We start from the raw sequence: 115343 nt of genomic DNA, 5'->3' as shown, positions 1-115343 counted from the left end.
GGGAATGAACAAAACCGGGATGAGCCTATACGCCGCCCCCCAGCGCAAATAGCATTGAAAAACCTGTTAAATTGCGAGCCGATCGTCCGGCGCACACCGACGTGCAGATCTTTTTGGAGGAGCAATGCTGCTGTCCCCGGAGTCCGAAGCCATTGTCAAGGCGACCGCGGGGGTGGTTGCCGAGAACGCAGAGGCCATCACCGCACGGTTCTATCCGCACATGTTCGAGGCGAATCCCGAACTGCTGAAGGTGTTCAACAAGGCCAACCAGGCGATCGGCGAGCAGCCCAAGGCGCTGGCCGCGTCGGTGGTGGCCTATGCCGTGCATCTGATCGATCCGAACGCCCCTGATTTCGGTCCGATCATGCAGCGCATCGCCCACAAGCACGTGTCGCTGGGCATCAAGGCGACCGACTACACGATCGTCGGCCGACACCTCATGTGGGCTGTAGGCGACGTCCTGGGTGGTGCGGTGACCCCCGAGGTCGCGGCGGCGTGGGATGAGGTCTATTGGCTCTTCGGTGCCCAGTTGATCGCCGAGGAGGCCAAGCTCTACGCGTTGGGCGGCACGGATCCGGACCAGCCGTGGCGGAAATACAAGGTGGTCGACCGCGACGACGAGACCGAGGGCGTGTTCTCGCTGGAGCTTGCACCGGTCGAGGGCGACCTGCCGACCCACCACGTGGGGCAATACGTGGCGATCGCCGTTGACCTGCCGGGCGGGGAGCGGCAGCCGCGGCAGTACACGATTTCCGGCGTCCCCGGCGGGAAGAGCTTCCGCCTGACCATCAAGCGTGCCAAGGGCACCGACGGCGTGCCCGATGGCCAGGTCTCCAACTGGCTTGGCGACAACGCCCAGGTCGGCACGATTCTCGACGTGTCGCAGCCGTCCGGCGATGTGATCCTCGACCAGTCCGACGAGCCGTTGGTGCTCGTCAGCGCCGGCATCGGCATCACGCCGATGGCCGCGATTCTCGAGGACCTGGTGCAGCACCAGCCCAAGCGCACCGTCCGCATCTATCACGCCGACCGCAACCACGGCACCCAGGCCCTCTATCAGCGCATGCTGGGGCAGTCGATGCAGCTCAAGGACTCCGTGGGTGAGTTCTGGTACGAGGAGGGCGCAGACCTGGCCCCCACCCGTCGGCCGGCCCACGAGGGCTATATGGACCTGTCCGACGTGGAGATCCCCGACGGCTGCCGCGTGTTCATGTGCGGCTCGCTCGAGTTCATGGCCAACGCCCGACGCCAGCTTCTCGCGCGTGGCGTGCCGGCCGACCGGATCGACTATGAGGTGTTCGGCCCGGACCTGTGGGCCCGCCAGCCGCAGTGATCCTGAACCGGTGATCCTGTCGACCCGGTGATTGCGCCGGGTGACAGTGGTCGAACCACTGCCGGAAATCCACGTCCGCGACTATTCTGCGGACGTGGATTTCCTGGTCTATGCGGCAGTGACGCACCAGGGGACCGTCAAAGCCATCAACGAGGACTGCGTGGTCGCCCGGGCCCCGGTGTTCCTCGTCGCCGACGGGATCTCCGGCTGCCAGCGTGGCGCGCTGGCGAGCGGGATGGTGGCGGAACGATTCGGTGAGTTGGTCGGTCGGACCGATCTCACTCCGGAACTGGTGACGGACACGGTCGAGGACGTCCATGCCCACGTCCGCCGGAGCCAACAGGAATCCAACCACCGTGCCGCCACCACGATCGCGGCGGCTGTGGCCGTGCGGATCGGGGGACAGCCTTACTGGTGTCTGGTGAACGCCGGAGATTCGAGGATCTATCGCGTCACCGGTCAGCGCCGGCGGATGATCCAGGTCACCGAGGACCACACCCATGTCCAGGGAATGCTCGCGCTGGGCTTGCTCACGCCCGAACAAGCGGCCCACCATCCGGAGCGCAACGTTCTCACCCAAGCCGTCGGGTCGGCGGATCATTTCGACCCCGACTATTGGTTGCTGCCCATGGTCGCGGGTGAGCGACTGCTCATCTGCAGCGACGGGTTGTTGCACGAGACTGATCCTGCCGACGTGGAGGGAATCGTGCTGGGGCCGAATACGCCGCAGGACGCTGTTGTGGAACTGTTGTCCCTGGCACTGACCTCAGGGGCGCGGGACAATGTGTCCGTCGTGATCGTCGATGTCGATGAGGCCAGTTGGAGACGGGAGAATTCATGACCGAGCAGATCGGCCTGTGGCGGGCCACCTATACCCCTGGCGATTGGGTCGTCCTCGGTGGGCCCACGTCATTGGTCGTGCTCCAGCCGGCGCCGGCTCACTCGTCGGGTCTCATCGAGCGACTGTGGCAGGTCGTCCTCGAGGCGGACTCACTGGACGCCCTGATCGCCGAGTTGGCTCGCCACAATGTGTCGAAGATGGCCGACTTCGCCGCTTTCTTCTGGCACGGCGACGCCATGCGCTCCCTTATCCGCGGCGAGCTTCAGATCGTGGACGTCGCCAGCGGCGACGTCATCGCCAACGGCGCAGACGTCCAGACATGGAGTGAGGTCGGTCTGGGGGATGTCCGTCGGGTCCGCGTGGACCTCGGGTCCGAGGAGGGTACGCAGGGCCCGACCCTCCGGTTGCCTCTCGTGGTGGGGGCGGTGACAGCCGGCTCCCTGGAGATCGACGCAACCGACGCCGCCCTGGTGAGCAGTCCGCAAGGCGCCGCTGCGCAGCCCGAGGCGGTTGTGCCCGTTCCTATGCCGGCGCCCACGCAGGAGCCGCTCGCCGAGCTCGAGCCCGCGCGCTCCGCCGTGGTCGACGCCGTGGTCGTGGAGGACGAGGCAGTGCCGGCGGTCACCGAGACCTCCGACGAGGATCCCCAGTCGGGGCACGACGTCGACGAACCCGCCCCGTCCGCTCGCCGGGCCCGGCCGGCGCCGGATCCGTTCGGCAGCTCACCGACCGAACATCCGTTCGGGGAGAGCGAGCCCGCACCGGCGGATGCGCAGGACGACGGCTTGGAGCCCGGAGGCAGCACAGAGGCTTTCAACCCGTTCGGCACTTCCGCAGCCCAGCCGGCCGCACAGTCTGCCGATCCGCACAATCCGTTCGCGCTGTCCGTCGTGCAGGACCACGAGGACCCGCCGGCGAGCCCGGTCTCTCCGCAACCGCCGGACGCAAACCCCTTCGGTGCTCCAGCAGGCGCAGCAAATCCTTTCGCCCCGCCGCCGGCGGCGTACGCCCAGACACCGCCCATCCCGCAGACGCCCCCACAGGCGCCCCCGCCCATCCCGTCGACGCAAGCGCCCCTGCAGCCGCCCCCGCTTCCGCAGTCCGGCCCGCCGGCTGAGGCCGTCCCGTCCCCGTCGGTCTCCTCGGCAGCCCAGACCCAGAACGGGATGGTCCTCGGAGTGACGTGCGAGCAGGGCCACGCGAATCCCCCGGAGGCTCAGCGTTGCCGGCGCTGCGGCGGTGGCCTGCAAGGCCAGCCCCGGCTGATGCCGCGGCCGGTCATGGCAGTCCTGCGCGCCAGCGATGGCCAGGAGATCGACGTCGACAGGAGCGTCCTCATCGGCCGCTCGCCGCAGGCCAGCAAGGTGTCGCGGGACGAACTGCCGAAGCTGCTCACGGTGGTGAGCCCGAGCACGGACATCAGCCGCACCCATCTGCAGGTGAGCCCGGACGGCTGGGAAGTCGTCGCCACCGACCTGCACTCCACCAACGGCACCTTGCTGATCAGGCCCGGCCAGCCCGAACCCGAGCGGATGGCGCCGGGCGAACCGCTGCGGATCTTCCCCGGGTGCGTTCTCGACTTGGGCGACGGCGTGAGCATCCATGTGGAACATCCGGCGTGACGGAGATTTGAGGCGTTCGTCTATTCTCGGTCAACCATTGAAATATCGACATATGGGAGTGACGGACGTGACTATCAAGAAATCAATTGCCGCCATCGCCACCAGCTTGTTGGTGCTGAGCGCCGCAGCATGCACGGCCGACGAACAGCAGCCCGCCGATCCCGCCCCGCCGCCGGCGACGGCTCCGCAGGCGCCCGCGCCGACCGAGGAAACCACCTCGGGCGCGGCCACCACGGATGCCGACGATCAGGCGCCGGAGGAACGGAATCAAGGTGCGCTCCAGGCGATTGCGACCGCTGCTGACGCTGCGGGCGGCACGCCTTATGAGATCGACGATTCTGACGACGACGGTTCGTGGGAAGTCGACGTCATGGTGGGAGAGCGCAGCCATGAGGTGAAGGTCTCCGCCGACGGTCAGAACGTCGTCGAGCAGGAGGAGGACGACTCAGACGGTGACGACCGTGAGCGACTGGGACAGGCCGGTCTGTCGATGGCGCAGGCCATCGAAGCCGCTCTCCGAGAGGTGCCGGGCACCCTTGATGATGTCGAGCTCGATGAGGAGGACGGTGCGCCGGTGTGGGAGGTCACGATCGACACGCCGGACCAGGATGACATCGAGGTCTATATCGATGTCCGCGACGGCAACGTGGTCAAGGTCGACCGCTGACCTGACCGCGCCGGATTCCATCTCCGCCGCCGGTGCCCACCCGTTCAGGTTGGGGACCGGCGGCTGTTTTCGTGCTATAGGCTCAGCGCGTGCTGCTCTCGGACCGCGACATCCGTGCCCGCATCGAAGCGGGCGAGATCGGATTAGACCCTTGGACCCCGGAGATGGTGCAGCCGTCCAGTGTGGACGTGCGGCTGGACCGCTATTTCCGGACTTTCGAGAACCACCGTTATCCCCACATCGATCCGGCGGAGGCCCAGTCGGAGCTGACCAGGATGGTCGAGCCGTCGGGGGAGGAACCGTTCATTCTCCATCCCGGTGAGTTCGTGCTCGGCTCGACGTTGGAGACCGTGACGCTGCCGACCGACGTGGCCGCCCGGTTGGAGGGCAAGTCCTCCCTCGGCCGGCTGGGCCTGCTCACGCACTCGACGGCCGGGTTCATCGATCCGGGATTCTCCGGTCACGTCACCCTTGAGCTGTCCAACATGGCGACGCTGCCGATCAAACTGTGGCCGGGGATGAAGATCGGCCAGCTCTGCTTTTTCCAGTTGTCGTCGCCCTCCGAAGAGCCCTATGGGTCGTCGATCTATGGCTCTCGTTATCAGGGCCAGCGCGGTCCGACCCCGAGTCGGTCGTTCCTGAATTTCCATCGCACCCCGGTCGACTGAGGGCGTCGCGGACTAGTTGTGTCCGTGCGACGGGGCTGTCGTCGTGCCGTGGATGAGGTCGCCACGCGTCAGGGCTCCGGGACTGGTCGTGGTGCCCGGACCGATGCCGCGCTGGAGCCAGGCGACGTCGACCCACTCGCCGAACTTGAACCCCACCCGCGGCGAGATTCCGAACTCGGTGAAGCCCACGGCCTCGTGCAGGGCGATGCTCGCCGGGTTCGGCAGCGCAATGCTGGCGATCGCGACGCGATAGCCGCGATCGGCGAGCGCGGCGAGCAGGGCGGAATACAGGCGGCGCCCCACACCGCGGCCAGTGGCGGTCGGGTCGAGATAGATGGAGGTCTCACACACCCACTGCCAGGCCTCCCGCTCGCGGTACGTTCCGGCGTACGCGAACCCCAGAACTCGCCCAGCCTCACCCCCGGGCACTGGTTCTGACGCCACGAGCCAGGCGTGGCTGGTTCCCCTCGCCTCAATGCGCCGCGCCATCTCCGGCGGATCCGGCGGAGCTTCCTCGAAGGAGATCACGGTGTGTTGCACGTATGGCGCGTAGATCGCCGCACACGCCGTAGCATCCTCAACAGCAGCTGAACGAATGAGGAGATTTTTCACAGATGGCCATGCTAGTCACCGATTCGTCGCATTAGGTCAGTCGCCGGACTAACCTGTGTGATCTGTCGCTATCGAGGTTGCCGCCATGTCCCCCAGTGGTTTCAGCGAGGCGGCCGACCTCACTGAGTTGGTCGAGCCTGCCTGTGTCCTGGCCAGACGATGGCTCGCGCCCGCGCGGGGGGAGTCCCCGCTGTTCGAACGACGTGCTTCCGCCCAGCTGGCGGGCCTCGTGCAGGACCGGGGCGGCTCCGAACTGTCGATCCGTTTCGTCGACGGTGTGATCCGGCCGGAGAGCATGACCGTCGCGGCGCGCGAGCTCGGCCGGTTGACGGAGGACACCAGCGCCTTCCTGTCCCCGGCCGACCGGGCGTTGCTGTCGTTCAGTGCTGCGGTCGCTACCAGCACCCCGGGGCTGGTGGTCCGGGTGGCCCGACAGCGCTGGCGTCAGCTCGTCGGTCATCTCGTGTTCGATGCCGACCCCCAGACGCTCACCCGAAGGCTGCGACTGGCCCGTCGCGACGGGTTCCGGCTGAACCTCAACATGCTGGGCGGCGCCGTGCTGGGCAACCGGGGCGCTGACGAGCGGCTGCGCCGCACGATCGATCTGCTCGGGATCCCCGGTGCCGATCATGTGTCGCTGAATGTTTCGGCGCTGACGTCCCGGACATCCTATTGGAGCTTGTCCGACACCGCTGCGGAGGTCGTCGAACGGTTGCGCGGTGTGTTCCGCGTGGCCGCCGCCAAGAACGCCTTCATCAATCTGGATGTCGAGGAATATCGGGACCTCGAGCTGACCCTCGAGGTGTTCACCACGATCCTGGCGGAGCCGGAGTTCGCCCACCTCTCCGCCGGACTGGCGCTGCAGTCCTATCTCCCGGACGCCTGTGCTGCACTCGACGCCGTCATCGACTTTGCCCAGCGACGCCACGACGCCGGCGGTGCGCCCGTCAAGGTGCGGCTGGTCAAAGGGGCCAACCTGGCGATGGAACGGGTGGAGGCCGAGCTGCGGGGCTGGGCGCTGGCGCCCTATGCGACCAAGGACCAGACGGATGCCAACTATCTGGCGCTCGTCGACCGGGCGATGTCGCAGGACCACGGCCCGGGCTTCCGGGTCGGGATCGGCACGCACAACCTCTATGACGTCGCCCTGGCCTATCTGCTGGCACGTGGTCGAGGGGTCGCCGACCAAGTCGATATGGAGATGCTCCAGGGCTGGGCACCCGCCAAGACCCGTGCCGTGCGGGACACGGTGGGGCGCATCATCCTTTACACACCGGTCGTGCCCCGTGACCAGTTCGAGCTTGCCTCGACCTACATCATTCGGCGCCTCGAGGAGAACGCCCAGCCGGAGAACTTCCTGAACGCCCTGTTCGGCGATCGCATGGAGGAACAGGAGGCGCGATTCCGGGCCGCGGTCGACGGGATGCGCAGTGTGTCGACCGAACGGCACCGCTCCCCGCAACGGCCGCCCGCACCACCGAGGTTCGCGAACACCACTGACTCCGATCCGTCCCTGCCGGAAGTCCGGGACTGGGCGGCGGCTCTGGTCGAAACGGTGCCGGAGCCGCCCCGGGCACCCGTGCTCGCCGATGCCGCGGCAGTCGACGACGTGGTGGCCAAAGGCCGCGCGGCCGGTGCGGCGTGGAGCCGGCGCACGGCACGCGAACGCGGAGATATTCTCCGCCGGGTCGCTGACGCCGTTGAGGACCGTCGCGGTGCTCTGATCACCGCGATGGTGACGGAGAGTGCCAAGACGGTCGGTGACGCGGATCCGGAAGTCTCGGAGGCGGTGGATTTCGCGAGGTGGTACGCCGACCGCGCGGCCGACCTCGACACCGATCCACTCCTCACCGATGGACTCGCGTTCACCCCACACACGCTCACGGTGCTGCTGCCGCCTTGGACGTTCCCGGTCTCCATTCCCGCCGGCGGCGTTTTCGCGGCCCTCGCCGCCGGTTCCGCAGCGGTGGTGCAGCCCGCGGCGCAGGTCTCGTGCTGCGCGGAAATTCTGTTGGAGGCGGTCCGCGCTGCAGGTGTCCCGGAAGACGTCGTGCAGGTCGTCCGGGTGACGGATCCGACGGTGACCGACACGCTGACCGCCCACGACGGCGTGGACGGAGTCGTGCTGTCGGGACCAGCGAAGGACGCCGACCACTTCATCTCATTGCGCGCCGGCCGCGTCGGGGGCCACGGTGTGGTGGCCGAGATCTCCGGCAAGAACGCTTTCGTCATCACGGATGCGGCAGACATCGATCAGGCGGTGACGGATCTCGTCCGCTGCGCGTTCGGCCACGCCGGACAGAACGGTTCGGCCGCATCGTTGGCCATCCTCGTCGGTGACATCGGATCCTCTCCGCGGTTCCGAGAGCAGCTGGTCGACGCGGTCTCCTCCCTGCGGGTGGGCTGGTCACGCGATCTCGGTGTCACGATGGGGCCGCTGATCGCCGAGCCGGACGAACACCAGTGGCGTGCCCTGACCGAACTGGATCCGGGCGAGTCCTGGTTGATCGAGCCCAAGCCGTTGGACGACTCAGGCGGGTTGTGGTCACCAGGAATCCGAGCAGGGGTTCAACCGGGCTCGTGGTTCCACCGCACGCAGTTGCTCGGGCCGGTGCTCGGCATCATGCACGCCACCGACCTCGATGAGGCGATCCGGTGGCAGAACGACGTCGCGTCCGGGCTGAGCGGCGGGCTGCACTCGTTGGACCGCGATGAGATCGCACGCTGGTTGGCCCGAGTGGACATTGGCAATGCGTACGTCAACCGGCACATCACCGGCACCCTCGTCGGCCGCCAGCCGTTCGGTGGCTGGAAGGCCTCCGTCGTCGGCCCTGGGGCCAAGACCGGCGGACCCGACTATGTCGCCCAACTCGGAGTGTGGTCCGAGACCCGGCTGCCCGCCCTGGGGCTGGACGTCGACGGGGCGGCGGCCTCGGCACTCGGGGACTTCCGGGCGATGCTCAACGATCCTGCCGACCGAGCGTGGCTGGGGGCGGCGGCGCGCTCGGATGCACTGTCCTGGGACCACGTGCTCGGCCGCTCGGTCGACACCGCGGATCTCGTTGCCGAGGAGAACCTCCTGCAATGGGTCCCGGTGCCGCTCGTGGTCCGCGGGTTGGCCGGATCGCGGCTGGTCGAGGTGGCCCGGGTCGTGTTGGCGGCGCTGCGGGCGCAGACGCCCGTGGTGGTGAGTGTGGCGCCCGAGGTGACCTACGCCGACCTGCTCAACGGGCACGTCTGGCTCCCAGCAGTGCGTGTGGAGAGCGACCTGGATTTTGCTGAAGCACTCGCCGGTGAGCGGGTTCGCGTGGTCGGGCCGGAGGCGCAGGCAGTGGCTGATCAGCTGTCGGCGCCGGGCGTGATCGCCCTCGGCGGGCCAGTGCTGGCGAACGGGCGGCGCGAACTCCTCAGCGTGGTGCGCGAGCGCACGATCTCCCGCACCCGGCACCGCTTCGGGCACCTGCTTCGCTGAGTGCAGACGATTTCAGTCGTGGGCGTCCACCCAGGATTCGCCCACCGCGCGCGGCTCCGTTGCGCCGCCGGTCAACTCGGCGACCGCGGTGGTCAGCGCTTCGGTGGCGTCCTGGGGCACCCCGAGCCGGAGCGTGACGAAGGCGGCATAACTCGTGTCGAGGATCGCGTACCCCCGCGACCGCAATTCCGACTCCACCCGGCCGGCCACCGCGTGGTCGAGATCGAGCGTGAACTCGGCCCGGAGCTCTCGGCGGCGCACTCCGGCCTCCGCGAGCCCAGCCCGCACCGCATCCGAATAGGCACGCACCAGACCGCCGGCGCCGAGCAGGGTCCCTCCGAACCACCGGGTGACCACGGCGACGACGTCGGTGAGCTCGTGGCCGCGCAATACCTCGAGCATGGGCGCACCCGCGGTGCCGGCCGGCTCCCCGTCGTCGGAAGACCGGGCTGTCTGACCGGCCGGCCCGAGGATGAACGCCGAGCAGTGGTGCCGAGCGTCCCAATGAACACTGCGGGCGCGCTCGACCACCGCGCGCGCTGCGGCCTCGTCGCTCACGTGCTCGACGTGACAACGGAAGACCGAGCGCTTGACTTCGATATCCGTTTCGGCTGAGCGGGCGACGGTGCGATAAGAGCGGGTCACCCCCTCAGCAAACCATCATTCGCTGGCGTTCTTCGTGGGGTCGACGACGTTGCCGTGCTCGCTGTAACCGGAGCTGTGCCGCTCGGGGTGGTTCTCCTCGTCGCCGAGGTCGGTGACCGGATCCATGGGCTCGGGATCGATGTTCTCGCTATAGCCCGAGTCGTGCTTCTCCGGTTCCTGCGGGGCATTGCCCTGGGTGGACTCGCTCATGGCGCCTCCTCGATGAGTCGATATGTCCTTTTATTGTGCACCCGGGCTTTCCGGCGTGGCCGGCGGGGTGGTCTCGGTGGCCGGCGGGATGGTGGACTGTTCCGCGGGCGCCCTCCGCACGGACTCCAGCAACAGCTGTGCGACGTCGAGCACCTCGACGTTCTCGCCGCGGCCGTCGGCCTGCTCCGCCGTGACCCCGTCCGAGATCATCACGCGGCAGAAGGGGCATCCGGTCGCCACGGCCGCGTTCTCGGACTGGCCGAGCACGGTGAGTGCCTCCTGCGTCCGGTTGATGTTCACGCGGGTGCCGATCCGCTCCTCCATCCACATCCGGGCGCCCCCTGCTCCGCAGCAGAAGGAGGTCGATCCGTGCCGCGGCATCTCGGTGACCGTTGCGCCGGGGATTCCGCCGAGGAGTTCGCGGGGCGGCGCGAAGACCTGATTGTGCCGACCCAGATAGCACGGGTCGTGATAGGTGATCGTCCGCCCGGCGGCCGTGCCGGCCGGCGCCGCTGCCGGGACCAGCTTGCCGTCACGGACCAGGCGATTGAGCAGTTGCGTGTGGTGCACGACGTCCAACTCCAGCCCGAGCTGCCGGTATTCGTTGCGCAGCGTGTTCAGGCAGTGCGGGCAGGTGGTCACGACCTTCTGGGCTTTGGCGTCGGTCAGTGTCTCCTTGTTTTCCTCGGCGAGCTGAAGATAGACGAACTCGTTGCCGGACCGGCGCGCCGAATCGCCGGTGCAGGTCTCGTTCTTGCCGAGGACGGCGAACGTGACGCCCGCCGTGTGCAGCAACTCCGCCACGGCCTGGGTGGTCTTCTTGGCGCGGTCCTCGAAGGCGCCCGCGCAGCCGACCCAGAACAGATAGTCGACCGACGTGAGATCCTCGACGTCCGTGCCGACCACGGGGACCTCGAACGGCAGGCCCTTCGCCCAATCCAGCCGGCCCTTCTTGTTCAGATTCCAGGGGTTGCCCTTGGACTCGAGGCCCTTGTAGAGCGTGTTGAGCTCCTCCGGGAACTCCGACTTCACCAGCACCTCGAAGCGCCGCATATCGAGGATGTGGTCCACGTGCTCGATGTCGACCGGGCACTGCTGCACGCATGCTCCACAGGTCGTGCAGGACCACAGCACGTCCGGGTCGATCACCCCCACGGCGCCGTCGGCAGACACCTGGATCGGCCCGCCGTGGGCCTGGGCGGCCGCATCGGGGGCGCCCTCGGCGACCAGCGGGCGTTCGGCCTCGGTGCGCAGGGTCTCGGGCAGGCCGGCGCGCGCCGATTCCGCGGCCTGGAGCCAGGGCGCCTTCGCGTACGCATGCTCCCGCAAGCCCATGATTAGCAGTTTCGGCGACAGCGGCTTGTCGGTCGCCCAGGCCGGGCACTGCGACTGGCAGCGCCCGCACTCGGTGCACGAGGTGAAGTCGAGCAGGCCCTTCCAGCTGAAGTCCTCGATCCGGCCGACGCCGAGCCGCTCGACCGCGTCCTCCTCGAGATCCTCGATCGACTCCATTGTGAGGGGTGACCCGGCGACGTTCAGTGGCTGCGCCGCGCCCAAGGCGGTCGCGCCGCTGGACTCCCGCTTGAACCAGATGTTGGGCCAAGCGGTGAAGCGGTGCCAGGCGACGCCCATGGTGAGGTTGAGCCCGATCACGCAGAACCACGCCATCGAGATGATGATCTTGAGCGCGGCAAGGAGCACGATCCCGGTGCCGACCGTCGCCGGCGCCAACCCGGCCGGCAGCAGGAACCAGGTCAGCGGAAAGTGGAAGCGGCCGCCGGTCTCGGGCAGCTGGAACTCCAGGGCCCGCAGGAAAAGGATGCACAGGCCGATGCCGAGGATCGTCAGCTCGACATAGACCGCCTGCCAGGTTCGCGACCCGAAGAAGCGACCCTTTCCGACGCCGACCCCGAAGAACCGGATCGCCATCAACGCCAGGATGCTGATGATCATCACCCAGGCGATGGCCTCGGTCAGCCATTCATAGAGGAAGAAATGCCCGATCAGCGGGAGCGCGAAGGCGGGGTCGAAGAGTTGCCCATAAGCGGTGACGAGGGTCAGGAACAGGAACATGAATCCGATGAACACGACCCAGTGCGCCGCTCCGACGCCGCTCAACTGGAGCATCCGGGTGTGTCCGAACGACTCGACCAGCAGGTTCCGCCAACGTCGACCGGGATCGTCCCCGCGACCGAGGGTCGGTTGCCCGACCTTCACGACGCCGACGATGCGCGCCACCGCTCGGGCGAACAACGCCACGCCGACGACGGTGATCAGCAGGGCGAGGACGATTGCCACGGTTCTCACGGTCACGCTCCCTTGAGTGCTCGATCGAGTGCCTCAATGTTACTCATCAGTAGCCGGCAGCGTCGACCCACTGATCTCAGCCGGCCGCGGCACCTTCCTGGGCCTGGATGAGACGGTACGCCGCTTCGGCCGCCCAGTGTTGGCGACGCATCGCGTTCGCCCGGCGTCGGATGGCTCGTTTGTCGACGGTCGACACGTCCTCGGCGATCGTCTTGGCCGCCAACCCCATGGCGGACAGCAGGGCGATCAGGCACGCATCGCGCACGGTGGGTTCTTCGTCGCGCACCAGCACGGTGAACAGCCGGCGCCGCAATCCGTCCTCGTAGGTGTGGTCCCGCATCGGATAGGTCTTCAACGGGATGAGGCCGAGGAGCTTCACCTCCCGGCGCTCGAGGACGCCGCGGTCGACCAGCCGGTCGAGAATGGCCGGCTTGGCCCGCCCGCGCAGGAGCTGCACCGACGTCTGCTGGAAGCGTGCGCGCCGTGCCGCCAGCCGGGCCAAGGCCTCGTCGAGGAGCGGGTCATCGGTCGCGGAGTCGTCGACGACGGTCACTCGATTGGGTCGGACGTCCCGCTCGCCCTTCTCGGTCAGCCGGATTCGGCCGCGGATGGCCAGTTCGGTGAGCACCGCACCCGCCAGAGCGATGTCCGCGTGCTGGCCTCGGAGCCAGCCCGTCTCGTCGTGCAACAGGAGCAGAGCGAGGTCCTCCGCCAGCAGGAACTCCGACATCAGCTGCCGGCGGAGGCGGCGGTGCTGGCGATGATCGCCGCGGTCGCTGCCGCGGCTTCGATCGCCTTGCGCGCTGCCTCGGAGGTCCAGTTCTGTTTCCGCAGCTCGTCCGCCCGCTTGCGCACGGCCTTCTTGTCGATCGTCGAAACGTCCTCGGCGAGCACCTTGTCGACGATCTTCAGGGCGGACAACAGTGCGATGAGCGTCGCCTGGTGAACCGTCGGCTCCTCGTTCTGCACCAGCACGCGGAAGAGGCCGGCCCGGAGTTCTGCCTCGTGGCGGCCGTCGGCCTCCGGCCACTTGTTGAAGCCGACAAAACGGGACCGCTCATGACGCAGGAAGCCACGCTCCACCAAGCGGTCCTGCAGGGGGCGGCGCACCTTCTTGGTGAGCAACTCGATGGCCTTCTGCGGTTTGCAGTCGGGCTTGGTGCTCAGCCGTGCGAGAGCTCCGTCGAGGATCTCGTCATCGGTGGGCGAGGGGTCCACGACGGTGACGCGACTCGCCTTGTGGGAGGTTTCACCCTTTTCCGTGATGCGGACCCGACCGGACAGCGTCAGCTCTGCGAGCAGGGCACCGGCCAGGACGAAGTCCGCGCTCTCGGACGACCGGACGGTGCCCTTCTGCTCGTGGGTGAGGAGCAACAGCAGGTCTTCGGCGATCAACGGCGCGCTCATGAGTTCAGGTTAGCTGGCGAGACCCCGCGTCATCTCCCAGACGAGGATCTCCGCGTCCGCCAATGCCGTGACCCGATGACCGCCGTCGTTGGTGAGGCGCGCGGCATCGCCCTGGTCCAGTCGACCGGCGCCTTCCAGGTCGACCGCTCCGCGTGCGACGAACAGATGCATGTACGCCGCCGCCGGCAACTCCACCGCACCCGATGCCCGGAGCCGGGCGACGGACAACCCCGCGTACCCGTTCTGCAAACCCAACGCCGCGCCCCGGTGCGCCGGCAGCCCCGAGACGATCGGAATGAGCTCCCCGGACTCGAGCGCGGGGGTGACGTCGGCCTGGGCATAGGAGGGGGGTACGCCGACCGCGTCCGGGACCACCCACATCTGCACGACGTGCGCGGGGTCGTCGTGCCGCGGGATCGACGGGTCGTGCCGCCAGGCGTCGTTGCGCTCGGAGTGGAGGATTCCGGTGCCGGCGGTCATCCGCTGGGCCTGACCCGGGGTGATCACCGAGGTGTGGCCGCGATCGTCGATGTGCACCACCGACCCCGACAGGACCCAGGTGACGATCTCCATGTTGCGGTGCCGGTGCGTGTCGAAACCCCAGCCGGCTTCGACGGTGTCCTCGTTGTGGGTGACGAGCAGCCCGTGGTGGGTGTTGCGCGGATGGCCGAATCGGGGATCGAAGGAAACCGCGCCGGAGAAGCTGGAGCGGGAGACCAGCCAGTCGAGGCGCGTGATCTCACGCTCTGCCGAGCGCCTGATTTCCACGGACGAAGATTAGCCCGCTCCGCCTGCGGTCCCGCAGAATGTCCGACCGGCACGTTAGGGTCGGGGCGAAACGATCCCCCGACTCCGAGGACCGGCGTGCTCCAATTCGAATCGGTCGCGAAGACCTATCCCGACGGCACCGAGGCGGTGACCGATCTCGATCTGACCATCCCGTCCGACGGGATCACGGTGCTGGTCGGGCCGTCGGGCTGCGGGAAGACGACCATCCTGCGGATGATCAACCGCATGATCGAGCCGACCTCAGGTCGCATTCTCTGGGACGGTGATCCCATCAAGAGCATGCGGCGGACCACGCTGCGCCGCCAGATGGGTTATGTGATCCAGAACGGCGGTCTGTTCCCGCACAAGACCGTGCTGGAGAACATCGGCACCGTCCCCGAGCTGCTCGGCTGGGATGAGCAGAAGACTCTCCTGCGCTCGCGGCGTCTGCTGGAACAGGTGGGCCTGGAGGCACGGCTGGGCAACCGCTTCCCGGCCCAGTTGTCCGGTGGCCAGCAACAGCGGGTGGGCGTGGCGCGTGCGCTCGCCGCCGACCCGCTCCTGCTGCTGATGGACGAACCGTTCTCGGCTGTCGACCCCGTGGTGCGTGCCGACCTCCGCGAGTTGGTCAAAGAGCTCCAGCGCGAACTGAACAAGACGATCGTTCTCATCACCCACGACATGGAGGAGGCGATCGACATGGGCGATCAGATCGCCGTCCTGCGTCCCGGGGGGATCCTCGCCCAGTTCGGCACCCCGGAGGAGATCCTCGACGACCCGGCCGACGAGTTCGTGGCGCACTTCGTCGGCAAGGACCGGGGCTATCGCTCGCTCGGGTTCGCCGAGATCCCGAAGCCGCAACTGGGTCGCGTGCGGACCGTGCGCAATGCCGCGACGGCGTTCGGGAAATCAGACGACCGGGCCGAGCCGGTGCTGGTTGTCGATGCCGGTGGGCACCCGCAGGGGTGGGCGGCCGCCGAGCAGCCGGGACGCCTGCTGACGCTGGGCGAGACTTTCAACCACCCGGGCGCTCCCCTGCGAGACCTGGTGGAAGCAGCGCTCACCTCCCCGGTCGGCCGCGCGGTCGCGGTGGACTCGACCGGGCGCTATGCCGGAGTGCTCACCTCGGCCGAGGTGATGGCACAGGTTCAGCAGCACCGGGCCACCCTGGCCCGGCACCAACTGAGTCGAGCGGATGAGGCGACGGCTGCCGAGACGGCCGAGGACAAGACGGCGCAGGACCAGACCGCCGAGCACCCGGCCGCTGAGGAGAAGGCTGTCGAGGAGAAGGCCGCCGAGGAGAAGGCTGTCGAGAACAGGGCACAACCGGCCCCGGGGCGGGAGTCCTGATGGACTGGGCCTGGCTCCAACGCAACGTCGATCAGATCCTTGCGCTCACCGGACAGCATGCGCTGTGGTCGTTGATCGCGGTGATCGCGGGGCTCGCGCTGGCCTTGCCGGTCGGATATGCCGTGTTCCGCACAGGCCGGTCGGCCGGGATCTGGCTGGCCGTGGTCGGCCTGCTCTACGCGATCCCGTCGATCGCGCTGTTCGTGGCGATGCCGCTGATTCTGGGCACGGGCATCCTCGATCCGTTGAACGTGATCGGCGCGCTGGCGGTCTATACGTTCGCGTTGTTGGTCCGCAGTGTCCGTGACGGTTTTGCGGGGGTTGATCCGACGGTGCGGCAGGCGGCAGTGGCGATGGGCTATGGGCCGCTGCGTCGTGTCCTCGGGGTGGAGTTTCCCCTTGCGCTGCCTGTCATATTTGCCGGACTCCGCGTCGCCACCGTGTCGACGATCTCGCTGGTGTCCGTCGGCGCGGTCATCGGCAACGGCGCGCTCGGGCAGCTGTTCGACCGCGGGTTCGCCGGCGGCTTCATGACCCCGATCGTGGCCGGCATCGTGATCATCCTGGTGATGGCGCTGCTGGCCGATCTGTCGATCCTCGGGCTGCAGCGGGTGCTCCTGCCCTGGTTCGGGCTTGGCCAGCGCAGCGGTGGGCGGCTCCTGGGCAGGCGCCTCACGGGGGTGCGGCGATGAATCTCTTCGAGCATCTGTTGAACCCGGCCAGCTGGTCCGGGCCCGAGGGCATCCCGGCACGGCTCGTGGAGCATCTGCTCTATTCGGGAGCGAGTCTCGCGCTGGCGATCCTCATCGCGCTCCCGCTGGGCATCCTGATCGGCCACACGCGGCGGGGCAACGTCCTGGTCGCGGGCCTGGCGAACGCCACGCGAGCGCTGCCGACCCTCGGTCTGCTCGTCCTGGTGGTGCTCCTGCTCGGGACCGGGGCGATCCCGGTGATCCTCGCCCTCACGGTGCTCGCGATCCCGCCGATCCTCAACGCAACCGTCGTGGGGTTCCGCACCGCCGACCCGGACGCGGTTCTCGCCGCGGCCGCGATGGGCATGACGGGTGGCCAGCAGGTCGCCAAGGTCGAGTTGCCCCTCGCCTCCCCGCTCATCATCAGCGGCATCCGCAGCGCAGCCCTGCAGGTCATCGCCACCGCGACCGTCGCGGCGATGGCAGCCTCGGGCGGCCTGGGCAGATATGTCCTGGACGGTCAGAAGCGGGCCGACGGTTATCCTGAGATGATCACCGGGGCATTGTTGGTGATGGTGTTGGCCCTCTTGGCCGATCTGCTGCTCGGTGGATTGGCGCTGATGGCTCAGCGACGCACGACCGGCCGGCGCAAGGTGCGCACGGACTTGTTTGACGAGGCCAACACTGGTCCCGACAGCGAAGGAGCTTCGGCATGAAGCGCAGGACCCTGCTCATCCTTGGTGCGGCTGCGGCCGCAGCCGTCCCTCTCTCCGCGTGCGGCGCGAACCAGAACCCGCTCGCCCCCACCTCCAGCCCCAGTCCCGGCGGTGCGGGCGCGGGCGGGGGTGGCTCGGTCATCGTCGGCTCCGCGAACTTCACCGAGTCCATGGTGATCGCCGAGCTCTATGCCCAGGCCATGAAGGCCAAGGGTGTGGACGCCTCGACGCGACACGGCATCGGCAGCCGTGAGGTCTATCTGCGGGCGCTGCGGGACGGGTCGATCCAGATGGTCCCGGAATACGGCGGCAACCTGTTGCAATACGTCGATGAGGAGAACCCGGCCAGCACTGCCCAGGAGATCGAGGCCGCCCTGGCCGAAGCCGTCGCGCCCGACCTTGCGGTGCTCACCGCCGCGGAGGCCGCCAATCAGGACGTCTATTGCGTCACCCGCGCCTATTCCGATGAGCACGGCATCAAGTCCCTCGCGGATCTGTCCAAGATCGCCGGCGACGCGATTCTCGGCGGGCCCGCTGAGCTGAAGGACCGTGCCTATGGCCCGCCCGGGCTGGAGGCCATCTATCGGGCGACCTTCAAGGAATTCCGCACCTATGACGCGCTCGCGGTGAAGGTGCGCGATCTCACCTCCGACACGATTCAGGTCGCGACGTTCTTCACCACCGACGCCGCCATCGGTGACAACGATCTGGTCATGCTCGAGGATCCCGAGGTCATGATCCTCCCGCAGCCGGTGATCCCGCTCCTTCGCGCTGACGTGAAGGACAACACCGCGGCCGTGGACGCGGTCAATGCGGTCCAGGCAGAACTGAAGACCGAGGACCTGGTCGCGATGAACAAGCAGGTCGACGTGGACCGCCGCAACCCGGACGAGGCAGCAGGTGACTGGCTGAAGGAGAAGGGGCTGGCGTGAGAGGATCGCGGTCATGACGGCACTCAGCCGGGCCGAGTTGGCCCAGTTCATCGACCACACCCTGCTCAAGCCCGAGGCCACCGTGGCCGATGTCCGAGCCTTGGCTGCCGAGGCGGTCGAACTCGGGGCCTTTTCGGTCTGCATCTCGCCTTCGATGCTGAGCGCAGCCGTGCTAGGTGGAGTTCCGCTCGAGCTCGGCGACGTCAAGATCGCGACCGTGTGCGGATTTCCCTCCGGCAAGCACGTGCCGGAGGTCAAGGCGGCCGAAGCCGCCCGGGCGGTCGAGGACGGTGCCCACGAGGTCGACATGGTCATCGATGTCGGAGCTGTCCGTGAGGGTCGGTTGGATCTCGTGACCGCCGACATCCGGGCTGTCCGTGAGGCCACGAGCGGCGCCCTGCTCAAGGTCATCATCGAGGCCGCCGCGCTCACCGACGACCAGATCGTCGCGGCGTGCCATGCGGCCGAGGAAGCGATGGCCGATTTCGTCAAGACGTCGACCGGCTTCCACCCGGCCGGCGGCGCCTCCGTCGAGGCGGTCCGCCTCATGCGGGAGACCGTCGGCGACCGACTCGGTGTCAAGGCCTCGGGCGGCATCCGTGACCATGCCACAGCCATCGCAATGATCGAGGCAGGCGCCAGCCGACTGGGCCTTTCCGGCACCCGGGGGGTCCTCGCGGGCTGCCCGGACTGAACCCTGACCGGCCCGGGCCCCAACTAGTCTGGCGCTGTGTCGAACTTCGATTTCGGGGGCGGGCCGGGGCCCGGGCAGACCCCGCCGCCGCCGATCCAACTTCCTGCCCAGCAGGCGCAGTTCGCACAGGACGGTCTCGCGGCCCCACCGCAGCAGCAATCCCCGGCAGCGCAGGACCAGGAGCCCGCGAAGGGGCCGGGTGGCGGCATCACGCCGGTGGGTCTGATCTCGCTGCTGGCGATCATCGCGCTCGTGCTCGGTGTCGCCTGGACGGGCAACCGGTTCTGGCCCATCAACTCACGGATCGACTCGGCATGGCGCAGCGCCGATGGGAACGCGAAGGAGCTGACCTCGTTCCTTCGCGACGAGGGGTTCACCTGTTCCGACGAGGGCGCCGCGACCGACCTGCACTTCCATCGGCTGTGCGCACGGTTCACCGAGACGGACAAGCTCGCGATCGAGTTCGCCGGGCCGACGAGTGGGGAAATCATGCGTGTGCATGTCCAGCCGCACGGTCAGCTCACGCAGGAGGGCACCGCGGCGGCCACCCGCGCCGTCGACCTGAGCGTGCCCGACCAGAACGGGCAGCGCACCGCCCGAGCCGCACTCACCGCCGGCCAGAACTCCGCGCAGGACGTCACCGGCCCGTGGGGGCGGGCCGGGTGGGCCGATGGCACCTTCACCGTTGCCCGCACCTGGAGCGGACCGACCGTCGGCACCTACATCCCCGGCAACCTCGGTGCCGTCCGTGACAAGGCTGCGCAGGCCGGCTATCGCTGTGATGCCGGCACGGAGGTCCTCCAGTGCCAGCGGACAGCCAACGGTGCCGCCTGGAGCTTCACCGCGCGCCAGTCGGCCGATCCCGCCCATCTCAGCGACATCACCTTCACCGGCCGCATCAACGACCCCGAGCGACTCGATCCGGCCGAAGAACTCGACACGGTCCTCCCCGCCAGCCGGGAGCTCAACCGCATGAAGTGGTTCGTCGCCAGCGCGAACCAGCGCACGGGACAGGCGGGCTTCGCCCGCGGCGTGCGCATGAACTACGCCGTCACCCCGACCGACGTCTCCATCGAGGCCGGCACGGGCTGCCGGGTGGATGGCGGCGGGGCCGTCAGCTGCTGAGCCCTGTGCGACGCTGGAGCCATGTGTCGCAACATCCGCACCCTGCACAACTTCGAGCCGCCGGCGACCGACGACGAGGTCACCGCAGCGGCGCTGCAATATGTCCGCAAGATCGCCGGCACCACCAAACCCAGCCAAGCCAACCAGGAGACCTTCGACCGGGCGGTGGCGGAGATCGCGGAGATCACCCGCCGACTCGTCGATGGCTTGGTCACAGCCGCGCCGCCGAAGAACCGGGCCGAGGAGGCCGCGAAGGCCAAGGAGCGCTCGAGGGCTCGTTTCGCCTCCTGAGCCGGCACCGAGGTGGCCGCCACGCGGGCTAGTTTGCTGCGGTGCTGTCCCCGATCGCTGTAGAAGCCCCAGCCCCGTTCCTCGACGCCCGCGCCGCCGATCTGCGGCTCGTGATCGGCCCGGTGGACGGAACTTCGCTGCGTCCTGCGCTGGCCACGCGGCCGGGTCCGGTCTTCTTCGAGTACGCCACGGAGCTCCGTGTCCTCGGCGCCTCCCACCAAGTCGTTCTCCGAACGCCGCAGTGGGCTTGGGCAGAAACGCTGGCGTGTGACACCGGCCCCACCACAGCGCACCCGTCGGAGAGCGACAGTCTGATCGCGCCCGGCCTGCGGCACCGCGTGACCGTGGCGGTCGAACAGGCGCACACCCAAGGGGATTTCGGTGCCCGCGCGGACGAGATCGACCGGCGCTGCCGAGCCCACGACATCTCTCTCGTTGTCCGGTTCGCCGGCGACGCCTTGGCCTTCACCGCGATCGGTGCGACCGTCGACGCCGACGTGTTGCGCTGGGAGACGTGGCACCTGTTTCCCGAGAACGCCGACATCGTCACCTCGTCCAGCCTGATCAGCCGCGCAGCAGTCTGACGCGCGGTCGGCCGGGGCGTCCCTCAGGCGGGGCCGGAGTCGTCGCGGGTGGCTCCACCGCGCGTGGTGCCGAAATCGTCGTCGAGCAGCGGATCGTTGTCCTTGCTGCGACGGAACAGGCGATCGATGGCGAGGCGGCCGGCGCCGAACACGGTGAACAGCAACGCAAGCGCGGCCTGGATCCCGTTGTATTCATAACCGCCGTTCTCCAGCCATGGCCCACGGAACCACTTGGTCCACGCGATGATCATGCCCTGCTGGACGACCACGGCAAGCGCCACCAGCGGCGTCAACAGGCCGAAGATCAGGAAGACACCACCGATCATCTCCAGCAGCGTCCCGCCCCAGGCGAGCAACTCCGGTGCCGGGGTGTTGAACTGCCGAAGATAGTCGATCTGCCCCTGCATCCCGCCGTCTGACGTCCAGCGGCGCCAGCCACGGAACACGAGGACGGCCCCGAAGGCGACGCGCGCGATAAGCAGGGCGAGGTCCTGCAGGACCTTGAGAAAACCGGACATGCTTCAGAGCCTTCCTTGCGTGGACAGCCCAAAGACTAGGGCGTGCGGCCCGGGGGATCCGGGATCAACGCCGTGCGTTGCCCAGGCGGGTTCAGCTGATCGCCGGGATCCGCCGCAACAGCAGCGATAGCCCCAGCGCAACCAGCCAGAGGACCGCCACCAGGGCGGTGACGCCCAACCAATGGAACCTGTCCCAGGCTGTCCCGACGAGCCCACCGAAGACCGACGAGCCGAGATAGTACGCAAACAGATACAGCGACGCTGCCTGCCCCGCGCCCCCACCCCGGGCGGCCGACCGGGCGGCCACCCACCCGCTCGCGACGCCGTGGGCCGCGAAGAATCCGGCGGTCATCAGCACCATGCCGGCGATCATCAAGCCCAGCGGTCGCGCGGCCATGATGGCCAGACCGGCGAGGCACAGCAGCACCGCCCAGGGCACCACTCGTCGATGCCCGAAGCGATCGGCGAGCGAGCCGGCGTACGAACTGGAGAACGACCCGATCGCATAACTCACGAAGACCAGGGACGCGACCGACAGCGGCAACCCATAGGGTGGTTCGGCCAGCCGGAACCCCATGGCGTTGTAGACGGCGACGAACCCGCCCATCAGCGTGCCCGAGATGCCATAGAGCGCGAGGAGTGCCGGGTCGGTGATCGCCCGCCCGAACAGCCGCAGGACCGCGACCGGCCTGGCCGCGACCGGATGGAAATTGCGTGACCGCGGCAGGAACACGAGCACGATCACCGCACATGCCAACCCGAGCAGCCCGATGGCCGCCGATGCCCAACGCCAGCCGAACAGGTCGGTCACCGCACCCACGATCAGGCGTCCGCTCATCCCGCCGATCGCTGTGCCGCCGATATAGAGCCCGGTCGCGCGCGAGGAGGCGGAGGCGTGGACTTCTTCGCGGAGGTACGCCGTCGCGACCGCCGGGAGACCCGCGAGCGTGAGTCCCTGGAGGAGGCGGAGGGCGAGGAAGACCTCCCAGGTCGGCGCGAGCGCGCAGGCGATGCCGACCGCGCTGGAGGAGAACAGGGAGATCAACATGAGCGGGGTCCGCCCCCACAACTCGGTCGCCGGCCCGGCCAACAGCAGGGCGATGCCCAACCCCAGAGTGCCGAGCGAGACCGCGAGGGTCGCGGACGCGGCGGGCACCTGGAACTGGGCGGATAGCTCGGGCAGCAGCGGCTGCGGGACATAGAGGAGGGCGAACGTGGCTAGGCCGGCGAGGAAGAGACAGAGGGTGATGCGGCGGTACGCCGGCTCTCCGGGCCGGTGACCCGGAACGCGCGGCGGTCGGGTCAGGGCTCGTTCCTCCCCGGCAAAGGATTGGCCCTCGCAGGAGCAGCGACGGGCGACGGGGACGGGAGGACAGTGCGGCTGTTCACGACTGCATGGACCTCCTCCGGGCGCGGGCCTCTTCCACTGTAACTCTGCTTCGATTTCCCAACGGCCGGGGCACATTCGCGCCCTGGACGGTGCTTGACGGAAAACATCTGGCAACAGCAGGCACAAAACCGACCGGATGGGCAGGATGAAGAACTAACACGCAGCCCGGTTCTCCGTGGCCCCCCGTGGAGCAGCCGGCGACGGTGCCGGCCTTGTGGAAGGAGCCGCCCCATGGCAACCACTGCTGGCGCCCAGCCGGCCTCCGTTCAGAAGCTGTCCCAGGGCAGGGTGATCTCGTACGCCCTCGGCGACGTCGCGAACAACCTCTCGTTCATGATGACGTCGCTGTTCCTGATGGCGTACATGACAGATATCGCCGGCATCTCTGCCGCCGCAGCCGGCACGATCTATGGCGTCACCAAGATCTGGGCCGGCATCTCCGACCTCGTGGCCGGCCAGACGGTGGACCGGGCCAATACCCGCTGGGGACGGCTGCGGCCATGGCTGCTCTGGGGCAGCCTTCCGCTCGCGGCAGTCCTCGTGGCCCTGTTCAGCACCCCGGCCGGGCTGTCCGGGCCGGTCACCGTCGCGTGGATCCTGCTGTTCGATGCGGCGTTCCAGCTGTGCTATTCGTTCGTGAACATCCCCTATGGCTCGCTGTCCGCGGCCATGACCCAGAGCGCTGTCGACCGCTCCCGGCTCGCGGGCGCCCGGTCGATCGCCTCCTCCGTCACCGGCGTGCTGCTGGCCATCTTCCTGGCGCCGCAGTTCAGCAAGGAGGCGCTGCAGGCACCGGACATCCGGATGAAGTTCACGATCACGATCCTCGTCGTGGCGGCCGTCGCGGTCGTCCTCTATCTGATCTGCTTCCTGAACACCCGCGAGACCGTGCAGCGGCCGCCGGGCAAGGTCAAGATGTCGACCACGTTCAAGATGATCGGCCAGAACAGGCCGCTGTTGATGCTGTGTCTGGGCGCCCTGTTCCTCCTCGGTGCGATGTTCACGCTGATGGCCGTCCAGATGTTCTATGCCCGCATCGTGCTCGGCAGCGCCAGCAGCTTTATCTGGTTGCAGATCGCGAACACCGTCGGCACCGTCATCATCGCCTCGTTCGTGCCGGCCATCACCGTGAAGTTCGGCAAGCGCATCGGCTATGTGCTCTGCGCCTTCATCGCGATCGTCGCCTATCTGATCATGGCCAACGTGCCCGGTGGCCACGGCATGAGCGCGCTGGCGGTCGCGGTCATCGCGTTCTTCATCTATGGCCTCGGCGTCGGTGGCACCAACGCGCTGATGTTCTCGATGCAGGCCGACACCGTCGACTACGGCGAGTGGAAGTCGGGCACCCGGGCCGAGGGTGCGGCGTACTCCATCCTCTCCTTCGTCCGGAAGTGCGGCCAGGGTGTCGGCGGCTGGATCGGCGGCATCGTGATCGGGCTGTACGGCTATAGCAAGGCAGCCGTCGACGCGGGTGATCCCGCCACCATGGAGCGCATCGACCAGGGCATCCGGGTCGCCGCCGGTTATGTTCCTGCTGCGTTCGGCGTCCTCGCCGCGTTGGTGATCTTCTTCTATCCGCTCACCGCACAGCAGCACAAGGACATCGTGCGCGATCTCCTCGCGCGCCGGACCACCGCGAGCGCGGCCGACGTTGACGACGAGGCCGGTGGCCTCGACATCAACACCGAGGGCACGCTGGTCGCGCGCCGCCCGGTGGTGACGATCAACGAGCAGTACGGCGCCGGCGGCACCTATATCGGTGAGCGGGTCGCCGAACGACTCGGCATCCCGTTCGTTGGATCGAGGTTCACTTCGAGCGAGATCGAACAGATCGACCGCGCCGCTGAGGCCGAACCGACGATGAACAGGTGGTTGTGGGACTTCGCCCACACCAGCAACGCCGATATCGACGCTGCGGTCCGAGCGGATGCCGAGTCCAACACGCGGGTCGTGCGCGAGAACACCACGCAGGTGATCGGGTTCGTCAAGGACGAGGGTGGCGTCATCCTGGGCCGCGACGCGACGCGGGTGCTGGCCCTCATGCGTGGCGCGTTCCACGTCCGGCTCGAAGCCCCCGTCCGGGTGCGGATCGACCGCGCGGCGGAAACCGCGAAGATCAGCCGGGAGACGGCGGCTCAGCGCCAGTCCCGCGAGGATCGGATGCGCAACGAGATGTCGATGCGACTGATGAAGTACGACGCGACCGACCACACCTACTACGACCTCGTCGTCAACACCGAGGGCTCGCTCGACGACGCGGTGGAGCAGATCGTGGCGGCCTATCGGCAGAAGTTCCCGGACCTGGCCCGGTGATCTGATCGAAGTACGCACGCGACCCCGCCGGGAGACCTTCTCGGCGGGGTTCCGTGCGTTACGGGGTTGATCCTGGCGCTTGGCTCTGCGGGTTCCCTGCGCGGGAGGATTCAGCCCGCGGGCTTGGACAGGAACCGGCGTACGGCCTCGTTGAAGAGCGCCGGTTGGGTCAGGTGGGACGGCTCGAACGCGTTCTTGAGGATCTCGACCCGCGCGTCCGGGATCGTCATCGCGAGTCGCTTCGCGAGCGTGACCAGCCATGGTGCCGCGTCGCCGGCGAGGCAGAGGGTGGGGCAGGTCAGCGTACGCAACTCGGCGGCGTGTTTGATCGACGTGTAGGCCCGCAACTGCGCCCGCAGCTCCCCGAGCCGAGCAGCCCGCATCTGGTCGGCCAGGACCCGGCCGGCGGCGGGCCACCGGAGATAGCTGTTCAAGGTCGCGGCGGCCAACAGGGAACGGGGCACCGCGCGATAGGCGAGCGAGCTGCTCCGGATCGCGAGCGCCAGCGTCTTCTCGAGCGGCGTCCGCGTCGTGGTGTCCCCCCAGGTGTCACACAACACCAGGCGCCGGACGGACGCCGGGTGGTCGATCGCGAACCGCTGGGCGACCGCACCGCCGTAACCGACACCCACGATGTGGGCGCGGCGGACCTGGAGATCACCGAGCAGGGTTGCGATCTCGCGGGCGTGGGTGCGGATGATGTCAGGTGTGTCCGGATCGAGCGGTTCGGTCTGACCGTTGCCGAGCAGAGTCACGGCAATCGTGCGGAAGTCGCGGGAGAATTCCTGGACCTGGTTATCGAAGAGTTCCGCGGTGCCGCCCAGTGGTGGGATGAACACCAGGGATTCGCCGAAGCCGCGCTCGACGTGCGTTGTCATGGGAACAGTATGGCGAGCCCGAGTGGCCGACGGGATCCCCACCGGCGCGGGAGCCCCCCGAAGATCGCACTAGCTCCCGCCCCGATCGGTGGCTGACCTGAGGTCGATCCCAGATTCGCACGGGAATGTTCCGTGCGCCATTTCTTGGGCCGTTTCCGCGTGTCCCAATTATTGGGGACAAGACGCTTCATCGAGGCGAGGAGCCAGCTCCACGCCAGGCAGGCCGCCGACACACCCATCGGGGCCACCGGAGCGCCGCCGACACGCCGAAAGCGGTCTGCACTTGTGCCATATGGCAGGCGTGCAGGTGCGACACGCGTGTCGTCGGCTGCTGTTGTGCCATATGGCAGAAGTGCAGGTAGGCGCCGGCGTGTCGTGGAGGGAGGTCGGCCCTGTGGGAGATGCAACTGAACCGTCCTGGGGTTCTCGGAGGGTGTCGATCTAGCAAGGGAGGATCGGCACCATGGCAGCACCGAGGGAAGTACGACGATGAGTTCATGGCTCGTGCGGTCGGGATGTATCGGGAACGGTTGGCTGAGCCGGGCGCTTCGAAGGCCGGGACTCGCAAGTGGGTCGGGGAGTTGTTGGATGTGAACCCCGCGACGTTACGGAACTGAGCATGGCGAACCTCAGCCGACGACGAACCGTTCTGCCCTTGCGGCGTGCTCGCTCGAGGTGCCGACGAACACGGTGAACTCGCCCTCCGGGACAGCCCAGCCGCGGTCGCCATAGCTCCACACGGACAACGGATGATGGGTGGCTGCCGGGTCGATCGTGATCGTCACGGTCTGGCTGTCGCCGGGCTCGACCGTCACTTTCCGGAAGCCCACGAGGCGCTTGGGCGGCTGGCCGGTGTGCTCGGGGAACCCGAGATAGACCTGGACGACCTCGGCCCCGGTGCGATCGCCCGTGTTGTGCACTGTCGCCTGCACCGTCAGGGGCGAACCGCCCGGGGTCGCGCCCGGGTCGACGGTGATGTCGGACAGTTCGAATGTCGTGTAGGACAGTCCGAACCCGAACGCCCACAGGGGCTCGATGTCCTGCGCCTGGAACCACCGATAGCCCATCTGCAGTCCCTCGGAATAGCGGATGACCGGATAGCCGGCGCCTTCGTCGGTGCCGGGATAGCGGTCCGGTCGTCCGGCGATCAGCGTGTCGTCGGCCGAGCGCGGATAGGTGGTCGGGACCTTGCCGGACGGGTTGACGGTGCCGAACAGCAGATCGGGAACGACATGGCCGTCCTCGGTGCCCTGATTCCATGCTTCGAGAATTGCCGGGACGTCGTCGACCCAGGGCATCAGCACGGGGCTCGAGTTCTTGAGGACCAGCACCGTTCGCGGGTTCACGCCGCCGACCGCGGCGATCAGCCGGTCCTGGTCGTTCGGCAGGTGCAGATCGGGCAGATCCGCGCCTTCGGTCGCGACCAGGCCGGCCATGATGATGACGGCGTCGGCAGCTCGCGCTGCGACGATCGCGTCCTCGAGATTGCCGAGGTCGTTCGCGACGACCACGCTGTCGACCGTTGCCGACCCGCCGAGCTCCGCGAGGACGTCGCGGAGACCGGGGACCGGGTCGACCGTGTACAACGGATCAACGCGAGACGAACCGCCACCGCCCTGGCAGGCGTGCGCGGCGTACTTCTCCTGCCCGATCACCACGATCCGCCCGCAGTTGGGATCGAGAGGCAGGATCCCGCTCTCGTTCTTGAGCAGCACGGCCATGTCCGCGCCGATCCGCCGGGCGATTGCCCCATGGGCGGCCGCGTCGATCTCGCCCGGCGCATAGGGACGCTCGAACTGACCGAACCGGAACATCTGGGTGAACCGACGGACGAGGGCACGGTCGACCGTTTCGATCTCCAGACTCGTGTCGTTGAGGGCGTTCTTGATGTTGGTTTCGTTGAGCCACTTCGCATCCGGCATCTCGTGATCGAGGCCCGCGTTCAGGCTCGCGGCGGCCGATCGGGTGGACCAGAAGTCGGATTGCACATAGCCCTCGAAACCCCACTCGTCCCGCAGGATGTCGTGGAGGGTGTACCGGTATTCGGTCGCGTACACGCCCCGGACCCGGTTGTACGCGCTCATGATCGCGGCGATGTCGGCGTCCTTCACGAGCATCTCGAACGGGAGCAGATAGAGCTCCCGGAGCACGTGCTCGTCGAGTTCGACGTTGGTGCGGAAGCGCTCGTATTCCTGATCGTTCACCACATAGTGCTTGCCCATCGCGATGATGTCGTGGGCTTGGATGGCCTTGGTGACCTCGACGCCCATGACGCCGGACAGATAGGGGTCCTCCGAGAAGTACTCGAAATTCCGACCCGCCGTGACCGTCCGGTGCAGGCAGACCCCCGGGCCCTCCAGCACGTGTTGGCCGAGGGTGGCGGTTTCGCTGCCGATGATGTCGCCGTACGCCGCCGCGAGCGCCGGGTCGAAACTCGCTGCGACCCCGATCGTCATGGGGAGAGCGGTCGCCGGCGGGGACGGTGTGCCGTCACCCATTCCGACGCCGACCGGACCATTCGTGATCCGGAACCGTGGGATGCCGAGCTCATCGATAGCCGCGACGTGGCGTTCGACCCGGATCTGCGCCGCGAGTTGGGCCATCTCCTCCTCGGTCGATGCTTGGTTCATCGCGCCGTAGATGTCGATGGTCTCCATCGCACCGTGGAGTTGGGCAATCTTCTGCTCCAGCGTCATCGCGGCCACCAGGGCCTCGGCGCGCTGACGGGGAGACAGGCTCGGATCGGTCCAAGGGTGATCGGGCACTGAATTCTGGGCGTCGTTGCTCACATGGTCAGGCTAGGCAGCCCGCACCACGGTCGCTGGGAGTTGCCGCAAGTTCCTCAGTGCCGGCGTTGTGGCACGAGGAACGGCTTCATCAGCTTGGTGAGCACCGGCGCCACGAGATAAGTCATTACCAGCACGATGAGGGCAACGTTGATCGCCGTCATCACCAGGAACGGCACTTGGCCGTCCGGGTTCCAGAACTTGGCGAGGAAGATGAACAGCGAGGCCAGCGGCCAGATGCCCATCCAGGTGACAACGGCGGTCTTCCAGCGCGGCGGTTTCGGGGCGTTGGCCGGGATGGACGGACCCTGGAACCATTCCTCCAGCGCGTTGAGGCGACGGTGCTCCGGCTCGCCCTCCGCGTGGGGACGCATCCGCTCGAAGATCCTCTTGCGGTCGGAGGAACTGTCCCAGGCTGCAAGGTCGGCCTCGGACGCGAAGTTGACCGCGATCTGATAGGCGCAGCCGGGGGATTCCGGGGGGATGATCTCCGCGCCCTCGAAGCCGTGGTGGTGCCTCATCATCTGCAACATCTCTCGGACGAGGTCTTCGTAGGCGTCTTCATGCCCCGGCAATGCCCGGCGCCTCGCAATCCTGGTGACGGCAGTGCTGTCTGATGCGGCGGCTTGGGACACGGGGCTTCCTCCGGACGGTGCTGTGGTGATGGTTTAAGTATCCCAAATCGGCTTGTCGGGGCTCAGCCAGGTGCTGGTTGGCGGCACTGGCTTGTGGGGGCTCAGTCAGGTGCTGGTTGGCGGCACTGGCTTGTGGGGGCTCAGTCAGGTGCTGGTTGGCGGCACTGAATGTCCGGCCCCTGAGATGTACCCGCAGGGGGCGCAGCATCGCCGTGGGCGGGATGGCGCCCGGCCTGCGGGGACATCTCAGGCACTGGACCGCGTCGGGTGCGGCTGACGGGTGTCAGTCGCCGAGGTACGCCGTCGCCTCGATCTCCACCAGGAACACCGGGCGGCCCAGGGCCGCCACGCCGACGACGGTGTGCGTGGGCTTGACCGGGCCGGTGAAATATTTCGCGCGGGCCGCGGACGCGATCGGGGCGTCGGAGACGTTCACCAGATAGGTCGTGGTCTGCACGATGTCGTCCATCGTGCCGCCGGCGGCCTCGACGACCGCCTTCATGTTCTGCATCGCTTGGTCGATCTGGGTCTCGACATCGTTCTCGCCGACGATCGTGCCGTCTGCGGTGAACGACACCATGCCCGCGATGTGCAGGGTGTCGCCGGCGCGCACCCCATAGGAATAGGTGTTGTTGACCGCGGGTCCCTCCGGCAGGTCCGCCGGCATGATCGATTGGGTTCCAGCCATGAGCGCTCCTTTGTCGTTGCTTTCGACGGCATTCTTCCAGTCCGGCCACGGGGTGGGTGACCGGTGCTCCCGCAGACTCGTCCGATCCGCTTCGTCACGGCATCGGTTTGGTTGCACAGTCAGCTTTGCCACAGCGTAGGGGGGAGCGGAGCGATTGCTCACCATCGCGCTCCCAATGATCCGTAGGGTGCACGGTGAGGACCCATCGAGCACCACGAAGGAGTGTCGAATGCCGAACCTGCTGCACCGCGTGGATGACCTTCGCATGCGGGCCGACGTCGCCGCGCTCGTCCTGGTCGACTATCAGCAGCGACTGATGCCCGCAATCGACGACGCCGAGGAGGTGCTGCGCCGGGCGGGTTTCCTGGCCGAGGTGGCGCACATCCTCGGGGTCCCCGTCATCGGCACCGCCCAGAATCCTGACAAGCTCGGTCCGAACCTCCCACCTGTTGGTGACCAGCTCGACCGAGTCGTCGCGAAGATGACCTTCGGCGCCTGCGAGGGCGGTCTCGATGAGGTGCTCGTGGCCCTGGACACCGATTCCGATCGGCCCCGCGACGTCGTCATCGCCGGTTGCGAAACGCACGTCTGCCTGCTGCAGACGGCACTCGGGCTGCTGGAGGCCGGGCGCCGGGTGTGGGTGGTCGCGGATGCGTCCGGCTCGCGGAAGGCGGGGGACAAGGAGGCTGCGCTCGCGCGTCTGGCGTCCGCGGGGGCCACCGTTGTCACTGCCGAAATGGTTGCCTTCGAGTGGCTGCGGACCTCCGATCACGCGCAGTTCAGAGCCATCTCCCGGCTCGTGAAAGAGCTGTGAGATGGCCCTCGAACGGACCGGCCGGCGAGCTGAAGAAGCGCGGAACATGTATGTCGGTGGCCGCGGTGATCGCACCGCCCGCGCTTATGCGCGCGCGTGGGCCTTGGCGTTCGGCAAGGGGTTGATGCCGAAACGCTGGGTAACCCTCGAGGTCCCCGGGCGCAAGTCCGGCAGGATGACGCGATTCCCGCTCGGGATGGCCGACTGGGAGGGCCGTTGGTTCCTCGTGTCGATGCTCGGTGAGTGCAACTGGACGCGCAACGTCCGGGCGGCAGGAGGCCGCGCGGTGCTTCGCCGACGCAAGCCGCGCGGCGTACTCCTCAACGAGGTTCCGACCGCTCAACGCGCGCCCATCATCAAACGCTATCTGGCTCAGGTGCCCGGCGCCCGACCGCATGTCCCGGTCGACCGGCGCGCCTCCCTTGCCGAATTCGAGGCGATCGCCGGGGACATCCCCGTCTTCGAGGTGTGCGACGCGACCCACGGCGAACACCGGTGAGCGGTGCCGAGACGACCGATCACGGCCCCCGGGTGGCCCCGCCGCTGAGCTAGCGTGACGCAGGGCCGCGAGAGCAGAGCGGACAGCACAGGAGGGTTATTCGTGAGCGGGAACCTGCCGGCAATCCCGGGCCCGTCGGTCCTGCCCGATGTGCGCGCGGACTATCGGGCGGACGGCACCGTCGCGCTCGTGCGCGTTCCGGCCGAGGGCAACACCTCGTCCTTCGCGCTCGGCGGCGTTGCCCTGGCCGGCGCGGTGGCAGTCTTTGCGCTGAGCCGTTCCAGCCTGATCGTGTTCGGGGTGTTCCTGCTGTTCGTGGCCTTCTGGCAACTCGGCCGGGCAGGTTGGAAAACGTATCAGCGCAGGACACTGAGCGACGCCGAACTGGTCCTGCCCCGGTTGCCCCTCCGGATGGGGGAGCCGATGAGCGTGAGCTATTCCCAGCGCCGCACGGACCGGTCGAACATCACTGCGCTCTCGGCGGTGCTCAGCTGCACGGAATGGGTCGAATATCAACAGGGCACCACAACTTCGTCCCAGACCCACAAGCTCTGGGAACAGCCCCTTCCGCAAGCCATTGCCGACCCGCTCGGGGATGCGGAACTGCTGCGTGGCACCTGGCAGCTGCGTCTTCCGCCGGAGCTGCCGCCGTCGTTCAGCGCCCCGCACAACTCCATCACGTGGCGGCTCACGATCCACGTCGCGGTCCAGGATCGCCCAGACATCAGCAACGCGTTCGTCCTGCCCGTCACACCGGAGGTGGTCCGTGATCTCCGTTGAGTTCGAAACTCGGGAACCGTTCGTCGTGGGCCAGGAGATCAGCGGCGTGGTCACCTGGGATCCGCGTGACGTCACCCGCGGCCGCGGGTTCGAGATCACCGTCGGCTGGCGCACAGAGGGTCGCGGTGACACGGATCGCGGGACGATCTCCTCCGTCCGGACGCCTTTCTCCGACGGGCAGCCCACCGCAGTCACCAAGTTCCCCTTCCGCTTCGTGCTGCCTCCGGACGGTCCGGTCACCTATCACGGCCGGCTCCTGAGGGTGATCTGGTCGGTGAACGCCCGGGTGGACGTGGGATGGGCCATCGACCCCCGGGGATCGCGGGAGTTCATGGTCTCGCCGCGGCTGGTCTGAGCAGTGCGGTTCGCGTACTCCGACAGCGGCTATGCCCGCCTCGGGCTCACCGGCAATCCTTTCGTCGCCGAGGCAGAACCGGGTGTTGTTCCGGAGTTGTGGATCGCGCGGGCAGGCGTACCCCCGCCGCCCCAGCCCGCCCACCGCACCCTCGTCCAACTCATCGGGCCGAAGGGCGCCGGGAAGACCTCCCATCTGCTGCGCTGGCGGGAGGCAGCACCCGGGCCGTATCACTACGTTCCTCCTGGCCGCGGCCGATGGCGCCGCCCGCCGATTGCGCCGCTGGTCTATTGGGACGAGGCCGACCGGATGGCCGCCGCCACCCGACGGTGGGCGCTGCGCCAGGCCTTCCGGCGCGGGGCGACGGTTGTTGCCGGGACCCACGAGGATCTGTCCGGCGTTGCGCGGGCGAGTGGTCTCGAGGTCGTCACCTATGAGTTCCCGGCCCTGAGTCCCGCGGCGCTGCAGGCGTGGTCTCGGTTGCGGATCGAGGCGGTGGCGTTGCCGGGGCGTACGTCGACACTTGTCCTGGACCCGGTCACCGCGCGGGACATCTGTCTGCGGGCGGGAGCATCCCTGCGGGACGCCGCGGTGGACCTGCACATCTGGGCCGCCGAGCGCGCCGCGGCAAGGCAGGCGGGCGCTCATGCCCCTGTCGACCCCGGGGAATAACCTGAGTCCACCCGGAGTTGAGTCGAGTGAACTCAACTTTGCTTGCGCATGACCGAGAGTCGCGCCATAGTTGAGTCCGAGCGGCTCAAGGGGAAACTTGAGCCCACCAGACTAAAGACAATCCAATAAGCAAGCTCTCTTCTGGAGGAAAACACCATGGCTCGTGCAGTCGGTATCGACCTCGGCACCACCAACTCCGTCGTTGCTGTCCTCGAGGGCGGCGAACCCACTGTCATTCCCAACGCCGAGGGCTCCCGCACCACGCCTTCGGTCGTCGCCTTCGCCAAGGGTGGCGAAGTTCTGGTCGGCGAGGTCGCCAAGCGCCAGGCCGTCACCAACGTCGACCGCACGATCCGCTCCGTCAAGCGCCACATGGGCACCGACTGGAATGTGTCGATCGATGACAAGAAATACACGGCGCAGGAGATCAGCGCCCGCGTGCTGATGAAGCTCAAGCGCGATGCCGAGGCCTATCTGGGCGAGCCGGTGACGAACGCGGTCATCACCGTTCCGGCCTATTTCTCCGACTCCGAGCGCCAGGCCACCAAGGAAGCCGGCGAGATCGCGGGCCTCACCGTCGACCGCATCGTCAACGAGCCGACGGCTGCTGCGCTGGCCTATGGCCTCGACAAGGGCGAGGGCGACCACATGGTGCTCGTCTTCGACCTCGGCGGCGGCACCTTCGACGTGTCCCTGCTCGACATCGGCTCGGAGGGCGGCAAGTCGTTCTTCGAGGTGAAGGCCACCAACGGTGACAACAAGCTCGGTGGCGACGACTGGGACAACCGCATCGTGGAGTGGCTGGTCACCCAGTTCAAGAACAAGAACGGCGTCGACCTGGGCAAGGACAAGATCGCCAAGCAGCGCCTCGCCGAGGCCGCGGAGAAGGCGAAGATCGAGTTGTCGTCGGCCACCGAGACCTCCGTCAACCTGCCCTACATCACCCTCGGTGAGTCCGGGCCCCTCCACCTGGAGGAGAAGCTGACGCGCGCCGAGTTCCAGAAGATGACCTCGGATCTGCTCGACCGGTGCCGGGCGCCGTTCAACGCGGTGATCAAGGACGCCAAGATCTCCGTCGGCGACATCGACAGCGTCGTGCTCGTCGGTGGTTCGACCCGCATGCCGGCCGTGAGCGACCTGGTCAAGGAGCTCACCGGCGGCAAGGAGCCCAACAAGGGCGTGAACCCGGACGAGGTCGTCGCCCTCGGCGCCAGCCTCCAGGCCGGTGTGCTCAAGGGTGAGGTCAAGGACGTGCTCCTGCTCGACGTCACCCCGCTGTCCCTCGGCATCGAGACCAAGGGTGGCGTGATGACCCGGATCATCGAGCGCAACACGACGATCCCGACCAAGTCGTCCGAGGTGTTCACCACCGCCGAGGACAACCAGCCCTCGGTGATGATTCAGGTCTATCAGGGTGAGCGTGACTTCGCCCGCGACAACAAGTCGCTCGGCAACTTCGAGCTGACCGGCCTGATGCCCGCCCCGCGCGGCGTCCCGCAGATCGAGGTCACCTTCGACATCGATGCCAACGGCATCGTGCACGTGCACGCCAAGGACATGGCCACCGGCAAGGAACAGTCCATGACCGTGACCGGCGGCTCGGCGCTCAACAAGGACGACATCAACCAGATGATCAAGGACGCCGAGCAGCACGCCGAGGAGGACCGCAAGCGCCGCGAGGCCGTCGACCTCCGCAACGAGGCCGATTCGCTCGCCTTCCGCACCGAGAAGCTCCTGTCGGACAACGCCGACAAGATCGGTGACGACGTCAAGACCCCGGTCGAGGAGTCGCTCAAGTCGCTCAAGGAGCTCCTGGAGGACGAGAACGCCGACAGCGATGCGATCAAGGCCGCCATGGACGACCTGAACGCCAAGGCTGCTGCGATGGGCCAGGCGATGTATGCCCAGGCCGCCGCCCAGCAGGGTGGCGCGACGGGTGACGCTGGCGAAGGCGCCCAGACCGACGACTCGAGCAGCGACGATGACGTCGTCGACGCCGAGATCGTCGACGAGGACGACCAGAACAAGTGACCCAACCCGCTGGGCCGGGGCTCGGGAGCGAGAGCCCCACGAGCCCCGGCCCGGCGTACATTTTCAGGTGGCCGCGGACACGCGTTCCGGCCCCCAACTAGACATCGACTGGAGAAGACGTGGAACCGGAGCCCCGAGCCGAGGCGCAGGATCAGCAGGACGTGACCGACGAGACCACCGCCCCCACTGCCGAAGAAGCCGTCACCGGTGAGGTGACCGACGTTCCTGCAGCGCCCGCAGCCAATCAGGACGAGGCCGCGGAGTCGGCCCAGGCCGCTGAGATCGCCGAGTTGAAGCAGGCCTTGGGTGAGCGGACCAACGACCTGAAGCGGTTGCAGGCCGAATACGTCAACTACAAGCGCCGGGTCGACCGGGACCGTGATGTTGCGCGCAATGCAGGCATCGAGGCCGTGATCGTCGATCTGGGTGGGGTTCTCGACACCATCAGGATCGCCCAGCAGCACGAGGAGATGGCCGGCGGCTTCAAGCTGCTGGTGGATGAGCTGGAGAAGATCACGACGAAATACGGTCTCGAGATCTTCGGCGAGAAGGGCGAGGTGTTCGACCCGCAGGTGCACGACGCGCTGATGCAGGCGCCCATGCCCGGGGTGACCGAGCCCACCGTCCTCGATGTGATGCAGGTCGGTTATCGCTTCAGAGGCCGGGTTCTGCGGGCGGCCCGCGTCGCTGTGGGCATGCCGACGGACGACGCGCCGGAGTCCGCGACGGACGGCACCGACGAAGGCGCTCCGACCGAGTGATCTGCCGATCTCATCCGAACTGAACGTCCGACTGAACGACCACTGAAAGGGGCCGCATGAGCACGAAGGACTGGCTCGAGAAGGACTACTACAAGGTCCTCGGCGTCTCCAAGGACGCCAGCGCGGAGGACATCAAGAAGGCATTTCGCAAGATCGCCCGGGCCAACCACCCGGACCAGAATCCTGACAACGCCGCCGCGGAGAAGCGCTTCAAGGAAGCCTCCGAGGCGAACTCGGTGCTGTCGGATCCGAAAAAGCGCAAGGAATACGACGACGCGCGCCGGCTCTTCGGCGGCGGCGGGTTCCGTTTCCCGGGGGCCGCGGGCGGTGCGGGACGAGCCCAGCAGACCGCCGAGGACCTGTTCCGCAATGCGCAGGGCGCCGACCTCGGCGACCTGTTCGGCGGACTGTTCAACCGGGGCACCAGGACGACGACCCACGGTCGCGGTCCGCGGCGGGGCACCGACGTCGAGGGTGAGGTCACGCTGGACTTCGTCGACTCGGTCGAGGGCAAGACCGTCCCGATCCAGATGGTGTCGACCGACGCGTGCAATGCGTGTCACGGCACCGGCGCCAAGGCCGGCACGATGCCGAACGTCTGCTCGACCTGCCAGGGGTCCGGCATGACAACCTCGGCCTCGGGCGGCATGTTCGCGGTCAGCGAGCCGTGCCCGGACTGCCGTGGTCGCGGCTTGGTGGTCGAGGATCCTTGCCCCGTCTGCGCCGGCTCCGGCCGGGCCAAGTCGACGAAGACCATGCAGGTCCGCATTCCTGCGGGTGTCACCGACGGGCAGCGGATCCGCATCAAGGGCAAGGGCGGGGCGGGCGAGAACGGCGGTGCACCGGGCGATCTCTATGTGATCGTGCACGTCCAGCCGCACCCGCTCTTCGGGCGCAGTGGCGACAACCTCACCGTGACCGTTCCGATCACGTTCGCGGAAGCGGCGCTGGGCGCGGAGATCGAGGTGCCGACCCTGAGCGGTTCGAAGGTGCGCATCAAGATTCCGGAGGGGACGCCGAACGGCCGCACCTTCCGGGCCCGCGGCAAGGGCGCCACCCGGTCCGACGGCACCAAGGCCGACCTGCTCGTCACCGTCGAGGTGGTCGTCCCGGCGCATCTGACCGAGGACGCGAAGTCGGCGCTGCAGGCCTTTGCCCAGACCGCTGACGAGCCCGACCCGCGCGCGAGGCTCGGTGTCTGATGGCCCGCCCGAGCCGGAAGCGCACGAGGAAATCACCGGGGGACGGCGTGTCGGTCATCGACCGCGACGCGCCCATCTTCGTGATCTCGGTCGCTGCCCAGCTCGCCGGACTCCACCCGCAGACCCTGCGGACCTATGACCGCATCGGTCTGGTCTCCCCCCGCCGCACGGCGGGGCGGGGACGCCGTTATTCACCGCGCGACGTCGCCCGGCTCCGGCTGATTCAGCGACTCAGCCAGGATGAAGGCGTCAACCTCGAGGGGATCCGCCGGATTCTGGAGCTCGAGTCCGAGTTGGAGCTCCTCCGGGAGCAAGTCGGCCAACTCACCGACCTGCTGCGCCAGGCCCACGCCGCGCCCGCGGGATCCCGGGTCTTCGCCGCGGACCCGACCGGGGGGGTCCGGCTCACACCGGCTCAACAGGCGCGCCGGGCGGCGTCGCCGCCGAAGGCGATCGGTCGATAACTCCGTGCGGCTCCTGGTGCTCCTGCTCGTCGTGGTCCTGGCGTGGGTGCCGGGGCGGGCGCATGCGGAGACCCGCACGGAGACGCTCCGGGTCCCGGTCGCAGCCGAAGCAGACGGCACCCCGGTCGAACTCGATGCGACCTGGCACCTGCCGGACGATCCCGGACCATACCCTGCGGTGATCCTCGCGCACGGGTTCGGCGGGTCGAAAACAGACCTGGAAGGGCAGGCAAGGGCGTTCGCGGCGGAGGGCTATGCGGTTCTCTCGTTTACCGCGCGCGGCTTCGGTGCTTCCGGCGGCCGCATCCATCTCAACGATCCCGAGATCGAGGGCGCAGACCTGCGGGCGCTGATCGACCTTGCGGCCCGGCGGCCCGATGTGCGGTTGGACCGGTCCGGGGATCCTCGCATCGGTGTGACGGGGGCGTCCTATGGCGGCGCGGTAGCGCTGCTCGCCGCTGCCGACGATCCCCGGATCGACGCGATCGCGCCCATCGCCACTTGGTCGGATCTCGGCCGGGCACTGTTCCCCAACCATGCCGCGGACGCGCCCGGGCCGCTGCAGCAGCAATGGATCGCGGGGTTCTTCGCGGCCACGCTGCGCGACGCTGAAGGATCTGCGCCCACCGATGCGACCTGCGGCCGGTTCGATCCGGAACTGTGCCACCAGTTGCTGGCTGCCGCGGAGACCGGGCGCCCCTCACCCGAACTGCTCTCCGAACTGCAACGCCGCAGCCCGATCGAGGCCGCTGATCGACTCGACGCCCCCACGCTGCTCGTGCAGGGCATGGCCGACTCCCTGTTCGGGCTCGATCAGGCGGACGCCATGGCCGCCGCCCTGCAACGCACCGGGACCCAATACGCCGTCCACTTCACCGACGGCGGGCACGACGCCGAGCCGAGCGACCCGGACGCGGACGAGCGGGCGGTCCGAGCCTGGTTCGACACCCATCTGCGAGGTGCGCCGGAGAGCGTGCCGGCGTTCAGCTATCCGGGCGTTCGCCCCTTCCGCGGAATCGCCAAGCGTTTCACCGCCGACCACTATCCCGGCCTCGCAGGCGTCGCGGTCTCCCTGCCGATCGATGCACCGGCGGCCCCGATCCTCACGCCGCCCGGCGGACAGCCCGCGGCGATCACCCGGGCGCCGAGCTTCGGGCGCGATGAGTCCGACAGCCCGTTCCAGGCATATCCTCTCGCCGCTCTTCCGGGCCAGTCCGCGGCTTTCGACACCGCCGACCTGTCCGAGCATCATTCCGCGGTCGGGGCTCCCGTTGTCCGGCTGCGGGTCACGTCGAGCGCGCCCGAGGTCACGCTGTTCGTCTCGCTGTGGCAGGTCAACGGGGCGACCGCCGCACAGCCCCGGCGTGGGGTCGCCCCGGTGCGGGTGCCGGTCACTCCGGGCCGACCGACCGAGATCGCGGTCACCCTTCCTGGCGGCACGTGGTCGCTCGAGCGGGGCAGCGCCTGGCGGGTGCTCGTGAACTCGACCGACGCGGCGTACGCGAACTCGATGGTCGCCCGCGTCGACCGGGTCCAGGTCACCGCATTGGAGTTTCCGGAGTTCACGGGCACGCAGGTCGGGACTGACCAGCCGCTCGACCCGGAACTCGTGGGCGTGCTGATCGCGCTCGGCGTGGTCCTGGTGGCCCTCGTGGCGTGGGGGTTCACGCATCACCAGGCTCGTGTGCGGCTGCCGGAACGGCCGGAACTGGCCGATGTGCCGGTGGTCGTGGAGGGGCTGAGCAAGGCCTATCCGGACGGTCACCGGGCCGTCACCGACGTCTCCTGGCGGGCCGAGGCCGGTCAGGTGGTCGGTCTGCTCGGGCCGAACGGAGCCGGGAAGACAACGACGCTGCGGATGGTGCTCGGGCTGATCCGGCCGGATTCTGGCGGGGCCTGGGTGCGTGGCGTGCCGGTGCTGCCCGGCGCGCCGGTGCTGCGTCGTGTCGGAGCGCTGGTCGAGGGTCCGGGCCTTCTTCCTCACCTCACCGGGCGCCAGAACCTGCGGGCCTATTGGGCCGCCACCGGGCGACCCGACGCGGAAGCCGGATTTGACGAGGCGCTCGAGGTCGCGGCGCTGGGCGGGGCGCTGGACCGACCGGTGAAGTCGTACTCCCAGGGCATGCGCCAGCGCCTCGGCATCGCGCAGGCAATGCTGGGGCGGCCCGATCTGTTGATCCTGGACGAGCCGACGAACGGGCTCGATCCGCCCCAGATCGCGGCGATGCGGCCGATTCTGCAGGCGTACGCCGCCACCGGCCGGACAGTCGTCATCTCCTCACACCTGCTGTGGGAGGTCGAGCAGACGTGCACGCACGTGGTGGTCATGGACGCCGGGAGGGTGCTGGTGAGCGGACGGGTCGAGGACTTGCTCGACGGCAAGCGGCACCTGGAGGAACTGTTCCTGTCGGTGATCGACGAAGGTCGCGGCTCCGGCGGCGGCCCGGAGACCCTCACGGATCGGTTGCGCAAGGTGCGGCCCCGATGAGGGCTGGGGTGCCGCGGCGGCACGAGGCTGAGCTGCACGGGCGGCACGGGGCCGAGGCGGCGGGACCGCAGGGGACTGCGCTGCCGTTGCGACACGAGTTGCGGCGTCAGCTCGGCCGGGCCCGGACCCGTTGGCTGTTCGCGCTGATCCTCGTGCTGCCACTGGTGTTCGTGGCGGCCTTCGCCATCGGGCGGAGTGGGGCACCGGATGCCGGCGCTGCCAGTTTCATCGACCTCGCGACCATGTCGGCACCGAACTTCACCGTCTTCACCCTCATCGTGTCGGCGGACCTCCTGCTCGGGATCGTCGCCGCCATGTTTCTCGGTGATGCGGTCCCGACGGAGGCCAACTGGAAATCCCTGCGCTATCTGCTCACGGCACCGGTCCCGCGGGTGCGGTTGCTGGTCGCGAAGCTCATGGTCGGTGCCGCGCTGACGTTCATCGCCATCGTGGTCCTCGCCCTGTGGGCCGTGATCGTGGGGGCTGTGGCGTACGGTCTCGATCCCTATCGCGGGCTCACCGGCGCCACGCTCACCTGGCCAGAGCTCTGGCCGCGTCTGCTCGCGACGGTGCTGTTCCTGTTCGTGAACGTCCTGCAGGTCGGGTCGCTCGCATTCCTGCTCGGGGTGCGGACCGAAGCGCCGCTCGCCGCGGTCGGCGGCGCCGTGATGATCGTGATCGTCGCCGCGATCCTCGATAGCCTGGACGCGCTCGGCGCGCTGCGGCACGGGTTGCCGTTGCACTATGCGCGTGCGTGGCTCGACCTGTTCGCCCACGAGATCGCCTGGACCGATTTCGCGCGGGGGGTCGCGTGGGCGGTGCTGTATTCGGTGGTGTTCGTCGGCCTGGGGGTGCGCAGGTTCCTGCGCAGCGACGTCCTCAGCTGAGGATCAACCGGTGCTGCTCAGCCGGGGATATCCACCTGCTCGTTGACCGGCCAGCCGCCCCGGGGCGCGCGCATCGAATACAGACTCCGCCCGGCGCGGAAGTGGCGATAGCCGTCCAGCAGCGCCAGCACTGTGCTGGCCTTGGCCGCCTTGTTGTTGGGGCGCTTGTCCTCGCGGAGACCGAGCAGATATTTGCGCGTCGCGAGGGCCGGTGAACCGGATGTGAGCCCGATGGTGTTCACGAGTTGTTCGACGAAGAAGTCGTCGGTCGCATCGGGATCCACGGAGCGCTGTCGGGCCGCATAGTACGCCGCCACGTAAGGCGCCAGCTGGCACGGCAGCAGGTTGCGGTCCTTGTACGCCTTCTCCAGGATCACGTCCAGACCTTCGTGCACTCCGGTCCAATAGACGACGTCGTCCCGTGAATAGCTGGCCGCGAACCCGCCGCCCTTGAGCAGCCAGTTCACGATCGGGATGGTCGCGGCGAGCTGGGTGCCGTGCTTGAATCCGCGGACCTTCAGCGCGTCCGCGGCCGTGCGGATCGCGCCGGTGTCGACCGCGTCCTGGGCCTGCGGCGACAGGCCGCGCACGACGTGCATCTCCACGGTGCACCCGGAGCGCACCACTGCCATCAGTCGGTGCTGGCCGTCGATCAATTTGCCGTCGGAATCGAAGCGGATCGGATCGGCGGTGTAGAGCCACCGGCCCTCCGTCATCGCCGCCGCATATTCCTTGACCCGCGACGGGCGGAGCGTGCGGTTGGCGACGTTGCGCTCCAACCACTTCTGCGCCTGTTCGGGTTCGATCGCCATCGTCCTGTGCGTCACGCGTGCCACCCCTGCACCCTATGTGGTATGCCTGCCACGAGTGGGCTGACTCGCCGGGCCGCCCGGCGAGTTCCCCGCGCGTACGCTGTTCCTATGCCCAGTCGGCCCGGACACGATGCGCCCGAGGAACTGTCGGATGCGCGCGGGACCGGGGGAGTGCGCATCAGCGGCGCCGGGACGCGCGAAGAGTTGGTGGAACCAGGGGTGCACCTCGTCCCGATGGGGCGTTGGGTCGTGCCGGCCTTCCTGCTAGTGACGTTCGTGGCAGCCGTGACCGTGTTCGTGATCTCGGTCATGCCGCTCCTGCGTCCGGTGCACCTGCCGGCCGAGCGGGCCGGCGCGTTGTTCGAGCCGGCGCTGGCGGTGGACGGACGGGAGTGGAGCGGGCCGGGTGAGCTCGAGCCCGACCGTTTCTTCGCCCGGTTCTGCGGCGGGGTCCTGCTGCGCATCGTCGAGTCGGCCGACCGGGCGATGGTCTCCACCGGGCGCGGGGAACGGCCCGGCAACGCGCTCACGCTCGTGTTCCCGACCGGGGAGGCGGCGGAGGTGGCGTACGCGGAACTGGGCGCGGGGATCGACGGGTGCCGGACGCGGGGTCAGCAGTGGGCTCGGGTCGAGTCCGCACCGGACGTCTCCGCGGACGTCACCGGCTTTCACTCGACGTCGCCGCGGGCCCGGAGGGCTTCGCACCTCCTGCTCGTCAGGTCGGCCAACACGATGACCCTGTTCATGACCGCGACTCCTCCCGATGGGGAGGCGACGGCGCGGGCCTATGTGCAGCGGGTGGCGGCGGTGGCGCGGGCAGAGTGAGCTTGTCATCCGGCAGATAGGTCAGGCGGCGCAGCACCACCTCCATCGGGCCGCGAAGCCCCTTGGCCTCCAGGAGAGCCGCGAGCAACACCGACAGCAACCAGATGCCCAGCGCGATGAGCAGCGCCACCGTCGTGTTGATGCGCGACCCCAGCCCGAAGCCCCACGCGGACAGCAGCGGCGCGAAGATCAGCGACTGCATCAGATAGAACGTGAGCGACCTCTTGCCCACCGCGGCCAGGGCGCGGACGACCGGTCCGGGCGACCGCGCAGCGCCCGTGCTTCCCTCGGGGGCTGGGTGCGGCGGGCGATAGCGGGCGGCGATCAACGCGATCGCTGCGGCGTACCCGAGGCCTGCGGCCACACCGCCCACATAGTTGAGGGTCAGGTAGCCCAGCGCCACGGCCTCGGACATGATCGGGTGGCCGAGATGATCCAGCGCCACCGGGACGCCGAAGAGCCAACCGACCGCGATTCCCCCGATCGCGAGCTTGGTGAGCTGGGGGCGCCACCGCTCGGGCTGCTCGAGCACCGCGTGCCGCGCGAAGAGCCAGCCGAGGATGATCGCGGCGGGAATGGTCCCGGTGAAGATCAGGCCAGGTGAGGTCACCAGCCACATCACCACGCGCGCGGCCATCGCGATCGCGAAGTGGTCGATGCCGCTGAAGAAGTAGTTCATCGAGAAGTCGAAGCCACTGTCGGCGCCGGTCACGTCGAAGCCGCTCGCCGACAACTGCCCGAGGGTGAGCATGCCGGTGACGCCGCTCACCGCGGCATATCCCACCAGGACCCACACGATGATCCTGAGGGTCCGGTTGGTCGCCTCGAACGCGAGCATGAGGATGAGGCCCAGCACCGCGTACGCCCCCAGAATGTCTCCCGCGAACAGCAGCAGCGCGTGCAGGAAACCCAGCAGCAGCATGCCGAGGTGCCGGCGGCGCAACATGCGCTTGATGTGCACCGGATGCAGACCGCGCGCCGAACGGCTGCGGGCGAACTGGACCATGCCATAGCCGAACAGGAACGCGAACAGCGGCAGGATCCGCCCATCCACCGCGATCGCCATGATCGCCCGCAAGACGCGGTCGAGCCCGGTCCCGTCAGTCGGATGGGCGCTGGTGAGGTTGCTGGGGTGGCCCCACAGATACCACCCACTGTTCGCCATCGCGATCAGCAGGAGCATGAAGCCGCGGGCCAGGTCGGGCGCAAGGCTGCGCGCAGTCCGGGGCGGAGAGGGCGAGGGTGTCGGAGGGGAGCCGGCGGGCGGTGGGGGCGTCGGGGTGGACATGGATCGAGACTATGTCGTGACGGGACACTCCCCGGGCTCTGCTCGTGCAGGACTTGGGGGAGCGGCGGGCACTCGCAATGATGGGAACATGACGCCGCACATCATCTGGGACTGGCCCGAAACCGCGATCGAACTCGGGGTGCTGGTCGTCCTGGCACTGGTGATCTATCGCGTGATCAATCATGCGATCAAGGTCGTTGTGCGCGCCTCCGTGAACCGCGCGGAAGCGCGCCTCGCCTCCGCCGACAGCCGAACGGCTCGCATCCTCGCCGGCGTCACCGGCATCTCCAATGCACGGCATCGGGCGCGGACCGAGACGCTCGGCTCGATGTTGCGGAGCGTGAACGCCGTCGTCGTGCTGGTGATCACGATCATGCTGGTCCTGCGTGTGCTGGGCATCCCGTTGACGCCTCTGATCGCCTCGGCCGGCATCGGTGGCGTCGCGCTCGGGTTCGGCGCGCAGAGTCTGGTCAAGGACTATCTGTCGGGCATCTTCATGATCCTGGAGGACCAGTTCGGGGTGGGCGACGTCGTGGACCTGGGCGAGGTGAAGGGCACGATCGAGGAGGTCGGCCTGCGGGTGACCCGCCTCCGGGACATGACGGGGCAGGTCTGGTATGTCCGCAACGGCGAGATCCTCCGCGTCGGCAATCTCTCCCAGGGCTGGTCGACCGCGACCGTCGTCGTGCCCGTCGCGGTGACCTCCGATCCGGTCCAGGTGCTCGAGGTGCTCGGTCGGACGATGGCCGAGGTATATGCGGACCCGGAGTTCGACGATGTGCTGCTGGAGGAGCCCTCGGTGGCGGGCATCGACGCCGTCGACGGCGGGGCGATGAACGCCAAGATCTTCGCCAAGTGCGCGCCCAACAAGCACTGGGGCATCCAACGGGAGATCCTGGAACGGTCGATGGTCGCGCTCCGGGAGGCCGGCATCAAAGCCCCGCTGCTGGCGTCCACCTATCTCCCGGCGATGCCCAGCGTCCCCCCTGAGGCGACGGGCGCGCAGCCGCCCACGGGTGCGCCGCTGCCGGATGCTGCTTCACTGCAGGGCCCGGCCGATGCTGCGCCCACCGACCCGCCGGGTGCCACCGGAACGATGCCCCCGAACGCCCCCCGTTGACGGGTGCGAAAACAGTGCGGCTAGGCTGGTTTATGTCGTTTCGATAACGGCGTCGGTCTGTCGCCCAGGCCCGATGCGATAGCTCCGACCTATCCCCGGCATCCACACAATCAATCGATTCCGCCTTTCAAAAATCCAGTTTTTGATATAAGCTATGAATCGTAGCCGGGGGGAACCAAAGACGCTCCCCGGGCCGCCATCAAGAATTGAGAGGTCGCATCAATGGCACTCGTCAACACCAAGATCCTCGACTTCAGCACCACCGCCTTCAAGGGCGGCGAGTTCGTGGAAGTCACCCAGGACGACGTTCTGGGCAAGTGGGCCATCTTCTTCTTCTATCCCGCTGACTTCACCTTCGTCTGCCCGACCGAGCTGGGCGACATGGCCGACCACTACGACGAGCTCCAGAAGCTGGGCGTCGAGGTGTTCTCCGTGTCCACCGACACTCACTTCGTCCACAAGGCGTGGCACGACACCTCCGACACCATCGGCAAGATCAAGTACTACATGCTCGGCGACCCCTCGGGCACCATCACCAACAACTTCCAGAACATGCGTGAGGGCCAGGGCCTGGCCGACCGCGGGACCTTCCTGGTCGATCCGGACGGCGTCATCCAGTTCATGGAGGTCACCGCTGAGGGCATCGGCCGCAACGCGGCTGAGCTGATGCGCAAGGTCAAGGCTGCGCAGTATGTGCGCAACCACCCGGGCGAGGTCTGCCCCGCCAAGTGGGAAGAGGCCGAGGGCGAGTCCCTCAAGCCGGGCATCGACCTGGTCGGCAAGATCTGATCTTCGCCTTACCCTCTTCGTTCCGGTGGCAGGTCGCACGCAGCCTGCCACCGGGGCGGAGCCCCATTCTCCTCGCGAGCGTTGATGCGAGCTGCACGCGTGTGCGGTTCACCTGAGCGATCGCCCGAAGTTACCCCCACGCCTGTGCCGTCAGGCGTGCCCGCCGCCTGATTGAAAGATTCACTGGAGGAACCGTGCTGGACAAGGACCTGCTGGACCAACTGAAAGCCCTGATCGACGACCGCGTGACCGAGAACATCGTGCTCGCCAGCTCGCTGGACGACCGGCCCAAGTCGGCCGACATGAAGCAGATGCTCGACGAGGTCGCCGCACTGTCCGACAAGATCACCCACGAGCAGCGCGACGACGACGAGCGTGCGCCGTCGTTCGCCATCGAGCGCGTCGGCTCGGACATCTCGATCCGTTTCGCCGGCCTGCCGCTCGGACATGAGTTCAACTCCTTCCTTCTGGCGCTGCTGCAGGTCGGCGGCAACCCGGTCAAGGAGGACGCCGCTGTCATCGACGCGGTCAAGTCCATCAAGGGTGAGCACGAGTTCGTCACCTATATGTCGCTGACCTGCCAGAACTGCCCGACCGTGGTGCAGGCCCTCAACGCGATGGCTGTGCTGAACCCGAACATCAAGCACACGGCGGTCGAGGGATCGCTGTTCCAGGACGAGGTCGAGGAGCGGCGCATCCTCGCGGTGCCGACCGTCTATCTGAACGGTGAGGAGTTCTCCGCCGGCCGGATGGACATCTCCGACTTCGTCGGCAAGCTCTCCGACGGGGGCATCTCCACCGAGGCGCTGTCCGAGAAGGACCCCTATGAGGTCCTCGTGCTCGGCGGTGGTCCCGCGGGTGCCGCGGCGGCGATCTATGCGGCGCGCAAGGGCATCCGCACCGGCCTCGCTGCTCCGAACGTCGGCGGCCAGACCCTGGACACGATGGCGATCGAGAACTTCGTCTCGGTTCCCTATACCGAGGGTCCCAAGTTCGCGGCTGGGCTCGAGGAGCACATGAGCCAGTACGACATCGACCTCATGAAGAACGTCACGGCCGCCAAGCTCGTCCCCGGCAAGGACGGCGAGCTGCACACCGTGGAGCTCGAGGGTGGCGGCACGCTGAAGGCGCGCACGATCGTCCTCGCCACCGGAGCCCGCTGGCGTCAGCTCGGCGTGCCGGGCGAACAGGACTATCGCAACAAGGGCGTCTCCTTCTGCCCGCACTGCGACGGCCCGCTGTTCAAGGGCAAGGAGATCGCCGTCGTGGGCGGCGGCAACTCCGGCGTCGAGGCTGCGATCGACCTGGCCGGCGTGACCGAGAAGGTCACCGTGGTCGAGTTCCTCGACGAGCTCAAGTGCGACAGCGTCCTGATCGACAAGCTCAAGTCCATGCCGAACACCGACATCATCACCGGTGCGCGCACCACCGAGGTCATCGGTGACGGCGGTCAGATGACCCGTCTCGACTATGAGGACCGCGAGTCCGGCGAGATGCGTCAGCTGGACGTCAACGGTGTGTTCGTTCAGATCGGCCTGCTGCCCAACACCGAGTGGCTCAAGGACAGCGGCGTGGAGTTGTCGGATCGCGGCGAGATCGTCATCGATCAGCGCGGCTATACGAACATCCCCGGCATCTTCGGGGCCGGCGACTGCACCACGGTGCCGTTCAAGCAGATCGTCGTTGCCGAGGGCACCGGCGCCACCGCTGCGCTGAGCGCCTTCGACCACCTGATCCGCACCAAGGTTCCGGTGTCTGCCTGATGAATCTCCGGGATCTCGAATATCTCGTCGCTCTCGATGAGCACCGCCACTTCGGGAGGGCAGCTGGGGCGTGCTTCGTCAGCCAGCCGACGCTGTCCACCCAGGTGCGCAAGCTCGAGGCCGAGCTCGGGGTCCAGTTGATCGAGCGCGGGGCCCGGCAAGTCCTCTTCACCACCGCCGGTGATGAAGTGGTGCGCCGGGCCCGGCACATCCTCGCCGAAGCCGAGGACATCCGGGACATCTCCCGACAGCTCAACAATCCGTACACCGGGACCCTCCGCCTCGGCGTCTTCCCCACGGTCGGGCCCTATCTGCTGCCGCACGCCGTGCCGAAGCTGGCGGACGCGTTCCCCGACCTCGAGGTGCTGCTGACCGAGGCCAAGAGCCTCGACCTGTGCGAGCAGTTGCGGAACGGTTCCCTCGACGCCGCCGTCCTGGCACGACCGGTCCACGAGGACTGGCTCGACGAAGAACCCCTGTTCAGGGAGGACTTCGTCCTCGCCACCCCGGTCGGGCACGCCTTGGCCCAGGCGGCACCGCTGACGTCCGCGGAACTGCAGGGGGAGCATCTGCTCCTGCTCGACGACGGTCACTGTCTGCGCGACCAGGCGCTGGAGTTCTGTCAGACCGCCGGGGCTGCGGAGCGCGACGGGTTCCGGGCGACGAGCCTGGAGACCCTGCGCCACATGGTGGCTGCCGGGGTCGGCATCACGCTCCTGCCCGAACTGGCCGTGGCGCCCCCGGTGATCGACAACCCCCGGGTCGCCCTGCGTCGTTTCACCGATCCTGCACCCCACCGGGACCTGGCGCTGTTCTGGCGCAAGACCTCCGTCTATCGCGAGCTCATGCCCCGGATCGCGCACGTTCTGCGGGAATCCGCGGGCGAGCTCGTGCATCCGCTGGACTGACCGCGAGGATCGCGCTCCCGCCGGGTCAGCGCCCCGTCAGAGACCGCGCGCACACTGGTGACGATGCCGACACCAGCGATTCCGGTCGAACTGTGGCGCGCTCGCGTCCGGCCCCTTGATCCGGCGTTCCTCGTCCCTGCCGACCGACGGCGTTGGGACGAGCTCACCATGGCGGCCGACCGCGACCGCCTCGCCACTGCCGTTCGTCTGCGCAACCATGTTCTGCGCGCCCACGGCCACCCGACTCAGGTCTGCCGTTGGTGTGCGGTCTGCCGATCGGCCGGGCACGGCGCCATTCGTGCTCCGGGCCCGCTGTCCTGGCGGATGTCGGTGAGTCACGCGGATGAGATGGTCGTGATCGCGTACGCCGAGTCTGCGTCGATCGAGCTGGGTGTCGACATCGAGCAGATTGCCCGGTTCCGGCCGGAGATGGCGCCGTTCGTCCTTGGTCGCGGCGAGGCCGGTGGCGGGGCAGTGGAGCTGGCCGAAACCTGGACCGCCAAGGAGGCCGTCCTGAAGGCGGCTGGCTGTGGCCTGCACGTCAACCCCACGGCACTGGCGGTCCGTCGCCGGGCCCCGGGAGGCGCGGCCGTGGGCGTCCTCACACCGCATCCGCTGTTGGCGCCGGTCCGGGACCGGCCCGGGGTGCTGACCGACGTGACAACGACGTTGGGGCTGGACCGGGCCGCCTGGCGGGCGGCTCTGTTCGTGCTGGGCGTGACTCGGATCGACCTGCGGGTTCGTCCGTTCACTGGCGAAGGAACGCCAGCACGGCGAGCACCCGGCGGGCATTGCTGTTCGACTCCGGGAGATCCAGCTTCGCGAACATGCTGTTGATGTGCTTTGCCACCGCCTTCTCAGTCACGAACAGCTTCTCTGCTATCTGGGTGTTGGAGTCGCCCTCCGCCATGTGCGAGAGCACCTCGTATTCGCGGGCAGTGAGCCGGCTGAGCTTGGTCTGCACGGTGCGGCGCCGCATCAGCCGGGCGATCACCTCGGGGTCCACACTGGTGCTTCCCGCCTGGACAGCCCGCAGGGTGTGCACGAACTGCACATCGTCGAACACCCGGTCTTTCAGCAGATAGCCGACACCGCCGGCACCGTCGGACAGGAGTTCGTCGAGATAGAGCTCCTCGACATATTGGGACAACAGGACGACGGGGAAACCCGGTTGCGCGGCCCGCAGGGCCAGAGCGGCTCGAATGCCTTCGTCGGTGTTGGTGGGCGGCATGCGGATGTCGAGGAGAGCCAGGTCGGCGCCGCCCGCTCGCACCCCGGACAAAATCTCGGAGCCGTCGGCAACGCTGCCGACCACGTCGATCCCGTGTGCAGCAAGAAGATCCTCGAGCCCTCTGCGCAGCAGGAACTGGTCCTCGGCGATGAATACCCGCATCGCACCCCCTTTCCGGGTCGGCTGCCGGGCAGTATGTCAGCCGTCAGTGCCACCACCGAAGGGTCTTGGACACCACCGAGAATGGTGGTGTTTGCACCACTGACGGGAGAGAGTCTCATTGGAAGACTCATGACCATGGAGCTGACACAGATGACCGAGGGATTCGCCCCCTATCCCCACCACCGCGCCTCTGTGCCCCCCGCCGCCGCCCCGGCGGAGCCCTCGAACGCCGAGCTCGAGGCCAGGGCCACGCCCGGCAACAAGCGCAATCAACCGCTGACCGACCTTCCGTTCGGGTTCCCCGCGATGCTGAGCGCCCTCAAGTTCGTCGGCTATGGGATCGTCGAGCTTTTCACGTTGCTGTGGCTGGTGCTGGTCGTTCTGCTGTCGTGCATCGGGATCGGCCTGCCGCTGCTGCAGAACGCGTTTTCGGCGATCCACGCGAACGCCCAGCGCCAACGGCGCGCCGCCTGGTCGGATTCGGGGGTGCCGGTTTCGGCGAACTACCTTCCGTTTCCGGACGGCAAGGGCCCGTTCGGGCTCGCCACCCTGGGCCGCCGCCTCACCGATCCGACCGTGCTCAAGGATCTCGCCTGGCACCTGATCAACCCTGCGATCGGCACGGCCATCGGCGCACTGCCGCTGGTGATGATCGCGCAGGGGCTCTTCGGCATCGTGCTCATGGTGTTCCAGGGGCCGCTCGGCGACGTGATGCAGGGGAGTTGGTATGCCTTCTTCCCCCTCGGCGGCAGCCTGTCGTTCTTCCTGGCCGGCGCGCTCGGCGCGGTCTGGCTCGTGGCCGCTCCTTTTGCCGCGCGTCCCCTGCTGCGGCTGCACGGGCTGTGGGTCCGCTGGGTGCTCAGCACCGACCAAACGGACCAGCTCCGCGAACGGGTCGCGAAGCTCCAGGAGACCCGGACCACGGCACTCGACATGCAGCAGGCCGAGATCCAGCGCATCGAACGCGACCTGCACGACGGTGCCCAGGCCCGACTGGTGGCCATGGGCATGACCATTACCCAGGCGACGCGGCTCATCGAGTCCGATCCGGAGCGGGCGGTGGCCCTGCTCAATCATGCGAAGGAGGACTCCGCGTCGGCCCTCCAGGAACTGCGTGATCTCGTCCGGGGCATCCGCCCGCCCGTGCTGGCGGACCGTGGCCTCTCCGATGCCCTGCGCGCGCTCGCCGCGTCGAGCCCGGTCCACACGGAAGTCCGTTCTGCGCTGGATCATCGGCTCTCCCCGCCGCTGGAGTCCGCGCTCTATTTCGCGGTGGCAGAGTTGATCACCAACGCGACGAAACATGCTCAGGCCAACCACATCAGCGTGGAACTCAGCGCGGGTGGCGGTCTCGTGCGGGCGACTGTGACCGACGACGGCATCGGCGGGGCCGACAGCGCTCCGAACCCGGGCGGTGGCATCGACGGCGTCCGCCGGCGATTGCAGCCCTTCGACGGCGAACTCGTGATCACCAGCCCCGCCGGCGGTCCGACCGTCGCCGTGATCAAGGCTCCCGACGCGGCGGCCTGATTATTCAGCCAGTCCGGTCGCCAGCCTGTCTCGTCGACCGGAGCAACCTCGACCCGAAACCAGCAATCCCCAACCCCCAGGGCTCGGACAGCGTCGTCCCGGTTCCTTCCAGCCATGCCTCGCGACTTAACCCCCGAAGGAGCGAACCGAGATGCAGACGACTGCTTCCACCACCCCCATCGATGTCAGGCTCATGGGCCCGGTCCAGGTTGATCTTGACCTCGGCCCCGAGACCATCCCCTCCCAAAAGGTCAGGTCGTTGTTGGCGATCCTCGCCATCAACGCCGGCCGGACTGTCCCACTGCCCACCATCCTCAACGAACTCTGGGGCGCGGAAGGTCTTCGCAACGCCAAGAACGCCTGCCACGCCACCGTGTCCCGGCTCCGCCGCACCCTCAGCGGCGCCGCGAACGGACTGATCGTGACATCGGGATCGGGCTATCGACTCGACATCGCGGCGTGCGACGTGGACATCCACCGCTATGCGCACATGCTCCAGCGCGCACTCCACCTCAGCGAGCAGGCGCCGGAGGAAGCCCAGGCGCTCATCGACCGAGGCAACGAGCTGTGGCGAGGCGCCGCGCTGGAGGACGTCGATGACGCACCGATCCTCAATGCCGAGCGGGGACGACTGCGGGAGATGCACCTGACCGCGCTCGAGCTGCGGGGTGCCTGCATGCTCGCCATCGGCAACAACTTCGGGGTGATCACCGCGGCCCAACCCCTCTCCGAGCTGCATCCCGGGCGCGAGCGCTTCCATCAACAGCTGATGACTGCGCTCTATCTCGAGGGTCGGCAACTCGAGGCGCTCAACGTTTATCGCCGGGTGGCGCGGGCCTTTATGGGCGAGTTCGGCGTGCAGCCCGGCCGGAACCTGCAGGAGATCCACCAGCGGATCCTGCGCCATGAGGACGTCGAGCCTTGCCCGCCGGTCGATTCCATGGCACGGGAGACCGGGTTCGGCGCGTTGCTGAGCGCGCCAACGCACGCGCTCAGTCACGTCTGATGCGGCACGGTTGAACGTCGATTCGGACGTCGGCGATCCATCAGCACGCCGTCAGAAGCCAGTCATGCCGCCTCCTTAGTTTCGCTGCTGTTCCCATCGGACCTGCGGGTCCGCGACAGCAGGAGGCGGCATGGCGGCCATTGCCGGAATCGGCGTACATCTTCCCGAACAGGTTCCTATCGACGAGCTGCAGCGGCAACTCGGGCTGTCCGACCAGGACACTAGGCGCTTCAAGCGCGCCTTCGGCTATGAGGCGGCATGCTTCGACCCGGCCAAGTCCGAGGCCGACCTGTTGGTCGAAGCGGCCCTGGACCTGCCGGACTTCGAGGCTGTCCGGCACCGGATCCGGTGGGTCATCCGGGCCCGCACGATCCGCATCGCCGCTCCCTGGCCCGCCCAGCCGCTGACGGAAGCGTGCCGACGCCTCGGGCTCACGCACGCCCGGTGCTTCACCGTCACTGACCAGGCCTGCGCCTCCGGGATGCTCGCGGTGCGGCTCGGTGCCCGTCTGCTGCGCGACAGCAATGACCCGGAGGCACTTGTGCTGGTCCTCGCCGGCGAGAAGACCTATGGGGAGTGTTCACGGGTCATCCCCAACATCGCGTTGCTGAGCGAGGGCGCCGCGGCAGCCCTCGTCACGGCTGCCGAAGGGCCGGACGAGATCCTCGGGGTCGCGGTCCAGCAGGCTCCGGTCGTGGGCGGCAGCCTGCACCTCGATGACGAGGGCGCCGCTCGATTCAGCAGCATCTATGGCGAGAAGCTGAACGGGACGATCGAGGAAGTCCTCGCCACGGTGGGGATCACCGTGGCCGAACTGGACGCCTATCTGCCCCACAACGTCAGCCGGATCGCGAGCCTGCGGGCCGCACGCTCGCTCGGTTTGCCGACCGAGCGAGTGCTGACCGGCACCGTCGCCAGGACTGCGCACTGCTGGTCCGCCGACCCATTCCTCAACCTGCGCGAGGCCACCGAGAGCGGGGAACTGCAACCCGGGGACCGCTATCTGCTGACGTCGGTCGGTTTGGGTGCCACGTTCGGCGCCATGGTCTGTCGGCACTGACGCCGGTTGCCGACCCTTTCGAATCCCTCGACGCAATCAAGGAACCCCATGACCGCAATCGTCGCCCCGACCCGGATCGCCGAGACCTATCGGAACGCCGACCAGAGCCTGCTCTGGATCGGCAACTTCGAGGTCGAACAACTGTGGGCCGCCGGCGATACCGCCCTGCCCCGGCTCAGCTCCCGCGCCGGCACCGCGCTGGTGTCCCGCATGGACGAGTTCGCCCTCTGGCTCGCGGAGGACCGGGACACCGTCCTCGTCAAGGCCGCGCCCGACCGTGCGTTCGTCGACTATGTCAGTGCGGTCACGGGCGCCCGGCCCCGCATCATCAGCCTCGATCGCGGTGATCACGACGGACTCGTGTCCGAACTGGCGCTCGTGGCACTCGGGGCCGGCGATCACCTGCCGGTCGACACCGGCAGCGGTCTGGTCGCCCACGGCTTCTCGCAGGTGGAGAGCGACCTTGCCGGTGCGCTGGGCATCGCCACCGCCGGCCCCGACACCTCGGCGGTGCGGGGAGTCAACTCCAAAGTGTTCAGCCGTCGCCTCGCCGACGATCTGGGCATCCGGCAGCCGGCGGGCCTGGCCTGCACCGACGCGGACAGTTGGTCGGCGGGGATGGCGTACGCCCACGAACTCCTCACGCGGGGAGCGGTGGTGATCAAGGAAGCCTTCGGGGTGTCGGGCAAGGGCTTGGCCGTCGTCGACAGCCCCGATCGGCTGGCCCGCCTCGCCCGCCGGGTCGAGAGGGCCGCTCGCGCCAACCAGGACCGGTTCGACTTCTGCGTGGAGCAATGGGTCGACAAGGACCAGGACTTCAACTATCAGTTCACGATCGCCCGGGACGGGCAGGTCCGGTTCGACTTCGTCAAGCAGGCCGTCACGCGCAAGGGCGTCCACTCGGGGCACGTCATGCCGGCCGGCTTGACCCCACGCCAGCTCGACGAGATCCGCAGCACGGCCGACGCCGTCGGCCAAGCCCTGTTCGCGCACGGCTATTGGGGCGTGGTCGGCATCGACGCCTTGACCGTGACCGACGGCACCCTGCATCCGCTGATCGAGATCAACGCCCGGTTCAACATGTCCACCTATCAGCTGCCCGCCCAGGCGGCATTCGGGGCGCAGGAGGGGCCGGCTCTCGCCCGGCACTATGAGCTGCGGACCAAGGGTCCGATGACCTTCGACGAAGTGGCGGGCCGGCTCGGCCCGCTCCTCGCGCGGCCCGGTGATGACGAGGGCGTGGTCGTCCTCAACCACGCCACGCTCAACGCCGCCCACGCCGTGACCGAACCCGGGCAGGAGGCGGCCGGGCGGCTCTATGTCCTGATCGTCAGCCCCGATCCCGAACGTCTCGTGTCGCTCGACACGGCCGCCGCGCTTGCGCTCGGTCTCGAACCCGTGCACACCCCCGAAGGATCTGACCTGCCATGAACGACCTGCTCGCGCTGCCCGCTGCGCCCTATCACCTGTTGGCCGAGCGATTCGGCACACCGCTGTATGTCTATGACGCCCACCGCCTCGAAGCCTCGTTCGCGGCCGCTCAGCAGGTGGTCGGGCCCGACACCCCGATCTATTTCTCGCTGAAAGCCAACCCCAACATCTCCATCTATGCGGTGCTGCGGGCCGCCGGGGCCCGCGCGGAGGTGTCGTCCTTGGCGGAGCTGACAACGGTGTTGAGGGCGGGTACGCCGGCCGAGGACATCCTCTTCCTCGGTCCGGGAAAATCCGAGAAGGAGATCCGGGTCTGCCTGGCCCATGGAGTGCGGCTCGTCGTGGAGAGCCTCTCCGAGCTTGACGTCATCGACCTCGCGGCAGCGGGCATGGGCGTGCGCGCCGCCGTGCTGCTCCGGGTGAATCCGTCGTTCCAGGTCAAGGGGTCCGGGCTGACCATGGGCGGCGCACCGCGCCAGTTCGGCATCGACGAGGAGATCCTGCTAAGGCCGTTGAATCTGCGCCGCCGCTGGTCGGCGGTCCGGGTGGTCGGCGTCCATGCCTATATGGGCACGAGGATGCTCGCCGCGCCCTCGATCATCGCGAACACCCACCAGATCCTCGCTCTGGCAACGCGGATCGCCGCCGTGCAGGGCTTCGAGCCGGAGCTCATCGATGTGGGTGGCGGCTGGGGCGTGCCCTATTTCGAGGGCGAGTCGCCGCTCGATCTGGCTGAGCTCGAGGTGGGCATGCGGGCGGTCCTCGCCGACTTCCGCCGCGACCACCCCCACACGACGGTCGCGACCGAACTGGGCCGCTTCCTCACCGGACCGAGCGGGGTCTATGTGACCCGCGTGCGCTGGGTGAAGACGTCGTTGGGGCAGCGGTTCGCGGTGACCGACGGCGGCACCAACCACCACATGGCCGCCGTCGGCATCGGGTCTTTCGTCAAACGGAACTTCCCCGTCGAGGTGCTGGGCCGGGACTCGGCTGTCGCGGCCGTGGCGGGCGACGAGGAACTGGAGGAGTGGACGGTGACCGGTCCGCTCTGCACGCCGAACGACACCCTGGTCCGCAAGGTGCAGCTGCCCCCGCTGGCGCCGGGTGACCTGCTGGGCATCCGGCAGTCCGGCGCCTATGGGCCGTCCGCGTCACCAGGCCATTTTCTCAGCCACGGCTTCCCGGCCGAAGTGCTCGTGCGCGGGGACCGCGCCGACCTGATCGCCGAGCCCGAGACCACCACCCAGATTCTCGCCCGCCAGATCCTGTCGCCCCTGGCGGCACCGGCCCCAGTCGCACGCTGAGGCCGTGACCCATCCTTCGGAAAGGAACCACCATGTCCATCGATATCCACTCCACCACCACCTTGGACCTCGTCGTCCGCGCCCTGCAGACCACGCTGGACCGCGACCTCGGCGAGGTCACCGAGGACACCGCCCTGTTCACCACGCTCGGACTGGACTCCACCGGCGTCCTCGACCTGCTGATGAACCTCGAGGACGAGCTGGGCATCAGCCTCGAGGCTGAGGAGCTCGAGATGTCCGACTTCGCCACGGTCGGCAGCTTGGTGCGCTACGTCGAACCACTGCGGGCGGAGTGACCGTGACGCAGACCATCCTCACCGCATCCCGGATCGGATCCCCGGTCATCGCAGCTGCCTCGATCGGACACGGCCCCTTCCGGGCCGACACCGACCGGCTCGCGGTCAGCAATCGCCAGATCCACGAGGCGATGCTCGCCGAGCGCGGGATCCCGTTCGACGAGAGCGGGCTGGCCCGCTCCACGGGCTGGGGCTATGACCTCGCCTACGAGACGCTCCTGAGCCGGCTCGGGGAGTGGCCCGGCGTGCAGCCGCGGCTGCTCGTCGGCGGTCACGCGATCCCCGATCGCACGATCGACGATGCCCCCGCCGTGCGGATGCTCGGCCTCGTGCCGACGCTGGAGTCGACGTTCTCCGTGGCCGATGGGGAGAACCTCGTCGGGTTCCACGCGCTCGAAGCCGGCGCCGCGCTCGCGCCCGAACTCGGCGTGGAGTGCGTTGCGGTTGTTCTCGCGGACCGCGGTGACCTCGGCTATGCGACAGGGGAATCGGAGCCCACCGGCAACCATGGCGTGCTCCTGCTGATCCAGGGGCTCGGCGACCCGGCAGGCGGTGCCGTCCGGCCCGCCTTCCGCTTCGGCCTGACCGACCCCGTGCGACTGGAGGAAGCTGCCACCGCCCTGCTCGCCGACCTCACCGCCACCGGGCCCGCCCCGGACGGCGTGGTGATCGACCCCGAGCTCGCGGGGCGCTGGCTGCCGTCGGTGCCCTGGGGCGACATCACCGTCGGGCCCACGGGTTTCCCCGCGACCTCGGTGTTCCAGGCGGCGCTGCGCCACCCGGCCGGCACCGACCTCGTGGTCATGGGTTTCCACGCCGGCCTCGGACAACTCGCCGCGCTGCGCTTCAGCGTGCCGGAGCTGCTGTCGTGATCGCCACCCAATCGGCCCCGCCGTCGCCCGCGACCCCGGCCGACGGGGCCCCGTTGCTCCCTGCGCTCACCCGGTGGGCGTCGGGAGCCACCCGGATTCAACTCGCCGCCGGCGTGGTCCTGGTGCTCGGGGACGGGAGTGCTGCGGCGTACGCCCCCGGGGTGGGGGCACTCCCCGGCGCGCGACTGATCCCCGGCACCGACGGCACGCCGATGCGCGACCCGGCCGGGCTGCTCACAGCGCGTCGGGCCCAGTCCGACTGGCTCCTCGACGTCACCCTCCAGCGGCTGCGGGAGCGCACGTCCGCCGGCCGCCCGCTCGCGGCCCACGCCCCCATCCGGTTGCGGCTCGCAGAGGCCGCCGTCCGGCTGGTGGAGGCCGACGGACTCGTTGTTGGGCTGGGGGCGGGGGAGGGATGGGGGTACGCGCACCAGTGCGTCACCGACGCCGACCACCTGCTCATCGAGCTTCATGGCGGATCCTCCGTCCTCGCCGGCTCGCCCGGCCACCTGGCCCTGTTCTCGAGCCTCATCGGGCTCGCGGCCGGCGGAGGGATCTGACATGAGCGCTACGCTGACCGACGCCGATCGGTCGACCGTCCTCCGGGGCGCCATCCGGGACATCGCCGGCGGACTCGCCGCGACCGCCGACGCCCACGCCGCCCGACCGGACCCGCGCGCGATCGCCGCCACCGAGTTCGGTGCGCTGATGGCCACCGCCGGCATCCCGACCGATCAGGGAGCACCCGGCCTGCACGTCGGCGGCCACTTCTTCCCCCTCGACACCGCAGGCGAGCGGGTCATCCTCGCGGAGGAGGGCTGCCGGGTCGGGGTCGATGCGTTCATGAGCATGCCCGGGCCGTCCATGGCGGGCGTGCTGGTTGCCGCCCTCGGCGACCGGGCGCTGCAGGAGCGGTTCCACGGTCCGCTGGTGGACCGGCCGACCTGGACCTTCTTCGCGATGACCGAGCCGGGTGTCGGCACCGACGCGACCGCGATGACGACCACGGCCGCCCCGGTGGCCGACGGGGTCGAGATCACCGGCACCAAGTGCTTCATCGGCAATGCCGCCCGCGCCGATCTCGGGGTGGTGTTCGCCCGGACCGGGACCGGCACGTTCGCCATCGACGCCTTCCTCACGACCCCGGCCCGACCCGGCTTCCACGCGACTCCGATGCCGACCGTGGGGGTTCCGGGTGCGGAATTCTGCACCGTGGAGCTGACCGCCCACCCGGTGTCGGACGCCGACCTGCTCGGCCGCCACCTCCCCCGCAGCCGACGCGGCATCCGCGGTGGAATGGCGGTCTTCCATGCGCTCCGGCCCGTCGTTGCCGCGATGTCCCTCGGCGTCGGGCTCTGCGCCCTCGACGAACTCGCCGACGAGCTGGGCCGGATGCCGGCCGGTCACGACCGGGAGATGCTCGCGGAGCTCCGGGCCCGGGCGATCGCGGTGCGCGAGTTGATCCGGCTCGCGGCGCAGGCCTCGGACGGTGGGGCGGGCGTACCCGCCTCCGCCGCCAAGGACGCCGCTCACCGGTTCGCCCGGGACGCCACCCGGCAGGTTGCCCGCCGCCTCGGTCTCGGCGGTCTCCTGGCCCGGCCGCGGGCGCTGTCCGCGGTCGCGAACGCGTGGGCCGTGCAGTTCATGGAGGGCACGGTCGATGTCCAGCGCCAGCAGGTCTTCCAGGGGCTGAACTCGGCGCCGGTCGCCTCCGAGTGGTTCACCCGTGGACTGCTCTGCCCTTCGGCCCCCGGACCCGGGTCAATCCCGAGTCAGAACGAGGTCATCGCCCGATCACCCCGGCAGGGGAACCTCGATCTGCCCGACCCGAACCCGTCCACCGTCCATCCCCCGCTCGAAAGGCCGTCATGATCACCCAGCCCGAGTTCAGCGTCATCACCGGTGCCCAGGTCAGTGCCGTTCTGCGCGGCCAGGAGGAGGCGGTGGTCGAACTCGTCCGCCGCACCTATCTGGAGCACGAGGCCGGCCGGACCGTGAACCCGCCGTCCTATTTCCTCACGTTCCCCGAGGCGCCGCGCAACCGCATCATCGCGCTGCCGGCGGCGCTGACCGGACCGGACGGGACCAGCGGTCTCAAATGGATCTCCAGCTTCCCCGCCAACATCGAACGGGAACTGCCACGGGCGTCGGCCGTGACCATCCTCAACGACGCGGAGACCGGCTATCCTCAGGCCTGCCTGGAATCGTCGATCATCTCCGCCGCCCGGACGGCGGCATCGGCGGTGCTCGGGGCAGCGGCGCTGTCCGCGAACCGCCCCCGCCCGACCCGCCTCGGCCTGGTCGGGGCGGGCGTGATCAACCGCTATATCCATCGATACCTGCAGGCCACCGGCTGGCAGTTCGACGAGGTCCGCGTCCACGACCTGGCCCCCGAGCGGGCCGCCGACTTCTGCGCGCTGCTGGCCGATCGCGGGGAGCGGGATCCCCAGGTCGCCGGGGACGCGGAGGACCTCATCCGCACCAGTGATCTCGTCGTGTTCGCCACCGTCGCGCCCACCCCGCACGTGACCGATCCCGCCTGGTTCGACCACCACCCGCTCGTCCTGCACATCTCCCTGCGGGACCTCGGCCCGGAGGTCATCCGTTCCGGCCAGAACATCGTCGACGACGTCGACCACGTGCTCAAGGCGCAGACCTCGGTGCATCTGGTGGAGCAGGCGGACGGTGACCGGGACTTCATCGACGGCACGCTCGCGCAAGTCCTGACCGGTGCGGTCACCCCGGCTGCCGACCGGACGATCGTCTTCTCGCCGTTCGGGCTCGGGGTGCTGGACCTGGCGCTGGCCCGCTTCATCCACACGGCGTCCCGCGCCACCGGCGCCCAGCACGACATCCCGGACTTCTTCCACGACCTCAACCGGCTCGACCGCGCCTGAGCGGTCGAGCCGCCTTGAAAGGACCCCGCGATGATCATCACCGCCCCCGACGAATTCAACGTCCCCGACCTCTTCATCGACGTCACCGGCCTGCTGGGCATGCGAGCCTTCCTCAAATGTGAGCAGATGAACTTCGCGGGGTCCGTGAAACTCAAGGCCGCTCGCGCGATGGTCACCAGGGCCGAGGAGGAAGGCCTCCTATTCCCCGGGATGACGCTGGTGGAGAGCTCCTCCGGCAACCTGGGCGTGGCCCTCAGCCTCGTCGCGGCGGCCCGCGGCTATGGCTTCGTCTGCGTCACCGACTCACGGTGCAACGCGGCGACGATCCGGCTGATGACGACGCTGGGCGCCCAGGTCGAGGTGGTCACCCGCCCGCATCCCGAGCACGGGCTGCTCGGTGCCCGGCTCGAACGGGTCGCTGAGCTTCTCCGCGCGCGGCCCGGTCACGTGTGGCTCAACCAATATCGGAACCCGGCCAACCCGGGTGCCCACGAGATGACGACCGGCCCGGAGATCCTGGCGGCCTTCCCCGACGTCACGACCGTCTTCATCGGTGTTGGGACCGCCGGCACCGTCATGGGCTGCTCGGCGCACCTGCGGGCCCACGCCCCTGGCGTGCGGATCGTCGGCATCGACTCCGTCGGATCGGTCACCTTCGGCGCCCCGGCCGGTGTCCGCCACATCCCGGGTCTCGGGGCGGGCGTGGTGCCGGCCCAGTTCCGCTCCGCGGCGCTCGACGATCACTGGAACGTCCCGGAGGCGGACACCGTCCGCATGTGCCGTCAGCTCGCCGACCGCGGGTTCCTCTTCGGCGGCTCGACCGGCACGGTCCTCGCCGGCGCGCGGGCGTGGCTGGCCGAGCACCCGGAAGCCCGACGGGGGCTCTGCGTCGCGATCGCCCCGGACGGCGGCGAGCGCTATCTCGACACGCTCTACGACGATTCCTGGGTGGTCGAACGCTATGGCCCCCACGACGACTCCGAGGACACCGCGTGGTCCTCGACCCGACCCACCGCCGGCGTCCTCCTGCCGGCCGGCCGCTGACCACTCCCGAGGGACCATGACCACCACCCTGCAGCCTTCGACCGCGACGCTTCCGCTCACCGCCGCCCAGATCACCCTCTGGTTCGTCGAGACCTTCATGCCGGACACCGGCCACCACACGATGGGCGACTATGTCGACATCTCCGGCGATCTCGATCTCAACGAAGTCCTGACGGCCCTGCGGCTCGCGCTCGAGGAGGTCGAAGCAGCCCGCGGCCGCTATCGCATCGAGGGCGGCCGACCCGTCCAGGATCTCGGCGAGCCTCTCGCGATCCCCTTCGAGCACGTCGAGTTCCCGGCCGCGCTGTCGGACACCGAGCGGGTGGCGGCTGCGCGGGCCGACATGGAGGTGCGGCTGGACCAGCGCTTCGACCTCACCGAACCGCCGTTGCTGCGGGTGGTCGTCTATCACATCGCCGACGACCGGATCCTCGTCCTCACCCTCATGCACCACCTGGTGTGCGATGGCTATTCGCGCAACACCATCTATGACCGGTGGCAGGAGATCCACCGGCTCGGCCCCGAGGGCGGTCGGCCCCTGCCCCCGTTGGCGACGCTGGTCGACGCCGAGTCGGCCTATCGGTCGAGCCGGCATTTCGAGACCGACAAGCGTTTCTGGACCGAGCAGGCCCCCCGGCTGCCCGAGCCCTGCAGCCTCTCGGTCGGCAACAGCGCGCCCGACCGGGTCCGTCTGCGCAGCTCGGTCCACCTGCCGGCCGAGGTCTGTGCGCCGCTGCGGGCGGCCGTCGCGGAGTTGGGTCTCACGTGGGGGTCGGCGTTGATCGGGGCGGGCCTGCTCTACACCGCCAAGTTCACCGGCCGCGCCGATCCGATGATCGCCGTCCCGTTCACCACGCGCGTGAGCGCGACCGAGCGGCGTACCCCCGGCATGGTCGCCAACTATCCACCGCTCACGGCGACCGTCGAGCAGGATGCGACCGGCAGCGACTTCCTGCGTACCGTCTCCCGCGATCTGCTCCGCCTCACCCGTCACCAGCGCTATCGCGGTGAGGAGATCCGGCGGCTGGCCGGCTATCACCGCAGTGACCGGCGAGCGCTCGGACCGTTCCTGAACGTCCTGCCGCAGGAGGCGGCGCTCGACTTCGGGGCGGGGACCGGCACCCTGCACAACCTTGCGGCCGGCATGGTCGACGACATCGTCATCACGCTCCTCGACACCCCCGACGGCGGCCAGGACGTGCACGTCAACGGCCACCCGAACCTCCATTCCGACGCTGACGTGGCAGGCCATGCCGCCCGGTTCGCGGACTTCGTCACCCGGTTCCTCGCCGACCTCGACCGGCCGGTGGGGGCGCTCGGGCTGCTGCCCGACAAGGCGCCCGAGCACGGGCCCGCCCTCACCTGGAGCCCGGCCGACGGTGTGGTCGAGGCGGTCCACCGGTTCGCCCGGTCCACCCCCGGAGCAGTGGCGGTGCGCGACGAGCGGGGCGAGGTGGGGTACGCAGACCTCGCTGCCCACGCCGACTCTCTCGCGCGCGCCCTGGCTCCCGGCGAGGTCGTCGGGGTGCTGGCCGAACCCGGCCGGGACTTCGTCACCGCGCTCGTCGCCGCGCTCCAGGCCGGTGGCGTCTGGACGCCGCTCGACGTCGACGCGCCCGCAGAACGGCACCGGACCCTGCTCGCCGACTCCGGGGCGCGGACGATCCTGGCCGCCCCCGGGCTGCTCGACCGCGCCCGCGCGCTGGCGGCCGACACCCCCCACCCGGTGGAGGTCATCGAGATCCCGCAGGCAACCGGTACCCCGCTCGACGCCCTTCGGGCACCGACCGGGGGACCGGACTCGGTCGCCTACGTCCTGTTCACCTCCGGCACCACCGGACGCCCCAAGGGGGCCATGGTCCACCGGGCGGGCCTGCTCAACCACCTGCGCGCCAAGATCGAGCTGCTCGATCTCGGGCCCGACGACACCGTGATCCAGAACGCGCCCGTCACCTTCGACGTCTCGATCTGGCAGATGCTGGCCCCGCTGCTCGTGGGTGGCGCCACGCGACCGGTGTCGAAGGCGACGGCAGCCGACCCCGATGCGCTCGCCGGTCTCGTGGTGAGCGACCGCGTCACCCATCTCGAGCTCGTGCCGTCCCTGCTCGGTGCCGCGCTGCAGCTCTGGCAGGCCCGCGGGGAGCGCCCGTTGGGGGCACTCAAGACCCTGATGGCGACCGGCGAGGCGCTGCCGCCGGACATGCTGCGGGCCTGGCACGAGCTCCAGCCGGCCATCCCGCTGATCAACGCCTATGGTCCCACCGAGTGCTCCGACGACGTCACGCATGCGGTGCTGTGGGCAGACACCCCCGTGGACGTCCGCGTGCCGATCGGCCGCGCGATCCCGGGTGCGACGCTCCAAGTGCTGGGCCCGGACCTCACCCCGGTGCCCGACGGTGTCGTCGGTGAGCTCTATGTGAGCGGGATCTGCGTCGGGCCGGGCTATCTCGGCGACCCGGTCAAGACGGCCACGACCTTCGTCGCCCGGCCCGACGGTGCGCCCGGTGAGCGGATGTACCGCACGGGCGACCGCGTCCTCCGCAACCCGGCCGGCGATCTCGAGTTCGTCGAACGCCGGGACCATCAGGTCAAGATCGCCGGTCAGCGGATCGAGCTCGGTGAGGTCGAGGCGGGGCTGCGGTCCCTTGACGGGGTCGCCGAGGCCGCGGCGCTCGCGGTCGAGGTGGCCGGCACCAAGCGCCTCGCCGGCTATGTGGTCACCGATGACGACCCGCGGCTCAGCGCTGGTGAGGTCGCCGGCCGGCTCCGCGCTGCGCTGCGGGACCGAGTCCCGGCGAACATCATCCCCACCCTCTGGTGCCGCCTCGACGCGCTGCCGCTCACCGGCCACGGCAAGGTCGACCGCAAGGCACTCCCGGGTGCCGACCGCCTCGTCCCGGCAGCCGCGGGGCCGGTCGTGCCGGCAGCACCCTCGACCGCGGAGCCGGCCACCGCTCCTGTTCGGCCGACGCCGGGCCGGACCGCTGCGGCGTACCCCCGGCACGAACACACCGCACGGGCCGCGATGGCCGAGGTCCTGGGCCTGGCCGAAGTGGGACCGACGGACGACTTCTTCGCACTGGGCGGAGACTCGATCACCGTCATCGCGCTGGTGACCGAGCTGCGTCGCGGCGGCTGGCGGTTGGAGCCCCACCACGTGTTCGAGGCGCCCACCGCCCGACGACTGGCCGAGGCCCACGCGCCGGTGGTGACGCCCGCCCCGGCGACGGCCGAGCCGGCGACCGTGGCGACGGACGGCGCGACGGTCCTGCCGGTGACGCCCGTGCAGCGCGGCATCCTGGTGCAGGCGGGGGAGAGCCACGATCCCTATGTTCTCCAGATCGTCGCCCGCCTCCACCGGCCCCTCGATCCGGCCGCGGTGCAGGCGGCGTTCGACCGGGTGCTCGAGCTGTCCCCGGTGCTCGGCGCGCGGTTCCGCGCGACCGCCGACGACTGGGTGGCGGAGCTGGGTGGGCCGGGCGTTCGGGTACGCCTCATCGACGCGCCGCTCGACGACGTCGCCCGTGCCGAGCGGTCGACCCCGTTCGACCTGACCCGGGGGCCGCTGTTGCGGTGTGCGCTCGTCCCCGAGCCCCAGACCGGCAGCCAGGGGTTCGTGTTCACCATGCACCACGTGCTCGTCGACGGCTGGTCGCTGGACATGCTGCTCGACGACCTCACCGAGCTGCTCGCCGGGCGTGAGCCGGGACCGCGGCCGCAGGTGGGTCCGGGAGACCTGGTCCTGGATCCGAAGCGCGTCGAAGCCGGTCGTCGGCGGTGGACGGGCTATCTCGACGGGCTGACGGACGGGACGTTCCTCAGCGCCGACCCCTGGGCCGATGCCGGGGAACAGACCGTCCGCTCGCTGTCGGTGCCGGCGGGTCTGCAGCGTTCCCTCGGCACCGCGGCGGCGGCACTCCGGGTGACCCCGGGCACCCTGATGACGGTCGCCTGGGGGCTCGCGCTCGCGCGCGCCACGGGTCGCGACGACGTTTTGTTCGGATCGGTCGTGTCGACGCGCGAGCCGCGCCCCGAGGCCCAGCGCATGCTCGGCATGTTCCTGAACACGCTGCCCACCCGGGTGCGCCGACTGCCGGGGGAGACCGCCCGGTCGCTGCTCGCCCGGATCCAGCGTGAGCTCGTCGATCGCCGCACGGACGCCGCCCTGCCGCTGGGCGAGATCCTGCGCGGCAGCCCGGATCTGCGTGCACTCGGCGAGCCCTACGACACGTGTTTGGTCATCCAGAACTTCCCCTGGAACCGGCTCGGCGACAAGCTCGCGGTGGACCGCCTCGCTGTGCACGATACTCGTCACCACCCGGTGAGCCTGGTCGCCACACCCGTTGACGACGGCTCCTGGACGTTCCGGCTCGAGTCGGACCCCCTGCGGGTCGACGACCGGGTCGTGGCCGCTCTCGGGCAGGGCTTCCTCGAGATCCTGGAAGGCCTGTGTGACGGTCGGCTGCCCGCCGCACGGGCGGTGCCCGAGTCGTTCCGGCAGCGCGATCCCGAGCAGGTCCCGCGCGGTGGGCCCGAGGTGCCGACGGCCGGGCCGACGGTCGCCGTTGCGCCGTCCGTCGCCGAACTGCAGGCGTTGTTCGGCGAGGTCCTCGGCGGGTCCGCGGTCAAGGCCGACGACGACTTCTTCCGGCTCGGTGGGGACTCGATCGCGGTCGCGCGCCTGGCCGCCCGCGTCGCGACCCGCTGGGAGGTTTCGTTGTCGCTGCGCCGGATCCTGCAGCTCCGCACACCGGCGGCGATCGCGGAGCACCTGGGGGCCGCGGCGGATCCGGTGCCGGCGACTGGCCCGGAGATCCCGGCCCGGCTCGGGCTGACCTCGGGGCCGATGTCCTCGAGCCAGTCCTCCCTCTGGTTTCTCCACCAGGTGGATCCCGACCCCGCGCGCTATCACATCAACGTCGCGCTCGAGTTGCGCGGTGAACTCGACGTGGACCTGCTCGGTCTCGCGGTGAGCGACGTCGTCGCGCGGCACGAGGTCCTGCGCACGACGTTCCACCTCGTCGGGCGCGAACCGGTGCAACGCGTGGCGCCGGTGCCCGCGCCCGGCGGCGTACTCCACGTCATTTCCACCACCGAACCCGAACTCGACGATGCCGTGCGGACCGCAATGGAGGCGCCGTTCGATCTCGCCCACGAGCCGCCCTTCCGGGCCACGCTGTTCAAGCTGTCGGCGCGCCGGTCGGTGCTGCAGATGACCTGCCACCACATCGCGTTCGACGGGGGCTCGGCGGCACCGCTGGCGCGGGAGCTCGCGGAGGCCTATCGGGCGCGGGTCGCGGGCGTCGCGGGCGGCGGTCCGGCGCCGGTGCAGTATCTCGACTTCGTCCGTTGGCAGGCTGACCGGCTCGGCGATCCGAGCGACCCGGCCTCCCTCGCCGGCCGTCAGCAGCGGTTCTGGCTGGGGCACCTGGCCGGACTGGAGGGCTGGACCTCGCTGCCGCCCGACCATGAGCACGAGACCGCCGACGAGCTGGCCGGCCGCCAGTTGCTGTTCCGGTGGGACCGGGAGGTGCTGACCGCCGCCGAGAGCCTCGCGCGGGCGGCGGGCACGACGCGGTTCGCGGTCTATCAGGTGGCGCTGGCGGCTGCTCTGCAGGCGATGGGCGCGCCCTCGGACCAGGCCTTCGGCACGCCGGTGGGCGGTCGTCCGCTGGAGTGCCTGGAGGACGCGATCGGGTTGTACGCCAACACCGTCGTCTGCCGCATCACCCTCGACCCAACGGAGGCGTTCGTCGATGCGGTGCGGCGCCGCGGCGCGGGCCTGGCGCTGGAAATGGAGAACGCCGACGTCCCCTACGACCAGGTCGTGCGCGCCATCAACCCACATCGTGCGGGTGGCAACGAGCTCTTCCAGACGGTGCTGGTGCTGCAGAACCAGGAACGGCCCCAGGTCGAGCTGCCGGGCCTGGTCGCCGAGGACTATCCCCCGCCGGTGACCCGGACGCGTTCGAACCTGACCGTCGCCGTCGTGGAGGACGGTGAGGGGATGACGGTCGCGGGGGAGTACGTCCTCCACCGCTATGCCGAGGCCAGCATCACCGAGCTGATCGACCGGTTCCGCACGATCCTGCTCGCGGCAGCCGCGGACCCGGAGCGGGTCGCGGCGGATGGTCGCGGGGTGGACGAGGGCGTACGCGGGACCGGCCAGCCCCTCGAGTCCCGCCCCCGACACCCGGTGAGCGAGGGGGTTCTCGCCGAGGTCGTCGCCGCCTATGCGCAGGCGGTCGACCGGGCGGACGTCGATCCCGATGTCAGCTATTTCGATCTCGGCGGGCACAGCATCGCCGCCGTGACCGTCGCGGTGGCGCTGGCCGGGCACCGTGTCGACGTCGCCACCGTCATGAACGGCTGGTCCGCGCGGGAGCTCGCGGCCTGGATCGAGCAGAGCGCGGCCCCGCCGGCCGACGCCGCGCCCGCGCCCTCGTCGTTCGTGAACGAGCTCGCCGAGCCCTATCTGGACGTGTTCGTGCCGCTGCTGCCGATCCGCCCGGAAGGAAGTGCGGCACCACTGTTCTGTTTCCACGGTGGCGCCGGGTTCGCCCTGCCCTATTCGGGCCTGGCGGCCACGATCGACCCGGCGGTCCCACTGTTCGGCCTCCAGTCACCCGCTCTCGTCGACGATCGCGTGGCGTTGAGCCCGGACGTCCCCACCCTGGTGGCGGACTATCTGACCCGCGTGCGGTCGGTGCAACCGCACGGCCCCTACCGCCTGCTCGGGTGGTCGTTCGGCGGCTGGGCCGCCCAGGAGGCCGCCCGGCAGCTCGAAGCGGCGGGGGAGAGCGTCGAATTGCTCGTCCTCATCGACGCGATCTTCCCCGACGAGGCCACGATCGCCGCCGGGCTGCCGGGTGAGGAGTCCATCGCCGACCTCGTGTCGACGTTCGCCCGCTATCTCGACGTCGACGAGGGCGGCACCAGGGTGCCGACGACCGTGGCCGGGCTTCATGCCGCGCTCGTCCGGCAGGGCGGCACGATGGCGTGGTTCAGCGAGGCCCAGGTCGGTCGGCTGGTCGCGACCATGCGCGGCCACATGCGGCTCGCCCGGCACCACACGCCCGGTGTCGTGAACGCGCCGACCCTGCTCATCCACTCGGCCTCCCCCGGGACCGACCATCCGCACGAGCTCGTCCAGCGCTGGGAACCCTATTTCGCGGGTCCCCTCACCTCCACGACGGTGGAGACCTCCCACGAATACCTGATGCATCCGCTGCCCCAGCGTCTCATCGGCAGCCAGGTCAACGCCCTGCTCGACGACGCCGGACGCCAGGTGTTGGAGCGGGAGCCCCGATTGCAGACCGACCCCCCACCAGCAACCCCCGCCACACCGAAGGGCTCCTCGATGGCACCAGCACCCGAGACCGCACTCGACCAACCAACCGCCTACGCGCCCGCGGCGGCGTACGCCGACGGACACCGGCTCGGCATCACCGCTCGCGCCCGTCGTCCCGCCGACGTGGTGACCGAGGTCGGGGTGCTGGTGCGGCGCCGGCTCCGCCACCTCGCCGCCGCCCCCGCCCGCATCCTCTGGGTCGTCATGAACCCCCTCATCATGATCGTCGCGCTCGGCTATCTGTTCGCGGACGCGTTGCGGGTGCCGGGCTATGAGGGGAACTACATGCAATACCTGTTGGCCGGCGTCGCCCTTCAGGCCGGCCTCGGCAACATCGGGCCCACCGGTGTGGCCGTGCGAGCGGATGTCGACAAAGGAATCATGGACCGGTTCCGGTCGCTGCCGATGGGACGGTCGGTCGTGCTCGTCGCCCACAGCATCGCCGACACGCTGATCGCCGCCGGCGGCCTCGTGATCGTGGTGATCGCAGGGCTGCTCGTCGGCTGGCGGCCCGACACCGACGCGGTGGGCTTCCTGGCCGGATTCGGGCTGCTGCTGCTGTTCACCCACCTCATGATCTGGGTCGGCATCGCGCTCGGCATGCTGATCAAGAGCGGTGAGGCCATCGATTCCATGGGGGCGGCGGTCATGCTCGGTCTCAGCTTCTTCTCCAATGCCCTGTTCGCGCCCAACTCGATGCCCGGTTGGGTGCAGCCGATCGCGGAATGGAACCCCGTGAGCGGCTTCGGCACCGCCCTGCGCGAGCTCTGGGGCAACCCGGTCGCCGAGAGCGCGTCAATCGCGGGTGACCATCCGTTGGTGGTCGTGGCGCTCACCACGGTCGCGATCCTGGCCTTTGCTCCCGCGATCGCCCTGCGGTGCTATCGCCGGGGCTGACCCTTCCGCTCGCCCGCCCGGTCGTCCTGTGTGCCGCTCCCTCCCCGGGGGAGCGGCACCCGGCGTTTCGGCGACCTCTGACCCCGGACTGACCCGCCCCTGACCGCTCGCAGACCCCGCCCGACAAGGGGTGCTGGCACCACCGACGAGCGGCGGCGAGCCGACTGAACTTGTTCCCGAAGCCTTCCCAGGCGGGGCCCTCCCGCCACGACACAGTGAGGAAACCAATGACAGGCATCACGACCCGCGAGGAGGCGAAGGCCGCCGGGCCGATCTCCCGCACGGCGATCTGGAGCGCCAAACACCCCTGGCTCGCGCTGGGAGTCTGGCTCGTTCTGGTGGTCGCCACGTTCTCCATCAGCTTCACGGTGCAGACCAAGTACGCCACCAGCACCGAGCGCATCACCGGCGAATCCCAGCAGGCCGCCCGCATGGTGCAGGCCAGTGGCAAGGACGAGCCGGCGATCGAGGTCGTGCTGGTCACGAAGGCCGACGGGGAAGCGTTCGCGGAGACCGACCCCGCCGACCTCGAAACCGCCGGGACCCTCAAGACGGCGATCGAGCAGACCGAGCACGTCCGCTCCGTCGCCGGACCGATCCCGTCCGATGACCGCACCGCTCTGCTCTATCGGGCATCGATCGACGGCGACCCCGAGACCGCCTCGCAGCGCCTCGACGACCTGCGCCGGACCACCGCGGACCTCGGTCGCGACCACCCGGACCTGCGGATCGAGCAGACCGGTGCGGGATCGATGCAGGCCGACTTCCAGGCGTGGCTGGGGGCGGACCTCGACAAGGCAGCCGCGATCTCGCTGCCGCTGACGCTGGTCGTGCTCTTGATCGCCTTCGGTGCGCTCGTGGCCGCAGGCCTGCCGCTGGTCGTGGGTGCCGGTGCGGTGCTGTCGGCCATGGGGCTGTGGGCGGCCGCGTCCCAGCTGGTTCCGGACCAGGGCACCGTCGCCCACGTCATCCTGCTGATCGGCATGGCAGTCGGCGTCGACTATGCCCTCTTTTATCTGCGCCGGTTCCGCGAGGAGAAGCACGCCGGCTCGGGACCGATCGAGGCGACGGCCATCGCCGCCCGCACCGCCGGCCACTCCGTGATCGTCTCCGGGACGGCCGTGGCCCTGGCGATGGCGGGCCTGCTGTTGATGCAGGAGGCGATCTTCACCGGTGTCGCGGTCGGTGCGATCCTGGTCGTGCTCATCGCGATGGTCTCGGCGGTGACGGCGATGCCGGCGCTCATGCGTCTGCTGCACCGGTGGGTGGACCGCCCGCGGGTCCCGTTCGCGTGGCGGCTGACCAACGGGGGCAAGGAGCCGAAGGCGCTCCAGGCGGTCCTGCGCCCGGTCATCCGTCGGCCCCTGGTCGCGTTGCTTGCCGCAGGCCTGATTCTCGGCGCCATGGCGATCCCGGCCCTGGGGATGAAGCTCAAGGCCACCACCATCGAGGACTTCCCGCGGTCCCTGCAGAGCATGCAGACCTATGACCGCGTGACCGAGGCCTATCCCAGCAACGTCAGCACCGCGCGCGTCGTGGTGGAGACCCCGAGCGACGACCGGCAGGATCTGCTGGCCGCCGCCCAGCGGATCAACGACCGGACCACCGCCCAGCCGGAGTTCTTCGGGAATGCCGCGGAACCGTGGGTTTCCGCCGACGGCCGCTATCTGGTCATGGACGTGGCGATCGCCCACCGGCCCAACGCCGACCAGGCGCGGGACGCGGTCAAGGAACTGCGCTCGACGATCCTCCCGGAGTCCCTGACCGGGGTCGACTCGCCGACCCACGCGGTCGGTGGGGACGTTGCGGCGAACCTGGACGACTCGACCAACCTGACGCGTGAGATGCCGTGGGTGGTCGGGATCGTGATCGCGATGACCTTTGTCTTCATGCTCGCCGTCTATCGGTCGCTGGCCATCGCGTTCGTGACGATCCTGCTCAACATCGTGTCCACGCTGGCGTCGTTCGGCCTGCTGACGCTGATCTTCCAGGGCACCTGGGCCGAGCGTCTGCTCGGGTTCCAGTCCAACGGTCATGTCGTGTCCTGGATCCCGCTCATGCTGTTCGTCGTGTTGTCCGGGTTGTCGCTCGACTATCACGTCCTGGTCGTGAACCGGATCCGGGAGAACTGCCGCCTGGGCATCAGCACCCAACGGGCCGTCCTCGAGGGCGTGACCAAGACCGCCGGCGTGGTGACCAGCGCGGCGGCCGTCATGATCGCGGTGTTCTCCGTGTTCGCGACCCTCACCTTCGTCGAGATGAAACAGATCGGCATCGGGCTCGCGCTCGCGACGTTGCTCGACGTCACGGTGATCCGGCTCGTGGCACTGCCGGCGCTGCTCGTCGCGTTCCGCAAGGTGCTCTGGTGGCCGGGCCGGCTCCCCGAGGCGGCCGGCTCCGACGACCTCGAGGCCGAACTTGCCGCGCTCGACTCGAGCGAGGACGACGCCCGCGAAACCGAAGACGGACAGAAGGAGAAGGAGAGCGTGCTCACCGCCTGAGCCCCGCGTACGCCCACTCCCGCGCACCCAGCGCACAGCACCCAGAAACGTGCGGCCCCGGATCCCCCCTCCCGGGGCCGCACCTGTGCCTGCCGAGTGGTCCGGTCGGCCAAGGCTCAGGAAGCACGACACGGTCACGTCCGTGTCAGCGCCCCGTCAGGTTCTGCCGGAAGAGTCGAATCGTGGCTCGGATGCTCGCCGGGTCCAGGTCCATCCACACTGCCAGCTGCCCCCAGAAACCCCGACAGAAGGACATCTTGATGGCCAACCCGTTCGATGATGAGGATGGCGTGTTCCACGTCCTGCGCAACCAGACCGGTGAGTTCAGCCTGTGGCCGGCTTTCGTGCCGACACCCATCGGCTGGCACACCGTCGTCGATTCCGTCGACCACGCGGCTGCGGTGGAGTTCGTCGCGCGCGAGTGGACGACGCTCACCCCGGCGCACCGCGCCGGCACCCAAGATTCGCAGGAGCTGGCCCGATGACGGGGCAGGCGATTCGCGTCGAGGGGCTGGAGAAGAGGTACGCCGACACCACCGCCCTCGCCGGTGTCGACATGGAGGTGGCGACGGGCACCGTGCTCGGTCTGCTCGGCCACAACGGCGCGGGCAAGACGACGTTGGTGCGCACGCTCGCGACGCTGATCCGCCCGGATGCGGGCCGCGCGATGGTCGCCGGACACGACGTGGAGCGGGAGCCGGGTGGGGTGCGCCAGAACATCGCGCTGGCGGGACAGTATGCGGCGGTCGACGAGCTCCTGACCGGCCGCCAGAACCTCCAGCTCATCGCCCGTCTGCGACACGTGTCCCCGACACTCAGCGCCGCGCGGGCGACCGCACTGCTGGAGGAGTTCGGTCTCGCGCGGGCGGCGGACCGACCGGTCGGGACCTATTCGGGCGGCATGCGCCGCCGGCTCGATCTCGCGGCCTGCCTGGTCACCACGCCGGCGGTCCTGTTCCTGGACGAGCCGACCACCGGGCTGGACCCGGCCAGTCGCCTCGACCTGTGGTCCTATATCCGTCGGCTCACCGACGACGGCGTCACGGTCCTATTGACGACGCAATATCTGGAGGAAGCCGACATGCTGGCCGACCGGATCGTCGTGCTGAAGGACGGCCGCCGGATCGCCGAGGGCACGCCGGCCGAGCTCAAGGCACAGGTGGGCAATGAGCGGGTCGTTGTCGAGATGGACCGGGCGGAGGAGTTCGCGAACCTGTTGGCCGAGGTGCAGGGCTGGCCGGCGGTAACGGTGACGGTCGAGCAAGACCGGCTGCGCCTGACCCTCGAGGCGCCTGAGCCGTTCCAGTGCCTGCGCGCGGTCGCCGACCACATGGACCGTCGCCGGACGAGCGCCCGCCATCTCGCGTTGCGCAGCGCTTCCCTCGACGAGGTGTTCCTGGAGCTGACCGGTCAGCCGACCTGACCGCGGGCCAACCGCACCAGCTCGGGCAGGACTTCGGCCGCGGTGCCCTGCCACCAGTGGGTCATATAGTCGGTCAGCCGTGATTCCTCGGGGTTGATCTCGATCACCGGGGTGCCTCGCTCGAGCGCGGCGAAGGGCAGCGACCCGGCGGGCTGGACGATCCCGGACGTCCCGACGACGAGCATCAGGTCGCAGCTCGCCGACGCGTCGACGGCGTCCTGGAACGCCTTCTGCGGCAGGACCTCGCCGAACCACACGATCCCCGGCCGGATCCAGCCACCACAGGCCGTGCACTTCGGTGGCTCGACCCGCTCGGGGATGTCGCCGGGGATCTCGAGCTCCGCCTGCCAGGGAGCGGCGCAGTCGAAACACCGATAGTCGAACAGGCCGCCGTGCACATGGCTGAGCACGTCCGACCCGGCGCGTTCGTGCAGGTCGTCGACATTCTGTGTGATGACGCTGACCTTCTTGAAGGTCGCCAGTTCAGCGAGCGCGAGATGGCCGGCGTTGGGCTCGACCAGGCGGATCATCTGGGCTCGCCGGAGATACCACGCCCACACCAGGGACGGCTCCTCCGCGAAGGCCTCCTCGGTCGCCAAGGTCATCGGGTCATACTTCGCCCACAGGCCGTCCTGGACATCGCGAAAAGTGGGTACGCCGGACTCAGCGGACATTCCGGCGCCGGTCAACACGGCGATGTGACGGGCTTCGACAAGACGATGACGCAGTTCCACGGGCAGGCTCATGGCCCCAGTCTGCCTGCGCAGCTGGCGTTCTGCGTCGACATTGATGCTCTCGCCGGGAACACCGACCCGCTCGGCCTAGCCTTCCCACCCGCCGGGTGGTGAGCGGTGTTCGCTCCCTGAGGTCAGACCCCGAGGTTGAGGTCGACCATCAGCTCGCCCGCGATGCGTTCGAGTTCGGTCTTGACCGGGCCCATCCGAACCTCGGGCCCGCGGAGCGTGGCCTTGCACTCGAACAACTGCCCGCCGTGCCACGGCGCATCGGTGACGGTCGACTCGAGGCGCTCGATGGTGACGCCGTGACCGCGCAGCGCGGTCGTGATCTCCTGGATGATGCCCGGCTTGTCGTTGCCGACCAGCTCGAGGCGGAACGCCACCGAATCCTCGGGGACCGTGCTCTCGGCCTCGGCCTTCTGCACGCTGATCTCGAGGCCCTCCAGGCCCTCGAGATTGTCGGCCAACTCGTCGGCCCGATCGTCGGGGAGGGTGACCTGAACCAGCCCCGCGAACTTCCCGGCCAGTTCGGCCATTTCGCTGCGTTCCCAGTTGCCGCCAGCGCGGGACACCGCGTCGGCGAGCGACTGAACCAATCCGACCTGCTCGTCGCCGATGACGGTGATCACATAGGTAGCCATGCGGTTAGCCTATGCTTCCGGCGCCCGCAGTGAGCGGGTCTCCGGGAAAGATGTGGAGTCTGATCGGGCGATCGATTCGGCCGTTCGATCAGGCCTGTCTGGGGGCGCGGGGAGAGATCATCGCGAGCCGCTCGATCGCAAAGCGATAGCCCTGCACACCGCAGCCGACGATGACGCCAGCGGCGATGTCGGACAGATAGGAGTGGTGCCGGAACGGTTCGCGGGCGTGGACGTTGGAGATGTGCACCTCGATGAGGGGGCCGTCGATCGTCGCGAGCGCATCGCGGAGGGCGACGGACGTGTGGGTGTATGCCCCCGCGTTCACCACGAAGCCCACCGCCGCCGTGCGCCACCGATGAACCGCCTCCACCAGCTCGCCCTCGTGATTCGACTGGAAACACCGGACATCGAGACCACAAGTATCCGCGGTCTCGTGGCACAGGCGTTCGATGTCGGCCAGAGTTTCGCGGCCATAGATCTCGGGCTGCCGCTGACCCAGGAGGTTCAGGTTGGGGCCGTTCAGAACGGCGATGAAATCACGGCCGGTATCGGGCATCGGTCCTCCGCTCGGGTCTCGGGACAGGATGCCACGAATCGTCACGACAGCGATCCCGGCCCGGGATGCTCCCTGCGGGCACTCCGCGGATCCGCGGTGGCACCGAGGACCCTCGACTAGGCTTGGCGACAAACACGGGTGAGCCGCTTCGACGTCCCCGACCCCGCGCGATGCTGCGCACGCTGCTTCTGCGCGACCCGTTTCGCGGCGGCCCGACAGCACAGTCGATCCGGATGGAGAAGCCCCCATGACTCAGATGCGTGCCGCCGTCGTCAACGATTTTGCGAAGCCATTGTCCGTCGAGGAGATCGCGCGTCCGACGCCCGGTCCCGGTGAAGTCCTGGTGGAGCTGGTGGCCACCGGCGTCTGCCACACCGACCTGCACGCGGCAGAGGGCGATTGGCCCGTGAAGCCCACCCCGCCGTTCGTGCCCGGCCACGAGGGCGTCGGCAAGGTGGTGGAGGTCGGTGAGGGAGTCCTCGATCTCGCCGTCGGCGACCTGGTCGGCAACGCCTGGCTGTGGTCGGCGTGCGGGTCCTGCGAGTTCTGTCGCAAGGGATGGGAGACGCTCTGCGAATCCCAGCGCAACGGTGGCTATTCGGTGAACGGCAGCTTCGGGCAGTTCATGCTCGTCGACGAGCGCTTCGCCGCCCGCATCCCCGACGGTGTCGACGTGCTCGAGGCCGCGCCGGTGCTGTGCGCGGGCGTCACCGTCTACAAGGGCCTCAAGGTTGCCGAGACCAAGCCCGGCCAGTGGATGGTCGTGTCCGGCATCGGTGGCTTGGGCCATATGGCGGTGCAGTACGCCGTGGCCATGGGGATGCGCGTCGCCGCCGTCGACATCGCCGACGACAAGCTCGAACTGGCGAAGCACTATGGCGCCGAAGTGCTCGTCAATGCCAAGGACACCGATCCCGTGGCGGCCATCCTGGAGGGCACGGGCGGGGGCGCGCACGGCGTACTCGTCACAGCCGTCCACCCCACCGCCTTCGGACAGGCGATCGGGATGGCGCGCCGGGGCGGAACCATCGTCCTCGTCGGCCTGCCACCGGGCGACTTCCCCGCACCCATCTTCGACATCGTGCTCAAGGGCCTCACCGTCCGGGGCTCCATTGTCGGGACGCGCCAGGACATGGTCGAGGCGCTCGACTTCTTCGAGCGCGGCAAGGTCAAGCCGCGCGTGCACGAGCGTCAGCTGACCGAGATCAACGACATCTTCGACGAGATGAAGGACGGCAAGATCGACGGTCGCGTGGTGGTGCGGTACTGAGCGTCGCGTCGATCGACCCGACTAGAGACGACTGGTAAACGGACTCGGCGTCGCGTCGGTCGCGAGCCGAAAAAGGCGGACGATGCGACCGGACTCGCGTTCGTACGCCCGGTAGCCCGGCCACTGCTTCTCGATGCGCGTCCAGACCGCTTCCCGCTCGCTGTCGGGGACGCGTTCCGCGTGCACGCGATAACGCTGCCCGCGCACGACGGCCTCCGCGTCGGGATGGGCCTTCAGGTTGGCGGTCCAGCCGGGGTGATTCCCACGGGCGAAGTTGGTGCCCGCGATGATCGCGCCGCCGTTGCCGTCGGGGGTGTACATCAACTCGACCACTCGCGGCTCGCCCGATTTCGCTCCCGTGGTGTGCAGCACCAGGGAGGGAACGAGGATGCCGGAGACGATCAGGCGGCCGCGGGTCACGCGTTTGAGGAACCGTTCCGCCGGTGGGAGTGCCACGGGTCCGATGGCCCGAAAGGCACGGGTGCGGCTGATCGGAGCGCAGATCTGGCGCAGGACCCGGATGAGCGAGGACATGGCGGAATCGTCACACATCTCCGGACTGCGCGAGAACGGTGGAGTCCCTGAACAGCGCGTCGGATAGCGCGTCCCGTCGGGGAATACCCCTGTGCCTCCCGGGGTTGAGTCAATGAGGCTCAACTTTGGTTGCTGGCGCCATGAGGCGGCGGCATAGTTGAGCATGACAGGCTCAATCTTGAGTCGCTGACTCTTCGGGCCGGTGAACCCCGGCCCCAACAGACGAGGACGTATGGACACGAACAAACTGACCACGATGAGTCGGGATGCGGTCTCGGCAGCGGTTCGCAACGCACTGACCGAGGGCAACCCCCAGGCCGAGCCCGAGCACCTGCTGCTCGCGCTCCTATCCATTCCCGGCAACACCGTCGGGCCGCTCCTGAGCTCCGTCGGCGCCGACCCCAAGGTGGTCGAGGCCGCCGCGCAGGGCGCGATCAAGAAGCTCCCGTCGACCTCGGGCTCATCGGTAGCGCAGCCGACGATGTCGGGGGCGCTGGCCCGCGTGCATGCCGAGGCCGAGAACCAGGCCCAGAAGCTCGGCGACAAGTTCGTCTCGACCGAGCACCTGCTCATTGCGCTCGCCAGGGTGAAGTCCGCTGCACAGCAGATCCTCAACCAGCTCGGGGCGACCGACAGCAAGCTCGCGAAGGCGTTCAACGAGGCACGCGGCGACAAGCGGATCACCTCGGCCGAAGCAGAGGGCACGAGTGGTGCGCTCGATCAATACTCGATTGACCTCACCGAATCCGCCCGCGCCGGCAAGCTCGACCCGGTCATCGGCCGCGACTCCGAGATCCGGCGTGTCGTGCAGGTGCTGTCCCGGCGCACCAAGAACAACCCGGTCCTCATCGGTGACCCGGGCGTCGGCAAGACCGCCGTCGTCGAGGGCCTGGCCCAGCGGATCATCGCCGGTGACGTGCCCGACTCCCTCAAGGGCCGCAAGCTCGTCTCGCTGGATCTCGGTGCCATGATCGCCGGCGCGAAATATCGCGGCGAGTTCGAGGAGCGGCTGAAGGCCGTCCTCACCGAGATCAAGGAGGCCGAGGGTCAGATCATCACGTTCATCGACGAGCTGCACACCGTGATCGGTGCAGGCAAGGCCGAGGGGTCGATGGACGCGGGCAACATGCTCAAGCCGATGCTGGCCCGCGGTGAGTTGCGGATGATCGGCGCGACCACGCTGGACGAATACCGCGAGAACATCGAGAAGGACCCGGCGTTCGAGCGCCGGTTCCAGCAGGTCTATGTCGGTGAGCCGAGCGTCGAGGACACGATCGCGATCCTGCGCGGCCTGCGCGAGCGCTATGAGGGCCACCACAAGGTCGCCATCACCGACGGGGCCCTGGTGTCGGCGGCGACGCTGTCGAATCGCTATATCACCGCGCGGAAGCTCCCGGACAAGGCCATCGACCTCGTCGACGAGGCCGCGTCGCGGCTGCGGATGGAGATCGACTCCTCGCCGGAGGAGATCGACCAGCTCCGCCGCAACGTCGACCGGATGACCATGCAGCAACTCGCGCTGGAGAAGGAAGAGGATCCGGCCTCCAAGGAACGGCTCGCCCGCTTGGAGGAGGAACTCGAGAACGCGAAGGAGGAGCTGCGCGGACTTGAGGCCCGCTGGGAGGCCGAGAAGTCCGGTCTCAACAAGGTCGGTGAGCTGAAGTCGCAGATCGACGAGCTGCGCGGCGAGGCCGAGCGCGCCCAGCGCGAGGGCGACCTCGCCCGGGCGTCGGAGCTGCTCTATGGCCAGATCCCCGCGCTCGAGGCGCAGATGGCCAAGGCCGACGAGGAGGACGCGAACTACAAGCCGATGGTGTCCGAGGAGGTCACCGCGCACGACATCGCCGAGGTGGTGAGCGCGTGGACCGGCGTACCCGTCGGACGCATGCTCCAGGGCGAATCCGAAAAGCTGCTCACGATGGAGTCGCATATCGGCAAGCGTCTGATCGGGCAGAAGACCGCCGTCACGGCCGTCGCCGATGCGGTGCGGCGCTCGCGGGCCGGGATCTCCGACCCGAACCGGCCGCTGGGATCGTTCCTGTTCCTCGGCCCGACCGGTGTCGGCAAGACCGAGCTCGCCAAGTCGCTCGCGGAGTTCCTCTTCGACGACGAGCAGGCCATGGTGCGGATCGACATGTCGGAGTATTCGGAGAAGCACTCCGTCTCCCGGCTCGTCGGTGCCCCTCCGGGCTATGTCGGTTATGAGCAGGGCGGTCAGCTCACCGAGGCCGTGCGGCGTCGGCCCTATTCGGTCGTGCTCCTCGACGAGGTCGAGAAGGCTCACCCCGAGGTGTTCGACATCCTGTTGCAGGTGCTCGACGACGGGCGGCTGACCGACGGGCAGGGGCGTACTGTCGACTTCCGCAACACCATCCTCATCCTCACCTCGAACCTGGGCTCGCAGTTCCTGGCCGATCAGAAACTGGACGCGAAGACCAAGAACGACGCAGTGATGGAGGTCGTGCGCAAGTCGTTCAAGCCGGAGTTCCTCAACCGTCTGGACGAGGTCGTCATGTTCGACCCGCTGGGTCTCGACGATCTCACGCACATCGTCGACATCAACCTGCGGCGCCTCAACGACCGCATGGCCGATCGGCGCATCGTCATCGACGTCACCGAGGCGGGCAAGCAGTGGCTCGCGGAGACCGGCTTCGATCCGGTCTATGGTGCACGGCCGCTGCGTCGCCTGGTGCAGAACACGATCGAGGACGCGCTCGCGCGGAAGGTCCTCGCGGGCGAACTGCTCGAGGGCGACGCGGTCACGTTCGATCGTGCGTCGGACGGTGAGGGCCTGGTGATCGTGGGGGATTCGGGGGGTACGCCGGATCTCGCCGACCAGGTCGAGGAGGCCTGATCCTCGCCTCGAAATGACCGTACGCCGGGTCGCTGCCCCACGCGGGTGGCGGCCCGGCTTGCTCATCCCTATGAAAGAACGCGGGCGGAAGACGCGTGCTCGACACAGTCATTGGCTTACGGCGCGTGAAGTTCGCTGAGCAGCCAGGGATAGGGGTCCGTGATGGTCGCTCGTCGTGATCGTAGGTCGCGCAGCAGGCCGGTCAGCACGGGGCCGGCCGAATAGTGTCGACCACGTGTTTGTCCGTGCGCAGTGAGGAGACCAGCACCCACGAGGTCGCTGAGATCGCGCGACGCTGTGCGTACCTCCGTGAGGGCCGCCTGCGCATAGACCGGCCGGGTTAGCCGGAAGCCGAGAGTCGCCATGTGGAGCGGATCGATCACTCGCTCGGAGCCCGCGATCGCCGGCCAAGTCATGGATCGCAGTGAGCACGCGCTCTGCCTCGTTGAACCGGCGCTGCACGGTCTGGGCTTGCATGTGGTGCGCGCGGAGATTGAACTTCACCCACAGGCGCGCGGATCGCTCGCAATTCCACCCGCCAGCGCCCGTGCGGGCAAGGATCCGGTAGTAGTCGTCGGTGTTGTGGCCAAGCCATTCCTCGATGCTGGAGAACGTCGGCTCCAGGATCGCGTCCTGCGCGAGCACGAGTGTCTGAACCGCCCGAGCCAGGCGCCCGTTGCCGTCGCGGAACGCGTGAATCATGACAAGGTTGAGGTGTGCCATAGCGGCAGTAATGAGGGTGGGTACACCAGCCTCGGATTGGATCGACCTCGCGAAGGCATCCATGAGAGCAGGCACTCGGGCAGCCGCTGGCCCTTCATAGACTTGATCGCCTGTGCGCTCGTCCTGGACGTAGAGGGGTCCGGAGCGATATTGCCCTGGTGACTTGGCGCTCTCATGGCTCAGGAGCATGAAGTGCATTGTCCGAAGCGTCTGGACGTCAACGGGAAAGCCAGGACCTGCCGCCAGATTCAGCACGAAGGCCATGAGTCGTTCGGCCATGTTTCACTTGTCCTAATTATTAGGACAAGTGTCGCACCCTTGGCGCGTTGTCACAATCATTGGGACATTCGATCATCGGTTGAGTCGTCGTCGGCACCACCGGCTTCCTTGGATCTCCGCATAGTACGGTGACGCCATGATGACGATCGACGGCGTACTGGAACGCGTGGCGGGTGGCGAAACTTGCGAGACGATCGTTGGCGAAGCTTTCGAACGCGGGCACTCGGACCCGGCGGCCGCGCACGTCTTCACCGCCTCATATGCCGAGGACGCCCTGGCTGCGGCCCGCGCGGCCGACGCCGCCGGGCGGGACCCCGGCCGTCCGCTGGCCGGGCTGCCGGTCACGATCAAAGACCTTTTCGATGTCGCCGGTGAGACCACCCTGTCCGGCTCGATCGTGCGCCGGGGCCTGCCGGCCGCCGAGAGCGACGCGGTCGTGGTTTCGCGGCTGCGTGGGGCCGGCGTTGCGATCACCGGGCGCACGAACATGGTCGAGTACGCGTTGGGTGGGGTTGGCCTCAACCCGCACTATGGGAACCCGCGCAACCCGGCCGATCCCGAAGTGGCTCGCGTCCCCGGCGGTTCGTCGTCGGGGGCAGTGGTGTCGGTGGGGCTGGGCCTGGCGGTCGCCGCGGTGGGCTCGGACACGGCCGGTTCGGTGCGGATCCCCGCGGCCTTGTGTGGACTGGTGGGTTTCAAGCCCACCCAGGCCCGGGTGCCGCTGACCGGGGCGGTCGAGCTGTCCCGCTCGCTGGATTCGATCGGGCCGATCGCCAACTCGGTGACCGATTGCCTGTCCTTGGACGCCGTGCTGGCCGACGCCCCGATCCAGGTGGCTTCGCGTTCGTTGTCCGGGCTGCGACTCGCGGCGGCCCAGACCTTCGTCCTCGACGACCTCGAACCCGAGGTGGCCGCAGCCTATGAGCGAGCCTTGCGAACCCTTGCCGACGCCGGGGCCAGCATCGAGGAAGTGCCGCTGGCGCAGTTCGGCCAGATCGCCGAACTCAACCAACCGAGCGGGCTGTCTCCGATCGAGTGCTGGGCGGCGCACGGGGACCTCGTGCGCAGTCGCGAAGGCGACGTCGATCATCGGGTGTCCCAGCGGATGAAGCTGGGAGATGGGATCAGCGTGGCCGACTATCTGGCGATCCACGACCGTCGTGCGCGCTGGATTGCCGAGACCGAGCGGGCGCTGGAGCCGTTCGACGCCGTCCTGTGCCCGACGGTGCCGATCGTGGCGCCGGCGATCGGCGATCTGGAGGCGTCCGACGAGGCCTATTTCGAGGCGAACAGGCTGCTGCTGCGCAACCCCTTCGTGGTCAATTGGCTCGACGGCTGCGCCTTCTCGTTGCCGTGCCAGGCTCCCGGCGAGTTGCCGGTCGGCCTCATGATCGCGGGGCCGCGTGGCGCGGACGCCCGCGTCGCCGAGGTGGCGTTGGCCGCCGAGGCAGCGCTCGGCCCGCGCTGAATCCGCTGGGATCCGCCGAGATCCCGGACATCGCTCCTGACAACGACAGCGAGCGCCCTCGGTGCTCACCCGCGTCAGTGCCGCCGTTCCCCTAGACTGCCTGCACTCCCGCTCGAAGAGAATCCGTGGATTGGCAATGGAGGAGCGCGATATGAAGCCAACCGCACGCGTGTTCATCAGCAGCGCTCGCGGTCAGCAACTGGACAGTTATCGCGCCCGAGTTATCCAAGTTGTTCGCCGCTATGGCTTCGAGCCCGTTTTCATGGAGGAGTTCACGCCGGACCGGCGTCCTCCAGCCAGCTATTGTCGCGAGCTGGTTCAGGGCTGTGACGCCATGGTGCTGTTGGTGGCGCATCGTTATGGCTCGTTGGTGCCGGGCGAGGATCGTTCCTATACCGAGTTGGAATACGACACCGCGATCGAACTGCCGGACGTTGATCTCATGGCTTGGATCGTCGACGACAACTGCCCGTGGCGACCGGCCGAGATCGATCAAGCCGACGACAGGGACCGGCTGGAGCGTTTCAAACAAAAGCTGGGTACGCATACCGTGGGCAGATTTGCCGATCCGGAGGGGTTTCAGGAGCAGATTGCCTATGCGCTCGCTGATCTGCGGCAACGACTGAACACTCGAGAGGCGGGGAGATCCCGCGCGCCCACGGTGGTGCCTCCCCATCGTCGCAACCTCCCCCGTGCCCCCGAGAAGGCAGCCTTCCCCGTCTATGTGGGTGGTCTGACCTTCACTGGCCGCACCGAGCAACTGGAGTGGCTGGATTCTTGGGCGAACGGGACCGACGGCGTGGCGGTGATCGAGGCCATCGGTGGCACAGGCAAGAGCGCATTGACGTGGGAGTGGTTCAGCGATCGTGCACCGGCCGCGATCGACGGGCTCGCCGGACGCTTCTGGTGGAGCTTCTATGACAGCTCCAACACGCTGAGAAAGTTCCAACAGGTGTTGTTGGCCTACCTCACCGGATGCGCGCCCGCGGAGGCAGAAGCGTTGGATGCCGTTGCACTGGCTGATGCGGTGTTGCATGAGTTGGAGGCGCGACCGTTCCTCGTGGTGATGGATGGTTTCGAACGACTCCTCAACGCCTATCACCGGTTTGATGCCTCGACCGTGACCGACGACGAAGTTGACCGCCTGCTCAAGGACCACGCACGCGCGGTCACCGATCCCAACGCTCACGATTTCGTACGCCGCCTCGCCACGCTCCGGACGAGCAAAGTGCTGATCAGCAGCCGCCTCTTGCCTGATGCCCTCACGGGTTTCGGCAACATTCTCCTGCGCGGTGTTTCCCATCTTCGCCTGCCCGGGTTGCGCACCACTGAAACCCGGCACCTGCTGAGCAAACTCGGCGTGCAGAACAGCCATTCCGAGGTGAAGCTCTTCTTTGATCGCCTGGACAACCATCCGCTGCTGATCGGCATTGTGGCCGGTCTGGTGCGGAAGCATCGGCCGGCACCGGGGGACTTCGATGCGTGGGTGGCGGATCCCCAGGCCGGGCAGCGATTCACGGTCGCGGGGCTGTCGATCACTGAACGCAGCCATCACATTCTCGAACAAGCACTCGCCGGACTCGATAACGAAACGTTGGTGCTGCTGCAGGGCTTGGCGATCACCGGTGGCGCGATGACCTGGGAAATGGTCCAGATCATCAACCCTTTCCTGCCGGGTGACCCCCTCCGGATCAGGGCGCCGTGGCCCCAGTGGTTGCAGGATTTCGTGAAGAGCCGGCAGGCTCGCGAAAGGATCGAACAGCTCGATGATCCACGCGAGCCTCTGACGCGCTTGGATGCGGCGTTGTCTGACTTGCAGGACCGTGGCCTGCTGTGGTGGAACACCCAGTCCAACACTTATGACCTCCACCCGGTGGTGCGGGCTTATGCAAGTGAAGGCACCAGCGACGTCACGCGGCGAGCCGCCAACGTGAGGCTGGGGCGCGATCATTTTGGCCGAGTCGCGTCAACCGAAGACCCCGCGCGCGTCAACTCTGTCGAAGATCTGGTCAACACCATCCAGTTCTTCCGAGCCCTTCTGGGAGCGGGCGCCTACGAGGGTGCGACGCGACTGTGGCAAGACAAACTCCACGACGCCCTGCTCCATCGGCTGGGTGCCAATCTGGTGGTCGTGCAGCTGTTGACCGACTGTGCCGGCAGTGCAGCTGCGGATCCCGACGGTGTCCTCGAGTGGTATTTGGCCTGGGCAGAAGGCGGCATGGGACGCCTGTCCCAGGCGCTCGCCCGCCGACTTCGGTGTTTGCAGCGGAGCATCGAGCGCCGACGCGCGGATCACCTGCTCCCTGCTCTCAACAATGTCGTCGAGAGCTTGTCCGCCATGGAGCGTTCGGCCGATGAGACCGCTTATCGCTCCTGGCTGAGTGACTTCACGACCGTGCTCGACAGCCAACCGGGTGATCTGGCGAGGCTCGAGCTTTACCACCTGATCGATCTGATGAGTGCGGAGCGCTATCCCCAAGCACTCCGGCAGTGCGACTTGTTGGAGCGGGGCCCGGACAACCCGCTCGATCCGCACTGGCGATCGAGCATCGCAGGGATGCGGGCGCGTGCAGTGCTGCGCATGGGACAGGATCCGGGTTGGCAGGTGCGACTGACCGATCAGCGATTCGGGACGAGCATGGCCGCGCGAGAGGAATGGGCGGCGTTCGTCTGGGAGTGGGCGGTGCAGCAGGGGGATTGGGGCCTCGCGCATGAGGCTGCCATGCAGACGGATCGACTGGCCCGCGTGCAGGGCCAAGAGTCCCTCCCGGTGGAGGTTGCCTGGGCGCTCGCCCAGTTGGGACGGCGGGACGAAGCGGCGGCTGCCGTGGACAGCGCTCTGCTCCGGTTTGATCGCGTTCATCCAGCCCTGCGCCCGCACTATGCGACCGCTCAGGCCCTCTTGGCGTTGGACCGGCCGGCTGAGGCGATCACGCATGCGGACTTGACCTATCGACAGGCCTGGGCCGACGGGCCATCGACGCACTCACCAAGGGCAGTCAGACTCGCCGGGGAACTTCTTGCGGAACTGGGTATGACACCCCCCGCGCTGCCGGAACGTGCATCAGACCCGAGCTCAGTGCCTTTCGCTGCAGAACTCGGCGTGTGGCTCGAAGAGTTGCGCGCACAGGCACGAACGACGGAGGAGTCATGATGCGGTGGGACGCCGATCTGCTCGCCGAGTGCGGGCTCACGGGTTTGGCACCTGCAGACGCCCAGGATCTCTTGACGGCGACCTACAGGGATCTCGAGCTCCGAGTGGGCGAACGGCTGTCCGCGGGGCTGTCTGATGATCTCCTCGACGAGTTCTCGAGCTTCATCGACCACGACATGGAGAGAGTGCGCGCCTGGATCGCCGAGCACCGACCCGACTATGCGACGGACCCGGGTTACGAGAAGCTCGCCGAGACCCTGCCAGAGGCATCAGCGGACCGGTTGCTGTGTGAATACGCGAGCCTAGCCTGGATCGGAGTGCACCGCCCCGACTATTCCGACATCGTGGACCGGGTCGTCGCGGAGATCAAAGCCGAGATCGTGCAGCATCGCGACGTGATTCTCCGCGTGATCGCGGGTGGCTCGCCCTGATCCCTCGGCGACGAATGACGCCCCCTGCACTCGGGGGACTCACGCGGCTGCGTAGTCCTGCATCGTTGCCTGCACCTGGTCGCGGACTGCGTACGCGGCATCGCGCCCGGCCCTGTTGGCGCCGATGGTCGAGGCGGACGGGCCATAGCCCACGAAGTGGACTCGAGGATCGCGCGCGGCGGTCGTGAAGACGTGGGGATCGCGAGGGGCGAGCAGTTCGATGCCGCCGAGCCTGCTGCGCAACTGCAGCGGGGCGAGATGCTTCACCGCGGGCCGGAACCCGGTGGCCCAGAGGATCGCATCAGCGGGTTCGGTCGTGCCGTCGCGCCAGCGTACGCCCTCGGGAACGATCCGCTCGAACATCGGCCGTCGTCGCTCATAGATGCCCAGGTCCGCGGCGGCTCGTTCCTGCGGGCGCAGCATCAGCCCGGTCACGCTTACCACCGACTGTGGTGGCAGCCCCCGAGCGACCCGTTCCTCGACCAATGCCACTGCGGCGCGACCGGCTTCCTGGTCGAACTTTTCGGTACGCCACACCGGTTCGCGCCGAGTCACCCACGTGACGTCCGCCACCGGCGCCAACTCGCCGATGAACTGCACGGCCGAGGCGCCGCCACCGACAACGATCACCCGCTGCCCGCTGAGCGCATCCGGACCCGGATAGTCGACCGTGTGGAACTGCCGCCCACGGAACTCCGCCGAGCCCGGAAAGGACGGCAGGAACGGCTGCTCCCAGGTGCCCGTGGCGTTGATGACCGCTCGTGTCCGCCAAGTCCCGGCTGTGGACTCGACCAACAGCGGACCGCCCGCGCCGTGGCCGGCAGCTCCCGTTGTCGCGTCGGTCACGCGCTGCACGCGCGCCGGCCGGCGGATGGGGAGGTCGAATTCGCGTTCGTACGCCGCGAAGTAGGCAGGCACCTGCAGGTTCGCCGGGGCTCCCGGGTCGAACTCGGGGACCGGCAGCCCCGGGAGGTTCGCCACGCCGTGGACGTCGTGCATCGTCAAGCTGTCCCACCGGTGCTGCCACGCGCCGCCCGGGGCGTCGTTCGCGTCGAGGACGAGGAAGTCGAGGTTGAGGCGCTTGAGGTGATAGGCCGCCGACAAGCCGGCCTGGCCGGCGCCGATCACCACGGCAGAGAAGGTCATATAACGTTCAACTAAATCGGCCGGCGCGATATTCCCCGGGAGATGGGGGAGCCCAACGTGCAAAGCTGAGCCCATGGCGCGCGTACAACTCGACTATCCCGACCACATCTTCACGTTCAGCACGGAACTCGATGTGCGCTTCGACGACATCAACATCGGTGCCCATCTGGGCTTCGACAAACTGGTCACTCTGGTGACCGAGGCGCGGTCGCGGTATCTCGAGCAGCTCGGGATCGCCGAGGTCGCCTCGCCGGGGGTGATCGTGACGGATTTGACGGTGGCCTACAAGGCTGAAGCGCGACTGCGTGACCGCCTGCGGATCGACGTCGGGGTAGCCGAGCGCAGCCGGGTCGGCGGCGACGTCGCCTATCGCGTTGTGCGTCCGGCCGACGGCACGGTCATCGCCGTGGCCAAGACGGGGATGGTGTTCTTCGACTATGACAGCGGCCGCGTGGTGGCGGCTCTGCCGGAGTTCCCCGAGGTGGCCTGACCCGCACTCCGAGGGTCGCCCCGTGCGGGACGAGTGGGCGGAACCGCCCCGTCGCACCGCCGCGGTGGCCCACCCAATATCGTGGCGTCGTTTCAGTCAACGACGACGAAAGGTCCCACCATGGCCAACACGCTCGCACGCACCGCGTGCTATCTGGGCGCTCCCGCTCTCATCGCCGCCGGTGCCGGGGGTTGGGCGATGATCTCCAAGCAGCTCGCCTCGCAGAAGATCGAGGTGCACCCTGATTCGCCGATCCTCGCCGGCAAGACCGTGGCCGGCCCGATCACGGCGTTCGCGCAGGCCAACGTCATCGAGCAGCACGCACAGGGCATCGGCGGCGGCCGGACGTTTGCCGAAATCAGCCACGAATGGATGGAAGCACAGGAGAGCGGCGACAACGCCCGAGCCGAGGAACTCGCAGGAGCACGCGAGATGGTCATGCAGGCCAACCTGCTCCGCGCCTCGCTGTTCACCTCGGTGCTGGCATTCGGAGTCGCCGCGCTGGCCGGCGGCATGGGCGTCCTCACTGCACTCGTCGGGTCGGCGCTCCCGAAGGGCGACTGACCGAGACCCCCCGGGGTTCGCGGTCGTCAGGCAGCGATCACCTGAACGAGGACGATCTTGGCGATGATGCTGAGCGCAAACAGCGCGGCATAGCCCGCATTGATGCGTTCGTCCGCGCAGCGTGAGTTCGCGTACGCCAAAATGGCCGGCTGGCCGACGAAGCCGGCCAACGCGCCCGCGGACCGTGGGGGGCTGAGGCCGATCAGCCGCGCAAGGATCACCACCAGCGCACCGGCGATCACCACGATGATCACGGCCAGGACGCCAGTCTTGAGCCCGAGGAGTGTGAATGCCTGGCTGGCGAAGGCTTGGCCCGCCGCGAGGCCGGTGGCGCTGAGGAAAAGCAGGAGTCCGAGCTGACGGATCGTGAGGTTGGCTGGCATCGGCAGGCCCCAGACCAGCGGGCCTGTCCGTTCGAGTCGGCCGAGGACCATCCCGACGACCAGCGGTCCGGCGGCGGAGCCAAGGGCCAAGGTGATCCCACCCGGCAGCGGCAGGGCGATCAGGCCGATGGCAAAGCCGAGGGCGAGACCGATGCCGGCGGAGAACGCGTCGACCTCGCTGATGCTGCGCTCCGAGTCGCCGAGGAGCGCGCCCACACCGTCGAGTTGGCCGCGGGGGACCACGGCCCGCACGCGATCGCCCAACTCGAGGGCCAAGTCGTCGTGGGCGAGCAGGTCCAGGTCGCCCCGCTTGACGCGGGTGATCACGCCGCCGAAGCGCCCGTCGAAATCGAGGTCGGCGACGGTCTGCCCGACCACCGCTCGGTTGGACACGATGAACCGGCGATAGTCCACCTCACTGCGGTCATGCGCGAGATGCTCGCTGACGCGCCGGCCCAGATGCACCCGCGCCGCCTGCACCGCTGCCTGGGGGCCGACCACGACCACCCGGTCGCCAACCTCCAGATCCTCATCCGGACCGACCACCCGAGTCTTGCCGCCGCGCTGCAAATAGGAGAACCGCACGGAGCCGTCAGTGAACCCGGGCACGGCATGCAGCGGGCCGGGTCGGGTGACCTCGACGCTGATGTCGATCAAGCCGACCCCGGCGGCCGGGGCAGGGTCGTTGCGCGACTCCCATTTGAGGCTCATCACCACAGCGACAACGAGGATCGTCACGAGCACTCCGACCGGATAAGCAATCGAATAGCCCACGGCGGGCTCCTCGGTGCCCACCTGTTCCGCGACGGCGGCGAGCGCCGGCGTGGAGGTGAGCGCTCCGGAAAAGGCGCCGGCGGTCAGTGCTGGGGAGAGTCCGAGCAGCCGACCGCCGACGATGGCGACCCCCGTCGTGGCAGCCACGACCAGCACGCCGCAGGCCATGAGCGGGAGCTGACTGCGCAGATTGCGAAAGAAACTCGCCCCGGCGGCGATGCCGACCGTGTAGACGAACAGCGCCAAACCGAGCGTCTGAATCAGCCCGAGCCCTTCCCCGAGCCGAGGGTCCAGTGCGCCGACGGCGAGTCCGACGAACAAGGCACCGGCCGGTCCGAACCGCACCGGGCCGAACGGGATCTGGCCAACCAAAGTGCCGAGGGCGAGGACTAACACGACCGTGAGCAAGGGAGCCGAGGCCAGCAGATCCAGCATGCTCGTTATGCTCGCACACAGGTCTGACAACGATCGTTGGTCGCCCGGACGAGGAGGCGCACATGGGTGCGGCACACGACATCCCGTTGACTGGGAGCCAAGGGGCTGAGCTGGCGACACGGCTGGATCTGCCAGCCGGGCCGCCGAAGGCGATCGCGCTCTTGGCGCATTGCCTCAACGGGTCCGACGATCACTATGCGGTGAGCCGCATCGCGGCGGGCCTCAATGAACTCGGCATCGGCGTGCTCCGGCTCGACCTGACCGACCGCGCCCTCGGCTCGAGCATGTCTGCCGAGGACTTCTCCACCGCGTGCGAGGATGCCCGACTGGCCATCGGCTGGCTCACGGAACACGTGCAGTCACCGCAGCTCCTGATCGGTCACAGCCTCGGCGGAGCGGCCGTCCTGTCGGTCGCGGAGGAGTTTGCGGATGTGCGTGCGGTCGCCACGATCGGTGCTCCCTCGGATCCGAGCGACGTGGTGACGGATGCGGCCGCGCGACTGCGCAGGGCGCTGCTCGTCATGCACTCACCGATCGACAACGTGGTGGGCGTTGAACATGCGATCGAGATCTTCGCCGCGGCGCGAAACCCCAAGAGCTATGTGTCATTGGACCCGGCCGATCACTTCCTCACCAAGCGTGGGGATGCCGAATTCGCGGCACGGATGATCGGGACGTGGGCCGAGCGCTACATCGTCGAGCCCGAGAGCTTCGCGGCTCCGGATCCGTCAGCCCAAGTGGTGGTCGGCGAGACCGGCCAGGGCACGTTCCTCAACCACGTCGTCGCCGGCCGTCACCATGCGCTCGCCGATGAGCCGGAGTCGGTGGGCGGGTTCGATGCGGGGATGTCGCCCTATGACTATTTGGCAGCCGCGCTCGGGGCCTGCACATCGATGACCATTCGGATGTATGCCCAGCACAAGAAGCTCCCCCTCGACCGCGTGGTGGTGGAGGTCGAGCACGACAAGGTGTATTCCGATGACAGCGACGCGGCCAGCACTGGCGCGAAGCGCAAAATCGATCAGTTCACCCGCACGCTCCACCTCACCGGCGATCTCGATCCCGCTGTGCGGCAGCGGATGGCCGAGATCGCCGATCGGTGTCCGGTCCACCGGACCCTGCACGAGTCGTCACGCATCGTGACGACTTTGGCCGACTCTTAGGTCGCCAGCCGCTCGGTCAGTTCAGCACCGGGGTGTCTGCGGGGATCGTGCCGTTGCCATAGAGATCCGTGGCGAGCTCCTGAAGGGCACGCAGAGCCACGCGCTGAGTGAGCGGGCCATAGGAGATCCGGGCGACACCGAGCTGCTCATATTCAGCGGCTGTGAGCGCGCCCGGCAGCCCGATGACACTGAGCTTGTTGGGGCCGAGTCCAGCCACGAGCTCCTCCGCGATCTCCCGCGTGATGACACCCGGAACGAACACGAGCGCGGCCCCCTCCTCGAGGAAAGCGCGGCCACGCGCGATGGCGTCCTGGATGCTTTCCGCGAGGGGGCGGTCTCCCGCCCGGGCCAGTGCGTCGGTGCGGGCGTTGAGCTGGAACGGCACGCCCTCGGCCTCGGCGGCAGCCACGATCGCCCGGACCGCTGCCACGGAGTCGTCGAACGGCGCGAGCCGGTCCTCGACATTGGCACCGACGACGCCGATGCCGATCGCGCGTCGCGCGGTGTCACCCGGATCGCCGAATCCGGCGTCGAGATCCGCCGAGACCGGCAGGTCTGTCGCGGCCACGATCCGCTCGACTGCGGCGAGCGCGACGTCCCGCGGAATCGTGCCATCCGCATAGCCATGCGCCGCAGCGATCGAGTGTCCCGCGGTGGCGATGGCCTTGGTCTCGGGCAGCGCCGCGACGGCTTGCGTGGAGATCGCATCCCACACGTTGACAACGCGCAGGATCGTCGTGGACTGATGCAACTGCTGAAGGGTCTGGGCCTTGTCGAGTGTGGTCATGGCGGCCACCTTAACGACGGCCTCCGACAACGTCGGTGCGGGCGGCTCGGACGACAGGTCAGCCCACGCGCGGGGGCGCGGGCCAATCGCGGAAATCCGCGACCAACGGCGGCAGCGCGAGGATGAGCAGGAACAGCGCCGCGGGGATCAGGGCATAGAAGTTGATCGCCAAATAGCCGGCAGCGCCGAGCACCCCGCCGAGGAAGAACAGCCCGACGATCGTGATGTGGTGGCGCAGCTTGGTCGTGTTCGCGACGACCGGATCAAGGTCCGCCCGGCTCGGCCGATAGACCAGCTTGCCGAGTTCGATGCCGATGTCGGTCACCATGCCCGTGACGTGCGTCGTCCGGATCTGGGCATCCGAGGCTTTGGTGACGATCGCGTTCTGCAGCCCCATCGTGAAGCACAGCACGGGAATGAACACCCAGATGCGGTGTTCCCAGGTCACCCGATCGGCGATCGCCCCGAACATCAGCACCATCGATGACTCGAGCACGAGAACGGCCGAGAAACGGCTGCGCAGCCCACGCCGGCGACTCCAGTTGAACACCAGTGCGCACATCATGGCGCCCCCGATGAAGGCTGCGATCGCGAGCAGACCGATCGCAACCAGCCGGAAGTCTCCGAGCACGAGGTGGTCCGCGACGATAGCCGTCAGGCCGGTCATGTGGGAGGTATAGGTGGCGGTCGCCACAAAGCCCACCGAGTTCAGCACTCCGGCATGCAACGCCAGCAAATTGGCGAGGTGAAAGTTCCGCAGGGGCGTCCGTTCCGGCCCCGCGATCAGCCATATCCGCCGCCACAGATCCACGGATCGAACGTTAGCCGTCCCGGTGGGCTGCTTCCGTGGGGTTCACGCAGCGACCTCCCTCGCCGGAGGGGCGCTGTCGGCATAGGAACGGGACAACCGGGCGTACGCCTTCGACCTGAACGCCAACAGCACCACGATCAGCATCAGGGCAGACGACAGGATGAACACCAGCGCGATCCCGCGCGCTTCCCCGTCACCCAGCAGCCAGCCCCAAGCCGCCTGGCCGGCGGGTGAGTCGACCCAGGGGATGAGCCAGAATTCGGCGAGCGGTCCCATCGCCATCGCGGAGATCGGCGTGGCGGCCGTCTCCACGCTCATGGCGAAACCGAACACGCGACCCTGGCGCTCGAGCGGCACCACCCGCTGGATGATCGTCTGCTCGGCCGCCTCGGCGGCGGGGATGAGCACCATGTACGCAAATATTCCGACCACGAACAGCCACGGCCATTCCCGCAGGACGAACAGGATGCCGATCACCGACACGGCGAGGTTGACCAACAACAGCGTCCGCAACGGGCGGGCGCCCAGGCCGCGGCGGGAAACGATCAACCCACCGACGATGAAGCCGATGGACGTGATCCCCAGGACGAAGCCCCACATCTGCACCGAAAAGAGCGTCAGCCCATAAGGGTCGAGCAGCGCCATCATCACGCCGCCGATGAAGTTGTTGAAGCAACTGAACAGGATCAGGGCCATCAATCCGGGCACGGCGCGGACTGCCCGGAGACTGCCGGGCAAATCGATGAGCTTGGTCGCGGCCTCGGGATCGCGTTGCACTCCCGCCTCGGGGATCGGCACCCACAGGAGGTGCAGGAGGGCGAGCCCGGTCGCCCCCACCGCAAGACCCAGCGTCCAATGGATCCCGAGGAATCCCACGGCCAGACCAGCGAAGATCGACGTCGCCAGGAAAGCCAACCCCTGCGCGGCGCCCACCATCCCGTTCGCCTTGTCGCGGTCCCCGTCGGGCACGAGCAGGGTCACCGTCGTCGAGAGCGCGATGTTGCGCATGTTCTCGACCACGGCGCCGCCCAGGATCAACCCACCGGCGAGCCAGAACCAGGGCGCTCGGAGGTCGATGACCGTCGCTGTCGGCAACAGCCAGAACAGCGCTCCCGCCAGCACGAACCCGGCCGTGGTGATCACCGAGGAGGCGACCATCACGTGCTTCTTCTTGAACCGGTCGACGATCACGCCGAAGAAGAGGGACGTGATCGAGAGCAGCGCCATATAGCTGCCGCCGATGATCGCGTTCAGCAGCACCGACCGCGTCTCGAGATATACCCAGAAGGTCCAGGCAAACCACAAGAACGCCGTGGCGGTGTTGGCCACCACGGTGTTCACCAGCACCCGGTGGAAGTGCCTCATGCGCGTTCCTCACCGCCGACGAGATTCGTCGGTCAGGGTCACGTTAACGCTGCACTGCGACATGCCGCTTCTGGATTTCCCGGGACGCGGATGTGTCGGACCTCAGCCTCCGGTGAGTGTCGCCGTCGGCCTCAACTCTTCGGTGGTTTGGCCGCGCGCTGTTGCCGCGGCAGCATGGTCGGCAGATCCGGCAGATCTTCCCGCGGGTGTGCCTCGAGAACACCGGAACTGATCAGGCCCTCCTCGACCTCCCGCTGCAGTTCACGGACCAGAGCCCGGCGTTCGAGGCGCCTGATCTCCGCAAGATGGGCATGCGCCGCCTTCAGGATGGCGAGGATCATCAAGATCATCACGATCGTGAACGGGGCAGCCACCAGAATCGCCATCGTCTGCAGCGCCGACAAGGCGGCTGCGCCGCCCGCGAGCAGCGCCACGAAGCAGATCGCACCCTCGAGCAGCGCCCAGAAGACACGGCTCCACAGCGGCGGGTTCGGATCACCGCCGGAAGCCATCATGTCGACGACATAGGAGCCCGAGTCCGAGCTGGTCACGAAGAACACGATGATCAGCAGCACGAAGAGGCCGGACAGGATCGCCGCGCCCGGATAAGAGTCGAGCAGCTGGAACAGCGCCAGGTTCGTGTCGACGGAGCCGTCCTCGGCGACGAGGCCGCCGCCGTTCAGCTCCCGATAGAGCGCCGAGCCGCCGAGCACGGAGAACCACACGACGGTCAGCAGCGTGGGAACCAGCAGCACGCCGAAAACGAACTCGCGAATGGTGCGTCCGCGGGAGATGCGGGCGATGAAGATGCCGACGAAGGGGGACCAGCTGATCCACCAACCCCAGTAGTACGTGGTCCACGCCCCCAACCACTCGGCCCCGTCGTTCCCCCGGAACGGGAAGGTCCGGAACGACAACTGCAGGAAGTTCTGCAGATAGGCGCCGACGTTCTGCACGACCTCCCGCGCCACGAACAGCGTCGGGCCGAGGGCGAGCAGCGTGATGAGCAGCCCGGCGGCGAGCAGCAGGTTGAAGTTCGACAGCCACTTGATGCCGTTGCCGATGCCGGTGGCGACCGAGATGGTGGCGACCAGGGTGATCGCCACGACCAGGATCTGCTGGAAGCCCGGGGTGTCCTCGGCCACCCCGAGATAGTCCAGACCCGCGCTGATCTGGGCTACGCCGAAGCCGAGCGATGTCGCGACGCCGAAGAGCGTGCCGACGATGGCGACGACGTCGATCACGTCGCCCCAGATGCCCTTGACACGGTCGCCGAGCAGCGGCTCGAGCGCCCAGCGAATCGAGACCGGGCGCCCGCGGCGATGGACGGCGTACGCGACGCCGAGGCCGACGATGATGTAGATCGACCACGCGTGCAGGCCCCAGTGCAGGAATGTGGTGGTCATCGCCGATTGCGCGAGGGCCTCGGGGGCGCCGTCGACGCCCGGGGGCGGCGACGCGAAGTGGTTGAGGGGCTCCGCGACACCCCAGAAGACCAAGCCAATGCCCATGCCGGCGGCGAACAGCATCGCGAACCACGGGATCAGGCCGAACTCCGGCTTGTCATCGTCCCGCCCGAGCTTGATCTCACCGAACCGGGAGAGCCCCATGAAGAGAGCGAACACCACGAAGGCAAAGACGAGCACGACGTAGTACCACCCGATCGAGTTCACCACCGTCGTGTTGGCGGCCGAGATCGCGGTTTGCATGCCGTCCGGGAAGATCGCGGCCAAGAGCACGAACGCCCCGACGAGGATGGCCGCCGGCAGGAACACCCGCGTCGCCACCCCATGCTTGTTCACGGCCTCACGGATGTAGGCCTCGGCCGGCTTCTCGCCGGGCGCAGGGTCGAGGGTGTCGGGGAGATCCGGTGGCGGGTCGGCCTGCTCGGCGCTGACGGACGGTGAATCGGAAGGTCGGTCGGAGACTGCCATGCTTGTACCCTGCGAGGACCGACGCATGGTGCGCAACCTGTGCGGCGCTTCTGATGCAGGCTTGAGACCTTTGGCGCGCTGTCGCCGTGGGCCGGAGTGCCCGGTGAGTATCGTCGGTGGCAGTCGGCATGGAAGTTGGTGGGCCAGATGGCAATGCTCGTGATCCTGATCGGACTGGTCGCGATCACCGTCACGGTCGTCGCGGTCCTCGCTGGATTCAAATTGGCGACCGACAGTCAGCGGCGGGCGTTGCCGCCGGCCCGACCGCCCCTGCCGGGCCCGTCACCCTGGCAGGGCTTCCAGGGTCAGCCCGGGCCGCGCTACCCGGCGTACAATCCAGCGCAATATCTGTCCCCCGGTGACCGGGAGCGGATCAATGTCATGCTCCGCGGAGGCCACAAGATCCAGGCGATCAAGCTCTATCGTCAATCCACTGGTGCCGGGCTCGCGGAGGCCAAGGCGGCCGTCGAGCACTTGGAGCGCTATCAGTGAGCGAGACCGCCCCGTCGACTCCCGACCCCGACGTGCCGTGGGCGATGCAGTTGGCGGTTCGCTATCACAAGGTGGAGCCCGCAGGTCGCGTCGCGACGTGTGAGGCGGCGGTGCGGGCCGTCGTGACCTTGTTGGCGTCCGACGAGGCCACGACAGGGGAGTGGGCGGCCGCGGTCAAGCGCTGGCGGGATGGGCGGATCCGCAAACTGGTCCGCCGGGCGCGCGGCGTGCGCTGGGACGACGTCCAGCAGCTGCCGGGCGTCACCGTCGAACAGGAGCGGGCCGCAGTCCGCGCCTTCGTGCCCGGTCCGGTCCGGCCGCTCCCGCCCGAGCTCGCCAAACTGCAGGTCTCGGGCACCGAGCTGCCCGCCGACGAGGAGTCGACCGTCACCGACGCGCCCGTGCTCATCGGCGTGAACCCCCACATCGAGATGACCGCGGGCAAGGCAGCCGCCCAGTGCGCGCATGCCGGTCAGCTCGCCTGGGAGGCGATGACGGACGCCGAACGGGACGCCTGGGCGGGCAGGGACTTCCGCGTACGCGTCCACACGCTCACCCCTGCCGAATGGGCCGCGAACCCAGGCCGCATCCACGTGGTCGACGCGGGCTTCACCGAACTCGACGGCCCGACCGAGACGACCCGAGCGTGGTGGCGCCTGTGAACCGCGTCGTGCCCGATCCCGAGCAGCCGGGCGCCTGGTATGTCCGCATCAACGGCACCGACCACTCCTGGATCGATCCGGAGGACCCGACGCGGCTCGAGTTCGACTACATGCAGCGGATCGCGGACGTTGTCGACGCTCACGCCCCAGCCGGGGAGCGGCTCCGGGTTCTCCACATCGGAGGCGCGGGGATGACTCTGCCGCGCTACGTCGCGGCGACCCGGCCGACATCCGCGCAGATCGTGCTGGAGCCGGATGAGGAGTTGACGGCGGAGGTGCGCCGGACCGTCCCGCTGCCGCGCAATTCCGGAATCAAGGTCCGCCCGATCGACGGCCGGGCGGGGGTCGCGGCGATCCGCGACGACTGGAACGCGGACGTAGTGATCATGGACGCGTTCGCGGGCGCCTCCGTCCCGGCGGAGCTCACCACGCTCGAGTTCTTCACCGATCTCCGCCGCGTCCTCGCCCCCGTGGGCGTCGTGCTGCTGAACGTGACGGACAAGTCGCCGTTCGTGTATGCGCGGCGGGTCCTCGCGGGCCTCGCCGAAGTCTTTCCGGAGTTGATGTTGAGCGCGGAGCCCGCCACCCTCAAAGGACGACGGTTCGGCAACATCCTCCTGGCCGGTTCGGCGATGGCGCTTCCGCTCGCGGCGCTGTCCCGGAAGGCGGCCGGTTCGGTCTTCCCCTACCGCGTCCTCCACGGACCCCATCTCGCCCGGTTCGGCTCCGGCGGCGTGCCGTTCACCGACCGTGACGCCGCACCGTCGCCGGAACCGCCCGGCGGTCCGGCGTTCTTCCGGTGATCCGCGAGAATGTGCCCCATGACCGACCAGCTGGCAGACGATCGTGCCCCGGCGCGCCCCCCGCGGCGACCTCCGCGCAGGAAACGCATCGGTGTCCGTGGTCTCGTGCTCGCTCTCATCGGACTGCTCGTCGTGGGCTGGTTCGGTTGGCATTTCCTCGTGTCCGCCGTCGTCGCGCGGGTTCAGTATTCGGATCAGATCAACGAGCTGAGGACACAGTGGGAACTCGGTGAGCCGCCGCCGTTGGTGGAGCGACCGCCCGCCGGGCAGGCCTACGCGATTCTGACGGTGCCCAAGTGGGGTGAGGGGTACGCGGTCCCGATCATCGCGGGCACCGAACCGGGGAATCTGGCGCGGGGAGTGGGGGCGTACGCGTCCTCGGTCCGGCCCGGACAACTCGGCAACCTGGCGCTCGCCGGCTATCGGACCAGCCATGGCGCTCCCTTCGGGAAGCTGCTCGAGCTCGACAAGGGCGACCAAGTGGTGATCGAGACGAGGGCGGCCGTGTTCACGTACGTCATCGACGTCCCCGCCCGGGATGTCACGGTCGGGGCCGACGATGCGTGGATCCTCGACCCCGTGCCGGGCACCGCCGACGAGCCGACCCGACCGACTCTGACGCTCACGACGAGTCAGGACCTGGTGTGGTCGAACGACCGGTCCGTCGCCTTCGGTCACCTCGGAAGCACCCGCAACAAATAGCACTAGGCTCGAAACCATGTCCGACAAAGCAGAGCTGATCCGCCACATCAAAGACCTCGCGATCGTCCACGGCAGGGTGACGCTGTCGTCCGGGCGGGAGGCGGACTATTACGTCGACATGCGCCGCGTGACCCTCGATGGTGTGGCCGCGCCGCTCGTCGGGCGGGTTATGCGGGAACTCGTTGCCGACCTTGAGTTCGACGCTGTCGGTGGGCTCACCCTCGGCGCCGATCCGGTCGCCACCGCGATGCTTCATGCCGCCGCCGCGGCCGGGGAACGGCTCGATGCGTTCGTGGTGCGCAAGGAGCAGAAGGCGCACGGGATGCAGCGCCGGATCGAGGGGACAGACGTGGCGGGCCGCAAGGTCTTGGTCGTGGAGGATACGTCGACGACCGGTGGCTCTCCGCTGACCGCTGCTGAGGCCGTTCGGGCAGCAGGCGGCGAGGTCGTCGCGGTCGCGTGCATCGTGGACCGCCGCAGCGAGGCCGCTCGCGTGATTACCGAGGCCGGCCTGGAATATCGCTATGCCGTCGGTGCGGACGACCTCGGCCTGGAATGACTCGGCGACCGGTGCGCGCCGGAGTTGTCGGCAGGCTGGTCTAGGATCGGCATACCTCGACCCCCTGTCGGACGGAGTGAACCGTGACTGTTCCCCTGATCATCCTGCTCGTCGTCCTGCTCCTGCTGATCGCGCTGGGCTTCGGCGTGATGAGCATCTACAACGGCTTCGTCCGGCAGCGCAACATGATCCAGGAGGCCTGGCGACAGGTCGACGTGGAACTCAACCGGCGTTATGAGTTGATCCCCAACCTGGTGGAGACCGTCCGCGGGTTCGCCGCTCACGAGCGCAACACGCTCGAGGACATCACTCGCCTGCGCAACCAGGCCGCGTCGGTCGCACAGCAGGAGGGCGCGCTGCCGTCCGAGCAGCGGGCCCGGACCGAGGAGGCTCTGTCGGGGGCCGTGCACAACCTGCTGGTCTCCGTCGAGGCCTATCCCGACCTGAAGTCCAATCAGAACTTCCTGCAACTGCAGAAGGAACTCAGTGAGACCGAGGACCGCATCGCGGCCGGTCGGCGCTACTACAACGCGAACGTCCGGGAATACAACACCAAGGTCGAGTCAGTGCCGTCCAGCCTGATCGCCTCCGCGTTCAAGTTCGAGAAGGCGACCTATTTCGAGGTCAACGACCCCGCCGCCCGCCAAGCCCCGGATGTCAACTTCGGATCGATCGCCTATCGGGGCGACGAGCGCCAAGCGCCGTCTCAGCGTGCCGAGGACCGCGGCGAGCCCAGCCAGCCGCAGCTCGGTCACCAGCAGTCCCAGCAGGGTTATGGCCAGCCGGGGCAATACGGCCAGCAGGAGCAATACGGTCAGGGACAGCAGGGCGGCTATGGACAGCAGCCGGCCTATGAACAGCAGCCTTATCAGCAGGGCCAGCCGCCCCAGCAGGGCTACGGGCAGCAGCAGCCGCCGCAGCAGGGCTACGGACAGCAGCAGCCGCCCCAGCAGGGCGGTTATCAGGTCCCGGGGGAGTGGCGCCAGCCCTGAGCTCGGCGCGGATCTTCCGCCCGGAAGAGCTTCGACCTAGAGACTCTGTCCCAGAGAGCTCACACCAAGCGAGCAGCGAAAAGCCCCCAACGCCGACATGGCGGTGGGGGCTTTTGCTGTGGTTCGATCAGGCGCTGACCTCAGCCTTGGCAGCCTTGCTCTTCTTCTTGGCCATCACGTATTCGAAGACCATCGGCAGGATGGACACGAACACGATCAGCAGGATCGCGATCTCGAGGTTGTCGTGCACGAAGGGCACCTGGCCGAGGAAGTAGCCCAGGACGGTCACACCGACGGCCCAGAAGATGCCGCCGATCGCGGTCCAGGTGATGAAGGTGCGGAAGTCCATCTTGGCCACACCCGCAACGAGCGTGACGAAGGTGCGGACCATCGGCACGAAGCGGGCGATGACGAGGGCCTTGGGGCCGTACTTCTCGAAGAACCCGTGCGTCTTGTCCACATAGACGGGGTCGAAAACCTTCCCCATGAAGCCCTTCCGCGGTTTGAACAGCGGCGGGCCGATCAGTTTGCCGATCCAATAGCCGGAGATGTTGCCCAGGATGGCTGCAACGATCAGCACGGCACAGACGATGACCATGGTCTGCAGGTCGGAGCCATAGTTGATCGCGCCCAGTGCGACGAACATGCCGACGGTGAACAGCAGCGAGTCGCCCGGCAGCAACGAGAAGATCCCGCACTCGGCGAAGACGATGAGGGCCACGACCCACAGGGCCCAGGGGCCGGCGGCGTTGATGATCTTCTCCGGATCGAGGAAGTCGGGGAGGAGCATCGGAGTCAGCGCGGCGGTCTGATTGAGGAGATCGAACACCCGTCAAGGGTAACGTCCAGAGTGTGGAATCCCTGACTTCTGTTCCGTCGGTGGGGCCCGGAGTCGGACCGTGGGTCGGCCCCTGGCCCGACGACGCCCGGTTCGACCCCGCGCTGCTCGCCGAGGGCGATCACCGCAACGTCGCCGACCACTTCCGCTATTGGTCGGTCGAGGCGATCGTCGCCGAACTCGACCGCTCCAGAGTGCCGCTGCGGATCGCTATTCAGAACTGGGAGCACGACTTCAACATCGGCTCGGTCGTCCGGACGGCGAACGCCTTCAACGTGGCCGGTGTCCACATCATCGGCCGTCGGCGCTGGAACCGTCGCGGGGCCATGGTCACCGACCGTTATCTGCACGTCCAGCACCATCCGGACGAGCGGGACTTCCTCGACCACCTGCGCGAGTTGGCGTACGAGATCGTCGGTGTCGACAACCTCTCGGGCTCCGTGCCGCTGGAGACCAGCCAGTTGCCGGAGCGTTGTTGCCTGGTGTTCGGTTCGGAGGGGCATGGCCTGACCGATGAACTGGTCGCCGGCTGTGCGCGCCTCGTCGCCATCCGGCAGGACGGCTCGACTCGGTCGATGAACGCGGGCGCGGCGGCGGCGATCGCGATGTACGCCTGGCGCATCGCCAACCCCACCCACTGACCCTCCTATCCTTGGCGCATGCACGAAACCGCCCAGGACCCCATGAGCACCCCCGGACACCAGGCGGCGCATCTGTCGGTCCCGTTCGATGCGCGGGTCTTGGCCGACCGCGTTGCGACCGAGCGCGGGCGCGTGGTCATGAACTCGATCTCCCTCGGCTGCACGCTCCTCGGGCTCGTCGGCGTCCTGCTCTATGTGTGGCTAGGTCGCGATGGTGACTTCGGGGACGTCTTCCGGATGCTGACGTGGCTCCTGTCGGTCTCCGCAGGGGTCAGTCTCGCGATCCTGATCGCCCGGTTCCTGTGGCTCTCGCGGTTGCGCGCAGCCGTCCGCGCGGTCGGCGAAGGGCTTGCGTTCGTGGTGTCGCGGTGGGGGATCGAGTGCGCGGAGGGGCGGGTGCCCTGGGCGGAGGTTGACCGGGTCGCGGTGTCGAAGGGCGCGTGGGGTCATGGACATCGTCTTCGTGTCGACCGGGTGGATGCTCCGCCGTTCGACTTTCCGTTGGCGGGCCTCGGAGTTCTGCCCGGGACGCTCGACTCGGCGATGCGGGCCTATTCGGCCGGTCGGCACGGTGTCGATCTGAGCATCCTCGACGACTGACCCCGGTGGAGTCGAGCGATTCCGTCGGCCGCCGCTGATGTCCGGCGGCCAGATTCCCCACCTGGGCAACGATGCGAGCTCGCCCATGAAAGGATGACGACGAGCCATTCGTGTCCCCGAGTTGGAGAGAGAGCGCGACATGCCTATTGCCACACCTGAGATCTATGCCGAGATGCTGGACCGCGCCAAAGAAGGCGGCTTCGCCTATCCCGCGATCAACATTTCCTCGTCCCAGACCCTCAATGCCGCGCTGGCGGGCTTCGCCGAGGCGGGATCGGACGGCATCATCCAGGTGTCGACCGGTGGCGCGGACTATCTGTCCGGCCCGACCGTGAAGAACATGGTCTCGGGTTCGGTCGCGTTGGCCGAATATGCGCACATCGTCGCCGAGAAATATCCGGTCAACATCGCGCTGCACACCGACCACTGCCCCAAGGACAAGCTCGACACCTTCGTTCGCCCGCTGATCGCAATCTCGCAGGAACGCGTCGACAAGGGCGGCAACCCGCTGTTCCAGTCGCACATGTGGGACGGGTCGGCCTCGCCGCTCGACGAAAACCTGTCGATCGCCGGCGAGCTCATGGAGCTCTGCAAGGCCGCGAACATCCTGCTCGAGGTCGAGATCGGTGTCGTCGGCGGCGAGGAGGACGGTGTCGCCCACGAGATCAACGACAAGCTCTATTCGACCCCCGAGGATGCCATCGCCACCGCGAAGGCGCTCGGCTATGGCGACCGCGGTTACTACATGACGGCCCTGACCTTCGGCAACGTTCACGGTGTCTACAAGCCCGGCAACGTGAAGCTGAAGCCCGAGGTGCTCAAGGAAGCCCAGGAGGCCGTGGTCAAGGAGTTCGGCCTGCCCGCCGGATCGAAGCCGTTCCACCTCGTGTTCCACGGCGGTTCCGGCTCGTCGCCGGAGGAGATCGCCGAGGCGCTCAGCTATGGCGTGGTGAAGATGAACGTCGACACCGACACCCAGTACGCATTCACCCGTCCCGTCGTGACGCACATGATGCAGAACTATGACGGTGTGCTGAAGATCGACGGCGAGGTCGGCAACAAGAAGATGTATGACCCGCGGTCGTGGGGCAAGTCCGCCGAGGCCAACATGGCTGCCCGTGTCGTCGAGGCCTGCCAGGACCTCAACTCCACCGGCACCACGCTCAAGGTCTGACCACTGCACCAACCGCAGCAGCCCCCGTCCATTCCGGGCGGGGGCTGTTGCGTTCCGTGGATCGGGTTGCAGCTGGTTCGAGGCAACGGGCTGGCCACGACAGCAGAACGCCGGCCCCGTGAGGGGCCGGCGCATTGCGGATGAAACAGCGGGCGGGTCAGTGCTGCAGCACGTGCCCGGTGCCCACGCCGGTCATGGAGCGAACCTCCATCTCGGCGGAGACCGCCTCGTTCTCCTCCTTCGAGGTCAGCGAGCCGATGATGGCGAGGAGGAAGCCAACCGGGACGGACACGAGCGCCGGGTTGGTCAGCGGGAACCACGCCAGGTGGAGCTCGGGGAACATCGCCGAAGCCAGGTCCTGCGAGGCTCCGACCGGAGTGAAGACGACCGGGGAGAACGCGATCAACACGATCGCCGTGATCAGACCGCCATAGATCGACCAGAGCGCACCGCGGGTGTTGAACTTCTTCCAATACAGCGAGAAGAGGATCGACGGCAGGTTCGCGCTCGCCGCGATGGCGAAGGCCAGCGACACCAGGAACGCGACGTTGATGTCCTTGGCGGCGACGCCACCGACGATGGAGAGGATGCCGAGGATGATCACGACGATCCGAGCCACGCGGATTTCCTTGGCGGGATCTGCGGTGCCCTTGTGGATCACGTTGTTATAGATGTCGTGCGCGAACGAGGCCGAGGCCGCGATCGCGAGACCGGCAACGACCGCGAGGATGGTCGCGAACGCGACGCCCGAGATCACGCCCATGAGCACGGAACCACCGAGCTCGAGCGCCAGCAGCGGAGCAGCCGCGTTGGCCTTGCCCGGTGCGGCGAGGATGTTGTCGCGGCCGACCATGACCGCAGCGCCATAACCCATCACCATCGTGAACAGATAGAACAGGCCGATGAGGGAGATGGCCCACGCCACGGAGCGTCGGGCTTCCTTGGCAGTCGGCACCGTATAGAAGCGCATCAGCACGTGCGGCAGACCCGCGCAGCCAAGGACGACGGCGATGGCAAGAGAGATGAAGCCCAGCGGGTTGGCGCCGTATTGCAGCATCGGCTGCAGGATGGCGATGCCCTCGGGGTGCTCGTTGACCGCCTCGCCCAACAGCGCCGAGAAGTTCATCCGGTTGAGGCCCAGGACCCACACGGTCATCAGGCCGGCGCCGATCATGAGGAGAACGGCCTTGATCATCTGCACCCACGTGGTGCCCTTCATGCCGCCGATGAGGACATAGATCATCATGAGCACGCCGACGATGCCGATGACCAGCACCTGCGCGAAGCCCCCCTCGATGCCGAGGAGCACGGCGACCAAGCTGCCCGCGCCCACCATCTGGGCCAGCAGATAGAAGAAGCTGATCACGAGCGTGGAGATGGACGCGGCCATCCGCACGGGGGACTGCCTGGTCCGGAACGACAGCACGTCGGCCATCGTGTAGCGGCCGGTGTTTCGCATGGGCTCGGCCACGAGCAGCAGCGCGACCAGCCAGGCGACCAGATAACCGATGGAGAACAGCAAGCCGTCATAGCCATAGATGGCGACGGCGCCGACGATGCCGAGGAACGATGCGGCGGACAGATAGTCGCCCGCAATCGCGAAGCCGTTCTGGCGGCCGCTGAACTCGGCGCCGCCGGTGTAGTAGCCCTTGCCCTTGGCAGCACGCCCGCCGCTGGAGACGTAGATCACGATGCCCAGCGTCAGGATCACAAAGGCGATGAAGATGACGATGTTGAGGACCGGGTTGGCCTGAGCCTGCATGAGTGTCATCGCTGCTCACCCTCCAGTCGGGACCGGAGCTCGCCGGCCAAGGGGTCCAAGTTTTTGTTGGCGTGGCGGATATAGAGCGCTGTCAACAGGAATGTGGTGACGAACTGCAGCAGCCCGAGGAAGATGCCGACGGTGATGTTGCCGATGAACGGCCTCGACATGAAATCCGTGGCATAGCTGGACAGGATCACGAACAGGAAATACCAGACCAGAAATGCCGCGGTCAGTGGAAATGCGAAACCGCGGAAGTTCTTCCGCAACTGTGCGAACTCAGGGGTGTTGCTCACCGTCACGAACTCGTCGCGGGTCGGTTCTCTTTTGGCCGGAGGACGATCGTCTCCGGGCCGGTCGGCGCTGGATGCCATCGGCCTCTCCTTCTGGGTGTCGCCGTTGAAACCAGGGGATGGGCAAAACATCGCACACGCCGGAGGGTTCCGTGGCCAATTGCCGACAATCGCCGTCAGGCTGTTATGTGCAGCCCATAGAACTTTTTAATGGCGCTCTCAAGGCTGCCTTCGGGGAGCCGCGCAAAGGCGGCTTGGCTGCGCTCGTGTTGGCGATTCGCGTGGGCGTCCCGGTGAACTAGGGTGGATCGCGTGACCGAACCTCGCGAGAACCTGCTGGCCAGCCACAGCACCATTCCGGCGACCAAGCTGCCCGATGATCCGGCGGCGGCCGAGATCCTGGCCCACGGCAAGGAACGGTTCGTGGAGATCGTGCGGAAACACCCCGAGTCGAGCCTGTGCTGGGCGATGTTGGCCGAGGGAGCGCTCTCGATGGGCACGCCGGATGCCGACCTGACGGCGTACGCGTATGCGCGGACCGGCTATCACCGCGGTCTCGATCTGCTTCGCCGTGCGGGTTGGAAGGGCCAGGGGCCGATTCCGTGGGAGCACGGCCCCAACCGCGGTTTCCTGCGGGCGCTGTGGGCGCTCGCGGTTGCGGCGCACCGGATCGGGGAGAAGCCCGAGGCCGAGCGCTGCTCCCAGTTCCTGAAGGATTCGTCCTTCCAGGCCTATGACGTGCTGACCGACATCCGGCCGCTCGACCGGGTCGCGGACCAGTCGGGTGCTTCATCCTGACGTCGTTATCCTGAACTGTCACCAGGGGCCCCGTGTTCGCGACACCGTCGGGCCCCAGTCCTGCGAGAAAGGCAGTGCGTCATGCCCGGCATCATCGTGGTGGGGTCCCAATGGGGGGACGAAGGCAAGGGCAAAGCGACCGACCAGATGGGTGACCGCGTCGACTTCTGCGTGCGCTATTCAGGTGGCAACAACGCGGGGCACACGCTCGTCGTGGACGGCGAGAAGTACGCGATGCACCTCTTGCCGTCCGGCATCCTCAGCCCCAACTCGACCCCGGTGATCGGCAATGGTGTCGTCATCGACCTGGGCGTCCTGTTCCACGAGATCGATGTCCTGACCGGTCGCGGCGTCGACTGCAGCAACCTCAAGGTGTCGTCGAACGCTCACATCATCACGTCCTATCACCGCACGATGGACAAGGTCACCGAGCGCTTTGCCGGCAAACGCAAGATCGGCACCACCGGCCGGGGTATCGGCCCGACCTATTCGGACAAGATCAACCGGATGGGCATCCGCGTGCAGGACCTCTTCGACGAGGAGCACCTGCGCCAGAAGGTCGAGGCGGCGCTCGACCAGAAGAACCAGATCCTCGTCAAGATCTACAACCGACGCCACATCGAGGCGGACGAGATCGTCGAGGAACTGCTCGCCCACGGCGAGCGCCTGCGCCCGATGGTCGTCGACACCGTCCGCCTGCTCAACGACGGGCTGGACGAGGGCAAGATCGTGCTGTTCGAGGGCGCCCAGGCGCATCATCTCGACGTCGACCACGGCACCTATCCCTATGTCACCTCCTCCAACCCGACCGCCGGCGGTGCCTGCACCGGCACCGGTGTCGGTCCGACCCGGATCGATCGGGTGATCGGCATCGCGAAGGCGTACACCACCCGCGTCGGCGAGGGCCCGTTCCCGACGGAACTCCACGACGAGACCGGTGAGAAGCTCCGAACGGACGGCGGTGAGTTCGGCGTCACCACCGGACGCCCCCGGCGGTGCGGCTGGTTCGATGCGCTCGTCGTCGAGGCGGCGGCCACCGCCAATGCGTTCACCGATGTCTTCCTCACCAAGCTCGACATCCTCTCGGGCTGGGACCGGATTCCCGTCTGCGTCGCCTATGACGTGAACGGCACCCGGCACGACCGCCTGCCGATGAGCCAGCAGGAGTTCGCGGAGGCAACACCCATCTATGAAGAGCTCGACGGCTGGCATGAGGACATCTCCGGCTGCCGCGAGTTCGACGACCTGCCGGTCAAGGCCCAGGACTACGTCAAGCGCCTCGAAGAACTCATCGGGACGCGCATTTCCGGCATCGGCGTCGGCCCGGGCCGCGAGCAGACGGTCATGGTCCACGACCTCATCGACTGAGTCCCAGCACTCATCCGACTTCCAATCCCGCACGACTCTAGGAGCGACATGAAGGTACTCGTCCTCGGCAGCGGCGCCCGCGAACACGCCCTGGCGGCAGCGTTGGAGCGCGACCCCATCGTGACGAAGGTGTACGCGGCACCCGGCTCCGCGATGATGGCCCAGGTTGCCGAGCTGGTCCGCGTGGACCTGCTCTATCCGGCCGAGGTCGCCAACCTCGCTCAGGAGCTCGAAGTCGGGCTCGTTGTCGTGGGCCCCGAGGCCCCGCTGGTCGCCGGTGTCGCCGATGCCGTCCGTGAGGCCGGCATCCCCTGCTTCGGCCCGTCCAAGGGCGCAGCCCAGATCGAGGGCTCCAAGGCGTTCGCCAAGGAGATCATGGCCGCCGCCGGCGTGCCGACCGCGCAGTCCCGCCTCTGCGCCGACATGGCCGAAGTGGAGGCCGCGCTCGACGAGTTCGGCGCGCCCTATGTCGTCAAGGAGGATGGTCTCGCCTCCGGCAAGGGCGTCATCGTGACCGACGACCGGGAAGCTGCCCTCGAGCACGCTCGCAAGTGCGACTCGGTGCTCGTCGAGGAGTTCATGTCCGGCCCCGAGGTCTCGCTCTTCGCCATTTGCGACGGCAAGACCGCGATCCCGATGCAGGCCGCCCAGGACTTCAAGCGTGCGCTCGACGGTGACAAGGGCCCGAACACGGGTGGCATGGGGGCGTACACCCCGCTGCCCTGGGCCCCGCCCAACCTCGAACAGGAGACCACCGAGAAGGTCGTCCAGCCGGTGCTGGACGAGATGGCCAGGCGCGGCACCCCGTTCGTCGGCCTGCTCTATGCCGGTCTCATGCTGACCCCGAAGGGCGTCAAGGTCGTCGAGTTCAATGCGCGCTTCGGTGACCCCGAGACCCAGCCCCTGCTGCTGCAGCTCGAATCGCCGCTCGCCCAGGTGCTGTTGGCCGCGGCGAACGGTGAGCTCGAGAGTGTCGGTCCCCTCCGCTTCACGCCGGGCTTCGCCGTCGGCGTGGTGATCGCCGCGGACGGCTATCCCGATCAGCCGGAGCTCGGCACGCGCGTGTTCGAGGGTCAGTTCCGTTCCGGAAACATCAAGCTCTATCACGGCGGCACGGGCCGTGATGATCTCGGCAACCTCGTCGTCACCGGCGGTCGCATCTTCACGGTCACCGGTCGTGGGCACACGCTCGGGTTCGCCCGCAAGATGGTGTACGCAGCCATCCAGGCGTTCCACCTCCCGAAAACCTTCCACCGCGACGACATCGCCGCCAAGGCCGCCCGGAACGAAATCCGTTATGAGGTGCCCGAGGGGGGCCTCTTCCAGTGAGCGCCGCCATCCCCAACGTTCTGGCCACCCGTTATGCCTCTCCCGCAATGCGCGAGATCTGGTCTCCCGAGGAGAAGATCCGCGCGGAGCGGCGGCTGTGGCTGGCCGTGCTCGCTGCCCAGCGTGACCTGGGTGTCGACTTCGGTGGTGACGATCCCGACGCGGTGATCGTGGCGTACGAAAAGGTCCTGGATCACGTCGATCTGGACTCGATCGCCGAACGTGAGCGGGTGACCAAGCACGATGTGAAAGCCCGGATCGAGGAATTCAACGCCCTCGCCGGCCACGAGCACGTGCACAAGGGGATGACCAGCCGGGACCTCACCGAGAACATCGAGCAGTTTCAGGTCCTGGCCTCGCTGCGGCTGGTTCGTGATCGAGTCATCGCGGCCCTGGTCGCGCTGGCGGCGCTAGCCGCTCGTTATGGAGAGCTCGCGATGGCCGGGCGCTCCCACAATGTCGCAGCCCAGATCACCACCTTGGGCAAGCGGTTCGCGACGGCGACGGATGAGCTGTTGGTGGCGTACGAACGTGTCACCGAACTCATCGACCGCTATCCGTTGCGCGGCATCAAGGGCCCGGTCGGCACCAGCCAGGACATGCTCGACCTCCTCGGCGGCGACGCCGCCAAGCTCGAGGAGCTCGAGCGCCGCATCGCCGAGCAGCTCGGATTCCGGCGGGTGCTCACGTCGACGGGTCAGGTCTATCCCCGGTCGCTCGACTGGGACGTGCTCACCACGCTCGCGCAGGTCGCCGCCGCTCCGTCGAACGTCGCGACGTCGATCCGGCTGATGGCGGGCCATGAGCTCGTGACCGAGGGCTTCAAGCCGGGTCAAGTCGGCTCCTCGGCGATGCCGCACAAGATGAACACCCGCTCGTGTGAGCGGGTGAACGGCTTCGCCGTCATCCTGCGCGGTTATGTGTCGATGGTCGGCGAACTGGCGGGCGACCAGTGGAATGAGGGGGATGTGTCCTGCTCGGTCGTGCGCCGGGTCGCCCTCCCCGACGCCTGTTATGCCCTCGACGGGCTGTTCGAGACGTTCCTCACCGTGCTCGCGGACTTCGGCGCGTTCGAGGCCGTCGTCGACGCCGAACTGCAGCGCTATCTGCCGTTCCTCACCACGACCAAGGTGCTCATGGCCGCGGTGCGCAAGGGCATCGGCCGAGAGCAGGCGCACGAGGCGATCAAGGAGCACGCCGTCGCGGTGGCCCTGGAGATGCGCGAGTCCGGCCGTGCGGACAACGACCTGATGGACCGGTTGGCCGGGGACGCGCGGCTGGGCCTGACCCGGGACGAGCTCGGCGAACTGTTGACCGAGCCGCTGGCGCTGGCTGGCTCCGCGCAGGCGCAGGTCCAGCGACTCGTCGGGCAGGTCGCCGAGATCGCGGCGCAGCACCCGGCCGCTGCGGCGTACCGTCCCGGGTCGGTGCTCTGAACTCAGCCGGCGATGTTCACGTGCCAGGTGATGCCATAGCGGTCGATGAGCTGACCGTATTCATCGCCCCACATCTGCTTCTCCAGCGGCACCACGACGTTCCCGCCCTCGGCAAGCCCCTCCCAATAGCCCCGGAGCGCGGATGACTCGTCGCCGGAAAGACTCATCTGCATGTTGTTGCCCTGCTTGAGTTCGGACATCCCCTCCATCGTGTCCGAGGCGAAGATATGGAAACCGGCAGGCGTGTCGAGCGAACCGTGCATGATGCCGTCGGCGTCCATGCCCGACTCACGGAACGTCATCAGCCGAGGGGTGCCGCCGAGAATGCGGGCATAGAAGTTGAGCGCTTCCTCGGCGTTGCCGGGGAAGGTGACATAGGGATTCAACTGCTGGGCCATGATCGGCTCCTCTCACGTGGTGATCGTGGGCTGGGCGTTCATATTGGACCGCATCGCCGAGCGACCCGGCAACTGAACGCGGAGTGGCGAAGTCCCCGGGACGTGCGACAGTGAAGCCATGTTGCTGAGGGAGACCCGGCCGGAGGATCTGGACGGGGTAATCGGGTTGGAGGAGTCGGAAGACACCTGCGACTGGCTGGGCGATACGGGCCGGTCGTGGCACGAGAACGCTCTGGCCGATCCTGACCAATGGCATCTCGTGTTCGTCAAGGCTCATCCGAGTCGGGACGACGAGGACCGCGACGGTGAGGAACTCGTCGGGTTCGTCGTGCTCGCCGGCCTGGCCAAGCCCGGTCCTGTGGAGATGCGACGCATGGTGGTCAGCGCGGTCCAGCGCGGCAAGGGCTATGGCCGTCAGCTTCTCGGAGAAGTGTTCAAGCTGATCGACGACGTCCCCGACCGCGATCGCATCTGGCTCGACGTGTCGCCGGACAACGAGCGCGCGGTGGCGCTCTATGACAGCGTCGGCTTCGAGCCCTGCGAAGCGCCCGAGGGCGCGCCGCGCAACAACGGCGTGGTCTACATGGACTACGAGCTCTGAGCCGGACGTCCGTCCGCTCGGGTCAGTCCCAGTTCTTGTTCAGTTCAGCCGCTTCGGCGGCAGCCGCTGCCTGCTCTGCCGGATCGAGGTCGCTGGGTCCGGACTCCGGTTCCGTCACGTCCGAGAGGGTCTGCTGGTGCTCCTCGGCGACCGCGGGACGATCCGGATCCCTCGTCCAACCGGCCGGCATCTGAACGATCAGGGCGTCCGGCTCGACGCTCATGCGCACGGCCAGGATCTCGCCGAAGTGGTCGCCGTCGAGCTCGATCTCGTGCGGGTCACGGAACGTCAACTCCAGGGTCCGGCACTGCTGATAGCTCAACTGACGGTCGCGGTCACGGGTCCGCCGCACGACATCGCTGCCCGTGCGTCGCAGGATGGCGTTGTCGACGAGCACCTTCCAGCCGACCCGCACCCAGCCCCACACTCCCTGCGGGCGGGCGGCCACGACATCGAGGAGCCCGTCATCGACCGCAGCGTCGGGCAGCAGGAGCACGTTGTTGCCGATCGACCCGCAGTTGCCGACGATGACCGTGTGCACCTTGGCGCGGCGAGGCTTCTCGTTGTCGAGGCGGAAGATGAGGCGCATCCGGTGGCTCTTGGTGAGTGCCTCCGCCCCGGACTTCACATAAGCCAGCATCCCGACCTTGTCCTTGAGGTCCTCGTCGGTGGACGACATGATCTCCGCATCCAGACCCATGCCGGCCATGACGACGAACGCCCGCTCCTCCTGGTGTCCGCCCTGCGGGCGCGACCAGGTGGCGATGCCGAGGTCGACCTTGCGGGGCACCCCATTGAAGGCAGCGTCCACGGACTCCTCGAGGTTGTCGAGCGTCAGATCCAGGTTGCGCGCCAACAGGTTTCCGGTGCCCTGGGGGCAGAGCGCGAGGGGCACGCCCGAGTTGCGCAGACCTTCCGACACCGCCCGGATCGTGCCATCGCCACCCACCGCGATGACCACGTCGCAGCCGCGTTCGACCGCCTCCTTGGCCATGCCGGTGCCGGGATCGTCCTCAGCGGTTTCCAACCACACGGACTCGCCCCAGCCGGCGGCAGCGGCGGCAGGGTCGATCACCTCGGCCAAGTCCTCGCGCTCGACCTTGGTGGGATTGAAGACGACAGCGGCGTTCGGCATGGCATCTGCTCTCAGGGTTGGGACGACTGCTTATCGACATTACTCGGTGCAGTCCGGACTTCTCCGATCAGTGCCTCGATCGCGTCCGCGGCGTCCTCGGGGTCGAAGCCGCGTGCACGCATCGTGAGGGCGTGGAAGATCAAGCCGTCGAGATAGTCGGCGATCATCCGCGCCCGCCGTTCGGGCCCTTCAGCCCCCAGCGCTTCCAGGAGTGGGACGAGCATCGCGACGAAGCCGAGATGCTGAGCGCCCAGGTCGATGTCGGGGTGGAGCGCCAATTCCAGCCGGGCGCGAGTGAGGGTGCTCAGCGGGGGCCGGGTCAGAGCTGCGGACTGGTTGGCGAGCTGGTGGGCCAGGGCGGTCGGGGAGGACAGGTCGGGTCGCATGTCGCCCGCTTCCATCGCCTCCAGGTCGAGTTCGACCAGGCGGGCGACGAGCCCGTCGATCAGCGCCTGCCTGCTGCGGAAGACATTCGAGGTGCTGCCCGGTGGCAGCTCTGCCGCCGCATCCACCGCCCGGTGAGTGACTCCCCGCAACCCGTGCTTGGCCAGCACCAGCAGGCCGGCGTCGGCAACGGTTCGGCGGCGATCGGACATGCACCGAATCTAGCCCGTGGACGTGACACTACAAACGTAGTAACCTGCCGATGTGAACACGATCATTATCGTGGGCGGCGGAGTTGCCGGTCTCGCTCTGGCTGCCGCGCTGGATCCTCAGCGCTGGCGGGTCACGCTGATCGAACAGCGCCCGGTCCCGACCGACGTCGGCACCGCGTTCGGGATCTGGCCGGTCGCGCAGCGGGCGCTGGCGTTTCTGGGGCTCGGGGATTGGCTCACCGCCGAGTGCGTGCGCGTCACCGACGGCGCGATCAGACAGGCCGACAACAAGCCGATCGTGCAGATGCGAGGCGTTGACATGGCCCTCGTCTCGCGTCCGGAGTTGCTGCGCGCGCTCGATGCTGCGGTTCCGGCGTCCGTCGAGCGGGTGAAACGTCGTGTCGAGGACCCGCGCGACCTGTCGGGGGACGTGGTCGTGGCCGCCGACGGGGCCCGCAGCCGCGTGCGCGCCGCGATCTGGGGAGACACCGCCACGCCGGTCGGCACGTGGGCGGTCCGCGGGGTCCTCCCGCGGCCGGCGGAGGTGATCGACATGGCCGAATACTGGGGCGGCCGAGTCTTGTTCGGCATCTCGCCCGCCTCCGCGCACATGACGAATTGGTACGCCACGATTCGGCACGACCCAGGTCCACCCGAGGCCGCTCTTGACGCGCTGCGCCAGACCCATCGCGACTTTCCGGCCCCCGTCCGGAGAGTCCTGGCCGAAGCGGAGGCAGGGCGCACTCTCGTGAACCGGATCCTGATCTCTCCGCTCACCCGGCGCCTGGTCCGCGGCCGTCATGTGTTGATCGGCGACGCTGCCCACGCGATGTCGCCGAGTCTCGGCAGGGGCGCCTGCGAGGCGCTGGTCGACGCGGTCGCGTTGGCGCATGAACTCAACCGCCGAGACCCGGAGACGGGACTGCGGGCGTACCAGCGACAGCGACTCATCCCCGGACAGGCAGTGCGCACCGCCGCTTCGGTCGCGTTGCGCCTCCAGGAAGCCGGGCCGCGGGTCCACCGCCTGCTGGCGACGCTGGGCTGAACCGAGCCCCGGGCGTCCGGACCAATAAGCTGAACCGGTGCCGACCACAGACATCACCCCCCAGTTCGACCAGATCCTCGGCCTGCCGTTGATCCATGTGGGCAAGGTCCGGGAGCTCTATGCGCTGCCCGACCAGCCCGATCGCATGCTGATGGTGGCGACGGACAACATCTCCGCGTTCGACTGGGTGCTGGACAGCCAGATCCCGGACAAGGGAGCGATCCTCAACCGGCTCTCGCTCTGGTGGTTCGACCAACTGTGCGACCTGGTCGACAACCACATCGTGTCGACCGACGTCCCGGCACCGGTCGCCGGACGGGCGGTCGTGGTCGAGAAGCTCGACATGATCCCCGTCGAATGCGTCGCGCGCGGCTATCTGACGGGGTCGGGCTGGAAGGAATATCGGGAATCGCGATCGGTGTGCGGCATCCCCCTCCCGGAGGGCCTGACCGATGGTGCTCGGCTCCCGGAGCCCCTGTTCACGCCCGCGACCAAGGCAGCCATCGGTGACCACGATGAGAACGTCGACTTCGACCATGTCGTCGGGCAGGTCGGGCGCGAGACCGCGGTGGCGATCCGCGACCTGACTCTGGAGGTGTACGCGGCGGCCGAGCGCATCGCCCGTGAGCGCGGCATCATCCTGGCCGACACGAAATTCGAGTTCGGCCGCCGGCCCGACGGGACCATCGTGCTCGCCGACGAAGTGCTGACTCCTGACAGCTCACGCTTCTGGGAAGCCGCGCAATGGCCGGAGTCCCTGGCGTCCTTCGACAAGCAATATGTTCGCGACTGGCTGGTTAAGGAGTCGGGCTGGAACGCCACCTCCGACGAGGCTCCGCCGCCCTTGCCCGAAGGCATCGTGGCGGCGACCCGGGAACGCTACGCGGAGGCATATCAGCGACTCACGGGCGAGCCCTTCACCGTCGTCGACACGCACTAGGTGTACCCGGCCATCAGGTTGGTGACAGTCGGCTGATGGGTGGGAGCCCGTTGAGTGCGCTGTGGCCTCGTTC

The 115343-nt window shown here is 68.1% G+C and carries 103 protein-coding genes and 2 pseudogenes; 71 read left to right on the top strand and 34 right to left on the bottom strand.

Going from position 1 to position 115343, the window contains the following annotated elements; all coding sequences use genetic code 11:
* Positions 1–124: 124 nt before the first annotated feature.
* From ACQ260_RS14870 to dcd, 5 genes are all read left to right on the top strand, one after another.
* Complete coding sequence (locus ACQ260_RS14870; RefSeq protein ID WP_432560240.1) at positions 125–1333, top strand: globin domain-containing protein; 1209 nt, start codon at positions 125–127, stop codon at positions 1331–1333.
* A 94-nt stretch (positions 1334–1427) separates the two neighbouring features.
* Positions 1428–2174, top strand: a complete 747-nt coding sequence (locus ACQ260_RS14865; RefSeq protein WP_432560239.1) for a PP2C family protein-serine/threonine phosphatase — start codon at positions 1428–1430, stop codon at positions 2172–2174.
* Positions 2171–3796 (top strand): FHA domain-containing protein, encoded by a 1626-nt coding sequence (locus tag ACQ260_RS14860; protein WP_432560238.1) that lies wholly within the window; start codon positions 2171–2173, stop codon positions 3794–3796. Before ACQ260_RS14865 ends, ACQ260_RS14860 begins: the two co-directional genes overlap by 4 nt.
* 67 nt (positions 3797–3863) lie before the next feature.
* Entirely contained in the window at positions 3864–4463 is a 600-nt protein-coding gene (locus ACQ260_RS14855; RefSeq protein WP_432560237.1) for a PepSY domain-containing protein, read from the top strand.
* An 89-nt stretch (positions 4464–4552) separates the two neighbouring features.
* A complete protein-coding gene (dcd, locus tag ACQ260_RS14850; RefSeq protein WP_432560236.1) occupies positions 4553–5131 on the top strand; it encodes a dCTP deaminase in 579 nt (192 codons plus the stop codon).
* Between the two features lie 12 nt (positions 5132–5143).
* On the opposite strand, the gene ACQ260_RS14845 is transcribed toward dcd, so the two are convergent.
* Complete coding sequence (locus ACQ260_RS14845; protein ID WP_432560235.1) at positions 5144–5743, bottom strand: GNAT family N-acetyltransferase; 600 nt, start codon at positions 5741–5743, stop codon at positions 5144–5146.
* A gap of 85 nt (positions 5744–5828) precedes the next feature.
* Here ACQ260_RS14845 and ACQ260_RS14840 point away from each other — a divergent pair, with 85 nt between their 5' ends.
* A complete protein-coding gene (locus tag ACQ260_RS14840) occupies positions 5829–9215 on the top strand; it encodes a proline dehydrogenase family protein (RefSeq protein WP_432560234.1) in 3387 nt (1128 codons plus the stop codon).
* Positions 9216–9227: 12 nt separating this feature from the next.
* Here the strand turns inward: ACQ260_RS14840 and ACQ260_RS14835 are convergent, their stop codons facing one another.
* From ACQ260_RS14835 to ACQ260_RS14810, 6 genes are all read right to left on the bottom strand, one after another.
* Positions 9228–9860, bottom strand: a complete 633-nt coding sequence (locus ACQ260_RS14835; RefSeq protein WP_432560233.1) for a YigZ family protein — start codon at positions 9858–9860, stop codon at positions 9228–9230.
* Between the two features lie 15 nt (positions 9861–9875).
* Complete coding sequence (locus tag ACQ260_RS14830; protein ID WP_432560232.1) at positions 9876–10070, bottom strand: hypothetical protein; 195 nt, start codon at positions 10068–10070, stop codon at positions 9876–9878.
* Positions 10071–10100: 30 nt separating this feature from the next.
* Positions 10101–12377 carry a (Fe-S)-binding protein gene (locus ACQ260_RS14825; RefSeq protein ID WP_432560231.1) on the bottom strand — a complete coding sequence of 759 codons (2277 nt, stop codon included), beginning with the start codon at positions 12375–12377 and terminating at the stop codon, positions 10101–10103.
* Positions 12378–12453: 76 nt separating this feature from the next.
* Positions 12454–13107: a GOLPH3/VPS74 family protein gene (locus ACQ260_RS14820; protein WP_432560230.1), complete on the bottom strand. Its 654-nt coding sequence runs from the start codon at positions 13105–13107 to the stop codon at positions 12454–12456.
* The gene (locus ACQ260_RS14815) at positions 13107–13784 is read right to left on the bottom strand and encodes a GOLPH3/VPS74 family protein (protein WP_432560229.1); all 678 of its coding nucleotides are present in this window, start codon (positions 13782–13784) and stop codon (positions 13107–13109) included. The genes ACQ260_RS14820 and ACQ260_RS14815 overlap by 1 nt, the downstream gene beginning before the upstream one ends.
* Before the next feature lie 9 nt (positions 13785–13793).
* Positions 13794–14552 carry a pirin family protein gene (locus ACQ260_RS14810; RefSeq protein WP_432560228.1) on the bottom strand — a complete coding sequence of 253 codons (759 nt, stop codon included), beginning with the start codon at positions 14550–14552 and terminating at the stop codon, positions 13794–13796.
* Positions 14553–14648: 96 nt separating this feature from the next.
* Between ACQ260_RS14810 and ACQ260_RS14805 the strand changes: the two genes are divergently transcribed.
* From ACQ260_RS14805 to ACQ260_RS14770, 8 genes are read left to right on the top strand one after another with little or no spacing between them, the layout of a single operon-like run.
* The gene (locus tag ACQ260_RS14805; protein ID WP_432560227.1) at positions 14649–15902 is read left to right on the top strand and encodes an ABC transporter ATP-binding protein; all 1254 of its coding nucleotides are present in this window, start codon (positions 14649–14651) and stop codon (positions 15900–15902) included.
* Positions 15902–16594, top strand: a complete 693-nt coding sequence (locus ACQ260_RS14800; RefSeq protein ID WP_432560226.1) for an ABC transporter permease — start codon at positions 15902–15904, stop codon at positions 16592–16594. Before ACQ260_RS14805 ends, ACQ260_RS14800 begins: the two co-directional genes overlap by 1 nt.
* Entirely contained in the window at positions 16591–17310 is a 720-nt protein-coding gene (locus ACQ260_RS14795) for an ABC transporter permease (RefSeq protein WP_432560225.1), read from the top strand. Before ACQ260_RS14800 ends, ACQ260_RS14795 begins: the two co-directional genes overlap by 4 nt.
* Positions 17307–18242, top strand: a complete 936-nt coding sequence (locus ACQ260_RS14790) for an ABC transporter substrate-binding protein (protein ID WP_432560224.1) — start codon at positions 17307–17309, stop codon at positions 18240–18242. The genes ACQ260_RS14795 and ACQ260_RS14790 overlap by 4 nt, the downstream gene beginning before the upstream one ends.
* A 13-nt stretch (positions 18243–18255) precedes the next feature.
* Entirely contained in the window at positions 18256–18936 is a 681-nt protein-coding gene (gene deoC, locus ACQ260_RS14785; RefSeq protein ID WP_432560223.1) for a deoxyribose-phosphate aldolase, read from the top strand.
* A gap of 36 nt (positions 18937–18972) precedes the next feature.
* Positions 18973–20061 carry a hypothetical protein gene (locus ACQ260_RS14780; protein ID WP_432560222.1) on the top strand — a complete coding sequence of 363 codons (1089 nt, stop codon included), beginning with the start codon at positions 18973–18975 and terminating at the stop codon, positions 20059–20061.
* A gap of 21 nt (positions 20062–20082) precedes the next feature.
* Positions 20083–20352, top strand: coding sequence for a DUF2277 domain-containing protein (locus ACQ260_RS14775; protein ID WP_432560221.1), 270 nt, complete (start codon positions 20083–20085; stop codon positions 20350–20352).
* 41 nt (positions 20353–20393) lie between these two features.
* Positions 20394–20936, top strand: a complete 543-nt coding sequence (locus tag ACQ260_RS14770) for a DUF2617 family protein (protein WP_432560220.1) — start codon at positions 20394–20396, stop codon at positions 20934–20936.
* Positions 20937–20959: 23 nt separating this feature from the next.
* Here the strand turns inward: ACQ260_RS14770 and ACQ260_RS14765 are convergent, their stop codons facing one another.
* On the bottom strand, positions 20960–21454 hold the full coding sequence (locus ACQ260_RS14765; RefSeq protein ID WP_432560219.1) for a DoxX family protein: 495 nt from the start codon (positions 21452–21454) through the stop codon (positions 20960–20962).
* Between the two features lie 91 nt (positions 21455–21545).
* Positions 21546–22703: an MFS transporter gene (locus tag ACQ260_RS14760; protein ID WP_432560292.1), complete on the bottom strand. Its 1158-nt coding sequence runs from the start codon at positions 22701–22703 to the stop codon at positions 21546–21548.
* A 372-nt stretch (positions 22704–23075) separates the two neighbouring features.
* Here ACQ260_RS14760 and ACQ260_RS14755 point away from each other — a divergent pair, with 372 nt between their 5' ends.
* Complete coding sequence (locus ACQ260_RS14755; RefSeq protein ID WP_432560218.1) at positions 23076–25157, top strand: glycoside-pentoside-hexuronide (GPH):cation symporter; 2082 nt, start codon at positions 23076–23078, stop codon at positions 25155–25157.
* 110 nt (positions 25158–25267) lie between these two features.
* Here the strand turns inward: ACQ260_RS14755 and ACQ260_RS14750 are convergent, their stop codons facing one another.
* The 4 genes from ACQ260_RS14750 to ACQ260_RS14735 all read right to left on the bottom strand — a co-directional run bounded on the left by ACQ260_RS14750 (position 25268) and on the right by ACQ260_RS14735 (position 30144).
* The gene (locus ACQ260_RS14750) at positions 25268–26035 is read right to left on the bottom strand and encodes an alpha/beta fold hydrolase (protein ID WP_432560217.1); all 768 of its coding nucleotides are present in this window, start codon (positions 26033–26035) and stop codon (positions 25268–25270) included.
* Positions 26036–26664: 629 nt separating this feature from the next.
* Positions 26665–28824 carry a beta-glucosidase gene (locus ACQ260_RS14745; RefSeq protein ID WP_432560216.1) on the bottom strand — a complete coding sequence of 720 codons (2160 nt, stop codon included), beginning with the start codon at positions 28822–28824 and terminating at the stop codon, positions 26665–26667.
* A gap of 53 nt (positions 28825–28877) precedes the next feature.
* Positions 28878–29456: an antibiotic biosynthesis monooxygenase gene (locus tag ACQ260_RS14740; protein WP_432560215.1), complete on the bottom strand. Its 579-nt coding sequence runs from the start codon at positions 29454–29456 to the stop codon at positions 28878–28880.
* Positions 29457–29739: 283 nt separating this feature from the next.
* Positions 29740–30144, bottom strand: a complete 405-nt coding sequence (locus ACQ260_RS14735) for a RidA family protein (RefSeq protein WP_432560214.1) — start codon at positions 30142–30144, stop codon at positions 29740–29742.
* Between the two features lie 229 nt (positions 30145–30373).
* Between ACQ260_RS14735 and ACQ260_RS14730 the strand changes: the two genes are divergently transcribed.
* The 11 genes from ACQ260_RS14730 to ACQ260_RS14680 all read left to right on the top strand — a co-directional run bounded on the left by ACQ260_RS14730 (position 30374) and on the right by ACQ260_RS14680 (position 41097).
* Positions 30374–30958: an isochorismatase family protein gene (locus ACQ260_RS14730; protein ID WP_432560213.1), complete on the top strand. Its 585-nt coding sequence runs from the start codon at positions 30374–30376 to the stop codon at positions 30956–30958.
* Position 30959: 1 nt separating this feature from the next.
* Positions 30960–31457 (top strand): nitroreductase/quinone reductase family protein, encoded by a 498-nt coding sequence (locus tag ACQ260_RS14725; protein WP_432560212.1) that lies wholly within the window; start codon positions 30960–30962, stop codon positions 31455–31457.
* Between the two features lie 102 nt (positions 31458–31559).
* Positions 31560–32237 (top strand): vacuolar protein sorting-associated family 26 protein, encoded by a 678-nt coding sequence (locus ACQ260_RS14720; protein ID WP_432560211.1) that lies wholly within the window; start codon positions 31560–31562, stop codon positions 32235–32237.
* On the top strand, positions 32224–32592 hold the full coding sequence (locus tag ACQ260_RS14715; protein WP_432560210.1) for a vacuolar protein sorting-associated family 26 protein: 369 nt from the start codon (positions 32224–32226) through the stop codon (positions 32590–32592). Before ACQ260_RS14720 ends, ACQ260_RS14715 begins: the two co-directional genes overlap by 14 nt.
* Positions 32593–32595: 3 nt before the next feature.
* Positions 32596–33264: a hypothetical protein gene (locus ACQ260_RS14710; RefSeq protein ID WP_432560209.1), complete on the top strand. Its 669-nt coding sequence runs from the start codon at positions 32596–32598 to the stop codon at positions 33262–33264.
* A gap of 156 nt (positions 33265–33420) precedes the next feature.
* Positions 33421–35295, top strand: a complete 1875-nt coding sequence (gene dnaK / locus ACQ260_RS14705; protein WP_432560208.1) for a molecular chaperone DnaK — start codon at positions 33421–33423, stop codon at positions 35293–35295.
* 119 nt (positions 35296–35414) lie between these two features.
* On the top strand, positions 35415–36056 hold the full coding sequence (gene grpE, locus ACQ260_RS14700) for a nucleotide exchange factor GrpE (RefSeq protein WP_432560207.1): 642 nt from the start codon (positions 35415–35417) through the stop codon (positions 36054–36056).
* 56 nt (positions 36057–36112) lie between these two features.
* Entirely contained in the window at positions 36113–37258 is a 1146-nt protein-coding gene (gene dnaJ, locus ACQ260_RS14695) for a molecular chaperone DnaJ (RefSeq protein WP_432560206.1), read from the top strand.
* Positions 37258–37722 carry a heat shock protein transcriptional repressor HspR gene (locus tag ACQ260_RS14690; protein ID WP_432560205.1) on the top strand — a complete coding sequence of 155 codons (465 nt, stop codon included), beginning with the start codon at positions 37258–37260 and terminating at the stop codon, positions 37720–37722. Before dnaJ ends, ACQ260_RS14690 begins: the two co-directional genes overlap by 1 nt.
* 4 nt (positions 37723–37726) lie before the next feature.
* Positions 37727–40210, top strand: a complete 2484-nt coding sequence (locus ACQ260_RS14685) for an alpha/beta fold hydrolase (protein ID WP_432560204.1) — start codon at positions 37727–37729, stop codon at positions 40208–40210.
* Entirely contained in the window at positions 40207–41097 is an 891-nt protein-coding gene (locus tag ACQ260_RS14680; RefSeq protein ID WP_432560203.1) for an ABC transporter permease, read from the top strand. Before ACQ260_RS14685 ends, ACQ260_RS14680 begins: the two co-directional genes overlap by 4 nt.
* Before the next feature lie 17 nt (positions 41098–41114).
* Here ACQ260_RS14680 and ACQ260_RS14675 read toward each other — a convergent pair whose 3' ends face one another.
* Positions 41115–41924, bottom strand: coding sequence for a hypothetical protein (locus ACQ260_RS14675; RefSeq protein WP_432560202.1), 810 nt, complete (start codon positions 41922–41924; stop codon positions 41115–41117).
* Positions 41925–42017: 93 nt separating this feature from the next.
* On the opposite strand from ACQ260_RS14675, the gene ACQ260_RS14670 reads away from it, so the two are divergent.
* On the top strand, positions 42018–42734 hold the full coding sequence (locus ACQ260_RS14670; protein ID WP_432560201.1) for a hypothetical protein: 717 nt from the start codon (positions 42018–42020) through the stop codon (positions 42732–42734).
* Here ACQ260_RS14670 and ACQ260_RS14665 read toward each other — a convergent pair.
* Complete coding sequence (locus ACQ260_RS14665; protein ID WP_432560200.1) at positions 42652–44022, bottom strand: DUF418 domain-containing protein; 1371 nt, start codon at positions 44020–44022, stop codon at positions 42652–42654. The two genes, ACQ260_RS14670 and ACQ260_RS14665, sit on opposite strands and share 83 nt — an antisense overlap.
* A gap of 88 nt (positions 44023–44110) precedes the next feature.
* Here ACQ260_RS14665 and ACQ260_RS14660 point away from each other — a divergent pair, with 88 nt between their 5' ends.
* From ACQ260_RS14660 to ACQ260_RS14640, 5 genes are all read left to right on the top strand, one after another.
* Positions 44111–45142, top strand: a complete 1032-nt coding sequence (locus ACQ260_RS14660; RefSeq protein ID WP_432560199.1) for a mechanosensitive ion channel family protein — start codon at positions 44111–44113, stop codon at positions 45140–45142.
* A gap of 222 nt (positions 45143–45364) precedes the next feature.
* The gene (gene ahpC, locus ACQ260_RS14655) at positions 45365–45931 is read left to right on the top strand and encodes an alkyl hydroperoxide reductase subunit C (protein WP_432560198.1); all 567 of its coding nucleotides are present in this window, start codon (positions 45365–45367) and stop codon (positions 45929–45931) included.
* A 194-nt stretch (positions 45932–46125) separates the two neighbouring features.
* Entirely contained in the window at positions 46126–47694 is a 1569-nt protein-coding gene (gene ahpF / locus ACQ260_RS14650) for an alkyl hydroperoxide reductase subunit F (RefSeq protein ID WP_432560197.1), read from the top strand.
* Entirely contained in the window at positions 47694–48602 is a 909-nt protein-coding gene (locus tag ACQ260_RS14645; RefSeq protein WP_432560196.1) for a LysR substrate-binding domain-containing protein, read from the top strand. Before ahpF ends, ACQ260_RS14645 begins: the two co-directional genes overlap by 1 nt.
* A 63-nt stretch (positions 48603–48665) precedes the next feature.
* On the top strand, positions 48666–49439 hold the full coding sequence (locus ACQ260_RS14640; protein WP_432560195.1) for a 4'-phosphopantetheinyl transferase family protein: 774 nt from the start codon (positions 48666–48668) through the stop codon (positions 49437–49439).
* On the opposite strand, the gene ACQ260_RS14635 is transcribed toward ACQ260_RS14640, so the two are convergent.
* Positions 49351–49995 (bottom strand): response regulator transcription factor, encoded by a 645-nt coding sequence (locus ACQ260_RS14635; protein WP_432560194.1) that lies wholly within the window; start codon positions 49993–49995, stop codon positions 49351–49353. The genes ACQ260_RS14640 and ACQ260_RS14635 overlap by 89 nt on opposite strands.
* Positions 49996–50130: 135 nt before the next feature.
* On the opposite strand from ACQ260_RS14635, the gene ACQ260_RS14630 reads away from it, so the two are divergent.
* The 15 genes from ACQ260_RS14630 (at position 50131) to ACQ260_RS14560 (ending at position 73607) form a co-directional block, all read left to right on the top strand.
* Positions 50131–51525, top strand: coding sequence for a sensor histidine kinase (locus ACQ260_RS14630; protein ID WP_432560193.1), 1395 nt, complete (start codon positions 50131–50133; stop codon positions 51523–51525).
* 151 nt (positions 51526–51676) lie between these two features.
* Positions 51677–52531 carry an AfsR/SARP family transcriptional regulator gene (locus ACQ260_RS14625; RefSeq protein WP_432560192.1) on the top strand — a complete coding sequence of 285 codons (855 nt, stop codon included), beginning with the start codon at positions 51677–51679 and terminating at the stop codon, positions 52529–52531.
* Between the two features lie 130 nt (positions 52532–52661).
* The gene (locus tag ACQ260_RS14620; protein WP_432560191.1) at positions 52662–53591 is read left to right on the top strand and encodes a 3-oxoacyl-[acyl-carrier-protein] synthase III C-terminal domain-containing protein; all 930 of its coding nucleotides are present in this window, start codon (positions 52662–52664) and stop codon (positions 53589–53591) included.
* Positions 53592–53639: 48 nt separating this feature from the next.
* Complete coding sequence (locus tag ACQ260_RS14615) at positions 53640–55022, top strand: preATP grasp domain-containing protein (protein ID WP_432560190.1); 1383 nt, start codon at positions 53640–53642, stop codon at positions 55020–55022.
* Positions 55019–56326 (top strand): alanine racemase, encoded by a 1308-nt coding sequence (locus tag ACQ260_RS14610; protein WP_432560189.1) that lies wholly within the window; start codon positions 55019–55021, stop codon positions 56324–56326. Before ACQ260_RS14615 ends, ACQ260_RS14610 begins: the two co-directional genes overlap by 4 nt.
* A gap of 32 nt (positions 56327–56358) precedes the next feature.
* Entirely contained in the window at positions 56359–56622 is a 264-nt protein-coding gene (locus ACQ260_RS14605) for an acyl carrier protein (RefSeq protein WP_432560188.1), read from the top strand.
* Positions 56623–56624: 2 nt separating this feature from the next.
* Positions 56625–57494 (top strand): hypothetical protein, encoded by an 870-nt coding sequence (locus ACQ260_RS14600; RefSeq protein ID WP_432560187.1) that lies wholly within the window; start codon positions 56625–56627, stop codon positions 57492–57494.
* Entirely contained in the window at positions 57491–58054 is a 564-nt protein-coding gene (locus ACQ260_RS14595) for a hypothetical protein (RefSeq protein WP_432560186.1), read from the top strand. Before ACQ260_RS14600 ends, ACQ260_RS14595 begins: the two co-directional genes overlap by 4 nt.
* A gap of 1 nt (position 58055) precedes the next feature.
* Positions 58056–59366 carry an acyl-CoA dehydrogenase family protein gene (locus tag ACQ260_RS14590; protein ID WP_432560185.1) on the top strand — a complete coding sequence of 437 codons (1311 nt, stop codon included), beginning with the start codon at positions 58056–58058 and terminating at the stop codon, positions 59364–59366.
* On the top strand, positions 59363–60391 hold the full coding sequence (gene sbnB / locus ACQ260_RS14585; RefSeq protein WP_432560184.1) for a 2,3-diaminopropionate biosynthesis protein SbnB: 1029 nt from the start codon (positions 59363–59365) through the stop codon (positions 60389–60391). Before ACQ260_RS14590 ends, sbnB begins: the two co-directional genes overlap by 4 nt.
* 30 nt (positions 60392–60421) lie before the next feature.
* Positions 60422–61435, top strand: a complete 1014-nt coding sequence (gene sbnA / locus ACQ260_RS14580) for a 2,3-diaminopropionate biosynthesis protein SbnA (protein ID WP_432560183.1) — start codon at positions 60422–60424, stop codon at positions 61433–61435.
* 16 nt (positions 61436–61451) lie between these two features.
* The gene (locus tag ACQ260_RS14575; protein WP_432560182.1) at positions 61452–69683 is read left to right on the top strand and encodes a non-ribosomal peptide synthetase; all 8232 of its coding nucleotides are present in this window, start codon (positions 61452–61454) and stop codon (positions 69681–69683) included.
* Positions 69684–69910: 227 nt separating this feature from the next.
* Positions 69911–72184, top strand: a complete 2274-nt coding sequence (locus tag ACQ260_RS14570) for an MMPL family transporter (protein WP_432560181.1) — start codon at positions 69911–69913, stop codon at positions 72182–72184.
* Positions 72185–72444: 260 nt separating this feature from the next.
* Positions 72445–72669: an MbtH family protein gene (locus ACQ260_RS14565; protein WP_432560180.1), complete on the top strand. Its 225-nt coding sequence runs from the start codon at positions 72445–72447 to the stop codon at positions 72667–72669.
* Positions 72666–73607: an ATP-binding cassette domain-containing protein gene (locus tag ACQ260_RS14560; protein ID WP_432560179.1), complete on the top strand. Its 942-nt coding sequence runs from the start codon at positions 72666–72668 to the stop codon at positions 73605–73607. Before ACQ260_RS14565 ends, ACQ260_RS14560 begins: the two co-directional genes overlap by 4 nt.
* On the opposite strand, the gene ACQ260_RS14555 is transcribed toward ACQ260_RS14560, so the two are convergent.
* The 3 genes from ACQ260_RS14555 to aroQ all read right to left on the bottom strand — a co-directional run bounded on the left by ACQ260_RS14555 (position 73595) and on the right by aroQ (position 75541).
* A complete protein-coding gene (locus ACQ260_RS14555; RefSeq protein ID WP_432560178.1) occupies positions 73595–74353 on the bottom strand; it encodes an SIR2 family NAD-dependent protein deacylase in 759 nt (252 codons plus the stop codon). The two genes, ACQ260_RS14560 and ACQ260_RS14555, sit on opposite strands and share 13 nt — an antisense overlap.
* Positions 74354–74475: 122 nt before the next feature.
* Positions 74476–74985 (bottom strand): glycine cleavage system transcriptional repressor, encoded by a 510-nt coding sequence (locus ACQ260_RS14550; RefSeq protein WP_432560177.1) that lies wholly within the window; start codon positions 74983–74985, stop codon positions 74476–74478.
* 88 nt (positions 74986–75073) lie between these two features.
* On the bottom strand, positions 75074–75541 hold the full coding sequence (gene aroQ / locus ACQ260_RS14545) for a type II 3-dehydroquinate dehydratase (RefSeq protein ID WP_432560176.1): 468 nt from the start codon (positions 75539–75541) through the stop codon (positions 75074–75076).
* Positions 75542–75788: 247 nt separating this feature from the next.
* Here aroQ and adhP point away from each other — a divergent pair, with 247 nt between their 5' ends.
* Entirely contained in the window at positions 75789–76811 is a 1023-nt protein-coding gene (gene adhP / locus ACQ260_RS14540; protein WP_432560175.1) for an alcohol dehydrogenase AdhP, read from the top strand.
* Positions 76812–76832: 21 nt separating this feature from the next.
* Here adhP and ACQ260_RS14535 read toward each other — a convergent pair whose 3' ends face one another.
* Positions 76833–77345 carry a nitroreductase family deazaflavin-dependent oxidoreductase gene (locus tag ACQ260_RS14535; RefSeq protein ID WP_432560174.1) on the bottom strand — a complete coding sequence of 171 codons (513 nt, stop codon included), beginning with the start codon at positions 77343–77345 and terminating at the stop codon, positions 76833–76835.
* A 232-nt stretch (positions 77346–77577) separates the two neighbouring features.
* Here ACQ260_RS14535 and clpB point away from each other — a divergent pair, with 232 nt between their 5' ends.
* Positions 77578–80199 (top strand): ATP-dependent chaperone ClpB, encoded by a 2622-nt coding sequence (clpB, locus tag ACQ260_RS14530; protein WP_432560173.1) that lies wholly within the window; start codon positions 77578–77580, stop codon positions 80197–80199.
* Positions 80200–80315: 116 nt separating this feature from the next.
* On the opposite strand, the gene ACQ260_RS14525 is transcribed toward clpB, so the two are convergent.
* Together ACQ260_RS14525 and ACQ260_RS14520 are read right to left on the bottom strand one after the other, a co-directional pair.
* Positions 80316–80615, bottom strand: coding sequence for a hypothetical protein (locus ACQ260_RS14525; protein WP_432560294.1), 300 nt, complete (start codon positions 80613–80615; stop codon positions 80316–80318).
* A gap of 283 nt (positions 80616–80898) precedes the next feature.
* A pseudogene (locus ACQ260_RS14520) lies at positions 80899–81111 on the bottom strand (Fic family protein); the annotation flags it as partial.
* 226 nt (positions 81112–81337) lie between these two features.
* Here ACQ260_RS14520 and ACQ260_RS14515 point away from each other — a divergent pair.
* The 3 genes from ACQ260_RS14515 to ACQ260_RS14505 all read left to right on the top strand — a co-directional run bounded on the left by ACQ260_RS14515 (position 81338) and on the right by ACQ260_RS14505 (position 86254).
* Positions 81338–82669, top strand: a complete 1332-nt coding sequence (locus ACQ260_RS14515; RefSeq protein WP_432560172.1) for an amidase — start codon at positions 81338–81340, stop codon at positions 82667–82669.
* Positions 82670–82820: 151 nt separating this feature from the next.
* A complete protein-coding gene (locus ACQ260_RS14510) occupies positions 82821–85823 on the top strand; it encodes a DUF4062 domain-containing protein (protein ID WP_432560171.1) in 3003 nt (1000 codons plus the stop codon).
* Positions 85820–86254, top strand: a complete 435-nt coding sequence (locus ACQ260_RS14505) for a DUF5663 domain-containing protein (protein ID WP_432560170.1) — start codon at positions 85820–85822, stop codon at positions 86252–86254. The genes ACQ260_RS14510 and ACQ260_RS14505 overlap by 4 nt, the downstream gene beginning before the upstream one ends.
* A gap of 39 nt (positions 86255–86293) precedes the next feature.
* Here ACQ260_RS14505 and ACQ260_RS14500 read toward each other — a convergent pair whose 3' ends face one another.
* Entirely contained in the window at positions 86294–87400 is a 1107-nt protein-coding gene (locus ACQ260_RS14500) for an FAD-dependent oxidoreductase (protein ID WP_432560169.1), read from the bottom strand.
* Positions 87401–87473: 73 nt separating this feature from the next.
* Between ACQ260_RS14500 and ACQ260_RS14495 the strand changes: the two genes are divergently transcribed.
* Both ACQ260_RS14495 and ACQ260_RS14490 read left to right on the top strand, forming a co-directional pair.
* Positions 87474–87890 (top strand): acyl-CoA thioesterase, encoded by a 417-nt coding sequence (locus ACQ260_RS14495; protein WP_432560168.1) that lies wholly within the window; start codon positions 87474–87476, stop codon positions 87888–87890.
* Positions 87891–88010: 120 nt separating this feature from the next.
* The gene (locus ACQ260_RS14490) at positions 88011–88454 is read left to right on the top strand and encodes an aromatic ring-opening dioxygenase LigA (RefSeq protein ID WP_432560167.1); all 444 of its coding nucleotides are present in this window, start codon (positions 88011–88013) and stop codon (positions 88452–88454) included.
* 26 nt (positions 88455–88480) lie between these two features.
* On the opposite strand, the gene ACQ260_RS14485 is transcribed toward ACQ260_RS14490, so the two are convergent.
* Positions 88481–90055 carry an aspartate:alanine exchanger family transporter gene (locus ACQ260_RS14485; protein WP_432560291.1) on the bottom strand — a complete coding sequence of 525 codons (1575 nt, stop codon included), beginning with the start codon at positions 90053–90055 and terminating at the stop codon, positions 88481–88483.
* A 53-nt stretch (positions 90056–90108) separates the two neighbouring features.
* On the opposite strand from ACQ260_RS14485, the gene ACQ260_RS14480 reads away from it, so the two are divergent.
* The gene (locus ACQ260_RS14480; protein WP_432560166.1) at positions 90109–91209 is read left to right on the top strand and encodes an alpha/beta fold hydrolase; all 1101 of its coding nucleotides are present in this window, start codon (positions 90109–90111) and stop codon (positions 91207–91209) included.
* Between the two features lie 16 nt (positions 91210–91225).
* Here ACQ260_RS14480 and ACQ260_RS14475 read toward each other — a convergent pair whose 3' ends face one another.
* From ACQ260_RS14475 to ACQ260_RS14460, 4 genes are all read right to left on the bottom strand, one after another.
* Complete coding sequence (locus tag ACQ260_RS14475; protein ID WP_432560165.1) at positions 91226–91996, bottom strand: isocitrate lyase/PEP mutase family protein; 771 nt, start codon at positions 91994–91996, stop codon at positions 91226–91228.
* A 58-nt stretch (positions 91997–92054) separates the two neighbouring features.
* On the bottom strand, positions 92055–92807 hold the full coding sequence (locus ACQ260_RS14470) for a YoaK family protein (RefSeq protein WP_432560164.1): 753 nt from the start codon (positions 92805–92807) through the stop codon (positions 92055–92057).
* Between the two features lie 42 nt (positions 92808–92849).
* On the bottom strand, positions 92850–94172 hold the full coding sequence (locus ACQ260_RS14465; RefSeq protein ID WP_432560163.1) for an MFS transporter: 1323 nt from the start codon (positions 94170–94172) through the stop codon (positions 92850–92852).
* A 131-nt stretch (positions 94173–94303) separates the two neighbouring features.
* The gene (locus ACQ260_RS14460) at positions 94304–96106 is read right to left on the bottom strand and encodes a BCCT family transporter (RefSeq protein WP_432560162.1); all 1803 of its coding nucleotides are present in this window, start codon (positions 96104–96106) and stop codon (positions 94304–94306) included.
* A 147-nt stretch (positions 96107–96253) separates the two neighbouring features.
* Between ACQ260_RS14460 and ACQ260_RS14455 the strand changes: the two genes are divergently transcribed.
* The 6 genes from ACQ260_RS14455 to ACQ260_RS14430 all read left to right on the top strand — a co-directional run bounded on the left by ACQ260_RS14455 (position 96254) and on the right by ACQ260_RS14430 (position 100316).
* Positions 96254–96598 (top strand): hypothetical protein, encoded by a 345-nt coding sequence (locus ACQ260_RS14455; RefSeq protein ID WP_432560161.1) that lies wholly within the window; start codon positions 96254–96256, stop codon positions 96596–96598.
* Positions 96599–96642: 44 nt separating this feature from the next.
* On the top strand, positions 96643–97260 hold the full coding sequence (locus ACQ260_RS14450; RefSeq protein WP_432560290.1) for a peptidyl-tRNA hydrolase: 618 nt from the start codon (positions 96643–96645) through the stop codon (positions 97258–97260).
* Entirely contained in the window at positions 97257–98063 is an 807-nt protein-coding gene (locus ACQ260_RS14445) for a spermidine synthase (RefSeq protein ID WP_432560160.1), read from the top strand. The genes ACQ260_RS14450 and ACQ260_RS14445 overlap by 4 nt, the downstream gene beginning before the upstream one ends.
* Positions 98064–98081: 18 nt before the next feature.
* The gene (locus tag ACQ260_RS14440; protein WP_432560159.1) at positions 98082–98765 is read left to right on the top strand and encodes a sortase domain-containing protein; all 684 of its coding nucleotides are present in this window, start codon (positions 98082–98084) and stop codon (positions 98763–98765) included.
* Between the two features lie 16 nt (positions 98766–98781).
* Positions 98782–99324, top strand: coding sequence for an orotate phosphoribosyltransferase (pyrE, locus tag ACQ260_RS14435; RefSeq protein ID WP_432560158.1), 543 nt, complete (start codon positions 98782–98784; stop codon positions 99322–99324).
* An 83-nt stretch (positions 99325–99407) separates the two neighbouring features.
* Positions 99408–100316 (top strand): LemA family protein, encoded by a 909-nt coding sequence (locus ACQ260_RS14430; protein WP_432560157.1) that lies wholly within the window; start codon positions 99408–99410, stop codon positions 100314–100316.
* A gap of 127 nt (positions 100317–100443) precedes the next feature.
* Here the strand turns inward: ACQ260_RS14430 and ACQ260_RS14425 are convergent, their stop codons facing one another.
* Positions 100444–101106: a DedA family protein gene (locus ACQ260_RS14425; RefSeq protein ID WP_432560289.1), complete on the bottom strand. Its 663-nt coding sequence runs from the start codon at positions 101104–101106 to the stop codon at positions 100444–100446.
* A 62-nt stretch (positions 101107–101168) separates the two neighbouring features.
* On the opposite strand from ACQ260_RS14425, the gene ACQ260_RS14420 reads away from it, so the two are divergent.
* The 3 genes from ACQ260_RS14420 (at position 101169) to fbaA (ending at position 103569) form a co-directional block, all read left to right on the top strand.
* On the top strand, positions 101169–101795 hold the full coding sequence (locus tag ACQ260_RS14420; protein WP_432560156.1) for a TrmH family RNA methyltransferase: 627 nt from the start codon (positions 101169–101171) through the stop codon (positions 101793–101795).
* Between the two features lie 18 nt (positions 101796–101813).
* Positions 101814–102395 (top strand): hypothetical protein, encoded by a 582-nt coding sequence (locus ACQ260_RS14415; protein WP_432560155.1) that lies wholly within the window; start codon positions 101814–101816, stop codon positions 102393–102395.
* Between the two features lie 139 nt (positions 102396–102534).
* Positions 102535–103569 (top strand): class II fructose-bisphosphate aldolase, encoded by a 1035-nt coding sequence (fbaA, locus tag ACQ260_RS14410; RefSeq protein WP_432560154.1) that lies wholly within the window; start codon positions 102535–102537, stop codon positions 103567–103569.
* Positions 103570–103726: 157 nt separating this feature from the next.
* On the opposite strand, the gene ACQ260_RS14405 is transcribed toward fbaA, so the two are convergent.
* Positions 103727–105340, bottom strand: coding sequence for a monocarboxylic acid transporter (locus tag ACQ260_RS14405; protein WP_432560153.1), 1614 nt, complete (start codon positions 105338–105340; stop codon positions 103727–103729).
* Positions 105337–105705: a DUF485 domain-containing protein gene (locus tag ACQ260_RS14400; RefSeq protein WP_432560152.1), complete on the bottom strand. Its 369-nt coding sequence runs from the start codon at positions 105703–105705 to the stop codon at positions 105337–105339. The genes ACQ260_RS14405 and ACQ260_RS14400 overlap by 4 nt, the downstream gene beginning before the upstream one ends.
* A 231-nt stretch (positions 105706–105936) precedes the next feature.
* On the opposite strand from ACQ260_RS14400, the gene ACQ260_RS14395 reads away from it, so the two are divergent.
* From ACQ260_RS14395 to purB, 4 genes are all read left to right on the top strand, one after another.
* On the top strand, positions 105937–106422 hold the full coding sequence (locus ACQ260_RS14395) for a DUF3151 domain-containing protein (protein ID WP_432560151.1): 486 nt from the start codon (positions 105937–105939) through the stop codon (positions 106420–106422).
* An 81-nt stretch (positions 106423–106503) separates the two neighbouring features.
* Complete coding sequence (locus ACQ260_RS14390; RefSeq protein WP_432560150.1) at positions 106504–107790, top strand: adenylosuccinate synthase; 1287 nt, start codon at positions 106504–106506, stop codon at positions 107788–107790.
* A gap of 48 nt (positions 107791–107838) precedes the next feature.
* Positions 107839–109119, top strand: a complete 1281-nt coding sequence (gene purD, locus ACQ260_RS14385; protein ID WP_432560149.1) for a phosphoribosylamine--glycine ligase — start codon at positions 107839–107841, stop codon at positions 109117–109119.
* A gap of 47 nt (positions 109120–109166) precedes the next feature.
* On the top strand, positions 109167–110555 hold the full coding sequence (purB, locus tag ACQ260_RS14380) for an adenylosuccinate lyase (protein WP_432560288.1): 1389 nt from the start codon (positions 109167–109169) through the stop codon (positions 110553–110555).
* A 2-nt stretch (positions 110556–110557) separates the two neighbouring features.
* Here purB and ACQ260_RS14375 read toward each other — a convergent pair whose 3' ends face one another.
* Positions 110558–110953 (bottom strand): VOC family protein, encoded by a 396-nt coding sequence (locus tag ACQ260_RS14375; protein WP_432560148.1) that lies wholly within the window; start codon positions 110951–110953, stop codon positions 110558–110560.
* Between the two features lie 118 nt (positions 110954–111071).
* Here ACQ260_RS14375 and ACQ260_RS14370 point away from each other — a divergent pair, with 118 nt between their 5' ends.
* Positions 111072–111554 (top strand): GNAT family N-acetyltransferase, encoded by a 483-nt coding sequence (locus tag ACQ260_RS14370; RefSeq protein WP_432560147.1) that lies wholly within the window; start codon positions 111072–111074, stop codon positions 111552–111554.
* Positions 111555–111576: 22 nt separating this feature from the next.
* Here ACQ260_RS14370 and ACQ260_RS14365 read toward each other — a convergent pair whose 3' ends face one another.
* Both ACQ260_RS14365 and ACQ260_RS14360 read right to left on the bottom strand, forming a co-directional pair.
* Complete coding sequence (locus ACQ260_RS14365) at positions 111577–112689, bottom strand: diacylglycerol/lipid kinase family protein (RefSeq protein ID WP_432560146.1); 1113 nt, start codon at positions 112687–112689, stop codon at positions 111577–111579.
* 11 nt (positions 112690–112700) lie between these two features.
* A complete protein-coding gene (locus ACQ260_RS14360) occupies positions 112701–113285 on the bottom strand; it encodes a TetR/AcrR family transcriptional regulator (protein ID WP_432560145.1) in 585 nt (194 codons plus the stop codon).
* A 52-nt stretch (positions 113286–113337) separates the two neighbouring features.
* Here ACQ260_RS14360 and ACQ260_RS14355 point away from each other — a divergent pair, with 52 nt between their 5' ends.
* Together ACQ260_RS14355 and ACQ260_RS14350 are read left to right on the top strand one after the other, a co-directional pair.
* Positions 113338–114330 carry an FAD-dependent oxidoreductase gene (locus ACQ260_RS14355; protein WP_432560144.1) on the top strand — a complete coding sequence of 331 codons (993 nt, stop codon included), beginning with the start codon at positions 113338–113340 and terminating at the stop codon, positions 114328–114330.
* Positions 114331–114403: 73 nt separating this feature from the next.
* Positions 114404–115240 (top strand): annotated as a pseudogene (locus ACQ260_RS14350) (phosphoribosylaminoimidazolesuccinocarboxamide synthase); the annotation flags it as partial.
* Positions 115241–115343 lie beyond the last annotated feature (103 nt).

Source organism: Ammonicoccus luteus (assembly GCF_050880385.1).
Classification (GTDB): Bacteria; Actinomycetota; Actinomycetes; order Propionibacteriales; family Propionibacteriaceae; genus Enemella.
Note: the sequence above shows the minus strand (reverse complement) of the source record. Positions and strands in the feature narration are given on the sequence as shown.

Coding starts and splice junctions, on each gene's coding strand:
- ACQ260_RS14870 (WP_432560240.1), top strand. CDS start 125: ATGCTGCTGTCCCCGGAGTCCGAAGCCATTGTCAAGGCGACCGCGGGG.
- ACQ260_RS14860 (WP_432560238.1), top strand. CDS start 2,171: ATGACCGAGCAGATCGGCCTGTGGCGGGCCACCTATACCCCTGGCGAT.
- ACQ260_RS14840 (WP_432560234.1), top strand. CDS start 5,829: ATGTCCCCCAGTGGTTTCAGCGAGGCGGCCGACCTCACTGAGTTGGTC.
- ACQ260_RS14830 (WP_432560232.1), bottom strand. CDS start 10,070: ATGAGCGAGTCCACCCAGGGCAATGCCCCGCAGGAACCGGAGAAGCAC.
- ACQ260_RS14820 (WP_432560230.1), bottom strand. CDS start 13,107: ATGTCGGAGTTCCTGCTGGCGGAGGACCTCGCTCTGCTCCTGTTGCAC.
- ACQ260_RS14815 (WP_432560229.1), bottom strand. CDS start 13,784: ATGAGCGCGCCGTTGATCGCCGAAGACCTGCTGTTGCTCCTCACCCAC.
- ACQ260_RS14800 (WP_432560226.1), top strand. CDS start 15,902: ATGGACTGGGCCTGGCTCCAACGCAACGTCGATCAGATCCTTGCGCTC.
- ACQ260_RS14795 (WP_432560225.1), top strand. CDS start 16,591: ATGAATCTCTTCGAGCATCTGTTGAACCCGGCCAGCTGGTCCGGGCCC.
- ACQ260_RS14790 (WP_432560224.1), top strand. CDS start 17,307: ATGAAGCGCAGGACCCTGCTCATCCTTGGTGCGGCTGCGGCCGCAGCC.
- deoC (WP_432560223.1), top strand. CDS start 18,256: ATGACGGCACTCAGCCGGGCCGAGTTGGCCCAGTTCATCGACCACACC.
- ACQ260_RS14775 (WP_432560221.1), top strand. CDS start 20,083: ATGTGTCGCAACATCCGCACCCTGCACAACTTCGAGCCGCCGGCGACC.
- ACQ260_RS14765 (WP_432560219.1), bottom strand. CDS start 21,454: ATGTCCGGTTTTCTCAAGGTCCTGCAGGACCTCGCCCTGCTTATCGCG.
- ACQ260_RS14755 (WP_432560218.1), top strand. CDS start 23,076: ATGGCAACCACTGCTGGCGCCCAGCCGGCCTCCGTTCAGAAGCTGTCC.
- ACQ260_RS14750 (WP_432560217.1), bottom strand. CDS start 26,035: ATGACAACGCACGTCGAGCGCGGCTTCGGCGAATCCCTGGTGTTCATC.
- ACQ260_RS14735 (WP_432560214.1), bottom strand. CDS start 30,144: ATGGCTGGAACCCAATCGATCATGCCGGCGGACCTGCCGGAGGGACCC.
- ACQ260_RS14730 (WP_432560213.1), top strand. CDS start 30,374: ATGCCGAACCTGCTGCACCGCGTGGATGACCTTCGCATGCGGGCCGAC.
- ACQ260_RS14725 (WP_432560212.1), top strand. CDS start 30,960: ATGGCCCTCGAACGGACCGGCCGGCGAGCTGAAGAAGCGCGGAACATG.
- dnaK (WP_432560208.1), top strand. CDS start 33,421: ATGGCTCGTGCAGTCGGTATCGACCTCGGCACCACCAACTCCGTCGTT.
- dnaJ (WP_432560206.1), top strand. CDS start 36,113: ATGAGCACGAAGGACTGGCTCGAGAAGGACTACTACAAGGTCCTCGGC.
- ACQ260_RS14690 (WP_432560205.1), top strand. CDS start 37,258: ATGGCCCGCCCGAGCCGGAAGCGCACGAGGAAATCACCGGGGGACGGC.
- ACQ260_RS14680 (WP_432560203.1), top strand. CDS start 40,207: ATGAGGGCTGGGGTGCCGCGGCGGCACGAGGCTGAGCTGCACGGGCGG.
- ACQ260_RS14670 (WP_432560201.1), top strand. CDS start 42,018: ATGCCCAGTCGGCCCGGACACGATGCGCCCGAGGAACTGTCGGATGCG.
- ACQ260_RS14665 (WP_432560200.1), bottom strand. CDS start 44,022: ATGTCCACCCCGACGCCCCCACCGCCCGCCGGCTCCCCTCCGACACCC.
- ACQ260_RS14660 (WP_432560199.1), top strand. CDS start 44,111: ATGACGCCGCACATCATCTGGGACTGGCCCGAAACCGCGATCGAACTC.
- ahpC (WP_432560198.1), top strand. CDS start 45,365: ATGGCACTCGTCAACACCAAGATCCTCGACTTCAGCACCACCGCCTTC.
- ACQ260_RS14645 (WP_432560196.1), top strand. CDS start 47,694: ATGAATCTCCGGGATCTCGAATATCTCGTCGCTCTCGATGAGCACCGC.
- ACQ260_RS14640 (WP_432560195.1), top strand. CDS start 48,666: ATGCCGACACCAGCGATTCCGGTCGAACTGTGGCGCGCTCGCGTCCGG.
- ACQ260_RS14635 (WP_432560194.1), bottom strand. CDS start 49,995: ATGCGGGTATTCATCGCCGAGGACCAGTTCCTGCTGCGCAGAGGGCTC.
- ACQ260_RS14630 (WP_432560193.1), top strand. CDS start 50,131: ATGGAGCTGACACAGATGACCGAGGGATTCGCCCCCTATCCCCACCAC.
- ACQ260_RS14625 (WP_432560192.1), top strand. CDS start 51,677: ATGCAGACGACTGCTTCCACCACCCCCATCGATGTCAGGCTCATGGGC.
- ACQ260_RS14620 (WP_432560191.1), top strand. CDS start 52,662: ATGGCGGCCATTGCCGGAATCGGCGTACATCTTCCCGAACAGGTTCCT.
- ACQ260_RS14615 (WP_432560190.1), top strand. CDS start 53,640: ATGACCGCAATCGTCGCCCCGACCCGGATCGCCGAGACCTATCGGAAC.
- ACQ260_RS14610 (WP_432560189.1), top strand. CDS start 55,019: ATGAACGACCTGCTCGCGCTGCCCGCTGCGCCCTATCACCTGTTGGCC.
- ACQ260_RS14605 (WP_432560188.1), top strand. CDS start 56,359: ATGTCCATCGATATCCACTCCACCACCACCTTGGACCTCGTCGTCCGC.
- ACQ260_RS14590 (WP_432560185.1), top strand. CDS start 58,056: ATGAGCGCTACGCTGACCGACGCCGATCGGTCGACCGTCCTCCGGGGC.
- sbnB (WP_432560184.1), top strand. CDS start 59,363: ATGATCACCCAGCCCGAGTTCAGCGTCATCACCGGTGCCCAGGTCAGT.
- sbnA (WP_432560183.1), top strand. CDS start 60,422: ATGATCATCACCGCCCCCGACGAATTCAACGTCCCCGACCTCTTCATC.
- ACQ260_RS14575 (WP_432560182.1), top strand. CDS start 61,452: ATGACCACCACCCTGCAGCCTTCGACCGCGACGCTTCCGCTCACCGCC.
- ACQ260_RS14570 (WP_432560181.1), top strand. CDS start 69,911: ATGACAGGCATCACGACCCGCGAGGAGGCGAAGGCCGCCGGGCCGATC.
- ACQ260_RS14565 (WP_432560180.1), top strand. CDS start 72,445: ATGGCCAACCCGTTCGATGATGAGGATGGCGTGTTCCACGTCCTGCGC.
- ACQ260_RS14560 (WP_432560179.1), top strand. CDS start 72,666: ATGACGGGGCAGGCGATTCGCGTCGAGGGGCTGGAGAAGAGGTACGCC.
- ACQ260_RS14555 (WP_432560178.1), bottom strand. CDS start 74,353: ATGAGCCTGCCCGTGGAACTGCGTCATCGTCTTGTCGAAGCCCGTCAC.
- ACQ260_RS14550 (WP_432560177.1), bottom strand. CDS start 74,985: ATGGCTACCTATGTGATCACCGTCATCGGCGACGAGCAGGTCGGATTG.
- aroQ (WP_432560176.1), bottom strand. CDS start 75,541: ATGCCCGATACCGGCCGTGATTTCATCGCCGTTCTGAACGGCCCCAAC.
- adhP (WP_432560175.1), top strand. CDS start 75,789: ATGACTCAGATGCGTGCCGCCGTCGTCAACGATTTTGCGAAGCCATTG.
- ACQ260_RS14535 (WP_432560174.1), bottom strand. CDS start 77,345: ATGTCCTCGCTCATCCGGGTCCTGCGCCAGATCTGCGCTCCGATCAGC.
- clpB (WP_432560173.1), top strand. CDS start 77,578: ATGGACACGAACAAACTGACCACGATGAGTCGGGATGCGGTCTCGGCA.
- ACQ260_RS14525 (WP_432560294.1), bottom strand. CDS start 80,615: ATGACTTGGCCGGCGATCGCGGGCTCCGAGCGAGTGATCGATCCGCTC.
- ACQ260_RS14515 (WP_432560172.1), top strand. CDS start 81,338: ATGATGACGATCGACGGCGTACTGGAACGCGTGGCGGGTGGCGAAACT.
- ACQ260_RS14510 (WP_432560171.1), top strand. CDS start 82,821: ATGAAGCCAACCGCACGCGTGTTCATCAGCAGCGCTCGCGGTCAGCAA.
- ACQ260_RS14505 (WP_432560170.1), top strand. CDS start 85,820: ATGATGCGGTGGGACGCCGATCTGCTCGCCGAGTGCGGGCTCACGGGT.
- ACQ260_RS14500 (WP_432560169.1), bottom strand. CDS start 87,400: ATGACCTTCTCTGCCGTGGTGATCGGCGCCGGCCAGGCCGGCTTGTCG.
- ACQ260_RS14495 (WP_432560168.1), top strand. CDS start 87,474: ATGGCGCGCGTACAACTCGACTATCCCGACCACATCTTCACGTTCAGC.
- ACQ260_RS14490 (WP_432560167.1), top strand. CDS start 88,011: ATGGCCAACACGCTCGCACGCACCGCGTGCTATCTGGGCGCTCCCGCT.
- ACQ260_RS14480 (WP_432560166.1), top strand. CDS start 90,109: ATGGGTGCGGCACACGACATCCCGTTGACTGGGAGCCAAGGGGCTGAG.
- ACQ260_RS14475 (WP_432560165.1), bottom strand. CDS start 91,996: ATGACCACACTCGACAAGGCCCAGACCCTTCAGCAGTTGCATCAGTCC.
- ACQ260_RS14465 (WP_432560163.1), bottom strand. CDS start 94,172: ATGAGGCACTTCCACCGGGTGCTGGTGAACACCGTGGTGGCCAACACC.
- ACQ260_RS14460 (WP_432560162.1), bottom strand. CDS start 96,106: ATGGCAGTCTCCGACCGACCTTCCGATTCACCGTCCGTCAGCGCCGAG.
- ACQ260_RS14455 (WP_432560161.1), top strand. CDS start 96,254: ATGGCAATGCTCGTGATCCTGATCGGACTGGTCGCGATCACCGTCACG.
- ACQ260_RS14450 (WP_432560290.1), top strand. CDS start 96,643: ATGCAGTTGGCGGTTCGCTATCACAAGGTGGAGCCCGCAGGTCGCGTC.
- ACQ260_RS14440 (WP_432560159.1), top strand. CDS start 98,082: ATGACCGACCAGCTGGCAGACGATCGTGCCCCGGCGCGCCCCCCGCGG.
- pyrE (WP_432560158.1), top strand. CDS start 98,782: ATGTCCGACAAAGCAGAGCTGATCCGCCACATCAAAGACCTCGCGATC.
- ACQ260_RS14425 (WP_432560289.1), bottom strand. CDS start 101,106: ATGCTCCTCCCCGACTTCCTCGATCCGGAGAAGATCATCAACGCCGCC.
- ACQ260_RS14415 (WP_432560155.1), top strand. CDS start 101,814: ATGCACGAAACCGCCCAGGACCCCATGAGCACCCCCGGACACCAGGCG.
- fbaA (WP_432560154.1), top strand. CDS start 102,535: ATGCCTATTGCCACACCTGAGATCTATGCCGAGATGCTGGACCGCGCC.
- ACQ260_RS14405 (WP_432560153.1), bottom strand. CDS start 105,340: ATGACACTCATGCAGGCTCAGGCCAACCCGGTCCTCAACATCGTCATC.
- ACQ260_RS14400 (WP_432560152.1), bottom strand. CDS start 105,705: ATGGCATCCAGCGCCGACCGGCCCGGAGACGATCGTCCTCCGGCCAAA.
- ACQ260_RS14390 (WP_432560150.1), top strand. CDS start 106,504: ATGCCCGGCATCATCGTGGTGGGGTCCCAATGGGGGGACGAAGGCAAG.
- purD (WP_432560149.1), top strand. CDS start 107,839: ATGAAGGTACTCGTCCTCGGCAGCGGCGCCCGCGAACACGCCCTGGCG.
- purB (WP_432560288.1), top strand. CDS start 109,167: ATGCGCGAGATCTGGTCTCCCGAGGAGAAGATCCGCGCGGAGCGGCGG.
- ACQ260_RS14375 (WP_432560148.1), bottom strand. CDS start 110,953: ATGGCCCAGCAGTTGAATCCCTATGTCACCTTCCCCGGCAACGCCGAG.
- ACQ260_RS14370 (WP_432560147.1), top strand. CDS start 111,072: ATGTTGCTGAGGGAGACCCGGCCGGAGGATCTGGACGGGGTAATCGGG.
- ACQ260_RS14365 (WP_432560146.1), bottom strand. CDS start 112,689: ATGCCGAACGCCGCTGTCGTCTTCAATCCCACCAAGGTCGAGCGCGAG.
- ACQ260_RS14360 (WP_432560145.1), bottom strand. CDS start 113,285: ATGTCCGATCGCCGCCGAACCGTTGCCGACGCCGGCCTGCTGGTGCTG.